The sequence below is a fragment of the Niabella hirudinis genome, assembly GCF_051201075.1.
Lineage (GTDB): Bacteria > Bacteroidota > Bacteroidia > Chitinophagales > Chitinophagaceae > Niabella > Niabella hirudinis.
In genome coordinates, this window is the sequence record NZ_JBPEHJ010000016.1 from 1 (window position 1) to 100,009 (window position 100,009).

Below are 100,009 nucleotides of genomic sequence, written 5' to 3' on the forward strand. Positions count from 1 at the left end.
CTGATTTCTGATTTCTGATTTCTGATTTCTGATTTCTGATTTCTGATTTCTGATTTCTGATTTCTGATTTCTGATTTCTGATTTCTGATTTCTGACAAACTTACTAATATACGAATACCCCGCTAATGGTCCAACTTGAAACCTTAAACCTGAAACGTCAAACAAAAAACCTCAAACCTCAAATTAAAAAACGAAGACTCCGTCAATACCCGGCTCTTATTTCCACATTTTCACATTTTCAAATCTTCAAATTAGTATGAATATCCGGTTAGTATCAATGGGCAATGGTTCATGGTCAATAGTTCATGGAGTATAAAGCCGGATCCAACCTGGAACTTGAGACCTGAAACCTGGAACTTCCTAATACCTTGGTCCCCCGTTAAAGAAGGAGCGGTTGCGGTTGATCTTCAGATCCTGGAGCATACCTGATTTGGGGCTGATGGTAAAATTGTAGTACTTATAAATACCAATAGGAGAAACACTGGCCGAGAACTGCCAGCAGTGCAGATCGCGCGAAATGGTAAACCCAACCGTCTGAATCTGCTTGGTCTTAAAATCGTAGGCCCCGTTTACATTAAAGTTCCATTTAGGAGTCAGGTTAAAACTGCCGCTCAGGTTGGTACTTGAGTTAATGCCATTGCCGGCATAGGCCCCGGAAGTGGTGGTAGGCCTGCTGTAGGTGAGCGAGTAGGAAATATTGAAGGACCAGGGCGTATTAAAATCTACAAATTCCGCCGGGTTCTGCCGCATATATTCCATCAGTCGTTGCTGATCGCCCTGCAGCATGGGATCATTCATTTGCTTATTCATAGCCTCGTCCCGCTGTTTGGCCTTATTGGCATCCTTGGGTTTACTCTGGAAACTGGTGCTCATGGTAACACTGGCATTGGTAAGCGTTCCAATGTTGAACCGCCGGCCCTGCCAGGCATATTCGTTAAATTTAGGTATCCCGTTTTCGTCTATTTTATAGGGCATGATGGTGCCATTGGCGCTCAGGTTGATCTTTTCAAAGAGATTGGTCCTGAAATAAAGATTGAACGGCGCCAGCCGGGGACTGATGGAATCAGCAAAGAGGTTATACGAGGAGTTGATGCCAAATCCTTCGATCAGCCGGATCTTTTTAAACCCGTTCTCATCTACCCCATTTGCATTGGCTGTTTCACTGTCGGTACTATCCGATTCGGCTTTCTTCTTTTTCTTAGCCTTTACCTTCATCTCCAGGTTGTTATCAAGACCGAAATTAAATCCCCCAAACCGCCGCGGCTGGTAGTTGGCTATTGGCGAGGAAGACAATCCCGCAAGCTTATCATAGTAAACCCTTGATACGGCTCCATTTTCCCGGTTACGGATGGTTACCGCCTGAAAATTGTCCTTGTTAATATCCGGCGTATAATTAAGCGATACCGTAGGCCGGATCACGTGCCGGATACCCTGTACCCGCTTGTTGCGAAACTGGTAAGTGCCATAAAGTGCGGTATTGAAGCTGATGCCCATGCTCATCTGTTTGCGCAAGCCAACGCCATGGTTCATATTGGCGATGACGGTATCATAGACCACGGTTTGCCCAAATTGGTTCGGCCCCTCCAGGGTTTTTACCTCGTAATCCGCAATCCGGCTTACCATATTTTGCGAGTAGGAGAAGGAGGGCGAAATCATTAAGGCCCCGCCCAGTATCGGCGGCAGGGAAAGCGATATGGGGATGCTCTGGTTGGCGTTCCACTGCAGGGTATCCCACATGCGTGCAAATGCATTCTTATATTGGTTCAGGTTTCTTAACGAATCCTTTACCCGGTCTGCATACTCGTAGTAGGACATGGAGTTCTGGAACCCGGTCTGGAACCCGATCCCCAGCTGTTCATACCATTTTTTTGATCCGCTCGAATTCTTTTTCTGAAAAGGGTAAACGGTGTTTACCGTAAACGCCATGTTCGGGAAGTTGAAGGTTACCAGGCGGGCGGCATTGTTTTGGTTGTGGTTAAAGCTGGCGGTAAAATTAAACGGTTTGTCCTGCCAGGTTTTGCCATAGGTAATGGAAGATCCGGCTGTATTATTGGCCAGGTTCAGCAGGTTACTGTTGGGTACGTTTTCGTTGTACCGGGTGGAACTCATGTTCACATTGGCAGCAAAATTAACGCCCGGCCGGGAGCGGCTGTCGGAGGAGTGCGACCAGTTGAGCGTATAGGTGCTTACCTTCGAAAAATCCGGGTCGCCCTTAAAGTTGCGCCTCGTACGCTGCAACCCAAAGTTGATGGATCCCTGGTACCGGTATATCTTCCGGTACGTGGGCTGCACGTTGAACATCCAGCTGCCGTAAGAATAAATATTTCCGTAGGTCTGTACATCCCAGTGGTCATTGATCACCTGGTAATAACCCAGGCGCGAAAGTCCCAGCCCCATCTGATCGTTCCGCTCAAATGAAGGCGACATAAAGCCCGAATGGCGCCCCTGGGACAGGGGGTAGAATCCAAAGGGCAGGTAGATCGGTACCGGTACCGAATCAAATTCGGGCCGTACAGCTCCCGTTACGGCTAATTTTTTATTAACGATCTTGGCCCGCTTCGCCCGGAATCCGAAGTGCGGATGATCCAGGTTGCAGGTAGTAAAAAACGTGCCCTGGCCATACATGGTGCGCGCATCAATCTTTTTGGCAATATCAGAATGCACATACATTTCGCCCTGCTGGGTGATGGTACCCCGGGTAATGCCCTGCTGCGTTTTTATATTGTACTCCATCCCCTCGCTTTTATAAGCGTCCTGGCCCTGCTTCATTTCGGCATATTCGGATATTTCGCCGGTACTGTCTTTACCCGCTTTGGCGGTAACAATATGCGCTGTCTGGTCAATCCCGATCTCGGGGGCGGTAAGCGTCATATCCTGGTACTCCGCCTTGGCATCTCCGTAAAGGTTGATCTTCTTGGAATCCAGGAACCCAACAATGGAATCTTTGCCCGAATAGGTTACCGGCCCGGAAAGGGTATCTTTGGAAACACGTAACCGGAACGTATCGGTTTTGGTGCGGGCTGCCGTATCATTTGTCAATTTGGCAGAATCGGTTATCTTTAGGCTATCTTTTGCAGGGATGGTATCTTTTATGGATTTTTGAGGAACGGTGTCTTTCTGAAAAAGGGCTCTTTCCATACCGGTAAAACCCGGAACGGTAAGTGCGCCCACACCTTTTTTCCCAGCCAGCAAGATCATAGCTGTTAGAAAAGGGACAACAAAATAAATTCTTTTAAATTTGCGCATCAGGGTTTAAGCCAAGTATGGCGCAAATGTATAAATAACATAGTAAAGATTTTGTGAAGCTTGAAACTAAAAATCAGATATTACTTCGAAGCGTGAAAAAAATATGAAAAAATTTGTAATTCAATCTGTTCTATTCATACTTACAGGGGCTTTTTTTTCCGGTATTGCTGCACAGCAGGGTACATCTGGTGCAAAATCCGGAACGGTGAAAACGATTATTGTAGATGCAGGGCATGGGGGAAGCGATCCGGGGGCCGATGGTCTTCAGACCACCGAAGCCGCCATAACCCTGCAGGTGGGACGAAAGCTTGCTGCGGCCATGCGATCAGAGTTAAAAGGCATCAATATCCTCGAAACCAGGACCACATCGGCCCTCCCGGGCGGATTGACCAACCCTGTTGCGGCCAACAGGTTTCGCGCCGACTATGCCAACCGGAGCAACGGCGATCTCTTTATTTCACTGCATTGTAATGCTGCGGGAAGGAGGCCGGGTGGATGGTATATCAAAAAGGTGATCGGAAGAACCGCGCATACAAAAACCGTAACGGTAGGAAAGGGCAAAAAGAAAAAGAAAGTTAAAAAGACCTATTACGTTAATAAATATGAAGATGTATGGGTCGAAAATAAAGCAAGGGGTACCGAAACCTATATATGGGCCGTGGGAAAGAACGAACAGAAGGTCAACTCAATGAAAAATATTGATGACGAGGATAAGGATTATTATAACGAAGAAACCAGCGGTGCGGATGCGCCTCCGCTGCCCGATGTGAACGACCCTGCAGAACGGGTGCGCATGCTGATTTATGCACAGAGTTATTTCCGGAAGAGCTATTCCCTGGCGGCATTGGTAGAAAAGAATTTTATTGCTGATGGGCGTCTCAGCAGGGGGGTGCAACAGCGTAACCACAAGGGAATCTGGGTGCTTCAGGCCACTGGTATGCCCAGTATTCTTGTAGAAATGGGTTTTATTAGCAATAAAGAGGACGAAGCTTATCTGATGAGCCCGGAGGGGCAGGAAGAAATCGTGAATAGTGTTCTTGCGGCCGTTAAAACCTATATTGAAAAATACAGTACTGCCGCGCCGGGCTCCCTGGCCGCTGTGGACCGGGCCGAATAGCCGGCTTTAGTCCCGGCGCCTTATTTATTAAAAAGCCACCGGAACGATCGTCTGGCCCGGGAGGTTTAAGGTACTTAAGTTTACGGTATGTATTTCTAAAAAATTAACGGTTTGGAAGTGGAGTTTTTATATAAATACGCTGGTTTTTAATTTTTTCGGGCGTTATTTGCAACCAAACAAAAAAAATATACACGGATGAAAATATCAAATGAACTTAAAGTAGGCGTTTTAGCCGTATTGGCTATTACCGCCCTCATATTCGGGTTCAGATTTTTGAAAGGGAAGGATATTTTTAACCATAACCCCAAAATTTACGCCATTTTTAAATCTGTTGGCGGACTGGAAAAATCCAATTTTGTAAAGATAAACGGGCTTGCGGTTGGGGCGGTTTACAAAATTGAGCCCAATGATCCCAATGTAAACGCCATCCGGGTAACCTTAAGCATTACGGAGGATGTAAATATACCGGAGAACTCCGTTGCATATATTTCAGGAAGTTTACTGGGCGCATCGGAAGTGGTGATCGACAAGGGCAGTTCCGCCAAATACCTCGGTGATGAAGATCAGATCAGGACCAAGGTAGAGGAAGGATTGCTGGGCAATTTATCTTCGGAAGCCAAGCCCCTTATGGGGAAGGTAAAAACCGTAGCGGATTCGCTCACCCTGTTATTGTCAAATGTTAACAATACGCTTGATGTGTCCACCCAGCGGAACCTGCAGGAAGCGATTGCCCATTTGAAAAATACGGTAGCCTCACTCAATCTGTTGCTCACAAGTGTACAAAAGCCACTGGCGGCCTCGCTGGATAACATGAGTGTATTTACAGAATCGCTGAAGCGCAATAATGGCAAAGTAGACCTGATCCTGGGGCATGTAGATACACTAACGAGGAACCTGTCTGCCCTGCAACTGCAGCAGACAATGGATAGCCTCACTGCAACGGTTTCGGCATTGCATACCGCCGTTAACCGGGTATCAAGCCCCGAAGGCAGCATTGGAGCGCTGATGAACGACCGGCAGCTTTATGATCGCCTGAATAAAGTAGCGCTGAGTGCGGAGATCCTGCTGGATGATTTGCGGGTGCATCCGAAGCGCTATGTAAATATTTCCGTTTTTGGTAAAAAAAATAAAGCAGGAGAGCTTACGGCTCCTGCCATAAAGGATACCGTTCCTCAATAACATGCATCATTCTTTTTTTAAGCGTTACTTTTTTATTTTCCTGTTGCTGGCAGCGGTCACTGCCCGGGCACAGCAGCCCGCGCCGCCGCCGCCGGTGGAAATCATACGTGCCGACAGCCTTTCATTAAAAAAAGCAGATGACAGCACCAATCTTACCGTGCTGGTGGGCAATGTGATCATGAAGCAGGGCGCCACCACTTTTAAATGCGACCGCTGTGTACGAAACGACCGCACCCTCACTTTTGAGGCCTGGGGCAATGTGCACATCAACGACTCCGATACAACGAATATATACTCGGGTCATCTGCGCTATCTTATTGATAAGCAGGTAGCCTATCTGGATAAGAACGTAAAGCTCACCGATGGCCACGCTACCCTTACCACCCCGGATCTGGAATACAATATGACCACCAATATTGCAACGTATAAAAATGGAGGAAAGATTGTAAATCAACGCACCGTCATCACCAGTAAAGAAGCGCTCTATTATACCGACCTTAAAGATGTTTATTTTAAAAAAAATGTGCTGGTAAACGATCCCGGATACCGGATTACCACCGATTCCCTGTGGTACAATACCGAAAACCGGATGGCCCGCTTTATTGCGCTTACCCATATAAAAGACAGTACCAACGCATCCATCGATACCCGTGACGGATATTATAACCTCAAAAACGGAGACGCGCGGTTTGGTCAACGCCCCTTGATTAATGACGGCAAGGGGGTAACTGTGGAAGCCGATCAGGTTTCCCTGGACCAGGGATTTGCAAAGGCCGAAGGGAATGCAGTGGTGATTGATACGCTTCGCAAAACAACCATTATCGGGAACCTGATTTATCAAAACCGGGTCACAGAAGCCATCCTTGCCACGTTGAAACCCCTGATGATCATTCAGCAGGGAGGCGACTCCATATTTATTACCGCAGATACGCTGTTTAGCGCTAAACTGACCGACCTGTACGTAGTTTCCCCGGCCTTGGGCGGCGATAGTATTCAAATAAAACCCGACAGCCTGAAGGGGCAAAAGCAGGATTCGCTGGGTGCAAAACCGGCAGCAGGCTCAAAAGGTATTGCCGCCGCACCCCCGGTACAGGAGGTAAAGGATGCCCCGGCGTCCCTAAAATCAATGGCTAAGGACAGTACTGCAAAAGTGGACACCCTCCCGGTTGCAATAATAAAAGCTCCGGTGGCGCAGTCAAAACAAAAAACGCTCCCCCGGCCTCCCTCAGGAAATCCGCAGCATAAAGCCGTGGTGAGGGATAGCGTGCCGGAAAAGGCCATAGCCGATATACCCCGGGCGTTGGAGAAGAGCACCAGAGATACCCTTACTAAAACAGCGGCAAAAACCAATTCCTCATCAAAGGGAGCTGCCGCCAGGGACAGCACCAACCGGTATTTTGAAGCATTTCATAATGTGAGGATCTACAGTGATTCGCTGCAGGCCGTTTGCGACAGCCTGTTTTATTCCTTTAAGGATTCTACCTTCCGGCTGTACCAGGATCCTGTTGTTTGGGGAAAAGCCAGCCAGATAACCGGTGATACCATCATGCTGTTTACCAAGAACAAACAGATTCACCGGTTTGAGGCCTATACCCACGGTTTTATGGTCAATCATTTAGAGGACCAGGCATATAACCAGGTAACAGCCACACGGATGGAGGGCTATTTTACCAATGGCAATATGGATTCGGTGCGTGCAAAGGGAAATGCAGAATGTATTTATTATGCCCAGGACGCAGATAGCGCCTATATAGGGGTAAACCAGACTAAATCGGATATCCTGGATGCTTATTTCTCTAATAAACAACTGAACAAAGTGGTATTAAGAACCGATGCCAGCGGTACACTCTATCCCCTTAAGGATAAATCTCCTGAAGAAATGCGCCTGTCCGATTTTAAATGGCGGGAGGCAGAACGGCCCAAAACAAAATATGAGCTGATGCAATAGCAGCCGGAAAGACGGGTTTTTTGTTTCACATTTAAGTTTGAGATTGGATCCGTTTTTATGCTCCATATACGAACTCCTCGTTCCTTGCTATTCCCTATTTCCTGTATAATATCGGCCAGAGGAAGATCACGGAGCAGTAGCGACATTTTCAAATTTTCAAATTCTCACATTTCCACATTCTCAAATGAATCCCGTCTGGTAGCAGAAATCATAAATCATAAATCAGAAATCCGGACTATCTTTACGCCTCATTAAAAAAAGGTGACAGAACATGCAGGTATCATATAAACAACCGGATGAACGGGGGTACTATGGAGAATTTGGAGGCGCTTACATCCCGGAAATGTTGTACCGGAACGTGGAGGAGCTGCGGGAAAATTACTTAAAAATCATTGCAGACCCCGCTTTTCAACAGGAATACCGGCTTTTATTGACGGACTATGCCGGAAGGCCAACGCCCCTGTATTATGCAGCGCGGCTGAGCCATAAATACCAGTCTGACATATACCTCAAACGGGAAGATCTTTGCCATACGGGTGCACATAAAGTAAACAATACCATTGGCCAGATACTGGTAGCGGAGCGGCTGGGCAAGAAGCGCATTATTGCTGAAACCGGTGCCGGGCAGCACGGGGTGGCCACTGCTACCGTTTGCGCATTAAAAGGGCTGGAATGTATTGTATATATGGGCGAAAAGGATATTGAACGCCAGGCGCCCAATGTGGCCCGGATGAGGATGCTGGGCGCCACTGTTATTCCGGCAAAAAGCGGCAGCAAAACCCTGAAGGATGCTACCAATGAAGCCATCCGCGACTGGATCAATAATCCCAACGACACGTTTTATATTATTGGCAGTGTGGTTGGGCCCCATCCTTACCCCGATATGGTGGCGCGTTTTCAAAGTGTGATCAGTAAAGAGATCCGCACGCAGCTGGCCGAAAAAACCGGGTCGGAACTGCCAACAGCTGTGATAGCCTGTGTTGGTGGCGGCAGTAATGCGGCGGGCACTTTTTATCATTTTTTAGACGAGCCGTCTGTAGGTATTTATGCAGTAGAAGCGGCGGGTTGCGGTATTGATACCCACATGAGCGCAGCAGCCACCCAGTTGGGAAGACCCGGCATCCTGCATGGCAGCAAAAGCTTCCTGATGCAAACGGCCGATGGCCAGGTAGAAGAACCCTACAGTATTTCCGCAGGCCTTGACTATCCCGGCATCGGTCCCATGCACGCCAATCTTTTTGTAACCGGCAGGGGACAATTTTTGAATGCCACCGACCAGGAAGCGCTGGATGCCGCATTTGAGCTGGCCAAACTGGAAGGCATAATTCCCGCACTGGAAAGCGCGCATGCCCTGGCGGCGCTCAAAAAACTGTCTTTTGCAAAAAAAGACAATATCGTTATCTGCCTTAGCGGCCGGGGCGATAAGGACATGGAAACCTATATGAAAGCAATGGGAGACCATGCCGTATTATAAATGAAATGACGGGCATATTATTAAAAGAAGGATATAAAAGAATTTTGATGAGCCGATTAAAGGACCTGTTTGCACAAAAACAAAAGAATGTATTGAATGTATACTGTACGGCGGGCTTTCCGCATCTGGAAAGTACCCTGCCGGTTATGGAGGCGCTGCAGGCGGGCGGCGCCGATATTATCGAATTAGGCATGCCTTATAGCGATCCGCTGGCCGATGGGGAAGTGATCCAGAACAGCGGTACCATTGCCCTGCAGGGCGGTATGACGCTTTCCGTATTATTTGAGCAGCTAAAGCAAATGCGGACCCGTATCCAGGTTCCTGTAGTGCTGATGGGATATATGAACCCGGTATTGCAATACGGGTTCGAAAAATTTTGTGCCGATGCCGCAGCTGCCGGGGTAGATGGGTTGATCCTGCCGGATTTGCCGCCTTTTGAATTTGAAGCATCCTATAAGGCAGTAGTGGAGCAATATGGGCTCAACTTTATTTTTCTGGTAACCCCCGAAACCTCCGAAGCGCGGGTACGGCAACTGGACAGCCTCAGCAGTGGGTTTCTTTATGCCGTTTCCTCATCATCTACCACGGGCAACGAAAAAGATTTTGCAGCGGTAGAAGCCTATCTGGAGCGCTTGCAAGGTTATGGATTGAAAAACCCCGTCCTCGTTGGCTTTGGGATAAAAGACCAGGATACTTTTTCGAGAGCCTGTAAATATGCCAATGGCGCCATCATCGGATCGGCCTATATAAAAGCACTGGAAGGCAAAACGGATATTGCTGCTGCTACCCGTTCCTTTATCAAAAACGTACTGGGATAGCACCCGATCATTATACGGAGCGGGGGCGAAGCATAATATTTTGCTAAATCGGGTATTTCCCGGTGCTATTGTTGGAACAGACGCAACAAAAAAAACGTAATCTTGTTTCATACTGAGCAAAGGATACATAGTTGATTAGTAGGTTGTAAAAAATGCACTAATTGATCCCCGGTTTAAAGGGGCGAAGTATATTGGGATGGGACTGACTGAAGCAATTTTTTGGCCGGCCCCTGTATTTCAAAAATTTGATCTAAATGAATAAAATCAGTCTTTTTCTTGCATTAGTGTTGCCGCTGTGCAGCATGGCGCAAAAATTAACGTTAACGGGATCGGTGCAAGGGCTGCCGGATAACACTTCGGTGGTATTGATTGATCTGGAAAATAGCTCCTCCACTTTGGGAACCACCAAATCAAAAGGCGGCAACTTTGTGCTTAGCAGCAAACTGGAAGCGCCTACAATATTGGGGCTGATGGTAGGCGATACCATGAAAACAGCCGTATTCCTGGGAAATGAAAATGTAAAAGTTTCGGGATCCGTAAAAACAAAGATGGACGACTGGAAATTTACAGGATCAAAAACACAGAATGATTTTACCGAGTTTCAGGATCTGTTTATCCCGAAATTTGAAAAAGTAAATCAACTGGGTATGGAGCTCCAATCGGGAATGGGTAGCGACAGCCTGAGCAATGCCATGAAAGCCCAGGTGGATGATATCCAGGAAAACGTTGATCGCTTTATCAAAAAGCATCCCGCTTCGCCTGTAAGCGCCATGGTTATCTTATCTACCATCGGTTTTACAGAAGATGTGGCGCTGCTCGAAAAGCGGACCAATGCGCTTACTAAAGATGCCCTGGCTACTGCAATGGGCGGACAATTGAAAAAGGCGCTTGTTGACGCTCGTTTTAATGCAATAGGAAGTATTGCTACTGATTTTGTGCAAGACGATACTACGGGTAAAGCGGTAACGCTGGCACAGTTTCGTGGTAAATACGTGCTGGTCGATTTTTGGGCCAGCTGGTGCGGTCCCTGCCGCAGGGAAAATGTAAATCTGGTAAAGACATTTAATAAGTATAAGGATAAAAACTTTACGGTACTGGGCGTATCGCTGGATGAAGAAAAGGACCGCTGGCTGGCAGCCATTGAAAAAGATGGACTCACCTGGACGCATGTCAGCGATCTTAAGGGCTGGGAAAACCAGGTGGCCCAGAAATACCGTATTACCGCCATTCCCCGAAACCTGCTGCTGGGACCCGATGGCCGGATTCTTGGCAAGGACCTTCGCGGTAAAGACCTGGACAGCAAACTGGCGGAATTACTGGACAAATAAAGCATTTATATGAGCAAGGATAAAAGAGTGATGGACCCCGATGAAGCATAATTTTTTACGAATATTTCGTAGTTTTTGAAGAAGCTGCTATATTTAGCCTATGAAACGGGCATTGCCGGTGATATTTTGTTTATTGGTTTTGAGCAGCGCGGCGCAGCAGATTTTGGGGACCGTAGTGGATGCAAATACGCATAAGCCGCTGCAGGGAGCCAGCGTGTACTTTAATAATACTTCGTCCGGAACAGTAACAGCTTCAGACGGAAGCTTTACACTCACGGAGGCCTTTTCGGGCGAACTGATTGTTTCGAACATTGGTTATGAAACCTGGGTACATACCATAAAACCAAACACCGCATTGCCCCGCCTGCTTTTTGAATTGAAGCCCAAAGTGAAGGAATTGGAAAATATAGTGGTAGGCGGGTATATTACCGAAACCTGGGAAAAATGGGGAAAAGTGTTTCTCGAAACCTTTCTTGGTGTAACCCCGGTTGGCCGGAATTGCCTTCTGCTCAATAAAAAAGCGCTCCGGTTTCGTTTTTATAAAAAACAAAATGTGCTGGAAGTGGTAGCCGATGCACCCTTGAACATTGAGAATCCTAAATTAGGATATAACCTCCGGTATGACTTGCTCGATTTTAAGATCAATTTTTCTGAACACAGTTCTTATTACGCAGGCTTTGTCTTTTTTTCGGAACAGCGCAGCGGTTTGAAACGATCGGTGCTGCGAAACCGGAGAGATATGTATTACGGATCTCCCATGCATTTTATGCGGGCGCTTTTTATGAACAAAGCAGAAGAGGAAGGGTTCCGTATGAAAAAAATGACCCGGGCTTGGAATGCCGAAAAAGAACGGGTAAAACAGCTGAAACGGAAGATCAACGGCCAATGGATGGCGGATAGTATTCCCCGGGATTCAGCGGCATATTATGACCAGGTAATGCGCCAGGAAGATTATGAAGACCGGTACGCCGATCATAACCTGACCGCCGACAGTGTGTTAACAGGAATGAACGGTGCCCATAAAGTCATATATTGGAACAATTTTCTGGCGATTACTTATCTGAAAGGCAAAGAACCTGTTGAATATCTGCAATACACCGGAGAACGGCGTGGTCCGCTCTATCCCCGTTCCTGGCTGCAATTAAAAGGGCCCCTGTCTGTTGATGCGCGCGGCAACTGGTCGCCTCCGCAAAACATCATTTCTTCCGGATACTGGGGGTGGAGCGATAAAGTAGGTAATATGCTGCCGCTGGACTATGAACCCTGATCAGCTCCGGTAAGCCCGGAAAAATGGCTGAAAGCCTGTTATCCGACACGGAGCCCATTGGGTACCGGTTTGTCCGGGTTAAGCAGGGTTATGGCATTTTCTTCGCCCACGGTACCCAGTACCAGGCATTCGCTGAAAAAATTGGCGATCTGTTTGGGTGGAAAATTTAATACCGCAATAACCTGCTTGCCGGGCAGGTCCTCCAGGCTATATTGTTTTGTTATTTGTGCCGAGGATTTATAAAAGCCGCATTCCCCAAAATCGATGGTGAGTTTGTAGGCCGGTTTATGAGCCTCCCTGAAAACTTCAGCATGGGTAATAGTGCCCACCCGCATTTCAATCTTTGTAAAGTCGGACCAGTTGATTGTTGGCGCTTCCTGCATGTACGTTGTTATTTTGTATACTCAATTATTTGTTTTTGGGATGTGTTACTGCATCTCCCCTGGAAAACGGTCGCCTACAAGGTTCAGTTGTATGCCGTGCTCCAGCAGGGCTTTCAGGCCCGCCAGTACAAGTGTAAAGCCTTCTGTTGAGTCACGGATCTGCGCCATCAGCGCGTCTGAATCTCCTTTAAAACCGCTGTTGACAATGCTTACAAAAGTAGCATCATCTGCCAGAGCGGTAAAGGTCCAGGTAACGGTTGTTGTTGTTCCCTGGTTGCCCCATTCAATTTCAATTTTTTTATGTGTCGCTATATCCAGTACCCGAACCGGAACGGTTACGTTATACATTTCCCATACCCATTCTACGGTTTTCCCGGTTTCCAGTTTTCCCGAACTTTTGGTAAACCAGATCTTCGTGGTAACTGCCGGATCAATAAAGGCTCCAAAAACCATCGCAACGGGCTTGCGGATCAGCATTTCTGCTTTTGCAAAATTTTGGGATTTCATTTTTTGTTTTTATGAAGATACGCGATTAAACGAAGTTGCATCAAAAGTCTTTCATCTGTGATCGGAACGCCGACTTTCACCGCAAAGCGGGACAAATCCCGAAGTTTCGCATGCGCTTGAAGTAAATTTTTGCCCTGGGAGCTGCAGCGCAGCGCTGATCTTGTTGGTAAACGACAATACGGGTAATAAAGGTGCAGCGCACCGGTAATCATTGCGGTTTGTACAAGCGGTGCACAGGAAATTACCGCCGCGCTGCGGCTACGGGAGGTTTTGGGCCTTTATTAAAGACCGGTTTTTTATAGCCCATTCATTCATTTTTTATCCCCGATTTATCGCGGCCCGGTATAACGGTTGTTAATATTCCGGTTCATGCGCCACCGGATGCCCAAAAAACCGCGGATGCCCTGGTTGGGTGCATATACATAGGACGGATCAAAAGTGAGGCCATAAGGATTATCGGGAGTGGCCAGCGCCTGCCCGTTGCCATCAAATAATACCTGCTTGTCAAAAGGATCATGGGCGCGGGCTATTAAAAAAGGGTTGCCTTTGCCGGGCGTAAAGTTGAGCAGGTTTTTAACACCGCCATAGATCTCAAATCCACGATTGGTTTTTTGGGTGAGTTGTATGTTTTGCAGGCTCCACCAGGGAGAAAAGGGGGCGCGTGGATCGCTGGCATTCAGAAGGGGTAGCCGCATCGGGCTGTAAATGTTCCCGGTATAATCGATGCTGAATCCCCATTTTGGAAGCTGGTAGCCGATGTTCCATACGCCGGTAAATTTTTCTGTAAACAGCTGGCGTGTTTTTATATTTCCGTTTACGCTGTAAACGTCCATATATGTGGCACCTGCCAAAATTTTCAGTCCGGAAACGGGCGCCAGGTCTATATTCAGCGAAATGCCGCGGGAAATGGCATACCCGTCCAGGTTCCGGTAAAGAATCTGGTTGGGATTACTGTCATAGTCTGCAATGATCTTATTGGTAAACCGGGTATAAAATGCCGAGGCATCTAAACCGATAAATCTGCTGCGGGAGGTAACGATCCTGGTTACAAAATTGACATTACCATTCCAGGAGGTTTCGGGTTGCAGGGCTTCTTCAAATATCACATCCCGGGCCCCGGTAAGTGCCGCGTGGTCTTCTGTAAATACCTGTGCTATGCGGTAGCCATTGCCGATGCTGAGCCGCAATATATTGTTATTGTTGGGAGCATTCCATTTATAGTTGATCCGGGGCGTTAAAATGCTTCCGTGTCTTGAGTTGTGGTCAAGGCGTATGCCGGCAAGCAACTTGTTATTTTTATTAAGTGTTATTTCATCCTGTGCAAATACACCCGGCAGCCAGGTCTGTTCGGGTTGCAGGGGTGTGGCCGGGGTATTGTCATCGTACCCGGTATAGCGGAGTGCCGCGCCGCTGGTGATATCATGCCTGTGCAGGATTTTGTTCCAGGTGAGTTGGAGAAAGCCGATATATTGCTGCGCATTGAACGGAATGCTGCCATAGGCGCTGCTTTGGTTGTGACCGTTGGCGCTGAACCATAGCTGTATTTTTTCGGGGAGCGGGAGCTCATAGGTGCCAAAGAGCTCCCATCGCCTGGTGTCAATACTTTCGCCGTAGATGCTGTCGCCCCCCCGGAAGGTTTTGTTCCAGCGCATTTCACCACCCCAGCGATATTCCTGTACATAGCGGCCGGCCATTGAAAAAAGCCGCTGCGCCGGGCGGCTGATCTCCCATTTGGTAAACGCCGAAAACCGGTTTTGCAGGGTAGCATCGGTAAAGCCATCGTGATTATGATCCACCGGAGTGCTATAATTGAAATAGTTAATGCCCGCCATGCCCTGTGCGCGCTTACCGGCGTTAAAGCTGGATGCGATGTCGGCATTGAGTTCCCGCCAGGAGGTAGCAAATACATCGGCGGCAAGCGCCGGAGTATTGCCAGGTTTGTGGGTGATGATGTTTACCAGCCCTCCCACAGCTTCGCTTCCATAAAGCGTGGACGCCGGCCCTTTTACAATTTCCACCCGTTCGATCAGCGATTGCGGGATGCCGCACAGGCCGTAAACAGTGGAAAGACCGCTTACGATGGGCATTCCATCAATGAGGACGAGGGTATAGGGCCCTTCCAGCCCGTTGATATGTATGTCGCCGGTATTGCAGATGTTACAATTAAGTTGCGGACGCACACCATTGATATGCTGCAGCGCATCAAAAAGGGATGGGGTAGGGTTGGCCTTAAAATAGCCGGAGGTATATACTTCCACCGGTACGGGGCTGCTTTGCCGGGAAACGGTTTTAAGCGTACCTGATACGACCACGTCCTGCATTCCGGGCGTATCGGGTTCCAGCGCAATAGCCAGCATTGTATCACTGTGCAGTTCTAATGTGGTATCTTTTTGACGAAACCCTATGGCCGATATCTTTAGCCACAGCTTTCCGGAGGGCAGGCTTATAAGCTGGAAACGGCCATCGGTACCGGATGTAACTGTTTCAGTTTGCGATGATGCCGAGGCCCTGATGGTAGCATGTGGAACGGCCTGACCCTGATGGTGCAGCATACCCGTTATGACGGCCCCGGTCTGCGCCCATAAGGCCCCCGGCACGAATAATAACAAGATCCAAAAAAAATACTTCATACTGTCTTAATATTTTAGTTATATGTGCGAAAATATTAAAGTTAGACTAATCTAACTTTAATATTTCGGTTTTTTTATTAGCTTTGAGCCATGTTGTCCAATACGGAAGAGAATTATCTGAAAGCCCTGCTATATCTTACCACAGATGAAGCAGGTAAAAAAGAAGCAGGCACCAATGATCTGGCTGTTCACCTGGGATTGAAGCCGGCGACCGTTAACGACATGTTGAAACGGTTAAAGGAGAAGGAATATGTGAGCTATAAGAAATACGGGAAGATCACACTTACAAAATCGGGGCGCGACATTGCGGTATTTGTAATGCGCAAACATCGCTTATGGGAAACCTTCCTTTGTGAGGTGCTGGAGTTTAGCTGGGATGAAGTGCATGAGGTAGCAGAGCAGCTGGAACATATCCAGTCTGATAAATTGACGGACCGGTTGGATCATTTTCTGAATTACCCGGATTATGACCCGCATGGAGACCCGATTCCAAAGCCCAATGGCAAGATGCCGCCCCGGGCTACCACACTGTTATCATCTGTTGCCATGCATCAATCGTGTACTGTAGCTGCAGTTAAGGATACGTCACCGGTTTTTTTACAATACCTGGAACAGTTGTCTATCGGTATTGGTACAAAGGTCAAAGTGGTCGAAAAGATCTCTTTTGATGGGTCGATGACCCTCCAGGTTGGCAAAGGAAAAATCACAGTTTCCGAAAAATTTGGCAATAGTTTGCTGGTAGACTGAAAAAATTGGTTTGATGTTTAAAGTTTAAGGTTCAAGGTCAGATCAAACACCAAATAGTGATCTGTGCCTGATAACTAACGTCTATCGTCTAAAGTCAGTGGAATATCAACCAGCGAAAAGCGCACCGAGCGGGAACGGCACCCTCACTCCCATTTTCACATTCTCACCCGCCCCTTCGGTTCGGGCAGGCATTTTCAAATTGCTTCTAAAAAAATCTCATCCAATGCCTCAGTTACAGTGGGGTATTTAAATTCAAAACCGGCTTCCTCCAGTTTTTGGGGAATCACCCAACGGCTTTTTAAAACAAGCTCGGGTTCGGTGCCAATCAGCCGGGCGCCCAACTGCAACAGCCACTCGGGAATAGAAAAGTAGACAAGGGGCCGGATACGTTTTCGCAGGGCTTCCATCAATTGTTGATTAAGCACGGGGAAGGGAGCCGCTGTGTTAAAAACGCCTTCCAATGCTGCGTGTTCCATCATAAAACGGATGATCCGGTATACATCCTCAATATGGATCCAGCTGAATACCTGTTTGCCGCTGCCCTGGACGCCTCCCAGCCCGTAGCGGGTAAGGTTCGTATAGGGCTGCATTACGCCGCCGCCTCTTCCCAGTACAATGGAGATGCGCAAGGCCACTTTTCGGGTATGCGGTGCGGACCGTTCAAAAAAAGCCGCTTCCCAGGCCCTCGCTACCGTCACAGAAAAACCGGTGCCAACCTCACCCCGGTCTTCATCCATGGGGCGGTCACGGGCCTCACGGTAGATGGTGGCGGTGCTGGAGTTGATCCATAACTTGGGCGGAACGGTGCATTGTTCCAAAACGGACTGGAGCCGTTTTGTGGTTTGAACGCGGGATCCGAGGATTTCCTGCTTATTGGCTTCGGTATAACGGCAATCAACGGATTTTCCCGCCAGGTTGATGAGGGCCTCCGCTCCTTCGAGTGCCTTGCGGATTTTATCTTCGTCAGCCCAGGTGATATCTGAGGCGTTCCGCGATATTACCAACACCTCGTAACCCTCTTCGCGAAATCTTTTCAAAAGGTACTGGCCGATAAACCCCGTACCGCCGGCAATGATTATTTTCTGTTTCATCTGTATATTTTTTATTTAATTTTTGCCAGATGGAATTTTGCATAAAAATTTTCATCGCTTTGGGTATGAATTTGCTCGAAAATTTTTATGGTCATTTCATGGGGTGTCTTTTATGAATTTAATATAATCAATCCTTGCGAATTTTAGGCTCCTTGCGGTTGAAGCCGGACCCTATGCACCGGGTACAGGAGGCTGCACATTAAATTGGGCACCGATCCTTTTTTGGCGGGCAACCTTTTTGCCCCGGAAGAACAGGTAGAGATTGAAGAAAAGCATCAGCCCCAGGTAAATGCTAAATCCGCCGATCTTCACACTCAGAGCCTCAATGGCCGCCTGGGTTGTTTCGAGATGCCGGGTAATTTCGAGAATATAAAGCCCGAAGCCCAGGTTGAGTAAATAAAAACCGATCTTAAAAAGTGTGTTAGTTGCAACGGCTATTTCATCGCGTCCGTTAAAAATGTCTTTCATGTAGACCAGGCTGTTGCGAAACAGGCTGTGGGCCACATAAAGAGTAAGTAGGATCACTACTGGTAAATAAACAAGGTACGCTATTACGATCAGATCTTTCATGATGAAGTGTTTTTATGATGAATAATAATGTATCCGTTTTGAGAGGAAGTAAATAAGCGCCATGTTAAAATAGTGGGTGACCGCCAGGATGCCCACGAGCATCCCCGTTTTGCCGGCTATAGAGGCGATCAGGGCGCGCGCAGAAGTTACGGTTTGCCAGTTGCTGAACTGCAGAATGGCGTAACCGATGTTGAACAGGTAATAAGCGATGAGGATAATATTGTTGGTGGCGTCTGTCTGCGCCGCCTGATGCCGGAAAAGCCGCAGGATAAATACCCTTCCATTCTTATGAAACAACCGGCCTACCCAGTAAATGATGTAGATGGTTATGACCGCATAGATAATATAGGCAAGGATATTGTAGGTCATGACTGCATTTTATTACATAACAAGTTTCAATAATTTTAACAGCAATTCCCCCCTGGTAGAGCCGGCCACCCGTTCTACCAGGGTGCTGAGCTGGTCTGTAAAGGTTTGTATATCATGAATGGTCTGGTGCAAGGCCTTTCCTTCGGCCGATTTATCCTTTTTGGTTTCGGCTTCCAATTCCGTCAATACACCCAACACGGGATCTATTTCTTTTTGCTTACGCATCAGGGCTATTTTCAGCGCCCATTTCCAGATGTCTTTTTCTGCTACAAAGTATTCCTTACGGTCGCCGGCAATCACTTTTTTGTAGATGATGCCATAGTCCAGCAACTGCCGCAGACTCATATTGGCGTTGCCGCGGGATATGGTCAGCGCCTCCATAATGGCATCGGTGGAAAGGGGATTGTCCGAAACCAGCAGCAAGGCCTGGACCTGGGCCACCGATTTGTTGATGCCCCACTCCGTACCCAGGGCGCCCCAGGTGTCTATGAATTTTTGTTTGGATATTGCTAGTTGCATTTATTTTAGTTTCTGGTGTAAAGATATACATGTTTATTGAATTTTCAAAAAATACTGAAAATTCAATAAATTTGTTTTGGTTCTTTATTTTGAAGATTTTCAGAAATTGTTTGGAAAGGATTTTCAAAAAATAGTAGTGGCGACTATTTTCCGCATGATTTACGCAGAAACAGAGGCTTTAAATTTGCATTCCCATAGCTCGGATAAGCACCGGGCTAATTTTTGCTCCTTGATGCTGCAGCCTCCTATAAGTAAGCGACAGTACTGGCAATCGCTGCGGTTTGTATAAGCCCTGGTTGGATCATGTATAAAGGGGCAAGAGGTGTAGCAGAAGCTCCTTTACCAGCGCTACATCCTTTTCTGTAGTTCTGAAATTAACAAAAGCAGCCCTTATGCCCGGCTGGCCTTTATAATGGGTGGGGCTCATAAATATTTTACCGGTTTTGTTGAGCGCTGAGAGGAATGCCATTACGTTCTCCGTATCGTTAGCCGGGGCCGGGAGCGAGAAGCACACAGTGTTCAGCCGTACGGGGGCCAGTAAGCACAACCCGGGCTGGGATTGGATAAACGCGCCCAAATCGTGTGCCTGCCGGATGCTGTTCTCAACTATATACCGGTATCCTTCGCGTCCGTATGCGTTTAAGGTAAACCAAACGGGCAGTGCTTTCAATCGTCTTGAGTTTTCGGGCAGCAGGTTCAGGTAGTTGAAATTTTCCAGCGGGTCTCCCAGGTAGGGAGCATTGGAGTTTTGGAAGGTGGATACCTGCAGCAGCCGGTGCTGATCTTTTATAAAAAAAGCCGCATTTTCATACGGTACATTCAGCCATTTATGACAGTCAACGGTAATACTATCTGCCTGTTCCCAATCCTTTAAAAGGTGTTTATGCGCGTCCGAAAGGATGGCAAAACCGCCAAAGGCTGCATCAATGTGCCACCAGAAATGGTATTGTTTTCGTAATGCGGCAATGGCGCTGAAATCATCAAAGTCGACCGTGTTGACGGTGCCGGCGCTGGAGATCAGGATAAACGGTGCGCCATTCAGCTGCCGGATCTGTGTCTCCAGGTCCTTTATGTCTATGGCTTCGCGGTTGCCTTCCATTGTGTTTACCGGCAGAATATTGCTGCTTCCCATACCCAATAGCGCCAGTGATTTTATGGAGGACGAATGCGGCGTGGCGGTGAGAACTTTCATTTTTTGCGTGAGGCCCTCCTTTGCAATATCGTTTCCAGACTGCTGCCCCAGCCATTGCCGTGCAACGGCCAGGCAGGTGAAGTTCGACATCGTGGCGCCGGTTACAAAGCCTCCCAGAAAGATATCCGGAAGCCCCAGCAGTTCCCGCAGCAAGCCTGTGGTTTCCAGTTCAATGGCCGCCGAAATATCTCCATCGCCTTTGGCTGATTGGGTATTCTGATCATATATCGTAGTCAGCCAGTCGCCTGCTATCGAAGCCGGCGTGGTACCGCCGGTTACAAAACCCCAGTAGCGGGGGCCGGAAGCTGCTACCATGGCGGGCTCCCAGCGGTCGTTAAATTTTTTGAGAGTTTCAATAGTGCCCAATCCTTTGCCAGGCATGCCTGCGGGGGTGGGGGCTTCAATAGTGGTTGATACCGGGCGTTCAGCCAGTTGTTTCAGATAGCTGAGCCCCTGTTCACTAACCAGCTGCATTATTTTTTCGAGCGAAGAGAGGTCTTCCTGCAATTGTTTGTTCATATGTTGATGATTGAAGCCTGTAAAATTAGGTCAATGCAGTTAAGCAACAGTGCGATAAAATATTTTTGTATTTGCCGGAAAGTGCCAATCTTTGTAGGAGGGGCCCTGGCTGCCAAAATACAAAACTGTAATGAAGAATATTCAACTAACGGATGATTTCCGTCACCGAACCCGGCAAGCCATTTTTGCGATTATTGCTTTTATCCTGGTATATCTTTTGCTAGTGCTTTTAGGAATGGCATTTGCGGTTGGCTGTGTGTACATTGCCATCGAGCTGGTGGCCCGTATGCCGCGGTTTATTACGATTATGTTGGGAATTGGCCTGGCAGCACTGGGCCTGTTTGTACTAATATTCCTGTTTAAATTTATTTTTAGTGCAAAGAAAACAGACCGGTCTCATTTATTGAAGATTGAACGCAGTGATGAGCCGGAACTGTTTGAGATGATCGATGCCATTGTTGCCGGGGTAAATACCCTTCCCCCAAAAAATGTATATCTTTCTTCAGAAGTCAATGCGGCGGTGTTCTATGATTCCAGTTTCTGGAGCATGTTTTTACCGGTACAGAAAAATCTGCAGATCGGATTGGGATTGGTCAACACTGTATCAAAGGACGAGTTAAAGGCGATCCTTGCACATGAGTTCGGACATTTTTCCCAGCGGACCATGAAAGTGGGGAGCTATGTTTATAATGTGAACCAGATCATCTTTAATATGCTGTATGAAAATAACTCCTACAACAGCCTGATGCAAAAGTGGAGCAATGCCAGCGGGTATTTTGCCGTTTTTGTGGCAATGGGCGTAAAGATCGTGGGAGGTATTCAATGGGTATTGGGTAAAATGTACCAGGTGGTAAACCTGAGTTATCTGGGCCTTTCGCGGGAGATGGAGTATCATGCGGATGAAATTGCTGCAACGGTAGCAGGTGCGGGCCCCCTGCAAAATGCATTATGGCGCATGGATCTTTCAGATTATGCATTTTCCTCCGTTTTACAGTTCTATGAACAAAAGATTAAGGCCAATATCAGGAGTGCAAACGTATACCCGGAGCAGGATTATATCAGCCGGTTTCAGGCGCGTGCAGACGGCATTCTTTTTGAAGACGGGCTGCCGATGGTAACATCCGTTCACCGTTCAAAATTCAGTAAATCCCGGCTGAAACTGGATAATCAATGGGCATCACACCCTTCTACAGAAGAACGGGTGGCGCGTATGGATGCACTGCAGCAGGAAAACAGGCCGTATAACCGGGCTCCGGCTAATGAAATGGTAAAGCGGCTGGAACATTACCAGGAATATTTTACCGACCAGATATTCCGGAATGTGGAATATACAGCTGCGGTGGAGCGCTACCCGCTGCAGGCATTTGAAGCAGACTATAGCCGTAATTACCTGGAGCATACCTTTGACCCGGTATTCCGGTCTTATTATGACGACAAGAACATCGATGTTTTTGATATCGAAACCATCAATGCTGCGCAGCAGACCGATACAGATTTTTTTGGAGAGGCGAAAGTAGACCGAGTGTATACAGCGGTGGCACTGAAAAATGATATTGAAATATTGCAGCAGATTACAGACCAGGAAATCAAAGTAAAAACATTTGACTATGATGGAGTCAAATATAAAAAAACAGAGGCCGCAGCAGTACAGCAGCAGTTAAAGATTAGCCTTGATTCCCTTAACCAGGGTATCCATGAAAATGATCTCAATATTTTCCGGCATTTGCTTTTCATCGCAACACAGCAAGGATGTGCAGGAACGATCAAAGACGCGTATAGCCGGCTTTTTGCTTACGATCAGTCGTTCGACACCCGGCTGGAAACCTGTCGCACCATCTGGAACCGGTTGTCTTTTATTTATGAGGCAACGCCGCATAGCGTGATCCAGTCAAACTTTGAGCAACTAAAACCTATAGAACAGGCGTTTAAAGCCCAGGTAAAAACGGTACTGGAAGATCCGCTTTACGAACCGGTACGAACCGGCGAAATGAGCGATACATTAACCCGGTACCAGGAAAATGACCAGCCCTACTATGTATTGGATCACTATGACGATGCCGTATTACAGCTATTGCTTGATAGTTTAAATCACTATGGATTTCTGATCGGGCGCGGCTATTTTATACTAAAGCAGGATTTACTGAAAAAGCAGGCGAAACTGCTACATACCGGGGGTCAGGCATGATCGCCGCCCGGTAGGGCTGCTTCCAGTGCGGCCGGTTCCTGTGCTGGCTGTTCCTTAAACAGCAGCAGGAAGACGAGCATACACACTGCAGCCATGACGGCGGGGGATAACCATATATAGCGCCAATAGGTAGTGCTTTCATAAGCCCTCAGCGCGTTGGAAACAAACCCGGCCACCCAAAAACCAATCAGCATACCGACGCCGTACATGGCTACGGTTACCAGGCCCTGGGCAGAGGACCGGTATTGTTTACCCGCAATGGTGTCGGTATAGATCTGTCCCACTACAAACATAAAGTCATAACAAACCCCGTGCAGCAAGATGCCAAGGATCAGCATAAAGGCCAGGTCCTGCCCGTTGCCATAGGCAAACAACAGGTAACGCAGCGCCCAGGCGCCAATGCCGATCAGCATCATTTTTTTATACCCCAGCCTTGCAAAAAAGAAGGGAATCAGCAGCAGGCAAAGGATCTCCGAAAACTGCCCCAGCGCCATTTTGGCCGTAGGATTGGGAAGCCCGGTTGCCACCAGGAAGGGGTTGGCGTGCTGGTAATAAAAAGAAATCGGGATGCAGATGATAATGGCAGTAATAAAAAACACCAGGAATCCCTTTTGTTTTAATAAGCTTAGTGCCTGCAAACCCAGTGCATCGCCCCAGTGGAAGGGCTGATCCTTCTTTAAGGGTGGAGTTGCCGGGAGCAGGAAGCAGAGGAGACCCAGCGCCAGGGAGCAGGCCGCTCCTAACAGGAATGTGTTTTGCAAGGCTCCGGAGGCTACCGCTTCCTTTGTATCCCAATGAAACAAATAGCTGATGGAAATGCCGGCCACCATCCACCCCATAGTGCCAAACAGCCGTATAAGCGGATATTGTTTTTTGGGATTGCTGAGGTTCCTGAAAGAAACAGAACTGGTAAGCGCCAGGGTAGACATATACGCAATGAAGTAGAGCAGTACATAGGGGTAGATGGCGGCAACGTCCGCTGCCCGGTACATCATCAGCAGCAAACCGGCACCAATGAGATGCAGTACACCCATCACCCGCTCGGCATTAAAGAAACGGTCTGCTATAAAGCCGATAAGGAACGGAGCCGCCACCGCGCCCAGGGATTGGGTGGAAAAAATATTGGAAACTTCCAGCGGTGAGGCGCCCAGGTTGCTTTTCAGGTAAGTGCCCAGGGTAACAAACCAGGAGCCTTTCATAAAAAACTCAAGGAACATCATCAGGGATAGTTGGAGGTGCAGCGATCGTTTCATAAAATAGTAACCATTCAGTATTTAAAGCCTGAAAATAAGGTTGTTTTTTTAGTTTACAAAGTAGCAAGGGGTTCAGGCGATGTGTAAATACAGGAATGGCAAGTTGCCCGGGTATATGATGTTGTTTTAAACCGGTTATTTCGGCACCTGTTCAGCATTACCAATGATAAAGGCGGATGCATCCTGCTGCCCGTCCGATTCGGAATAAAAACAACTATAACCGTCTCTTAAAAAAATCCCCGCCGGTGAGGCGGGGATCAGTGATTATTCGTTTCTGCCGTGGCAGTTTTTGTATTTCTTTCCACTGCCACAGGGACAAAGATCATTGCGGCCCACTTTAGGAGCCACCCGGATGGGCTCCTGTTTTACAGGCGGCTGCGCAGGATCAAAGTAATCCTTTTCATTAGCGCCATAGTCGTCCCCTGCTGCATCGATCTCATCTTTGTTTACCCGCATCCTGCTGAGGTCGGTACGTTGCTCGCGGCCTTCCTTATAGTTGGGCGCTTCTTCCTGGGCCGGAAGGTTGGCCTGCGTAAGGAAGGAGATGATGTCCTTGTTAAGGCTGGTGGTCATATTGTTGAATAACTGAAAGGCTTCCACCTTGTAGATCACCAGTGGGTCCTTCTGCTCCAGGTAGGCGGTTTGCACACTTTGCTTCAGATCATCCATCGAGCGGAGATGCTCTTTCCATGCATCATCGATCACGGCCAGGGTAATGGACTTCTCCATGCTGGATACCAGCTCCCGCCCTTCGGTGGTAATGGTCTTATCCAGCGATGTAAGTACATTGATCGCTTTGCGGCCATCCATAAAGGGCACTACCACGTTTTCGATATGGGCACCCTGGGTATCGCGGATATTCTGGAATACGGGCACCGCCTGTTTTTGAATGGTTTGTGTGTGCGTTGCATAACGGGTCAGGGCTTCTTCATATAACTTGTCTGCAAGTTTGCTGGCATCTGTGTTATGAAACGTTTCTTCATTGATAGACGTATCCATGCCGAAGTTCACGATGCTGGCCAGTTTGAAGCCTTCAAAGTCTTCCTGTTCTTTAAAGGAGGTACACAGGCTTTCGGCTACAATGGAGAAGGCGTTATCAATATCAAGTGATAGCCGCTCTCCAAACAGCGCATGGTTCCGTTTTTCATAAACGGCATTCCGCTGTTTGTTCATAACGTCATCGTACTCCAGCAACCGCTTGCGGATACCAAAGTTATTTTCTTCTACTTTTTTCTGTGCACGCTGAATGCTGTTGCTGATCATGCTGTGCTGGATCACATCGCCTTCCTTATACCCCATTTTGTCCATCATGCTGGCAATACGCTCGCTTCCGAACATCCGCATCAGGTCATCTTCCAGCGATACATAGAAGAGGGAACTTCCGGGATCGCCCTGGCGGCCGGCACGGCCCCTTAGCTGACGGTCTACCCGGCGGCTTTCGTGGCGTTCGGTACCAATGATGGCCAGTCCGCCGGCTTCTTTTACGCCAGGCCCCAGCTTAATATCGGTACCCCGGCCCGCCATATTGGTAGCGATCGTTACGGCGCCCGGCAAACCAGCTTCTGCAACAATCTCTGCTTCGCGGGCGTGTTGTTTGGCGTTCAGAACATTGTGCGGTATCTTTTTTTGCTGCAGCATACGGCTGAGTAATTCACTGATCTCTACCGAAGTGGTACCTACCAGTACAGGGCGACCGGCTCCGCGCAACTGTTCAATTTCATCAATAACGGCTTTATATTTTTCGCGCTTGGTTTTGTATACCATGTCCTGCAGGTCTTTCCGTACAATCGGAACGTTGGTAGGAATGGTTACAACATCCAGTTTATAGATGCTCCACAATTCGCCGGCTTCTGTTTCTGCAGTACCCGTCATCCCCGCCAGTTTGTGATACATCCGGAAGAAGTTCTGAAGGGTAATGGTGGCGTAGGTTTGGGTGGCGGCTTCAATTTTTACATTTTCTTTTGCTTCCAGCGCCTGATGCAGCCCATCGGAGTAACGGCGGCCTTCCATGATACGACCGGTTTGCTCATCCACAATTTTTATGGCGCCATCTACCACCACGTATTCATCGTCCTTCTGGAAAAGTGCATAGGCTTTTAACAGCTGCTGCACCGAGTGAATACGGTCAGCCTTTTGAGAATATTCGTTCAGCAGGGCCTCTTTCTGTTTTAATTTATCTTCGGCGGGCGCATCGCTCTTTTCAACATCGGCCAATGCCACACCAATATCCGGGAGTACAAAGAAATCAGTATCCTCACCTACTTTGGTGATCATGGCCAGCCCTTTTTCTGTAAGGTCTACGGAGTTGGTTTTTTCATCGATCTTAAAGAGCAGGTCCTCATCTACGATTTTCATATTGCGCTCCTGCTCCTGCAGATAGTAGTTCTCTGCCTTTTGCATTTTCACCTTTACCCCAGGCTCGCTCAAAAATTTGATAAGGGGGCTGTATTTGGGCAATCCGCGGAAGGCCCGGTACAGGTAAAGTCCTCCGTTTTTGGGATCGTCCTCACCTTTTTCAAAAAGACGTTTCGCCTCATTTAAACTATTGCGGACAATGCGCTCCTGCTCCTGGTACAGCTGTTGCACCCGGGGCTTGTGGATATGGTATTGCTGTTCGTCTCCCTTGTCTACCGGCCCGCTAATGATCAGTGGTGTACGGGCGTCATCGATGAGTACGCTGTCCACCTCATCCACCATCGCATAGTGGTGTTTGCGCTGTACCATTTCGGATGCATTGTGGACCATATTATCGCGCAGGTAGTCAAAACCAAATTCATTATTAGTACCGTAGGTAATATCTGCCAGGTAAGCATTACGGCGGGCTTCCGAGTTGGGCTGGTGTTTATCAATACAATCCACGCGCAACCCCAGCCATTCAAAAACGGGCCCGTTCCATTCCTGGTCGCGGCGGGCCAGGTAATCGTTTACGGTAACCACGTGTACGCCTTCACCCGCAAGGGCGTTCAGGTAAGCGGGCAGGGTAGATACCAGGGTTTTTCCTTCTCCGGTGGCCATTTCGGAAATCTTACCGGAGTGCAGTACGGCGCCGCCGATCAGCTGTACATCATAATGCACCATATTCCAGGTGATTTTTGCACCAGCAGCCGTCCAGCTGTTTTTGTGGGTGGCATTATCGCCATCGATGGTTATATACTCTGCTGTGCGAGCCAGTTGCCGGTCCAGGTCTGTAGCTTTGGATACCAGCTCTGTATTGGCCGTAAAACGGCGGGCGGTTTCTTTTACCACGGCAAAGGCCTCGGGGAGGATCTCCTCCAGCACTTTTTCAATTTCTTTATCACGATCTTTTTTCAGGTCGTCTATCTGCTTGTAAATAGCGTCTTTTTGCAGGAGCTCTTCATGCGGCAAGTCATTTGCCTGCTCGTTCAAAGCTGTTACCCGGGCATCGATCTCGCGGAGCTGATCCTGGATGCGCTGGCGGAATTCATGGGTTTTATTGCGGAGCTCATCATTGCTAAGTGATTGATACTGAGCAAAATTTTTGTTAATTTGTTCAATAATAGGCATCAGCTTTTTTACGTCTTTTTCCGATTTACTGCCACCAAACATTTTAGATAAGAAACCAAACATATAGTATCGCGATATTTTATTAAAAAAGTGATTCTTCAAAAACAGTGCTATATCCTTTTTAAGCCATTTTGGCAGCCCTGTTGCGAATGGGGAGCAAAGATACGGAAGTTTTAGGGTTTGCCCTTAGTGTTTGAAGTTCAATGTTTAAGGTTTCATATCCGCTTGCAGGATATTTAATGCTGAAGGCAAAAAACCGAAGGCCGTTCCAGGTTTAACGTTCAAAGTTTCAGGTTAGGTCCGTTTTACACTCGATGATCTATTGCCCCTGCTGAAGGCTGATTGCTGAAAGCCGTTCAAGGTTCAACGTTCAAAGTTTCAGGTTAGGTCCGTTTACACTCGAAGATCTGTTAACCATTGCCTATTAACTATTCACCCTTGCCACCCGCCCCTTCGGTTCGGGCAGGCATCTTCAAATTTTAAAATTCATCTCAAATTTACCCCAGGTCAATGCTTGTATTGTCTCCGATATTAAGGCTGCGGGTTTCGCCTTTGATGCTGGAATCGGAACCGATGACCGATTGTTCCAGTACAATATCAAATAAATTGGAAAAGGAGCCCACAATTGAGTCCCGGACAATCGACTGCTCCAGGAATGTGTTTTCGCCCAGGGTTACATTGGGACCAACAATTGAATTACGGATCATGCAGCCCGCGCCAATACTCACCGGCGGTACGATTACCGTATTTTCAAATAGGGAAGCATCAGCGGTTGCCTTGTATTTTCTCAGCAGCGTGGTATTAGAGCGCAACAGGGTTTCTTTATTACCCGCATCAAACCAGTTGTCTACTTTAAAGGCCTCAAATTTCACATTGTTTTGGATCATACAATGCAAGGCATCGGTAATATTGAATTCACCATGAGTCAGCAGCCCTTTGCGGATATTGGAAGCCAGGCATTCGAAAAGAAGATCGCTTTCCAGGATCTTATAGATGCCTACCATGGCCATGTTTGACTTGGGGATATGGGGTTTTTCCACCACCGATTCAATAAACCCCTTGTTATCGATTTCTGCCACTCCAAAATCGCGGGGATTATCCACTTTGCGGATGCCGATCATTGAATGGGGATTATTAAGTACGGCAGCAACATCATACTCGCAGATCGTATCTCCCAGCGAAATAAATACCTCATCGCCCTCAACAATATTCCGGGTAAGGTTTACCGCATGGCCGATGCCACGGCGCTCCTGCTGGCTTATATAATGGGCTTTGATACCCGGATAATGCTCTTTTACATAATCGGAAATCTTGTCACCCAGGAAGCCCACGATAAAGACAAATTCATCGATGCCCGCTTCTTTAAGCTGGTCAATAATAAAACTCAATACGGTTTTACCCGCCAGCGGGATCAGCGCCTTCGGTTGCGTATAACTCTGCGGTCGTAATTTTGTGCCGGCTCCTGCTACAGGAATGATTGCCTTCATGTATTTAAATAGTCGTTCGTTTAAATGATTGCTGCTCTTTTTGGCGGGTGAAGGTAAGCAATCATAGGGGTTTTCCAGTATTTTTTGTCGTACTCCCCCAAAGCAGTTTAAAAACAGTTTTCCCTGATACAGTTCCCGCGGATCCGCCGGTAAACATCGATTTAAAGTCTGTATTTCCTGTTTATTATGAGGATTGGGCGGGGCTATACTGTATTTTATTTTGATGGGGTAAACAGGGGGCGTGTTTTCACGGGGAAGGATCCGGTGATTTTCGGTGTTGACGGGAGCGGGCAGGGGCAATAGATTTGCTAAAGAAAGACAGAACAAATAACTGCAAACAACAAACAATTAAAAAATGAAAAAGAGTATCTTAAGTTTCGTCCTCCTGGTTATGGCCTGCCTGCTATCTGTTGCCAGTGAAGCAAGGGCAAGAAGAATTAAAGTAACAACAGACGAGGGTGCCACCATTTTTCTGAATGGAAAACAGGTATCGCAGCCCGTGCGTATTGTGTTAGACGGTCGCGATGAAGCCTATCTTAAAATTGTGAAAGTGGGTTATCTTACGCAGGAGCGCAATTACACTTACCAGAACATTGCAGAAAAAAAAGAAGAGTACATAAAGCTGGAGAAGGATGACGCCTATGAAAACTCCTTTGTAACCAACCTGGCTAACCAGGATATCGATATCCGGACATCGCGGAAAGAAGATGAAGCCTGGACGATTTTGAACCGTATTGTAACCAACTCTTTTGATGTAGTGTCAATTACCGATAAAACGACTGGTTATTTATGTACGGCCTGGTCGGTAAAATCATTTAAAGGCGGGGTAACCCGCACCCGGCTTATTCTTAAAACCCAAAGCACAGACCCGCTGGTATACAAGGCCAAGCTGGTATCCGAGTATGCGCCTCCCGGCACCGGCGCCAACGCAGATGAAGCTTTTTCGAAATGGGACCGTGTCCTGCGTACCTATGAAAATGTGATACCGGAGTTACAAAGCCGGTTGGGTAAATGAGGTGTAAAACAAACAACATTGATATGAAAAAACGCTGGCAAGCTTTTGCGGTTTAAACAGCCATCAGCAGGCGTAAAAAATACCCACCGGTGGGTATTGCGGGAATGGTGAGGATAAACCTAATTTTGGGCTACGGAACTGTATGCTTTTGATCTGGAAACAGTTGCCCTGTTGCAAAGTGCAGCAAGGGTTTTCTGTAAGCGATGTTTTACTAACTGACTAAAATATTCTGCGAAAATGAAATCACATATCACCGGCGCCTGGATGTGTATGCTGCTGTGGATCATAGGCTGTAATAAGGATAAAGAAAGGATCCCGCAGCATGAAGCAGCCGCCACGGCAAAAACCAATATAACAAAAGCACTCGCTTCCATCGATAGCCTGAGTACATTTGCCGTCATCTTTAAGGAGGCACCGCTTGCGGATGCCGATGTGGCGGCGGGTTTTACGGCGCTTGCACCTGTAAATGCAGTGTTTACAGATGAAGCAGTAGCCTTAAAAAGAGTGGGCAACATTGAAGCAGTTAGAGTGATGACAGCGGGAAATGCACGAGGGGCTGTGGCTGCAAACAACCCTCAGTTAAAAGATGGTTCTGTAATTAGCGATTATATCATAAAAGGAAAAATTACCGTTTCTACGCTTACTAATGGCAGTACCCTTGTAACACTGAGCGGAAAAACGCTTCCTGTTTCAATCCATAAGGGTGCGGTATACCTCAATGGAGTACGGGTTTCTCAAAATACGGTTTACAGCGCTTCTGATTATAACGTCTACACATTGCCGGCACTGATTAATTACCCTGCGCAACTGGCATTTGATCCTGTATTCATGGACCATCTTGTTCCAAAGTTACCGGGTGATACGCTGGTGGTGACCGGTCAGAACTTTTCGGCGGATGCCGCCGGCAACCAGGTAATGATCAATGGAGTACCGGCATTGGTTCATGAAGCCGCTGCAGGGAGGTTGTTGGTGACCGTACCTGCAAATGCAACCTCGGGACCTATAACGGTTACGGTAAATAATAAGACCATTACCAGTTCGCGGCCCTTAACCGTTTTAAAAGTGCAGGTAAGCACGATAGCGGCCATCACTGGGCTCCACTGTGGCCAGATAGGCGGGATAGTGGTCGATAAGGATAACACACTTTACTTTTCAGACCCCGAGCACAACCGCGTGATCAGTTACAGCACCGACGGGCAAACGACCATTTACCAGCCTACCAAGATTAATGGGGATGCCAATGGAGATGGCATCATCAATGAAGGCGACCGGGTTTTTGTATTAGATGGGCCGGCTGCTATAACGATCGATGACAACCAGCGGATCTATGTAGCAACCGGCGGGGGAGAGCACGGGCTAATTTACCAGCTTACCCCGGGCAATACTACGGAGGCTGTATTATGGGCAGGTAAAGCGCAGCCGCCGGTTTTTATTACAGGCGACAAAATGAAAGTGGGCATGTACCCGCAGGCGCTGAAGGCCGGTTCTGGCGATACTATTTATTATAGCAGTGATTCGGGTGATGACAACGCAGGGCTGTACAGGATCCGGGGTAATACGGTTTCCCTCGTTGCAAACAGCATTGCGTTCAAGGCGGCAGATGCCGGAGTAACGGATGATCCCGATCTTTTTGGAATAGAAGCAGACAGAACAACCGGTGCCCTTTACCTGGCCGACCAGGACAACTACCGGATCTGGAAAATGGTAGATGGCCAGCTTTCTGTTGTTGCAGGAAGCGGTAATTGGGCTACAAAGGACGGGGTGGGCAGGGAGGCCGGGTTTGCTTCTCCTGCCGGTCTGGCGCTGGACGGGCGGGGCAACCTGTTTGTGGGGGATAATGACGACAATGCCCTGTTGTTTACCCTCCGGATGATCAACCCTTACGGGGTGGTGACTACGCTGGCGGGTGGTGTCAACCCCGGCTACCAGGCAAAAGACGGCAACGGGCGGGCGGCGCTTTTTGCTGTCGTGAACTCCCTCGCCCGGGACGCAGCGGGCAACCTGTATGCCGGCGATGACTATGGCAATATCCGTAAAATAACATTTGTGCTTTAGCGGAAAACGAAAAAATGCTTATGAATATTTTTGAATCGGAAACACTGGTCATCAGCCATCTGGCGGAAAGCAAGCTGCTTCATTCTTCCTGGAAGCATACTCCCACAACCGATGAGTTTATCTCCGGCATTAAAACCTTTAAAACTTATCTGGAGCGCATCCCCTGTAATACCTCGCTCTGGAATGTTTCCCGGCTGAACTTTGTCATTTCCCCCGACCTCCAGAAATGGATAGACCAGTTTTTAAATGCGCCGGCGGTAAGAGCCTATCCCGGTATAAAAGCCGGGTTTGTGGTAAACCCGGACCTGTTGGTGCAGTTGTCCGTAAACGAGATCTTTCAAAGTGAAGAAGCGAGTACCATTCCCGTCCGGTATTTTGCCGATGACCAGCAGGCCCTGGAAGCATTGACAAAACCGGAAAAAAACAACACCCGGAAAAAGAACGGTTCCGACACATTTAAAAGTACAACGGGTATCAATGATACGGACCGGTTTAACTTCCTGGCAACGGTAAATAGCGCTGATACGGAAGGCTATATAAAAGTGATGCATTATTTTTTCAGGCATAAAGACCGGTTTGCTCAATGCCTGCAAAAGCTGACACAACTTACACTGCGCGAGAAAGAAATTCTCCGGATGGTGACACTGGGGCTGGATAGTATAAACATTGCCGCGCAATTATCCATCTCCGGCGAAACCGTAAAAACCCATCGTAAAAATATACTCCGGAAACTGGATTGCCATAATATACAGGAGCTGGTATATTATGCTTTGTTGTTGTGAAGGCCTTAACTCGGCCAAATCATTCGTTCATCCGGCAAACAGGGGCCTTTACTCAAGGAGCTGCAATACACCGGCTTCGCTGCGGTACTTTAGCAGTGCGATAGTGCCTCATTGTTTAAATGTATTTTATGAATCAAAACTCTTTCTGCAATCGATTTTCCCAGGATGTTCCTTCGGCAGTATCGTTCATTAAAAACATTTCTCTGGCGGCTATGTTGCTATACCTGTTTATAGCCTGTATCAAAAAAGACAAGGAACTGAAACCCGATCCGCTGCTCAAACCCACCGTTGATTTTAGCTATAGCACTAGTAATGCAGGCCTGCTGCCCGCTACGGTCAATTTTACAGCGGAAGTAAAAAATGCGAACCAGTATTCCTGGGATTTTGGAGACGGCCATACCAGCACCCTGGCCAATCCATCCAATATCTATAACCAGGCTCGAAATTATACGATAAAGTTGGTGGCTACTAACCCGGCGGGCAGCGATAGCATTACTAAAACGGTAACGGTGAATCCCATTATGAAATCGGTAGTCGTATACCTTATTACGCCAAGGGATAAAAAATTTAACCAGCGTTACTACGATATTTTAAAAAGTACCGTATTGGATTTGCAGGCATGGTACAAACTACAGTTGGGTAATAACAAGACATTTGTTACGAATCCAATGATATTAGATACACTCACCGGGTTGCACGATAGCGTTTGGTATAACAGCCCCGGCCCCAACAGCGGAGATAATCCAAGGTTTTATGGGTATCAAAATACGTTTTATGAAATGACTCAACTGCTGGGTAGTAACTTTAATACAACTAATTATGTCTATTTTGTATATGTGGCAGCGCCGGGTGGTGGGGCAGGGTCAACAGGTTTTTGTGCCATGGGTGATCAGGATCTAAAAGGCCTCCTGGGCGAAAATCCTGAATGGTGGGATCATAAGCGCTGGATTGGCGGCGGCGGTCATGAGCTGGGCCACGCTTTGGGTCTGCCTCATCCGGTTAATGAAAACACCCAGGCGCTTATGTGGTCGGGTTACTCACTGTATCCCAACTGTATCCTGCAGCAGCAGGATAAGGACCTGCTAAATGCCAGTCCTTTTATCAGATAGTATATCTTAAACCGCCTTCCCCATGCGCATCACATAATAACGATAAGGTGACGGTGGATAGAATTATGAATTGTAAACCATAAACTAATAAAAAAATGAAAAAAAATTTTCTCCTGTTTTGTTGGATTTTGGCTGTTGGTGCTTTTTTTTCATGTCGTAAGAACGAAGGAAACAGTAAAATCGAAAGTAAAAGTGGCGTTGGAAAGGTTTTGATTTTTGCCAACCCAAAATTAGCAAATGCAGATGATACTTTGCAAGCCTTATATAAGCCGGACAATGAGAATATCACTTATGCATATTATGGGTCCTATAAAAACGATGGCACGCCAAAGCAATTAAAAGAAATAGTCGTAAGCAGGAACGATACTGCGGTGAAAATGTTTCTGGATGATAAGTTGAGGGTCAAAACGGTTTTTTTTTCGGTTAAGGGAAAACTTGATACAACCGTTTTGTTTTTGAGGCATACAGATACAACCACAACCGTTACAGCCGCCGCTTTCTACTGGGATAAAAACACACACAAGATTAAGGCATCGACAGTTGTTAGAAAAGATAATGATACCGTGAAAAACACGATGATTTATGCTTCCTTGAGAAAGCCGGGCTTGCATTTCGGCGGAATGCCCCGGAATATTTGCAGCATCAGCTTGCCGCTGCTCGTTTTGAGTTTTTCCAGTTCATCCGATGATATCTTCGACTATTACAAACAAATTGCTGTAGCAACCGCAGGAGTGCTTGTTGCCAATGCGAGTACTATTGCCGCGAACGTTGCCATGGGGGCCCTGCTTTTTAATGGTCCCGGCGCTATAGTGGGCGGTGCTTTGGGCGTCTATAAAGCAATATCTTCCTCCGCAGAGCAAATTCTGAACCCTGCCAAAATTCCTGTCAAAGCAATCAATAGCTATGAGGACGATATTGTAGATCTTAGCCATGTGGCACTGGATGATCCTGGTGACGATCTGGCGGGAAGCGAGATTGATAACAACAGTATAAATTTTGGAACATCTGATACAGGACCTCTTAAGAATTTTACTGCCGATTGCAGCGGACAGGCAAATGCCCGGTTGAGTGACTTGACTTTGGAAATTGAGATGAATAAAGCGCACACGGTTGTTTTGAACGCAAAATATCATTGTAAGTTTCATTTTGGCTGGGGCGCCTCCGCGTCTTCAAATTGGGGGCCCTACGGTGGGCAACAATACTCAAACGTAAAATACAACGAGAACTATATTACGATAAACTGGTATGGCATTTGGGGAGGCACTGATTCCTTCACAGGGGTCATAAATGGTAGGTCTATTACCGGCACATTTTATTTCAACGCCGGATATGGATGCCAAGGAGGGGGGGATCATATAACAGTAATATCATCGCCTGTTGTGCTTGATATCATGAATTGATCATAGAAGGGGCGCCACACCAACGGCTGCGAAAAACAATCCTGTCCAAAAAAAATAAAACAAAAAAATGAAAAAAAAATTACTCTTTCTCTCGTTCCTGTTGTTGTTGGCCGCCAGTAAACTCATGGCGCAGTGCAATGGATTTGTAAGCATTGCGGCAGGCGGCCTTCATACATCCGGCATTAAAGCCGATGGCACCCTCTGGGCATGGGGGCATAATAGTAACGGGCAATTGGGAGATGGTTCCAATACAAATAGAAACACACCTGTAAAAATCGGGAACGACACATGGAGGGCCATTTCTATTGGAATCTGGCATAGCTTGGGTATTAAAACCGATGGTACGCTGTGGGCGTGGGGGCGAAATAATTATGGGCAATTGGGTGATGGTGCTAATGTGGATCGGAACGCGCCGGTGCAAATTGGCAACGATACCTGGAGGGCTATCTCTGCCGGAGGCGAACACAGTCTTGGTATTAAAGCCGATGGTACCCTCTGGGCATGGGGGAGAAATAATTCTACGCAATTAGGCGATGGCTCCAATTCCGATAGAAATGTTCCAGTGAAAATAAGCTACGATACCTGGAAAGCCATCGCTGCCGGCTATGCCCACAGTTTGGGTGTAAGGACCGATGGCTCCCTTTGGGCATGGGGATATAATGGGTATGGACAACTGGGAGCTGGTTTTAATTCAAACATAGATGAACCGATGAAAATAGGCAACGATACCTGGAAGACTATTGCTGCCGGCGATGATCATAGTTTGGGTATTAAGCCAGACGGTAGCCTTTGGCTATGGGGAAGGAATAGCAACGGTCAATTGGGAGGTGGTTCTGGAATAAGCAGAAATATACCCATGCAACTCGGTAATGACAGCTGGAAAGTGATCGCAGGCGGATACGCTCACAGCATGGCGATTAAGGCAGATGGAACCCTCTGGGCATGGGGATATAATACTGCAGGACAATTAGGGGATGGTTCACATACCGATAAAAGCACACCGGAGCAAATTGGCTATGACAACTGGAAGGCCATTGCGCTCGGCGGCCTCCATAGTATTGGGATTAAAGCCGATGGCGCTCTCTGGGGGTGGGGCTCGGGTGGTGTTGGGGAATTAGGTGATGGAACCAGTGCGGAAAGAACAACTCCAGTGCTGACATACGCCCCCGTATACAATAATACACTTGCCGCTAATGGAAGCAGTCAAACCATTACAGCGAACTTGCAGTATGCCATTTTTAACAGCGGATGCAGCCCCATTGCCGCCCTCCAATTAAACCAGGGCGCAGCTGCCGGCCCCGTTACCGCCAAAGTATGGGTGGCGGCCAGCCAGCCCGCACAATATGTAAAAAGGCATTATGAAATAGCTCCGGCAACCGCGGCTGGCGGACGTGTGACCCTCTATTTTACCAACCAGGAATTTAAAGATTTTAACAGCCAAAACCCCGCACTATTGCTGCCCGATGCGGATGATCCCGCCACCATTACTGCAAGAAAAGCCAACCTGATGATTGAAAAAAGAAGCGGTACCAGCAGCGATGGCAGCGGCCGGCCCGCCTCCTATGCCGGGGCGATTGAAACGATAAATCCCAATGATGCGGATATTGTATGGAACAGCACCGCCAACTACTGGGAACTGCATTTTGATGTAACGGATTTCAGTGGCTTTTTTGTAAAAACGATTACCAGCGTACTGCCCGTAAGGTTTGGAGCCACAACCGCGGTATTAAAAGACAATCAGCTGCATATTAATTGGACCACGCTTTCTGAAACCAACAGCAGTCACTTTGAAATAGAGGCATCGGAGGATGGCCAAACCTTTACCAAAATTGCAACGGTAAGCAGCAGGACTGCAGACGGCCACTCCGATCATCCGGTCAGCTATGATTGGGTTACCGGTATTGCCAATACGGGTACTATGTTCAGTTTATCTGCCTTTGCAGTGGGCTTGTTGATGGTTGCTTTTGGTAAAAGAAAAAGAACGGCATCCCTTGCAGTGGCATTCGTTTTAATAAGCATCACCGGCCTGGTGGCCTGCCGGAAACAGAACAGCCAGGAAGGGCTGGATGCGGACAGCCGGCTCTTTATTCGCATTAAACAAGTGGATAAGGATGGGGCATTTGACTACAGTAAAATGGTAAGGGTCGTAAAAGAGCATTAAACTCCGGTTGGTATTGACCAGTAAGGGCTGTAAAATATTCTTCCGGAGAAGATAATATGTTCCACTAAGTACGTAATAAAACAACCAGCTATGAGAAAATTTGAAGTTGTATTTTTTGCGGTGCTGCTGATCTTGCCTGCTTTATACTGCACCAAAAGCAAAAACGAAGAAAGGCAAACAAGAGAAATTGCCATCAGCGGTGAGCTGGATTTTGGTCCCGTTGATGTGAATACTCATACATCCAAAGTCGTTACCATTAAGAGCATCGGAACCAAGCCCGTTCGTATAAAAAGTATTACGGCCCCGCAAGGATTCTCCGTAGATTGGTCGGCAGGAACCATCGAGGCCGGAAGCTCAAAACAGGTGAATGTTCAATTTGCTCCCGGGCAGGCAATATCGTATAAAGGAGAAATTACCATACAATCAGATGCCAGTGCGGCCGCCGACAAAATTCAGGTATCGGGTGAGGGAAAAGGACAAGCGGTGCTAAGTATCTCCCCGGCTTCATTGAGTTTTGGAGATGTATGGGTGGGGAGTTTTGCAACAAGAATGCTGACCGTATCCAATACCGGCAATTTGCCCCTGACCATTAATAGCATCACGGCTCCCGACATGGCGTTTACCGTTTTGTTTATCCCTACCATCGCAGCCAAGGGTATTCAGGAAATACCGGTGAAATTTTCGCCGTTGGACGTTCGCGCTTATTCAGGCGCTCTATCAATCAGCACGAACGGAGGTGATGCCAGTATTCCGTTTTCAGGGGCGGGGATCCCGGTTCCTGCGCCGGTACTAAGTGTATCGCCCACCTCATTAAGTTTTGGAGATATTTCCGTAGGCAGTTTCACCACAAAAACATTTACCATAGCGAACACGGGCAATGCACCGTTAACCATTAATAGTATCACCACGCCCAATGCCGTGTTTGCACTGGCTTTTGGCACTACGGTTGCGGCCAACAGTTCCCAGGAAATAACTGTTAAATTTTCACCGGCGGCCATTCAGGCTTATTCAGGGTCCCTGTCCATCAACTCCAACGGAGGTAATGCCAGTGTTTCGCTTTCGGGAGCCGGAATCGCGGCCCCCGCTCCGGTACTAAGTGTATCGCCTTCTTCATTAAGCTTCGGAAATGTAGCGGTGGGCAGTTTCGCCACAAAAACATTTACCATATCGAACACGGGTAATGCGCCATTAACCATTAATAGCATTACCACGCCTAACGCTGTATTTGCTCTTAATTTTGGCACTACGGTTGCGGCCAACAGTTCCCAGGAAATAACTGTTAAATTTTCACCGGCGGCCATCCAGGCTTATTCAGGGTCCCTGTCCATCAACTCCAACGGAGGTAATGCCGGTGTTTCGCTGGCAGGAACCGGAATCGCGGCCCCTGCTCCGGTATTGAGTGTATCGCCTTCTTCATTAAGCTTCGGAAATGTAGCGGTGGGCAGTTTCGCCACAAAAACGTTTACCATAGCGAACACGGGCAATGCGCCATTAACCATTAATAGCATTACCACGCCTAACGCTGTATTTGCTCTTAATTTTGGCACTACGGTTGCGGCCAACAGTTCCCAGGATATAACTGTTAAATTTTCACCGGCAGCCGTTCAGTCTTATTCGGGTTCTTTGTCAATCAGCAGCAACGGGGGTAATGCCAGTGTTTCGCTGGCAGGAACGGGGATCGCTGCTGCCGCCCCGGTATTAAATGTATCGCCACTGTCACTGAATTTTGGAGCGGTAACGGTAGGGCTGCAAACTACCCTGGAGTTTACCCTATCGAATACGGGTAATGCGCCGTTGACCATTACCAGCATTAATACATCGGATAATAACCTGTTCCCTATAGCGAACTATCAGGCAACAACGCCTGCAGGAGGATCACAGAAGGTTACGGCAACATTTACGCCCAGGGCGGCACAGGCTTACTCTGGCTATTATACCATATCTACGAATGGAGGCAGCGCCACCATCACATTGTCCGGCACAGGGGTTGCCGGCAGCAATAAAATTGCTCTTTTAAGCAGCGCTGATGATCCCGGCAGCCGCCTGGTTGAATATGTGATGCCGGCATCGCAATACCAGGGGCTTATCAATCCATCAACGTTCAGTTCGGAACTTCAACTTATATCGAAGCAGGTTTATGAGAAGGTTAATGATGATTTTGATTTCGTATTCTATGTACTCGATAAACCCGAGAGCGCTGGTATCGTGAACCAATTAGGCTTTTACGGCATAAATATTTCGACAGCCAATAATGTGCAGGGAATCGGAAAGGGCATTTTTTCTAATAGCTCATTCTGGGGCTCGGCCGGAAAACTAAAATCCGTCATGTTCTTCCCGCTCTACGATGCCATACATCGGGGACCGGCCCTGCACGAGCTCTGTCATAATTGGGCTGCCTATCTTTGCCCTACTTACGCGCCCGATGGTTCCCGCTACGATGGGCACTGGGGTGTAAGCAATGCCGGTGGCCAGCTGGGCGGATTCAAATATGTACGCACGGTGGAGCAGAATAGCGGTGGCGTTGCCGGCAAAACAAAATACCAGGCGAGTTTTTTTCCCGCAACAAATCCTGATGGTTCGTTCACCAGTGGGTTTGGGGTAAACGCTAATGGAGGAAATTATCCTGTTTACTCCGATGTCGAATTATACGCAATGGGTATGAAATCGGCACAAGAATTACGCAACAGTAATTTCAGGTTGAACATTTATACCGGATGCAGTTATGATAATACATTTGGAGCGGGGTATTTCTGGTCAACGGGGATTACATCTTATACAATTGATGACCTCATTGCAGCAAAAGGCCAGCGCGTGCCCGATGTAGCGTCTTCGCAAAAAAGCTTTAAAGTATTAACCGTGGTGTTGACGGCAGAATCAGAAACAGTACATCACTATGCCGATATTGCAAAAGGCGTATCATGGCTGTCGGGTGCGGCAGATGATAACAGCTACCCGGGATGGTCCATCAGCAATTTTAAAAAAGCAACGGGAGGGGTAGGCAGCCTTGTAACAACGGGTGTAAAAAACAGCTGGAAAGGGCAGACGCTGTCGGCGATAAAAAAAGTATCGCTTCGGGCATCGCCCATTCCGGCAAAGACTATTCAGGTTGATAAGATTGACAAAAAACTTTTATACGGTCCGCTGCGTTGATTGAGAAATTGAGCAATTCAACGCCTTTTTGAGTTCCGGAGGAAAATAAAGTGATTTGGGAAATTGTTTAGTAAGCTAAACGATTTCCCCTGTTTTTTGCTTCCCGCAGATAAAATGCCGGGTTTTTTGCTGATTTTCTGTGAAAATTAATCTGCGAAAATCGGCAGGGGCATGAATCTGTTTTCATACCCAAATTGTCGCCCAAAATAAAAAAACACCCACATTATTACCCATAAAGGAGCTGTTTATGCCAGTTATTCGGCGCATACTGTCCTTTGAACCTGTAAACCCCTTTTACCCGGGGCTGTCAATTTCTCTACCCCGGTCATGCGTAAAACTAACCTGGTGAAACTTTTCAACTTTTCAACCATCCAACCTTTCACCATATCCCCATCCCCCTTAACTTTGCGCCATGCAACAGGATAATACAGTATTTGACCTTATTAATAAGGAATTAGACCGTCAGCGTTATGGCATTGAACTGATCGCTTCGGAAAATTTTACTTCCCTGCCGGTTATCAGGGCCATGGGAACCGTTTTGACCAATAAATATGCCGAGGGCTATCCCGGCAAGCGCTATTACGGCGGCTGCGAGGTGGTAGATGAGATCGAATCCCTGGCTATCAGCCGGTTAAAAAAAATCTTTGACCTGGGCTGGGCCAACGTGCAGCCCCACAGTGGGGCACAGGCCAATGCAGCCGTATTCTTTGCGGCGCTGAATCCCGGCGATAAAATCATGGGGCTGAACCTGAGCATGGGCGGGCACCTGACCCACGGAAGCCCGGTAAACTTCAGCGGAAAGCATTACCAGGTAATTTCTTATGGTGTGGTGAAAGAAACCGGGCTGGTGGATTATGAAGACCTGGAGACGAAAGCCCTGGCCGAAAAACCGAAGATGATCATTTGCGGCGCTTCTGCCTACAGCCGCGACTGGGATTACGCCCGCATCCGTGCGGTAGCCGATAAAGTAGGCGCCCTGGTCATGGCGGATATTGCACACCCGGCCGGACTGATTGCTGCCGGACTCCTGAACGATCCCTTTGAACACTGCCACATCGTAACCAGCACCACGCACAAAACCCTGCGCGGACCCCGCGGCGGTATCATCATGCTGCGCAACGATTTTGAAAATCCCTGGGGGCACAAAGATCCCAAGGGGAATACGCGTACCATGAGCCAGCTGCTGGATCTGGCTGTTTTTCCGGGTATGCAGGGCGGCCCCCTGGAGCATGTTATTGCCGCAAAAGCCGTTGCTTTTGGTGAAATCTTATCAGACGACTGGAAGGCGTACGGAAAACAGATCATTGCCAATGCCCAGGCCATGGCCAAAGCCTTTGTGGATAAGGGCTATAAGCTGATCAGCGATGGTACCGACAATCACCTGATGCTAATCGACCTGCGTAATAAGAACCTGACTGGTAAAAAAGCACAGGAAACACTGGATAAAGCGCATATTACGTTAAATAAGAACGCTGTGCCGTTTGATGACAAATCGCCGTTTGTAACTTCGGGTATCCGGGTAGGCGTACCTGCTGTAACCACACGCGGAATGAAGGAGGCAGACGTAACACAGGTGGCAGAACTGATCGATAAAGTGCTGATGAACGCTGATGACGAAAACCTGATCGCATCTGTAAAAGAAGAGGTGAAAACATTTATGCAGCAGTTCCCCCTGTATCCGGAATTAGGTTAAAACGTTTAAGGTTCAAGGTTTAATGTTACTAACCTTGAACTTTGGACTTTCAAACTTTAAACATTTTATATGATCCAAAGAAAGCAAACATTGTGGTTGTTATTGTCTGTGATTTGCGCCGGTCTTACATTTGAGTTTCCGTTTTACAACGGAACCGTCATCAATGGCACCGAGGGGGTTACCGGCGCCGAGATCACGGCAACAGATAATGTCTGGCTGCTCCTGCTTACAGGGCTGATCCTGGTATTGGGTGTTGCTGCTATTTTTCTTTATAAAAACCGGAAGCTGCAATGGCGCTTAAGCCTGACAGGTTTGTTGGCCGGCATAGGGCTGATTGCGCTCTATGTAAAATACATGGGCAACTTTGAGCCGGGAGGGCGCATATCCCTTACCGCCCTGCTCACGCTGGGCGTTATTATTGGTTTTTTCTTTGCATTAAAAGGTATCCGCAGGGATCAGAAGCTGATCAAGGATCTGGACCGGCTGCGGTAGGAAATATACGTTGTCCCCGTTCAGTAATTCGATCACTGTCTATCGGTTACTAAGTATAAAGCGGCACTTTTGGACGCAATCCAAATTGCGGCACTCCCATAAATCTAATGTCTCCCTGAAGATGTCATCCCGGGCTTGACCCGGGATCTATTCTTGTTTCAGAATCTATTTACAATCAAACCTCATGTCAGATGCTGAAATAAATTCAGCATAACAATGGCGACTTTTGAGGCAACCTCGACAGCGACAATATGAAATGTACCCGCACTTTTTGAAGTATAATAGTTTTATATTTTTGTGGTTATAATCCAAAAAATGATTTTAAGACAATCTTATACTATATGATATAGTACCTTTATTAATAAGCTTATCAGTAATTCTTTAATCACAGATTTTATGAGTGCTAAAAAAATCTTTTGTTCCTTCTGTCAGGCCAAATCATTGTTTTGCATCGTGCTTCTTTTTAGCTACATAAATTATTTATCTGCCCAAAGCGGAGAAAGCGTAATCCAGTCCTCTCAACTTGTAGTATATGATTTGCATTATTTGCCCGATAGCACGAGCAAAGATACACTGAAAACCATACAGGCATTACTCTTAGGAAAAAATGTATCTCTTTACGGGGTATATGGAAATCTTAATTCTGATACCGCAAATTTCTATAGCAACCGGAGAGACGGTGGATATATTAATGATTCAAAAATATTGCCTGAGCCGAACTCCAAAATCAAATATCGAATTTCCAAAACCAAGGAAAATATTATAACAAGCGACCGAATTAGAGTTGCCCGATCTCCCTGGTTTAGGTACGAGGAAAGTAGAAATATTTTTAATTGGTCACTAAAAAAAGATACGATGCGCGTGTCGGGGGTTCTCTGCCAGAGAGCAGAGTGCACGTTTGGCAACAGAAAGTGGATTGCCTGGTTTGCCCCCTCTATTCCAGTTAGTGACGGTCCATATAAGTTTTGTGGGTTGCCTGGTTTAATATTAGAAGTATACGATGATAAGGAATATTGGAAATTTTCGATGGTATCTATTACCAACACCCAATACAACTATCCTACAGAAGCAATGTACGCCACCGTTGATAAGAAGTCGGCTGTCAATGTTACTAAGAAACAATTTATGCAATTGCTAAAAGATAGTTACGACAATGGTTATGAAATGGAAAAACAATATGGAGTAACACCGTTGGGAGATATAGAAAAAATCAAGAAGGGTTATGCTGATAGAGCAAAAAAGGAAAATAATTGGATCGAACCGTATAGCACAAAAAAATAGACGATTAGTATTATTTTGAGAAAAGGACGTGTTTTTTTATTATTGATATCCTGTTTTGTTATGGCAAACAATGCGGTGCTGGCGCAGTCTATTATTTCTGGGTCCGTTAAAGATGCTTCGGGTAAACCGATTTATAACAGTTCAGTTACTTATACTTTGCGCAATAGCGATAATATTATGGGTTTCGCACTATCTGATAGTAAGGGCAATTACAAGCTTGTTATTGATAAGGCAGATACGGACAGTATCAACCTGCATGTGTCCTTTGTTGGCTATGCCAGCCAGGTATTGCTAATAAAAAACAAATCCTCCCAACAAAATTTTGTTTTATATATTTCCAATGAGCTACTGCCAGAAGTGATTGCAAGATCAAACACTGACGGCATATACCGGAAAAAGGATACAATCAATTATATTACTGATTCCTTTTTATCAAAACAAGACAGGGTATTGTCGGACGTTATCAAGAAACTTCCGGGTATTGAAATGAATGGGGATCAGATATTATATCAGGGCAAACCTCTACGGAAGTTTTATGTAGAAGGGATGGGTTTAATGGGTGGCCGGTACGGTGTCATCAACAATAACCTACCCGTTGAAGATGTAAAAAAAGTACAGATCATTGAAAATGACCAGCCGATAAAAGTACTCGATTCATTGGTCCCATCCAACGAGGCGTCATTAAATGTAGTATTGAAAAAATTCCGAACTACAGGTACTGGAAAACTGGGTATTGGCGGTGCTCCACTTCTCTGGGATGCAGCCATTACGCCTATGTCGTTCTTTAAAAATTTTCAGATGGTCAACACCTATCAGGCCAATAACACCGGCAATACTATCTCTAATCAATTAAAATATCTTACCTCTGAATCCAACCCCGCCAACGCGGCGGTTGAAAAATATGTTGCATTAAGGGCAGCCGGCCGGCCGCCGTTGGGTGAAGAGCGTTGGCTGAATAACAATATCAATATGTTTAATTCCAATGTCCTTTTTAAGACGAAAAAGGAGGTGCAATGGAAAGCTGGCGCCACATTTATCAACGATTTTCAAAAAACAGAAAGCTACAATAAAACTACCATCATTACACCGGAAGCAGATGTACTGGTTATAGAAGCAGTAAAGAATCTGTATAATTTAAACGATCTGAACGGAATTTTTTCGGTGGAAAAGAATGATAAAAATATTTTATTAAAAAACCAGTTGACAATTGGGAAAAGATGGAGCGGTGCATTTGGCCAAATAAACAAAAACAATGAAACCAATATCAATCAAGATCAAAAAGATGAGACTTTTTTTGTATCGAACACCTTTAATGCAACCACAAAATGGGGCAAACAACTTGTTGGTATCAATTCAAGCATCGCTTATGCAGAGATGCCTCAACAACTTACCGTGAGCCCTGGCCAGTTTATAGAAATCCTCAACGATAGTATCCCATATAATCAAATAAAGCAAGAGGTGTTTTATAAAAATTTCAGAACCAACAATAGCATAGATTTCATAAAAAAAGTAAATTTTTTTGTGGTGAATATAAAAGCAGGAGTCGCTTTTCAACGCCAGCAATTAGAAAGCAATCTGCAAACAGAAAAGAATATAGTTTCTCCGGGCGTTTTTGGCAACAATGTAACATTTCTGAAACCGCAAGTCTATTTTTTGCCAACATTTAGTTTTATAAAAAACAAGTGGCAAATAACGCTCGCATCCCACGCGGCCTGGCAAATGTTTGCTGCTAATTATAATCAAATCGCAAGCGACACAACGAGAATGAGTTGCCTGATTACCAATCCGTCTTTAAACATCGTCTATACGATTTCTCCAAAATGGGAACTAAGCGGTGGGATAAGGCATAATAATGATTTCGGCAGCCAAACCCAGTTATACACCGGGTATATATTAAGTACTTACAATAACCTTGAGAGGTCCGCGGCGAGGAGGGTATCTCAGGGTGCTACCCAATCAGCCAGTTTATATTTAAAATATGAAAATGCTCTGAAGTCAAGGTTTGCTAACTTGTCTGTTTCATGGTCCCAAAGCCAAAACAATTATTTATACCGTACAGCCTATGATACCCTGGGGCTATTATATAGTGAAATGATGCAGATAGATAATAACAGGAGCTCAATAGGTACAAGCGCGAGTTTATCTCAATATTTCAGAGCCATTAAGACTGTGGCTAAGTTTTCGGGAAAATACAGCAATGGAAAATCTGATCGGTTGATCAATAATCAGTTTGTTAAGCTATATTCAGGCAATTACGGGTTTACAACAGAAATCACTAATTCGGCTTTCGATTGGTTCAGCGCAGAATATATATACCGGTTAACTGCCTCAAATGCGCATTATTCAAACAAAAAAGTTAGTACAAGTATCATTCAAAATCATGCGTTGGGGTTACATGTTTTTTTCTTAAACAATCATTCAATAACTGCAAATACTAACTATTATTTATCCAGCCTGTACAATAGGACCGAACAGCTTTTGATGAATTTGAAATATACTTTTACTTTGCCGAAATCGAAAACTGATTTTGCTATAAGCTGTAACAATCTGTTTAATACCAAATATTTTATAGCTCAATACAACACCGCTTATACTTTGGCCTATAGCGAATTGTATCTCAGGCCCAGGCAGGTGTTAGCGAGTGTCCGATTTAATTTCAGATAAAATAGTTATGCGATGATTTTTCTTTCAGCACAACCGGGGAAACAGTATTTTCTATGGCAATTGGACTTGCTAATATACAATCTGCACAATCCAGAGGTCGGCAAGGAAAGTATTCATATCCTTTTGAGTTATAAAAAGAACATCACTAACGCGGGTCATCCTGAAAAGTATAATTCAGTATAGGCTTATGTTTTATTGAGAATAAGTTATAAAAATGCCACACATTGGAGCAAATTTGCTTTAAGTGAAGCATTCTTATTCTTTGTCTATGTCAAAAATAGAAGCCTTACATGAACAACATGCATATCAGTAGTGAGGATGCCACCTGTTATTAAAGACCTGTGCCGTCATGTTCCTGACTTTGTTCCGGTAGCGATTGAACACCGGCTCAAAAACCATTAAGTTAAGACTCAATAAGCACTGCGGCTACTAAACTATTCTTAATGGTTTTTTCGCCCTCGCAGGTGTTATCAGCAGCAAGCGGGAACCTTAATTTTCCCTGGCAGCATCTTGCTTTTTCTCCCCCTTCACATCAGTATCTTTTCCCGCTACCCTTCCGGCAGCATAGGATGAGGATACTGCTCCACCAGCTTTGCTCATTCCGCCAATACCTGAACTGACAACAGCTGCTTGTGGCTCATTTTTACGCCCGCCGGTATAGGTCCTCGTTTCCGCCTGGGCGGCCTGGTTTACTTTTTCTCCAAAAGTTTGACCCTGTGTTTGCCTGGCGGTAGTCGGCGTCATGGATAATCTTGACGGCATGCTGTTGTTCTGAGCCGGTATGCTGGAATTTGCAGAAACAATGGCTGAGTTTTGAGCAAATACTACTACTGAACCAGCTGACAGGAGAAAGGAGAATAAAATCTTTTTCATGATATATTGTTTTTGGTAATGAAAAAATAGCGGTTTCACCTGTATATCAATCAAAGCAATATTTTGTTACCCCTAAACTTTCATAGACGCGTTCGATAGCTGCGGGATCCGGTGCGGGCAGGTTTTATATTGTTCCTGGCTATCATCGCCACAACAAACTTCCATCGCCGTAGCTTAAGAACCGGAAATCATGCTGCAATGCATATTCATAAACCTTCCGCCAGTCATCGCCGATAAAAGCGGCTACCAGCAGCAGCAGGGTAGAGGAAGGCTGATGAAAATTTGTGATCAGGGCATCCACCACTTTAAAGGAATAACCCGGAGCAATAATGATTTGTGTTTTGGCAACCAGGGTGCCGGGCGGTTTCCCCTGCAGGTAGGTGGTCAGCGCCTGTAATGCTTCGGTAGCGGTATATTGTTGCAGGCTTTCTTCATAAGGATCCCATTGATCAATATGCGGCAGTTCATGGGCAAAACAATCAGGATCGCGCAGCAGCTTTGCCCCCAGCCAGTACAGGGATTCCAGGGTACGCAAAGAAGTAGTGCCTACCGCTACCAGCGGATGCCCCCGCTGCGCCATGATTTCCCCGATCAGTGCAGGCGATACCGCTATAAACTCGGCATGCATCTCATGATCCTTCATGGTTTCGGCTTTTACCGGTTTAAAAGTGCCGGCGCCTACATGCAGGGTTACAAAATCAGTTTGAATGTTTTTTGTATGTAGTTTTTCCAGAACGCCTTCTGTGAAGTGCAAACCGGCGGTTGGCGCGGCAACAGACCCGTCATGCGCGGCATATACCGTTTGGTATCGTTCCTCATCGGTTTTATCGGCAACCCTCTTTATATAGGGGGGCAGGGGGATCTGTCCGGTCAGATGCAGCACTTCTGCAAAACTCATCGATGCCGGATTCCAGTTGAGTTCGATCAGGAAGCTGTCGCTGCGCTTTTCTATCAAACGGGCTTCGAGTACGGCTTGTGCCGAAATGGGAAGCGTTAGTACCTGCCCGCTTTTCCATTTGGAAGCGCCGCCCACCAGGCAAAGCCACCGCACCATTCCCTGTTGCGCCATGGCGGTGGTAATATCCGCATAATCTTCGCAGGGCTCCAGGCAAAAGATTTCAATTTGTCCACCCGTGGGCTTTGTAAACAGCAGCCTTGCTTCCACCACTTTTGTATTGTTGAAAACAGCCAGTGTCTGTTCGGGAATATATTGATCGATCTGCCGATAGGTATCGGTTTGGATGGTCCCTGCTTTATAAACAAGCAGTTGAGATGCGTCCCTTTGTGTTAACGGGAAAAAAGCGATCTTTTCTTCAGGTAGCTCGTAGGTAAAATCAGCGATATTCAGGTCCTTCGGATGCAAAATGAAAACGGGGTTTAAAAAATAAAGTGCAAGTTAGTTTATTTTTATCGGGTCATACCTGTTAGATCTTAAGACCTAACAGGTCCCGGGCCGCCTAAAATTCCTTCTCGCCCATTTCGCTCTGTGGAAGCTGGATCTTCCGGTTGCGGCGGGAGAGGTTGAAGCCCATCGATAGTTGAAACTGGTCCGGTTCGTAAATATAGTTGGTGGTTGTGTAAAAATTGGCGCCGTAAGTGGTGATGCGCTGGCGGTTCGATTCCTTCATCCCGGCATCAATATTGAGCCATTGCAGCTGGAAATACCAGCGTTTATCTTTAGTAGTCTTTTTAACAGTAAAATGGGGCGTTAAAAAACGGCTGTCCTCGCCCTGCGCGGTTACCCGCTCTGAGAGGTAGTTGACACTTAACTGCAACAGCCAGTTGGAGGGAAGTGTAAAGTTCTGGCTGCTGTTGATGGTGTATACCCAGCTGCTGTTGGAAACCGGCAGTGTGCCGTTAAAAATTTCGCCGTCAATTTTATATTTATACACGTTGCCGCCCAACACACACTGCCACCAGGGAGTCAGATTCATGTTTAAATTGGTTTCTACGCCAGTTTGAAAGGCCATGCCGGCATTGGTAAATACACGGTTGAGGATCGAGTCATTGTATACTTTGTTTACCCGCTGTATGGGGTTTTGGATGCGCTGGTGGTACAGGGTCAGGAAAAACGAACCGCCCCCAAGTTTGCGCTCCCAACCCAGTTCATAAGTGCCGGTTAGCTCCGGCAATAAATGCGGGTCGCCCTGTTCCAGTGTTTCGGAATGCTCCCGTTCCGGAAAAGGGTTTAACTCGTAGTTATTGGTACGTTTGATGCGGCGGTTATAGCCAGCCCTAAGTGTTGAAAGGTCCGTAAGCGCATACCGGAACTGCGCGGAAGGAAAGAAATTATTGAGCGTGAGCTGCTGCTCGTCTTCGCCCTTTGAAAAGCTCAGGTCGCGCTCAGAATATTCCAGCCGGGCACCCAGGTTGTAATTCAGCTTGCGGGCCTGCCCGTTTAACTGTACATACCCGGCATGGATGCGGTTAATGGTTTTTACCTGGCTCGTGAATTCCGGATCGGTGGCATAATCCGGCGTGCCCAGGATTTTCGTGTAATAGGTAAAGTTTCCGTCCTGCAGGTCATAACGGAACTGGTAGCCGCCCTGCAAGGTGAGCTGCGTACCCAGCTTTTGCGTGTAGTCAGCTTTTATTCGAAAGGCATTCAGCGGGTTGCGGTTGGGATTGTGGGTAAACTGGATGGTGTCCGATGTATTGGGATAATACAGGTTCCGGTTATAGGTATTGCCGGAGAGACCCGCATGTTCATAAAGGGCGCCCAGGGCAATGGACGATGCTTTGCTGAATTGATGGGTATAGTCCAGGTTGGCCAGGCTAAACAGACCCTCTTTTTCCTGTGTGTTGGCATTGTAGTAGGTAAAAGGGGCAAATACTTCACCCGTCTGAACCCGCTGCCGGTAATTATGATAGATAAGATCCGCTTCCCGCAACTGAAATTTTTTGCCGATATAAAAGCCGGCGCTGATGAAATTACGGGGATTGGCCTGGTAGCTGGCAGCCAGGCGCCCGCCATAGTTGTAACGTTTATAGCTTCGCTCGCCGGTTGAAGGCAATACCGTTTTGACGCCATCCCTGATGGTATACACATTGCCCTCCCGGTACCCGGAGATATCATTGCGCAGGTAGTTCAGTCCGCCGCTGATATCCCATTTGTTTTTGCGGTAGCCCGCGCTGATGTCGGCCCCAAACCGTTGCGGGTGGTGCGCATTGTCAAAGTCATTTACCGGCGGCAATCCGTACATAACATTGGATTGCACCATCCAGCCGTCTTCAATACCTGTTTTGGTAATGATGTTGAGGATGCCCGCTTTTCCATCGGCATCATAAGCCGCGGAAGGGCTGGTGATCACCTCAATGTTTTCAATGGCGGCGGCGGGTAGCTGGCTTAGTACCGTAGCCGGATCCCCCTGTGTGGGCTTGCCGTTGATCAGCACCAAAAAGCTGGAAGAGCCCCGGAAACTGATCTCACCCAGTGCGTTTACCGATATGGCGGGCAGGTTGCGGATTACATCCACTCCTGTGCCGGAGGAAGCATTGGCAAACTGCCCGGCATTATAAACCTGGCGATCGACCTTGAAAGACACGGGAGGCTTTTTGCCCTGCACTACGATGGCCTCCAGGGAGACGGCATTGCTTTGCAGGTAAATGGTACCTAAATCGATCATTGACGAAGCGGATGGCAGCTCCAAGCTCCGGGACCGGTACCCGGTATAGGAAATAAAAAGCGGCTTACGGTCAGTCGCAGGGATGCTGATAGAGAACACCCCATTCTTGCCCGATAAAACGGACTGACCCGTTTGGGCGGTAACGGATGCGGCTTCCAGGGGCGCCTGGGTTGCGCTATCGGCTATAGTGCCCGTAACCGTTAATTGCTGTGCCGGTAACTGCAGCCAAAAAGCGAATGAAAACAGCAGACTTAAGAATTTTATCATTTTTGAGAAGATGCTTTGAAAACAGAAGATGAATGGGACGCAAATATAACAAAAGCTCCAGGTATGGTATTAAAAATCAATTGGATATAAAAAAGGCCTGCCCTAAAAAGAGCTGGCCGTTGCTAACCTATGAAAAACACTGAAGTAAAGTTACGAAGATTTTCATATATAAATAAAAATTTTATTAAGAAGTTAAATAATTTTTTTGTGCGGGGTATTGACGTGTTGGTGTTTTAGTTCGAGCTCGTTTTTTATTTACCAGGAGATTTCCGAACTTTAAATGGTGTTCATCTTTATAATTAAAATATGAGGATCTGGTCATTACATCCGAAGTACCTGGATGCGAAAGGTCTTGTTGCCCTCTGGCGGGAGGCGCTGCTTGCCCGGCATGTTTTGGAGGGCAAAACGGCCGGGTACAGGAACCATCCGCAGTTAACCCGGTTTAAAAATTTGCAAAAACCGGTGGAGGCCATCAATGAATATCTAACAACTGTTTATGAAGAAGCGATGCACAGGGGGTACCGGTTTGATCAAACAAAGATTGGAGGGGCCTCAGCCACTACCCGGATAGAGGTAACGGCCGGACAACTGGAGTATGAATTTCATCACCTGATGAAGAAGCTCCGGACCCGGGACCCGGAAAAATTCAGGCAGCTTCAGTGCACCGCGGATATTGAAACCAACCGGTTGTTTGAGGTGGTAGCCGGTGGTATTGAAGCCTGGGAGATCGTTTAGCCATCTGCTGTCAATGAAGGCTTTTTACACTGGGCCCCGCTATATATAGCAGATAAAAAATTGATTGATTCCACCCCTTAGTGCTCAGAAATTGATCCCTGTCGAAGTATTATCCAGGCGGATCGTTTTTTCTATATGGATCTGTTCCAGAAAATGAGGATCATGGGATACAACGATCAGCGTACCCTGGTATTCGTTAATAGCGGTCGTCAGGATCTCAATGTTCTGCAGGTCCAGGTTATTAGTAGGCTCGTCCAGTATAATGATATCCGGCGACTGGTGGCCGATGGTAAGGCAGCAAAGCATCAGGCGCATCCGCTCTCCGCCACTCAGTGTACTGCAGGATTTGTTCCAGTACTCCGGTGTAAACAGGAAACGGCTCAGCCGGATTTTTACTTCGTGTTCCTGCAAGGCCGCAGTATTAAATTGTTGCGCCTGTTGGTAAACCGTCAGCAGGTTATGGATCAGTGAGTAGTCCTGGTCGATATAAACAGTATGGCCCGCTGTGCGGTAAAGGGCGCCGGTTTGCGGTGCGAGTGCTCCTGTTATAAGCTGGATCAGGGTGGTTTTGCCGGAACCGTTCAGGCCCTCCAGGGCGATTCGTTCTCCGCTGAGAATCTGGAACGACAGGGGCTTGCTCCACAGTGGTTGCGCACTATGGGCGTAGTTGATGGCGGTGGCGGTAACCAAAACCTTGCCTTTATGCAGGGCTGCATGTCCGAACCCGAATTTCATTTTATCGGCATCCGGCAGCGTGGAGCGCAGTTCCCGAAGCTCCTGCGCCATGCCACCCACTTTTTCAGCATGTGCGCTGCCGATCTTTGAGGTGCTGCGTTCCGCATTATTTCGCAGGGTGTTCATCATAATGCGGGCAATACCGGCCTTCTCCTGTTTGGCTTTACCGCGCGCATCCAACTTTTGCTGGCGTTCCAGCGTTTCCCGTTCTTTTTCCCGGGCTTTCCGGAGCGCTTTTTCCTTGTTTTGTAGGTCCTGGTTCAGTGCCTCCTGCGCCGCCTGTTTTTGCGCGCTATAAAAATCGTAATTACCGCCATAAACCGTGATGCCGCGTTTGTCCAGCTCATATACCGTACTTAAAAGGTTCAGCAATACCCGGTCGTGGCTCACCGTGATCAGGGCTGCCGGGGTTGACTGGATAAAGCGATATAACAATTGCCGGCCTGCAGCATCCAGGTGGTTACTGGGCTCATCTAAAAGAATGAGCTCCGCCTGGTGAATATGCATCCCCGCCAGGAATACTTTTGTTTTTTGCCCGCCGCTTAATGTATGCATGGGTTGCGACAGGTCAAGATCCTCCAGCTGCCAGTAATGCAGGGCTGCGGTACACCGCTCTTCGATGGTCCAGTCGTCATCAAGCGCTGTAAAATGCGCTTCTGATGTGTGGCCGTTGAGTATTGCCTTCAGTGCATTCCGTTTGCTTTCAATACCCAGCGCCTGTGCAATAGTAAGATGGTTGTATTGCCCAAATACCTGGGGAACAAAGTAAGGCTGCAGACCCGGTTCAATATGCCCCGCAGAGGGGGGCAACAGGCCGGCGATTACCCGGAGCAGGGTCGATTTTCCTGCACCATTGTTGCCGATTAAAGCTACCTTATCATGGGGGGCTATCGTAAGATGGAGATTACTGAAGAGCGGCTCTTTGTCGGGATGGATATAAGACAGGTTCTGAAATATCAGCATGATTCTTTCTTTATAAGGATTCAAAAAATAGCGGCCCGGGAAGGCCTGGTCCTGTTGTGTTAAAAGAAAGAATTGATTACATCTGCTTGTGAGGTAAAATTGTTTTGAGGTGCAAAGATACGGGTTTTATAAATTCCTGTTTTTGCTTATTTTTATAGGTGTATGGTAAAATTTTCAGGCAAACAATTGTGGAACAGCTACTCCGGCATCATTTTACTGCTGACAGGCATGGCCGCGGGTGCCATGACCGGTATTTTGTTTCCGCAAGCCGTTCCTGTTCTGAAACCGGTGGGTGATATATTCCTCAACCTGCTTTTTGTTACGGTGGTGCCACTGGTCTTTTTTGCCATTGCGGTATCTGTGGCCGCCATTGAGCAAAAGAACCGGCTGGGGCGGGTGCTGGCGGCAATGACCATAACGTTCCTGGCCTTTATATTGCTGGCAGCAATTTTTACCATAATGATGGCCTGGCTGTTTCCACCGGCCATTCCGCTTGCAGACAGGAGCACGGTACCATCAATTCCGGAGGGCGATCACCGGACCTGGGGAGCGCGCCTGGTAGCGTTTTTTACTGTGGGAGAGTTTTACCAGCTGCTGTCCCGGCAAAACATGCTGGCGTTGCTGGTATTTGCTTTGCTGTTGGGAACAGCGGTGCGCCAATCGGGGGAGCGGGGCAAGCCCTTTTTTGATTTTTTGGTGGCGGGCAATGAGGTAATGAAGAACCTGCTGCTACTGATCATGAAAGGGGCGCCAGTGGGTCTGGGCGCTTATATAGCCTACCAGGCAGCCGATCTTGGGCCGCAGCTGTTTGGCTTTTATGCAAAGCCGATGGCGTTGTATTATGGAACGGGGATCCTGTATTTTTTTATCTTTTTTACCATCTATGCCTTTGTTGCCAATGGGCGTAAAGGCATACGCCTCTTCTGGAAAAACAATATTGTACCATCACTTACTGCGGTAAGTACCTGCAGCAGCCTGGCTACCATGCCGGCAAACCTTGTAGCTGCGGAACGTATCGGCATCCCCGTGCCCATCGCCAATGTAGTGATTCCCCTGGGCACTACCTTGCACAAAAATGGTTCCGCTATTTCAGCGATCGTCAAGATCTACGTGGTGTTCCAGATGCTGGGGTGGAATTTTTTTGAACCGCAGAACCTGGCCCTTGCATTGGGGATTACGGTACTGTGCAGTATGGTAGAAGGAGGCATCCCCAACGGGGGATATATCGGCGAACTGCTGATGATTGCTGCCTATCGTCTACCGCCGGAGACCGTGCCTGCGGTAATGATCATTGGCACCCTTGTGGATCCGCTGGCCACCGTTCTCAATGCCACCGGTAATACCGTTGCGGCCATGGTGGTAACCCGGATTACAGGGGCGAGGTTTGATATTTGATGTTTCACGTTTGAGGTTTAAAGTTCCGCGCTGAAACATGAAACATGGAACTTTGAACGTGAAACCGCCCTATCTTAGCAGCTATGAACCGTAAAACCTTTGTGCAATCTTCAATGACGCTGCTGGCGGCGGCGGGTATGCCGATGGCCGTGATCAATGCAGGCGTTACCGGAACGGGCAATAAGATCATAACTCCTCCCTATCTGAAACCGGGTGATATGATCGGCATTACCGCACCCGCGGGATTTATTACTCGGGAGGGAATCCTGCCCGCGGCTACGCTGATGCAGCAATGGGGATTTAAGATACGGTTGGGTTATACTATTGGCAAGCGTGATTTTACCTTTGGCGGTACCGACGCGGAACGCCGGGAAGATCTTCAAAAGATGCTCGATGATCCCGAAATAAAAGCCATTATGTGCGCCCGCGGAGGGTACGGGTCTGTAAGGATCGTGGATGAGTTGAACTGGGACCAGTTTAAAGCGCATCCTAAATGGGTCATCGGCTTCAGCGATATCACGGTGCTGCATGCACACATCAACCGGAATTTTGGGATTGCCTCCATCCATTCCAAAATGTGCAACAGTTTCCCGGATGTTTGGGACACGGCAGATCCCTTGCAAAAAGATACCATTGAATCCATCCGGAAGGCCCTGACGGGTGAAAAAATGAGCTATACCGCCGAGGCGTTTAATAAATTAAACCGGCCGGGAACGGCTACTGCTCCGCTGGTGGGCGGCAATCTTAAAACGATCGAAACCCTGGCCGGATCGGCATCTGATATAAATACCTATGGCCGGATCCTGTTTGTAGAAGATACCGGGGAATACCTCTACAGCATCGACCGGATGTTCTGGAATCTGAAGCGTACGGGTAAGTTGTCCGGATTGGCAGGGCTGATTGTGGGTGGAATGAAGGTTAAGCAGGATCCGCTGGATGAGCAGTTCGGTAAAAATATCTATGATATTGTCCTTGAGAAAGTGAAAGCGTATAGCTACCCCGTTTGTTTCGATTTTCCGGTGGGGCACCAGATCAATAATTATGCCTTGCGCTGCGGCGTTGAGCACCGGTTAACGGTTGCCGCAGAGGGAGCAACATTAACCAGTATATAAAAGTATCCTATCATGTCTATAATATTACCTCCTTCTTTAAAAAAAGGCGACACCATCGGTATCGTATGCCCCGCCGGTTATTTGGATGCGGCTAAAGCGGCAACATGTATACGCGTACTGCGGCAGTGGGGATTTGCCGTAAAAACGGGACAAACGCTGGGAGGCATTTCCGGTAATTATTTTTCCGGAACGGACGCAGCGCGCCTGCAGGACCTGCAGCAGATGCTGGACGATGATAGTGTGCAGGCGGTGCTTTGCGGCCGCGGCGGCTATGGAATGGGACGCATCATTGACCAGGTCAACTTTAAGAAATTCCGGAAAAAACCAAAATGGGTAATAGGGTTTAGTGATATTACGATCTTTCATAACCATGTCGTCCGCAATTTTGGTATTGCGGGGCTGCATGCTCCCATGGCCGCGGCTTTTAATGGCGATGGATATAAGAACCGCTATGTACAGTCGCTGCGCCAGGCCCTCGGCGGCACAAAAGCCTCCTACAAAGTACAGGGCTCCCGGTACAACCGGAGGGGTACGGCAACCGGGCAACTGGTAGGGGGCAATTTGTCGCTGCTGGTTAATGCAATCGGCACCCGTTCCGACATGCAGACCCGGGGGAAGATCCTGTTTATAGAAGATATCGGCGAACAGAAATACAGCATCGACCGCATGCTGTACCAGATGAAACGCAGCGGCAAACTGAGCCGGCTGGCGGGCCTGGTGTTTGGCCGCTTTACCGATCTGCAGGATACCGCACGCCCTTTTGGCGAAGACCTGAAAGACCTGCTTTGGGATAAGGTAAAGGAATACGATTACCCCGTTTGTTTTGATTTTCCGGTGAGCCACGATAAGGAAAATTATGCGTTGAAAGTAGGAGGGCATTACCGTTTGACGATTGATAAAAGAACAGTGCTGGAGGAGCTATAGCAGTGCTGTTGTTGCCGCGAAGGCCGGAAACCACGAAGATGCACGAAGCGGAAATACGATGCTTTTTGCTTCTGTGTCAGTGGCACTGCCACAGAATCTCTGAGGCACTGAAGGCTTTGGGCTCTTCTAAATTAAAAGCGGGTTATCGCTGCAGCACTAAAAGAATCTGTGTTTCTGTGTTTCAGTGGCACTGCTACAGAATCTCAGTGGCGATAACACAGCAACTTTTTGGTTTATAGTTGAAATCGATACATTGTCTATCTTTATAGACAAAATAGATAATCATGACCTTGCAGCAACTGGAATATATTATTGCCGTAGACACCCACCGGAACTTTATAAAAGCAGCGGATTCCTGTTACATTACCCAGCCCACATTGAGCATGCAGATACAGAAGCTGGAGGAAGAGCTGGGGGTGAAGATCTTTGACCGCAGTAAGCTTCCGGTGGTGCCCACGTCTACCGGGCAGGGCATACTGGAGCATGCGCGGCGCGTGCTGCATGCGCGCAATGAGCTGAACCGGTTTATCGAAGATCAGAAGGGGAAGATCTCCGGTCAGCTGCGCATCGGGATCATTCCCACCCTGGCGCCCTACCTGCTTCCCATTTTTGTACCTGCTTTTATAAAAAAATACCCGGATATAAAACTGATCATCCACGAGCTGATGACCGAGCTGATCGTTTCCTATCTGAAAGATGAAAAAATTGATGCCGGCATCCTGGTAACCCCGCTGAACGAACCCGGCATTACAGAGCACGTATTGTTTTACGAAGAGCTGATGGTGTTTACTTCCAAAAAAAACCGGGCGTATGAAAAACAGTATATTCTGCCCCGGGATATCGACACCAGCAAACTCTGGTTGTTGGAAGAAGGCCATTGCTTCCGGTCACAGATCCTTTCCATCTGTGAATTGCAGCAGCAGAGCAAAGAACATTCCGGCCTGGAGTATGAGGCCGGTAGCCTCGAAACCCTGAAGCGGATGGTGGAGATCAGCGATGGCGTTACCATTGTGCCGGAGCTGGTGACCCTGCAGATGCCGAAAAGCCAGCAACAGCTGATCCGGCATTTTAAGAAGCCTGTGCCCGTTCGCGAAGTAAGCCTGGCGGTGCACCGCGACTTTCTGAAAGAAAAATTGGTAAAGGCTCTCCGGGACGAAATTCTGCTGGCCGTGCCCGAGAAGCTGAAGAAAAAACCCTCACCCAATGTAATACCGATCGGGTGAGCTTACAGCTTTCTGCTATCAGCGATTAGCAATTAGTAGTGAGCTTTCAGACAACGCCCTGGAACCCCGGTATTAAGCCATCAACATTTCATTTCTCACCCTTTAAAAGTAAAATGTGGGAATTTGAAAATTTGAAAATGTCGCTACTGCTCCTTGATCTTTCTTTGGCCGATATTATACAGGGAATAGCAAGTAGCGGAAAGTTCGTATATGGAGCATAAAAACGGATCTAACGTGAAACCTGGAACTTTAAACCTTAATATACGAAGAACCCGGTTTGTACCGAAGCTTAAACCTCAACCCTCAAACAGTGAATAGTACATAAGTGAATAGTCAATGGATCAATGAGCACAGAACCGGATCTGACATGAAACTTTAAACCTGAAACCTGAAACCTGAAACAAAAGCTATTCCGGATCCTGGATTCGGTTTAGCTTAACGCTGGTGAGCGGTGCTACGATCAGCGGAAACTTTTCTACCGTCACATTGGAAAGGTCCAGTCCGAAGCCCTTTTCTTCGGAAAGGCTGATCTGCTTGATCAGGAAATGCAGCTTCATGGTGATCTTCTCCATAAAAGGCAGGTCATTATCCGGACTGAGGTATTTTTCCATCACCATAAACTGGAAATCGCCTACGGTATTGCTGCTGGCCAAACTTTCATAGCGGCTGATAATGTTCACTTCATTATTCACTACCAGATCTTCCACTACTTTTTTAAACATGATGTTGATGCGGGGTTGTATCCGGAATCCCAGCCTGAAATCAATACGGATGATATCATTGGGAATGATGTGCTCCACTTTGTATTCCGCTGTGTACGGATCATCCAGGGTATCTACATGCACAAACCAGTAAATATCGGCCCGTTTAGGTTTCTTATTCAGGATGGAATAAATGATCTTATGCTCAATTTCCTTTGGATTATCTGCACTGGTCAGATAGATCAGGTGGGTGGCATACTTGGCAATGGACCGGTCGGCGCTAAGCTCCTGCATCTTGGGTATATAGTGCTCCATGCGTACAAACTCCACGTAACGGTTCTTGATTTTCCGGGCCCTGTACCAGACATACATCACCATAAACATCAGGCCGCCGATCATCACCGTAATATAACCTCCATGCACAAACTTCGCCAGCAAAGCTATCAGGTAGGCGATTTCAATGGTGAGATAGCCGGCAATAAAAATATAGACCCACACCGGCCGGATCCTTTTCAGCACCAGGTAATTTGCAAAAAGAATAGTTGTGGTAAGCATGGTTACAATGATCGCTAAACCATAAGCAGCCTCCATTCGGGAGGATTGCTGAAAATAGAGGACCACTCCTATACAACCCACAAACATCAGTGAGTTAATGGCAGGGATAAACAGCTGGCCCTTGGCCTCCGATGGATAACGGATCTTTACCTTGGGCCAGAGGTTTAAGCGCATGGCTTCGCTGATGAGGGTATAGGCGCCGGAAATCATAGCCTGGCTGGCAATGATGGCGGCAGTAGTGGCAATGATGACCCCCGGCACAATAAACCACTCGGGCATCAGGTTGAAAAAGGCATTAATACCCAGCGTTTTTTTCACCGATTCGGTAACGGTAAGCCCGTTATGGTGCGACAGCAAATAAGCGCCCTGGCCAAAGTAGTTGAGCAGCAGACAAAGTTTTACATACATCCAGGAGACCCGAATGTTTTCGCGCCCGCAATGACCCAGATCGCTGTACAGCGCCTCTGCCCCTGTAGTACAGAGAAATACGGCACCCAGCAGCCAGAACCCATGCGGATACCGGATAAGAAAATCAATAGCATAATGTGGGCTCAGTGCGCGGAATATAGAAATATCGTCAAAAAGATGGCCAATCCCAAAAATGGCCAGCATGGTGAACCAGAGAAACATGATCGGGCCAAAGACTTTGCCAATGGAAGCCGTTCCAAATTGCTGCAGGAAGAAGAAAGCGCTGAGAATACAGAGAACAATGATGACAACGGTGTTGGTAGACATGTGCCGGAGCGAGGGCAGGATAGATAAACCTTCAACAGCAGAGGTGATGGTCATAGGCGGGGTAATGATCCCATCGGCAATCATGGCCGCGCCGCCAATCATGGCGGGGATAACCAGCCATTTTCGTCGGCGCCGCACCAGGGCAAACAGGGCAAAAGTACCGCCTTCCCCCCGGTTATCGGCTCTCAGAATAAGCACTACATATTTGATGGTGGTTTGCAGCGTAAGGGTCCAGATGATGCAGGAGAGGGATCCTATTACCAACAGTTCATTGATTTCCCGGTTTCCTATAATGGCGTTAAACACATACAAAGGGGACGTGCCAATGTCCCCATAGATAATTCCCAACGCAACCAGCAGGCCAGCGGCCGTCATTTTGTTTGTAGAAGCTTTCACTTGCAATGAGTCCATTTATTCTGCAATAAAGCAGCAAAGTTTAGATAAAGATTAATAAACAAAAAACTTATTTTATTACCGCCTTTCATTATATTTTCTCGCTTATAACAGGCTTTGTTAAAAGCCGGCAGGGAATCATGAGAAAGCTGTAACTTTATAATTGAATATTAAAAAGATTTATGAAAAAGTTGATTTTTAGTCTGTTACTACTCTGTTTCAGCCTTATAAACGTTGCAAAGGCGCAAAGTATTGTGTATGCAGAAGCAAATAAAGCCGATGTGCAACGGATGAACTTCGAAATCCTGGGCAAACTGGCCAATAACTATCTTATTTATAAAGAAGTGAAAGGGAAGCACCAGATCAACGTGTTTAATGAAAGCATGCAGCTGCTGGAGTCGGTTCCCGTAACCATCCTTCCAAAGAAAGGCGACCTGCTGGATCTTACTTTTTACCCCTTTCATAATTATGCATACATGCTGTACCAGTTTCAGCAGGGAAGTACGGTGTACTGTAATGCCGTAAGAATTGAAGCCAATGGCAAAATCCTTGACGCACCGGTTACACTGGATACTACAATTATTGCCTATAAGGCAGACCGGAAGATCAATAGTTCCGAACAAAGCAGTGATGGCAGCAAGATCCTGTTATTTAAGATCAATAAGAAGGACCCTGCTCATCATGTTTTTAAAACCCGGCTTTTTGACCGGGAGCTGCACCTGATCAAAGAAAGCCGCTATACGCTCCCAATGGTAAGGGGAGGCGATTTTCTGACGGGATACAGCCTGGCAAATAATGGGGATTTTGCCTTTATCAAGTATAATCGGCTCAACAGCGGCAATATACAGGATGCGGCCCTGATCGTAAAATCCGAAAACAGCGATATTTATAAAGAATACCCCCTTTCGGTTAATGATTTGTTTCTCGATGATATAAAACTGAAAGTGGATGAGGCTAACAATCGTTACCTGATGACTTCGTTTTACGCTACCCAAAAAAGAGGAAATATTGCAGGCATTTACAATTATGCGCTGAGTGCAGATCAACATGAAAAATTATTTGAAACCGTTACCCCTTTTAACGAAGATCTGAAAAAGAAAATAGGTGGCAAAAGCGGCAGTAAAACCGCCTTTAACGACCTGTTTATAAACAATGTTATCATAAACCGGGATGGCGGCTTTACGGTTGCCGCGGAAGAACTTTATACAACTAATGCCAGCGGTATGTGGGATCGGTGGAACTATTGGGGTGGCGGAGGTTTCTACGGATCCTACGGCTTTTACGGGGGCTGGGGCCCCTGGGGCGGCGGTTACTGGTCGCCCTATCGCTACTATTCCCCCTTCTTTTACAGGAGTTATTGGTGGGGGCCTGGTTATGGTTATGACGGATACGCCCGCTATCATGCCGGCAATATTGGCGTGTTTTCTTTTGACCGGGGAGGCAACCGCACAACAGAAAATATCATTTTCAAAGATCAATCCGAAACAGAAACCGATGGTACCATCTCCTACCAGGTGCTGCTTCGCGGCGACCAGATGCATTTTGTGCTAAACCGTGCTGCAAAAATTTCGGACCTCGATGATGTGATCATCACCGAAAATGGTCAAATGACCGAAGCGGAGCCCATAGAAGCGAAGGATAAATATGTAGATTTTATGCCCCGTTATGGAAAACAGGTAGGGCCGGGCAGTATGATCATTCCCTATTTATATAAGAAAAGCATTTCTTTTGCAAAGGTTGATTTTTAAAAAACGGATTCCCCGCCTCATAGGGCGATAATGTTTTATCTATTAATAACTGACTGTTACTGTGATTGGCGTTTTTAAACAAAAGAACCCGGGAAATCTTATTATGATTTTCATACTGGGGCTAATGCTGAAATGGCCCTGGTTACTGTTGTCGGCAGTACAGCAGCGCGCCGTGGTGACGCGCCCTCAGGACGGGTTTCTTTACGACCACCTGCTCAAACTGCTGGAGCCTGTTGCGGCTGTCTTTCCCTCTTTTTATGCGGCGGCGGCTTTTTTACTCCTGTTTTGGCAGGCCTACCTGCTTACAAATTTTATTAACAATCAGCGCCTGGTAAATAAGGCCAATTACCTCCCCGGCATGGTACTCATGCTGGTTTCTTCATTTATCCCTGAATTTAATTATTTATCGGCGCCCCTTATTGTTTCCCTCCTGTTCCTGTTGTCCTTTATCTTTATTTTAAAGGCGCATAGTCACCCCAATGCCAAAGGGTTCATTTTTAATTGTGGCCTCGCGCTGGGGAGTGCTACCATGTTTTTTCAGCCGGCGGTATTTTTTCTTATCTGGGGGTTACTGGCATTGGGCATGCTGAGGCCGTTTCGCATCAATGAGTGGCTGCTGCTTTTATTTGGGTTTTTGACGCCCTATTATTTTTACCTGATCTACCTGTTTTTGTCGGATCAATGGGGTACGGTTCATACCCTGCTGGAGCCTTTTTCGGTAGGGCTCAGGCTGGGTAAACAGCAGCTTTGGTTTGCCGGTGCGTTGTTTCTGACTATTCTGCCGCTGCTGGCAGGCATTTATTCTATTCATGCGCTTTCATCAAAAATGCTGATACAGGTACGGAAAGGCTGGATGCTGTTTTTGAGCTATTTTGCCGTGGCCGTGGCCATTGCTTTTGTGAACCCTGGCACCGGGTTTACCAACTGGGTGCTGGTATTAGTGCCCTGCGCGGCGGTACATGGTTTTGGGTACCTGAACAGTGAAGTACGGCTGTACCCGGTTATTTCATTCTGGCTGACGGTGGCATTTATTATCGGCGTAGAAATTGCGGCTTTCCGGTGAGTTGATTTTGTTTCATGTTTCATGTTTGAGATTGGATGCTGCTGTTTCATATTCCAGGTTTTTTGGGTTGAGCAGGGGGTAATGTTGACATCGTATAAACTTTTTCTCCAAAAAAGCGGATTGTCTGATTTTCCCGCTGATTTTAGACGGATGCAATACACCGCTGATTACCGCGGATTGATTTTCTGCGAAAATATGCGCAAAAATTGGCGTAAATCTTCGGGAACTATGCGGGCGTTCAAAAGTTTATACAACTTCGTTGTTCAATATCGGCGAATATTATTTAACGTTCGTTTGTTGCCAAAAGGGCTGTCCCAATAGCAAGTTTAATGGAAACGGCTGCCATGGCTTCGTTTCAATGCCAAAGGAAACACTATCGACTTGCTCCCTACAGCTACTTCCTGTTTACTTAAACCGGTTTCATGCTCTATTGGCCATTGACCATTCACATTTCCCCATTTTCAAATTTTCAAATTTTCAAATTCCAGAAGGGTTATCTTTGCAGTCTGGTAGAACCATAAATCAATATCACATGAAATTTGGAGTAGTTGTATTTCCGGGGTCTAATTGCGACAGAGATATGTTGGACGCTTTACAGTATGATCTGAACCAGGAAGTAGTTCCGCTTTGGCATAAAAACGAAGATATCAGTTCTTTTAACACGGAGGATTGTATTGTGCTGCCGGGAGGATTTTCCTATGGGGATTACCTCCGGTGCGGCGCTATAGCCCGTTTTAGCCCGGTAATGAAGCAGGTGATTGCGTTCGCGAATAACGGGGGAAAGGTGTATGGAGTATGCAATGGGTTCCAGATCCTTTGCGAGTCGGGCCTGCTTCCCGGTGCTTTGCTGCGCAACGAACGGCAGCAGTACATTTGCAAGAATATCTATATTAAACCTGAAGGTACTTATAGGGAGCAGTTGCTCGGAGATCCGGAACATTTCCGTGAAGTATATAAAATACCGGTTGCACATGGGGAGGGCCGCTACTATGCCAACGCAGAAACCCTGGAGCAACTGAAGGCAAACGGGCAAATCCTCTTCCGCTATTGTGATGCGGAGGGCAATGAAACGCCAGAGAGCAACCCCAACGGCGCTATCGATCATATTGCAGGTATCAGCAATGCACAACGTAATGTATTTGGAATGATGCCCCATCCCGAAAGAGCCTGCAGTGCTGTTTTGGGTAATGAAGATGGTAAAAAGATTCTTACTTCTTTATTGATGGCCAGGCAACTTGTTTCCTGAGGAAAGCGTCCATAAGTAAACCGGCATTTTAGGTTTTTGTAAAGGAACCGGATGCTACCTTTGCATTTGTAAAATCAAAAACAACAATAATGAAGCATATTTTAGTGGGCCTTTTATGCGTAATGGCTTTTGGCAGCACCATGGCGCAGGTAGATCCTGCCAGTTGGAAATTTTCAGCAAAAAAAATAAGTAATAAGGTATACGAAGTGCAGATGGTAGCCACGCTAAAAAGCGGCTGGCATCTTTATTCCCAAACCCAGCCCAAAGATGCCATTGCCTATCCTACGAAGGTGGGCTTTGCCAATAACCCGCTGATTGTGCGTACGGGCAGCGTAAAGGAGTTAGGTAAAATGGAAAAATTTCATGATGCCACAACCAAATCCACAACGCATCAGTATGCCAATACCGTAACATTTGTACAAAGGGTAACCCTGAAGGCTGCGGCAAAAACATCCGTTTCCGGAACGGTAGAGTACCAGACTTGTGATGATAAAAAATGCCTGCCCCCAAAAACAATTCCTTTTAATGTTCCATTGGGATAAACAGGAGCAACAACTATTTAAAAGGTCATCTTCAACAGGTGGCCTTTCTATTTTTGGGGAAACGTATTGCCCCGTATGTCACAAAGGCGCCAAGAAACACAAAAAAATTATATACGGCCCCGATAAATCGCATGTGCGTCAGGTTAAGAACAGATCATGTTGCCATGAAATGTAGTACGGGTAAGCCTTTCGCGCCAAAAAGATCGCATCTTTTAATGGCAAACAGGCGTAGCGCGCCGTTGACCCTTATAACGATGAACCTCCAAAACCTCCCGTAGCCGCAGCGCGGCGGTAATTTCCTGTGCACGGCTTGTACAAACCGCAATGATTACCGGTGCGCTGCACCTTTATTACCCGTATTGTCGTTTACTAACAGGATCAGCGCTGCGCTGCAGCTCCCAGGGCAAAAATTAACTTGACGCGTATGCGATAAATCGGGGATAAAGAAGTGAATCGATTCGCCATAAAAACCCCTTCTTTCACGAGAAATTCAGGGAATGTAAAATAATAAATATCCAATGTAAAATGCAAAAGTGGATCCAGTTGACACTGACAAGCTCCTTTTCCTAAATGGGCACTCCTTTTACATTTGACATGCTCCATTCAATATTTTACATTGATACCGGGGCGAAGTATATATAGGGCAAAGACACTTTGTGTGTCTTGGTGCCTTCCTGTCTTAGTGGCGAAAAAACCACAGGTCTGAAATACGGAGGAAGAATCTGGGTTTCTTATATTGAAATCAGACACCATTGTAGCAGCATTAAAAGCGTCTGTGTTTCTGCGTTTCAGTGGCAATAACACAGCTTCTTTGCGGCCTTTCTCCGTTTTTATTGGCCCCAGCGGTAAGAGGTAATGTCAAAACCTGCCAGGTCCAGCACCCGGTCTACAACCGTGTCGGCAACTTCCTCAATGGTGCGGGGTTTGCTGTAATAGGAAGGGGTAGCCGGACATACGATGCCGCCCGCGAGCGTCAATGTTTCCATATTTTTAATATGGACCAGGTTATAGGGGGTTTCGCGGACAACGCAGATGAGTTTGCGCCGCTCCTTTAAAATAACGTCCGCAGCCCTGGTGATCAGGTCGTTTGATATGCCGGTGGCAACCCGCCCCAATACACCCATCGAGCAGGGAATAATAATCATCGTATCAAAACGACCGCTGCCGGATGCAAAGGGCGCATTGAAGTTGGTGGTGTCAAAATAGGAAAATGCCGGCTCCGGTTCAAAGATCGTATCCGTTTCAACCTGCCAAACTTCTTTTGCGTTTTTTGTGGCCACCACTCCAACCATCTCCCACTGGTCTTTTATTTGCAACAGTTTGGATAACAATCGTGAAGGGTAAATGGACCCGCTTGCACCCGTAATAGCCACCACAATTTTTCTTTTCATCCGTAAATTTTTTATGCCCGTTGCCTGAATGCCGTTCGGACGGATTTTAATGGCCGAATGTAACCTTTTATTAGTATCCCGATAATTATCGGATCATTTCCGGATGAAAAAACTGAAAAGCTTACTCAATCGGTTTATTGATTTTTAAATTATTAGGGGTTTGGCAGGAAATAAATTGGTAATAAAATGTGAAAATTTCCCGTACTTCAAAATATTACTTTTGAAATATAGGAAATAGTTTATAAATTTGAGATTGAATTTTCATAGGATAAGGTTTAATGGTTAATGGTTTTTGATGAAGGTCCCCAACGTGTAACAATGTTGGGGATTTTTTTATCCCTTTTTATTCAATCGCGAATAAGACGGCCTGCTTGCTTTACCGGTTGCCTGCGTATCAATTATTTTTTTTAACAGGAACAACTGTTTGTTCATTCGTGGACGCCGGGGGTTTAACTTCAACCGCAAAGGGCGCCAGGCATCCGCCAGGGTCGCTATAGAAGTTAATGGAAGGCGTTGCGTACCTCGCGGGATCATTGCGTTCTTTGCGTTTAAATTCAACCACAAAGACTTCACGAGGCAGGCTGCATAATACCGATAAAAGAGCAGGATCTGCTAAATCCCTTCAATCTTAACGGCGGTACCGCTTGCCGTAACCATCAGCATACTTTGGCCTACGGTTTCATAGTCCAGATCTACTCCAATTACTCCATTTGCGCCCAGCTGAAGGGCATAATCCTGCATTTCTTTGAGGGCTGTGTTCTTAGCCTCCCGCAGAACTTCCTCATAAGAGCCGGAACGCCCTCCCACAATATCACGGATTCCGGCAAAAAAATCCCGAACGATATTAGCTCCAATTACCGTTTCACCGGATACAATACCGCAGTATTCCACGATCTCCGCGCCTTTTAAACTGATCGTTGCAGTAGTTGAGAGGATAAATTTATTGTTCATGCCAGATTTAATATTTTTGTAAACCTACAAAATTTTAAGCATCATGCTGAAAACACCTGTATATATTGTTTTGCTTTTATTGTTATCAGGCGCCTGTAATGAAATGGCCGGGCCCGGTCCGGGCAGTGGGGCGGATACTTCATCATCATCAACGGGTTTAAACACTCCGGCTTCGCCAGGTATGCCAAAAGACGGGCCCAAAGACCCGGACGATTCCGTAATTGTCCTGCGGGCGCAGCAAAACGACACCGTTTTTATTGCCGATATTCAAAAAGATTATCAGCAAATCCATGTTCAGATTCCCGTAACCCATACCCGGCACCTGAACCTGCAGCTGCAACCTGAGGGCAAGGACAGGAATCTGCGGATCAGCCAGGTTCAAATGCCGGATGGTAAAACGGATGGCCCTTTTGGGCTGATAATGGAGTATCCTACAAAAAAGCCTGGGGTATACATGCTCATCATCGGCAGGAATAATATGGCCGATGGAAGGGTAAAGGGACCCGTGCGGATTGTTGTTGCGCGGCAATAATGATTACCTGCGCTCCCGCATTTAAAAGATTCTGAAGAATACCCATATTAGGGTATTGGCTATCTTTTTATTAAGAGATACCTTCACTTTATACACTAACTATAGTTGTGGCCTGACAAACCAGACCCAATACCCCCCAAACCAATAGTGGCATCTGTTGCAGATGCAGAAGCTTACCTTGAAGACGAAACCATACGGCTATGGGTGATCCTGTGCGCATATACATTGTTTGTGATCCCGTTTATAGTGTATAGATACAGGTATCCCGGCCCCACTCAAAACTATTGAGATACCTCCGCAGCGTATCCTGATTTTTGAATATTGTCCCCCCTCTTTGCCGATGTCATTCATTGGTCATCATTCTATTTTTTATTAATTCTTAAAACTGCACAACGATGAAAACTCGGTTTTTAATTTTTACAGCAGCTTTTCTTTTATGCCTTTGTACACAAAAGAAAGCAAACGCGGACCCTTGTATTTTTGTTGGCCCGCTTGTACAGGTTGTTAGTACAATTGACAGTACGGCCCCAAATGGTGATAAATACTGTGTGCGTGTTGTAAACCTTACGGAGGATATAAAAATCAACGGAGGTAACAAGTATGCCTATATTCATTTGTGGCGGATGGTTGACTATCCCAGCCCGGCCTGGGCATTTGGAAATGGCCCCAGCGGAGCTCCAAAATATGCTAACGGTGGTGTGTTGTCTACTTCTTTGCTAACCCTCGTGTTGAATTACAGCCTGGGTGAGGCCAATGTATTCCTGGCTAATACCTACCCTCCGGATACAAACAATGATTTTTTGGTACAGGATGCAAATGATGGGGTTACATTTACCAAAACCCCCGGCAACCCGGATGGGAGTACCCGGTTTGTGTTTTCCAATATCCGCCTGGCCGTAAAGCTGGCCCCGGGTGAGACCTGTGATCCAAACAATCCTCCTACTTTTAAAGGCGATTCCTGGTCGGCTCAGGACGATAAAGGAAAGAACCCTGCTTGCTGGCAAACAGGTATCGAAATACTCCCCGTTCAGCTTGAAAATATTGCGGCTGTTAAAAAGGATAACCAGATAGAAATCAGCTGGACTACTGCTTCTGAAAATAACAGCAGGGAGTTTGTGGTGGAAGGTTCGCGTGACAATGTAAACTGGACGGCTATCGGCAAGCTGGAGTCAAAAGCCGTAAATGGTATTTCTACACAGCCATTAAATTATACCCTGGTTATTGGTTTGCCGGTGACAGTAGCGGCATTGGGCATCGCCGGTTTATTCCTGCTCACGCTCGTAAGGTCCCGGTGGGCGCGGGCCCTGGCCCTGGTGATCATTATAGTAGTTGCAGGCGCTTGTCTTAAGGACGGCAAATCGGTAGATGTGGAGAAAGGCGAAGTGGGCTATATACGCATTGCACAATATGATAAGGATTCTAATATACCTGCTTATTCAAAAGTAATAAAGGTAGTTAATGATTAAGGTGCAGTAAAAACCAGGATGACGGGGCTGTCTGAAAAGGCAGCCCTTTTTTATGATCTGTTTTTTGGCTTTATCCCTGTCTGAAAACAATCTAACGGGTAAACAGGGGGCTTCATCGAATTTTGTATAATAACGGGGTCCAGATAAGTAAATTTGCTTAGAGAATGATACCAAGCAGTACTTGCAAGTAAAAATATAACTGTTTAGTTGAGGGCCTTAAAGTCAGTGTTCGTTTAGTGGGAGTGTTGTCACCGATATACATTTGAGTGATACCCAAAATTCAATGCAATAGTTTGTATAGAATATTTACTACTTAACCGGAGTCTGATCCGCCCTATACCCTTATACCCTTTTAAGCCAATATACGCATCCGCTGCGGATGCAACCGCTTACCGTGAAGATTGAAACCCGTATGGCGTACCGGTTATCATGATCCTGTGCCGGCTATTTAAGATCCTGGTTATAGTGTTACCGGATGAAGATAACAGCGCCTCCACTCAAAATGATTAGGATATGCTTGAATGTATCTGATTTTTTGAATCCCTGCGCCCACTTTGCCTGATGTTATTCTATGGTTAGTTGATTTTATTTTTTAATTTTTAAAACTGCACAAAATGAACAAACGTTTCTTACTCTCCATTGTTGGAGCCTTTATGGTCTTTATCGCCACAGCGCAAAACTGCATTAATATGACCAGCGCTGTCTTTTCAAACCCAAGTGGGGATAACTCAACCTGGAACCTGGATATCGGTTATAATACGAATGGGAATAAGTCCCTCAGTGTAAAAATCTATTGCGGCGGCGTTCTTATTCTGGAAGATTGTTTGCAGGGTAACACGAGTGATGGCCACAAAACCTATACAGGAGTTATGTGTAACGCAGGTCTGTCTGCGCTGAGGGCGGAGTTTATACCCTATACCGGCAATTGCGGTGCTGCCCAATGTGGTTCCAGTTCTGTAGTTATTGGCGGCGGTCCGCTTTCGGCTGCTTTTGAAAGCATTACAGCCGTAAAAGCGAATGACCAGATCAAAATCAACTGGACAACGGCTTCTGAAATTAACTCAAAGGAATTTGTAGTGGAAGGTTCACGTGATAATGTAAACTGGACGGCCATCGGTAAACTGGATTCAAAAGCGGTTGACGGTAATTCTACTGGTCCACTGAATTATACCCTGACCATCGGATTGCCGGTTGCAATGGCGGCCTTGGGTATGGGTGGTTTATTCCTGCTCACCCTGGTACGGTCCCGCTGGGCAAGAGTATTGGCCCTGGTGGTAATTGTATTGGCTGCAGGCGCCTGTTTGAAAGACGGTAAATCAGTAGATGTGGAAAAAGGAGAAGTGGGTTATGTTCGCATTGCCCAGTATGATAAAGATTCTCAGATTCCAACTTATTCAAAAATAATAAAGGTAGTTAATGATTAAGGTGCAGTAAAAACCAGGATGACGGGGCTGTCTGAAAGGGCAGCCCTTTATTAAGCCGGTTGCACTTGTTTGGATGTTGGGCAGTTGCAGCAGCGTAGAGGCGCTGGCAACTGCCCAACATTGTTTTATGATGGGTATGAAAAATACTGCATTGGGGGCATTGGACATCCTGCTATTGATAGCTACTTTTGCGGCCGCTGATTGCACCCGGTCGGCAAGGAGCACCCCCAAACCAATGATGATCCACTGCGGATCCCTGGCGCTTCTGAAACCCACAATAAACCGGAAATACGGATAATGATAATGTTTTATTCAAACCCATTTTGGGAGGGTAATACCGTGCCGCTGTTTTCCGATGCCGCCACTCAAACTATTTCTGCAGCCCCCTGCCGCATGCCGGAAATCTTTTGAATCCTCTTGCTTTACCGGTTATCACCAATAACAACTGATTTCTTTAATTTTTAAAACTGCACAATGACATCTTATTCTTTAAACAGGAAAAAAGGCCTGTTCTTATTCGTTGCGTCTTTATTTTTTTTAACGGCATTGGCCCAAACCTATTCTACCCCCGGGTCTTATACCTATACAGTACCCGCCGGCCAGGCTAATAAAGTTACCATCAAAATATGGGGGGGGGCGGCGGTGGAGGCACCCGCACCGCAAATGTCAACCGCGGCGGCGGCGGCGGTGGTGGAGCAGCCTATTCGCAGGTATCGCTGGTATTGCCATCGGGCAACTACTCTTTTGTAGTAGGCGCGGGGGGCAGCTCCGGTACCAATGGAGGAGCGTCCTCTTTTGCGGTAAATGGTTCGTTTACGGTTACCGCTCTTGGCGGAATTTCGGGGGGCGACAACAACAACGCCGGTGCCGGCGCTGCAGCCCAGGGTGCCGGGGTACAAGCCTCCTGGCAGTCAAATGGCGCATCGGGCATTATTGATAAAGCAGGGGGCAACGGCGTAAATGGCGCTGATGGAGGCAACGGGTACGGCGGTGGCGGCGGCGGTGCTGCAGGTGCTGCCGGCGATGGCGGTACAGGCACGGTTCAGACCCATGGTAATGGAAATGACCTGGGCGGCAATGGCGGTGACGGTGCAAATTCAGGAGTTAACGCAATCCCGGGTGTTGCGCCCGGCGGCGGTGGCGGCGGTGGCTTCAGGACCAATGCGAACAACAGGGCCGGTAATGTTGGCGGCAATGGCCGGGTAGAGGTGCTGCTGGACGGGGTATTGCCCGTACAATTTGGAGCTATTGTAGCTACAGCAGGTGATAACGATTTGCTGGTGAATTTTACAACCCTGGAAGAAATTAAAAATGATCATTTTAATATCCAGGCGTCTGAAAATGGTACCGATTTTCAAACCATTGCTACTGTAAAATCCAAACATGCGGGCGCCCTGTTTACAGACGCTACTACTTATGCTGTACGTATCGATAAAGAAGGTAACACGCTGTTGCTCGGCGTTTCGGTACTGGCAGCGGTGGTTCTTGGTTTTGGAGGAGCTCGCAGAAACCGTAACCTGTTTATGTTGGCTGTATTGGGCTATATGCTGATTGGAATGGCCGCTTTGTCATGTAACAAAAACGGTGAGGTGGTAAACACCGGGGAACACAAAGGATTTATCCGTATTGAACAGGTAGATGCAGATGGCCACAGCAGTTATTCAAAAGTAGTGGCTGTTGTTAAAAATTAGTCTAATATCGTTAGGTGCAGTAAAAACCAGGATGACAGGGGCTGTCTGAAAGGGCAGCCCTTTAATGACCCTGGTTTCAGCTGCTTAAAATTTCTGAAACTGTCCCTGAAGTTGTTTTGTGCAGCCTCGGGGACAGTTTCTTTTTTGGGGGAACGGTTGATAGGGTTTGACATTTGACGTTTGAAGTTTCAGGTTTGATGTTGGGTCTTGTTTTTATGCCTGATGCCCTGTCTCCATTCTCACATCCCCAGACTATACTCCGAAACGCTGGTTTTATTGGGTGAAGGTTGAACCCCTGATTTTATTTCCACATTTTCACATTACACCGGGTTGGTTGAATGGTATTGAAGACGGTTTATAATTGTTTAATATTGAAGACCAATCTACATTTCGACCGCCATCTTCCTATTTGCTACTTGCCTGTTCCCCCATTCCCCTTTACATAAACAACGCCAGCTGGGTTATTTCCGGCTCCGGTTGCTTTTTCTGTTTCTTGCCCTCCACGGTTTCAATAGGCTTATCGTTTTCAAAATAATGATTTACACGATTAATAAGAATGCCCGTGATGCGTTCTGTACCCTCGTTGTTCATCTTTTTCTGCAACGTTAGCTGGCAGTTGATGGAAGTGCCATTTTTGAACTGTACTTTTCCTGATTGTACCAGTTTTTTAAATTCTTTTGATTGCATGGTAAACGATCGGGGTTTTCCCTGGTACATGCCGGTCCACTTATAGCTGCTCTTTTTTAATACCGGTGAAATGATCTCAATATCGATATCGTCCACTTCTTCGGGTTCCAGTATATTGGTGGTTAGTATAAAGCTGTTAAAATCCTGCCGCAGTAAATTTTCTTCATGGGTTATGGTATCCTTTAGCTCGTTAAATGCCGTAAAGCGCACCTGGCGGATCCGGGGATAACGGTTGAGCAGTTCAAAAAAGTTCGACCGCCTTTTTTTGATGATGGTACTGGTGTCCAGGTTTTCGCAATTAGTGTACATCTGCAGTCTCAGTTTTTCTGCCTGCAGCTGCATTCTTTTATTGTCGGTATTATTGAACTCCGGGACGCTCTTCAGTACTTCAACCAGCCTGCGGGCTGCATCGCCGGCAGATGCCGACAGCGGGGCTGCTATAACAGCCGTTAATACGGTTGTGGCAATGGTAAGGGCTGCTGCGGTTACCTTATGTTCTTTTTTCAGCGTTACTCTAAACCGTCGTTTGAATCCTTTTTCGGCCAGCGGGGCGGTTTCAATAATGATGCGAAGCTTAAGGCGGGATGCCACTTCCCGTACCAATGCCAGTAGCTCATACTCGCATTTATTCTGTACCAGCGCGTCCATTAAATGGGTTTCCTCTTCAAAAAAATATTGTACTTCAATGCAGTTACTTCCTGTATCCAATGCTTCGTTGTTTGTGTTCATTGCTTCTTCTGCTTTTCTTCACGGGCTGCGAAAGTAGCGCTTTTTTTAACGGGTAGCAAGTGTGTTGATGGCCCCACATGATTTGTTTTAAATCGCAACGCGCCAGGTATCCACAACGATCGCAGCGGGGTAGCTGGTCGCTAATGGCATTGTTTCATTTGCGTGGCCTCCGCTCCTCCTGTTCCCTGAGGTTTGTTTTTAACGGCGAAGGGCGCATGTTCCCCGCCGTTTATCCCTTAAAAATGAATTATTAAATAAAATAATAAGTATGCGCCCGCTTTTAATCGTTTTGAATCAATATCCATTTAACTTGAACTGATTGGCGTACAACAGATTAATCTAAATATCCAAAACAGATGAAACGCCTTTTAAAGTCTAAAATGTTAAATAATTTATAAATATGTTTTTGTTGACCGAAAGGGCATCCCGCGGTTGTAGCTTAGGGTGTCCTTTAATCAAAACAACCACTATGTTAACCCTGTCACTTTCCCAGGTCACCAATCTTTCAGAATGTGATGCCTCATTGAAGCAGGCATACAGAACGCAGAAGACCTTTTTATGGAAAAAACTGGGACTCGAATTACAGATAGAACGCCATTTGGATGCTGTGTCTGAAATAGACGACTTATTATATAGAAAAGGTGTGGAGCTGCAGCAGGTTTCCCTGAATATCGAAGACCTTCCGGAAAAGGCACGGAAAAAACGAGAACATGAACAGGCCCGGCTGCAATTAGACATATTATTGCTGGAAGAACGCAGGGAAAAGCGACAGCCGGAACGGTTGGTAGAAAAAGAAACACGCCTGCTATGCCTGGAAGTAAGCCTTGATCAGTTATCCCTGGTTATACTGGAGCTGGAAACCCATAAGATCCGGTTACAAAAAGAGGCAGCGGCAGGCCCCGGTAACACAGTGAGCGCAGCAACCAGAACGGCATCCGTTGCCATTCCGGTTTTAAAGGCGGTGGCGCCCCGGCAACAGGCAGACTGGCCTGGTAAAAGAAATGATCAGGGAGCGCCGCCCCATCCAAACGGGTATCTGTCCGGATAAGGTTACCTGCCGATCCTGTAAATAGCTCCCTTGTCGGTGATGGCAAAGAGTACGCCGTTGGTGCAGGCAATATCCCGGAAGCGTTCGCCCTCGTCTGAAAGCAGCCGCTCTTCTCCAACTACTTTGTTGTTTTTAATCACCAGCCGGTCGATGTGTTGCCCGCTCAGGGAAGTTACAAACAAATTGTTTTTCCATTCGGGGATGGCGCTGCCCTGGTAAAAGCAAATACCGCTGGGCGAGATCACCGGATCCCAGTAGTAAACGGGCTGCTCCATGCCGCTCTTTTGTTGCAGAGCATTCCCTACTTTTGAGCCATTGTACTCAATTCCGTAGGTGATCACCGGCCAGCCATAATTTTTACCGGCCCGTACTATATTAATTTCATCGCCGCCTCTCGGGCCAAATTCAGATTCCCACACGGCCCCGGTTGCGGGGTTTACATCTAATCCCTGGGGATTGCGATGGCCGTAGCTGTAAATTTCCGGCATGGCTCCCTGTTTGTGCAAAAAAGGATTACCGGCTGCGGGTTTGCCACTGGTGGTGATCCGGAAGATTTTTCCCAAACCGGACTGCAGCAGCTGAGCCTGGGCCCGGCCTTCGAGGATTGATCGTTCTCCTGCAGCAACCAGCAGGTTGCCGGTTTTGTCAAAAACAATCCTGGACCCAAAGTGAAGGTTGCTGTTGAGGGCCGGGGTTACGCGAAAAATTACCGACACATTTTCTACCCTGCCTGCGGCTTCATTCAAACTGCCCTTGGCCACGGCCGTTAAGTTGCCGGATGCCTGTTTTTCTGAATAGGTCCAGTAGATCATTTTATTGCGGGTAAAGTTAGGGTCAAACGCTACATCAAGCAACCCACCCTGTCCTACCAGGTCGGGGGGCGGAAACCCGATGATCTTTTTTATCAGCGCTCCATCCCGGTTGCGTATTTCCATGTACCCCGATTTTACGGTAACCATCAGCCGGCCATCGGGCATGGCAACAATGGCAAAAGGGGCGCTTATTTTTTCGGCAATTTTGTTGACACGGTACGGAGTAGTGGTTTTTGCGCCCTGTACCCTGGTTTGCCCCCTGAATGCCGGCTTATAGGTACTGTTTGGCGCTTTTTTTTCAACAGCGGGCAGTGTATCAACAGCGGTGTTGTTGAAGGAAGGGGTAGTGGCTCCGGCAGCCATGCCGGTTAATAACACAGTCATCAAAGAAATCATCCTGGTCCTGGTATGCATAATGGTTGTAGTTAAAAATAAACGCTAAAATTAGGGGCCTTTGGTTAATGCGCAAGCATATAGGGTGGGTTTTATTTTTAAGTCCGGAGGCTGCTTTTTTATAGGAATCAAACGGCCGTTTCACTTACCAACGTTTTTTTGGATTTATGTGTCTCTTTATTTTGCGGCTCCTGGTCAAACATTTTGAGCGTTCCGTTATACTTGCCGCCCAGTTCCACTTCAAATGCTCCTACCTCAATATCGCCGTCAATTAAGCCCGTACTTTTAATGTAGAGAAAGCGGCAACTGATATTTCCGTATAATTTTCCATGCACTACAATGATATTGCTTTTTAGGGAGCCTTTAATTTCTGATTTTTCTCCCAGGATAATCCCGTCTTTAAGATCGATATTACCTTCAACTTTCCCATCGATCCTGATGGCGCCTTCACCTGAAATATTTCCCTTGATAAGCATTCCTTCATCAATTACGGTATTGATGGTTACATGATCGATATTGGTTTTTTTGTCTCTGGAATTGTTTTTATTAAACATTGCGTTATAGTTTTGTGAAACGGGAGGGGTCTGTTCTTGTACCGTTGATCAGCACTTCGTAGTGCAGGTGGGGGCCCGTACTTCTGCCGGTGCTGCCTATTTCGCCGATCTTTTCTCCGGATTTTATCTTTTGATGTTCTGTTACGCTGATTTTTGACAGGTGGCCATAGAGGGTTTGAAACCCGTTTTGGTGCTGCACCATTACACAGTTTCCATATCCTCCTTTTGTGCCGGCAAATATAACAACCCCGTCTGCGGTTGTTTTGACCGTTTCCCCGATCGCTCCTCTAAAATCAAGGCCGGTATGGCCTTCAACCCCGCCGGTTCCAAAAGGATTATAACGGTGCCCGAACCCCGATGTCTGATCGCCAAAATGCGGTCTTCCTATGGGGGTATGGCGGATGATGTCTTCTGCTTTTACCAGTTCCTTATCATAAAGCGCGGCTACTTCATCGGTGGCTGCAATGTCAAAGACCTCGGGTCCGCCTGCATTGTCCAGCGTTAATTTTGACAATCCTCTTTCTGCAAGCAGCTGGTTGATCTGTTTTACATGCTGATCGATCGATTTGAATGAGGCCTTCACCTTAGCTACGTCGATTTCGTTGCTGATGCGGGTGGCATGGTCGAGCCGGTTTTTATACAGGTGCGCATAGAAGTTGCTTGTTTTGTTAAATATAAAAAAGCAAAATGCTGCACAAAAAATCAGAATCAGGGCCAGGCATCCCACCAGGTATTTTCGCCATGATACCAGCAAGACTGTAGGAACCCGGATCGATTTTTTTTCCTTGCAGGAATGATCAACAAAGAGTATGGAAGTTTTATGCTTGAACATATATATGGCTGAACGCGTTTCGGCGCCGTAAGATACAGTAAATCTGTTATATGATAAAAAACAATACATGATTTAAATCTGTAGCCGGCAGCATGTTTAAGGGACTGAAATCATGTTTGGCCACCGTAAATTCAGCGCCCGTTTTTCCGTTTGGATATCATGACAGTTGTTTTTACAATAAATTGATTATTATTGATTTATATATATTTATTAGCTGCTAAGCACCCTAAGAAGCGTAAAAGGTTGGTTTTATGCAGGATTTTGCAGGTCGTAGCTTTGTGGTATCAATTTAAAACGGGCGTATTGCAAAAGCGTTTCGTTGAGCTCAACCAGGATTTGCTTCTCTCGCTTTGTTTGCCGCCCGGTGATGTGAACTATTGGATAAAGAAATTGTGAACAAAAAACAAAAGGAGACATAAAAATGAAAGCTTTATTAACCAGGGCTGCGGATGCAGCATACAAGTTAGGCGTGTTGTTTTCGAACACTCTTACCACAAAGGATATCTATAGTCGTTAAGACCAGGTATTCCTGCAAATAAAAATTTAATTAAAAATCATAAAATCAATTACCATGAAATCAAAAGTATTATCCATCGTTATTGCCGCTTTTTTTGCTACCGGCGTTTTTGCAACCCCTGTTGTTGCAACAGACAATGCTGAAAAACCCGAATTGGAATACATCAAATCGAATACAGAGCTGCCCATTTACCAGCTGCGTTTGAATAACCTGAACAAAGGAACTTATGGCGTTTCTATCAAAGACGAGACAGGTGAAGTGCTGTACACAGAAACCATTTCCGGTTCTAAACTTGTGCGGAACTACCAGTTTGATACCCAACTGCCCTCAAGCGTAAGACTGACCTTTGAAGTAAGCGATGCTAAAACCAACAAGGTTAAGGTGTACAGCGTTAGCAAAACTTCCAAGACGGTTGAAGTTGTTATTGTACACGAAGTAAAATAACCAGTTAATAATTGATACAACGTGCAAGGGCTGTCTGCAAAGGCAGCCTTTTGCTATTGTTGTTTTTACCGCAAGGGGCGCTATGAACACGCAATGATCGCAATATATCTCTCCTTAATGTGGAGAGCTTGCTGATAACCAGGCCTGCAACGCCGGTTTTATCGATTTCGCCAACCGAAAATACCCGAGCCTATTCGATGCCTATTTGGCGGAATTCGCCTTTCGGCGGACTTGTCCCGATTGTCATACATGAGCGTCAAGTTAGGAAACTTGATCCAGGTGCTGCAGGCGCCACGTGCTTATAGTATTCATGACCAACGATGCAGCGCATCGGCTCCGTCAGTGCCTGTCCCGCCTCTGCGCCTACGCGTCAGGTTAGCATGAAACTATACCCGCCGCATAGCGGCAGATGAATATTGTAAGAGCGGGTTTTAACCCGTCTCGCCATCCAGACGAAGGATTGAGAGCCGTCAGCCCGAAACATCTGCCGTGCCTATGGCACTCACATCTGCCTTTTGGCTGCTAACATCGCGCTAAAGCACGATGTTCCAACATCTATCCGGGGATATGCCCCTCAAAGCCTTTAATAGCGCAGATTTGCTGGCATGCTTACATCTCGTTGACTTGACGTCAATGAGCCTCTGCGGGATGCCGCATAAACACGGGGCGTCCTACGGAGCCCGAACAAATGCCATTACGATTAGGATAAACACACCGCTCCTAACGGAGCGAAAATGGCTCAAATGCTGGTATAGCTGCAGTTCGGGGCAGATTGTATGTTGCGCTTACCTTGACGTGCATGCGATTAATCGGGAGAAAAGTGGAAAAAAATGCCTGGATGTTCGGGTTCATCAGCGGTCCTAAATAATTTCGATAAAAAAAACCACCCGTAGTCTGCGGATGGTTCTTTTTTGAAATTATATGTTTTTTATGAACGTTCTGCCATATCAGGGATGGCATTTGTTTTGTAAGTCCCGGCATCCAGCTTTTCTTTTACGGCAGAGAATGCGGTTAATGTAGCTTCAATGTCGGCATCAGTATGACTGGCCGTGGGAATTAAGCGGTAAATAATATGTCCCTTGGGAATAACGGGGTATACTACAATGGAGCAGAAGATGCGGTAATTTTCCCTGAGGTCCATTACCATGGCTGTGGCTTCCTCCACGCCGCCCTTCATGTAGATGGGGGTTACAACGGAATCCGTGGTGCCAATATCAAACCCGCGTGTTCTTAACCCGTTCTGCAGTTTTAACGCTACATCCCAAAGCTTTTCTTTTAACTCAGGTCTTGTGCGCAGCAGCTCCAGTCGTTTGAGATTACCTACCACCAGCGGCATCGGCAGGCTTTTGGCAAAAATCTGGCTGCGGATATTGTAACGGATATAGTCAATGATTTTACGATCTCCGGCAACAAAAGCCCCAATAGACGCCATGGACTTAGCGAACGTAGAGAAGTAAATATCGATCTGGTCCTGCACGCCTTGCTCTTCTCCCGCGCCGGCGCCGGTTTTGCCCAGTGTGCCAAACCCGTGGGCGTCATCTACCAGCAGTCGAAAACTGAATTTGTTTTTTAAAGCAATGATTTCTTTTAGCTTACCCTGGTCACCCGCCATACCAAAAACCCCTTCGGTAATGACCAGGATACCGCCCGATTTTTGTTTTTCAATCAAGGCTGTGGCCCGCTCCATTTGCTTTTCAAAGTCTTCAATATTGTTGTGTTTAAATACAAAACGGTGACCGGGGTGTAAACGCAGCCCGTCAATAATGCAGGCGTGGCTTTCGGCATCGTAAACAATTACATCATGACGACTGCAAAGCACGTCAATAATGCTAACCATGCCCTGATAGCCAAAATTCAATAAAACTGCGTCTTCTTTGCTTACAAATGCGGCCAGTTCGGCTTCCAGCTGCTCATGCAGGTTAGAGTTACCACTCATCATCCGGGCGCCCATGGGCAATGCAAGTCCATATTGAGCGGCACCCTCAGCGTCAGCTTTTCTTATTTCCGGGTGATTGGCCAATCCCAGGTAGTTGTTGAGGCTCCAAACGATTACGTCATTTCCGCGGAACTTCATCGTGCTGCCAATTTCTCCTTCCAGTTTCGGAAACGCAAAATAACCGTGGGCTCTTTCCCGGTGCTGACCAATGGGTCCGTAATTTTTTAATAGCCGCTCAAAAATGTCTGCCATATAATGATTCGATTTTTAAATAAAATAATGCGCAAATATACGATACTTGTTGCTTTTGTGAGGAGGCCGCTGAAACGCAGAGGAGGGGAATGCCACAGAACTACAGAAACACTGGATTTTTTATGCTGTGCTTAGGGGAGTCCTTATAAGGAAATGCGTGCCGCCGGAGTTAGGGCACGCAGTTTGTCGGCGACTTGCAGCCGCAGCGGCTATGAATGCAGCGAGATCGCCTCCATCTGTGTTTCAGAGTCTCAGTGGCTTCTTACTATTTCTCCTGTTCCTGTTTTTTATTTTTATCTTTTTTCTTGAAAAGGCCTCCCAAAAATCCTTTTTTCTTCCTGGGCTCATCGGAGGTGCCGATGGCTTTTCCCTGAACCGCTTTGGCCGGCTCTTTTTTAACCGTATCCTTGGCCGGCCCTTTTTCATCTGTTACGGGTTTGGATTCGGGTCCAATGTACTCATTGGTGTTTTGCATATAATCCTGCTCCGTACCCAGGCCCGCATCTTCGCCTTCGGCCGTTGGTTCGAGGTTTTCAGAAGTAACAAACTGTGATGGATCGGCGCTTAATATTTCGTTCTCCATTGTTGCCGGTTCCGCAAATTTTTCATCCCTGTTAATGCCCAGCGATTTGTCGGCATATACTTTTTTAAAGAAGGCCTCCCATATCGGGCGGGCGGCTTCTCCGCCAAAGCCGCCGCGGCCTTCATTGCGGATAAAGCGATCATCGCAGCCTACCCAAACGCCACCCAGCAGCTGGGGCGTAAAGCCCATAAACCAGGCATCGCTATTGTCGTTGGTGGTACCGGTTTTGCCCGCCATTTCCGCTGCGCCCAGCCGGGCTCTTAATCCGGCGGCGGTTCCTTTGTCTACAATACCCTGCATCATACGGCTCATGGTATAGGCGGTGGCTTCACTGATGGCCTCTTTACGGTTTACGCTGTAATCAAAACGTTTGATCACGTTGCCATTCCGGTCTTCGATCCGGCTGATAAAGTAGGGCTTGGTAGAAAAGCCCCTTCCCCCGAATATGGAATAACCCCAAAGCATTTCAAACAGGGAGAGCTCACAGGATCCCAGGGCAATGGAAGGGAAGGGCTGTATTTTAGTGGGGATATTGATCTGGTGTAAAAATTTAACAAACTGTGCAGGGCCTACCATTTTCATGATATAAGCGGTAGCACAGTTCTTGGACCAGGCCAGTGCTGAAGCCATGGTCATCGTTCTGCCGCTACAGCTGCGTCCGGTGGCGGGCACCAGCTGGCCATTGCCAAAATCCTGCTGTACATCTTCCACCATCGATTCCGGTGTCATCCCTCTTTCTTCGATCGCTTCGGCATATAAAAAAGGTTTAATAGTGGAACCTACCTGGCGTTTGGTCCGGAGGTTTACGTGATCGTATTTATAGGTTTTAAAATCGATACCGCCCACCCATGCTTTTACCTCGCCGGTTACGGGGTCCATCACCATAAAGGCCGATTGTACCATGGTGCGGTGGTATTTGATAGAATCGTAGGGGGTCATTACGGTATCTTTGCCTTTGTACTTGGCATTCCACGAAAATATTTTCATGGGCACTTTTTTGTAAAAGCTGGCTTTTATCTCTTTGTCGGAGAATCCGTCATCGGCCATGTTTTTCCAGCGGTCACTTTCTTTCATGGCACGAAGGAGGATATTATCCCGCCCTTTCCAAACAGCCCCGCTCTTGATAAAAGACTGGCGTACCAGCGCCCGCTGCAGGTTGGGCACCTGCATATAAACGGCTTCTTCGGCATACTGCTGCATGAGGGGGTTGATGGTCGTATAAATCTTTAGCCCATCTTCATAAAGACTATAGGATGATCCGTCTGGTTTCTTCAGGCCCGAATCTTTGAGGATCGTTTTTACTTCATCGCGCAACACATCCCGGAAATAGGGGGCAAACCCCGTATTTTCGTCCATCTTTTTGTAATTCAGCCGCATGGGCATCGCGGCAACACGGTCGCCCTCGGCGGCAGACAGGTTGCCGTTTTCCACCATTCGGGCTACTACCAGGTTCCTGCGGTCAATAGCCAGCTTGGGGTTTCTCCTGGGGTTATAGATGCCTGGCCCGTTGATCATCCCAACCAGCAATGCGGCCTCATCCACGCTTAAACGATCGGGCTCTTTCTGGAACCAGGTCCGGGCGGCATTGCGGATGCCATATACATTATCGCTGAAAGGAACAACGTTGAGGTAAAGGGCCACAATCTCTTCCTTGGTAAAATTCCGTTCCAGCTTTACAGAAATGATCCATTCTTTTAATTTTTGAATGACGCGCACCGCCTTATTGCTGGCCCGCTGGTTAAACAGGGCCAGGGCCAGCTGCTGGGTAATGGTGCTGCCGCCTCCTTCTTTTCCCAGTAAAAAAATGGCGCGCAGGGTGCCTTTCAGATCAATACCCGCATGATCGTAAAACCGTTTGTCTTCCGTGGCAATGAGGGCATTGATCACATTGGGCGAGATATCGCGGTACTTTACAATGGAACGGTTGCCATTGGGCAGGTAATATTTGCCCATCAGGGTGCCGTCTGCGGCCAGCACTTCTGATGCCTGCGTAATGGCCGGGTTCTCCAGTTCTGCCAATGAAGGCATTTTCCCAAATACGCCCCAGTTGGCCAGCAGCACCGTTAATACGCCCAGACCAAACAGGATGAAAAAAAGCCGCCAGAAAATACGTACCGATTTCTTCATATAGAAACTAATAATAAGTGTGGAACTTGTTTATACTGAACAAGGGATAAAAAAGTGATGGATATCACCTGTTAACGTTCACAAATTTATCCCTGTCGGATTATAAACAACTTCATTGATAAAATTCGTATCAAAAATAAGTAAATGCCCTTCTATAAACTGAAATCAGGGGGATAATTTAAGCTCTTTTTATCAATTGCATATTCATTTTCAGCGGCTCCGGGCAGCTAAGATTTCAGGAGTGGCGCAAAATAGTTACTTTTGCGGCGATTAATAACTGATACCGAATGAAGTTTAATTTGACGCAGATGCCGGAAAGGAACGTTCGTCCACGTACAAACGGCATTACAATGGTAATGGATAAGGGGTTGAGTATTGATGAGGCAAAGAGTTTTATGAGTGTGTCTTACCCCCATGTAGATGTATTGAAACTGGGGTTTGGCACCGCAGTGGTAACCCCCAACCTGGAAAAAAAGATCGAAGTATACCGTTCTTACGATGTGCCTGTTTATTTTGGAGGTACATTGTTTGAAGCCTACTTGGTACGCAACCAGGTAGATGACTACATTGCCATCTGCAAACATTTTGGAATCGATTATATGGAGGTGAGCGATGGCTCCATCAGTATTCCTCATGCGGAAAAGTGCGGCTATATTGAAAAGCTGACGCAGCATGGAACGGTGTTAAGCGAGGTAGGGAGCAAGGATGCCACGCATATTATACCCCCGTACAAATGGATTGAGCTGATGAAAGCAGAACTGGAAGCCGGTTCCTCCTATGTGATTGCGGAGGCGCGCGAGGCAGGAAATGTGGGTATTTACCGGGGGTCCGGTGAAGTGCGCGAAGGCCTGGTACAGGAGATCCTGACCCAGATTCCTTCCGAAAAGATCATTTGGGAGGCGCCGCAAAAAGCACAGCAACTTTATTTCCTGGAACTGATCGGCTGCAACGTAAACCTGGGCAATATCCCTCCCAATGAAGTGATAGCGCTGGAAGCCATGCGCATAGGCCTGCGGGGCGATTCGTTCGGCTTATACCTTGATAATAAAACAGCGTTCTGATGCGATTATTCGGTTTGATAGGTTTTCCGCTAAGCCAGTCTTTTTCCAAACGCTATTTTACAGAAAAGTTTGAAAAAGAGGGGATTTCGGGGTGCCGGTACGAGGCCTTCGAGATCCCAGCCATCCGGCACCTGCCGGAGCTGCTAAAAAAACACCCCGAGCTGGCAGGTTTTAATGTTACCATACCCTATAAGCAGGAGGTAATGCCCTTTCTGGATGAGCTGGATGGCGAAGCGGAATCTATTGGAGCCTGTAACTGCATCCGGATTGCCGGCGGCCGGTTAAAAGGATATAATACCGATGCCGCAGCCTTTGAAACCACCCTGCTGGAGCAGCTGCAGCCCCATCATACACAGGCCTTAATCCTGGGCACCGGCGGGGCCGCCCGGGCGGTGCGCTATACACTGGAAAAGCTGGGCATTGCCTACCGGTATGTTTCCCGGACTCCGGGCGAAAACGCATGGAGCTATAACGATTTGGATGCTGCCATAATGGAAGCCTACCCGCTGATTATCAATACAACTCCGCTGGGAAGCTTTCCCAAAACAGAAGGAAAGCCGGATCTGCCTTATAACCTCATCACACCGCGGCATTACTTGTACGACCTGGTATACAATCCTCCATTAACGGCGTTTTTAAACGAAGGAAAAGAGCACGGCGCCATTATCAAAAATGGCTATGATATGCTGGTGGGCCAGGCGGAACTGAGCTGGAATATCTGGAATAGTTGAGGTTCCGGGTTTGATGTTTGAAGTTTCAGGTCGGATTTTGCCTTGCACCCGATGTTTGGGGTTGGTTTCCATTTTTTATGCTTTAGGTACAAACTTCTCACTACTTGCCATTCCCTATTTCCTGTATAATATGGACCAGGAGAAAGATCCGGGAGTATTAACGGCATCTTCATTCCCACATTTTCATATTTTCAAATTCCCGAAGGGGCCTTCGGTTGTCAAATTTCTCATAATATTACCCAAGATTTGCCAGGCTCCATACTTCCCGGCGCTTCCGGTATAATTTGTGCTGATTCTCCAAACCGGGGATAAAAAGCGGAGATTATGTGCATATCCGCCCCCAAACGGTAAAAAAAACTATCTTTGCGGCCTGAAACAGGAGCGCAATGGTCAGGTGCAGGCTGAAAAACCGATTCCATCACCCCTTCTGCGGGTGGTGACAAGATCCGTAAAGTTGTAAAAGAATTGATAAATTGGGCATCCGGAATAAATCAAACTGACAAACATGTTGCGCTGCAACCGTTTTTCACGTTATCAGGATATGATAGCTCCGGATGGCCGGCCCATACTGAGCAGGGAATAAAGGGCGCGTTGTCCGATCATTAGAAACGTACTGATTTTTTCCTGGCGAAGTATAAACCAAAAGCAGAAAGACAGAATGTATATGAAAAAAACTCCTTTCACAGTAGCACTGATGATTTCCACCTACAAATGGCCGGAGGCACTCCAGCTGGTGTTAAAAAGTGTATTGTACCAGAGCCGCAGGCCGGATGAGATCATTATTGCCGAGGATGGCGATGATACCCGCACGGCCTGGTGTGTCCGCGATTTTGAAAAAATTCACGGTATCCCTGTAAAACATGTATATCATGAAGACCGGGGTTTTCGGAAAAGCCTGATTGTAAATAAAGCTATAAAGGAAATTGAATCCGATTATATTATTGAGATAGACGGGGACATCGTTATGCACCGCGATTTTATTGCGGATCATGCAAAAGCGGCCCGGGAGGGGTTTTTTGTACAGGGCAGCCGTACGCTTATCAATGAGCGCCGGAGCCATGAATTGCTGCGGACCAAGCATATCGAGGGGTTGCATTCCTTTATGCCAGGACTTGATAACCGGTTTAATGCGCTGCGGATCCCGCTTTTTTCAGGCTGTTTTTTTGTAAATCCCCGCAAATCCCACAATGTAAAAGGCTGCAACCTGGCCTTCTGGAAAAATGATTATGTAAAAGTAAACGGGTATTACAGCGGATTTGAAGGCTGGGGGCGGGAAGATTCCGAGTTGGGTGAGCGCCTGATCAACCTGGGCATCAAAAAGAAAAAATTAAAGCTCGCTGCGGTCGGGTATCATATTTTTCACACTTTTAATTCCCGTGCCAACCTGGGCACCAATGAAAAAATATACCGGGAAACGGTGCTTTACAAGTACAGCTACCGTGCCAATGGGTATATGGAAGCATAAAACCTCATTGACCTGTGCTGATCTATATCTGGCAATGGTGATTTTCTTATGTAAATTGTATAATGTGTTTTATTTTACATGCCAAAAGTATCAGTAATAGTACCCAATTACAATCACGGAGCTTATTTACAAAAAAGGATTGATAGCATCCTAAATCAGACCTTTCAGGATTTCGAAGTAATTATACTGGACGATGTTTCCGTTGATAACAGTAAAGATATCATAGAGCAATATCGGGGAAATACCAAAGTGCAACATATTGTTTATAATGCGGTGAATTCCGGAAGTACATTTAAACAATGGGATAAAGGAGTTGGACTTGCCAGAGGTGAATATATATGGTTTGCGGAAAGTGACGATTGGTGCGAGCCGAGCTTACTGGAGCATCTTGTTCATGGAATTGAATCTGATGAGGATTGTGTGGTGAGTTACTGTCAGGCTTATTGTGTTGATGGCGTCAATAAGATTCGCTTTACATCGCATCACGGCTGTCTTTCAGAAATCAAAGCGGGAGATGCATTTATCCGTGATTTTATGATAAAAACGACTTCAATTTTCAACGCCAGCATGGCGATTTGGAAAAAAAAGTATTACGACCAAATATCCAGGCGTTTTATTGATTTTAAAATGTGCGGAGACTGGTTGTTTTGGGTGGAGATGGCTGGTTTAGGAAAAGTACATATCAGTGGGCGCGTATTGAATTATTTCCGGAAACATGACGCAGATGTCAGTGGAGCAATGTATAAAACCGGCAAAGGGACTATTGAGGAAATTCAGGCTCTTCAAATTATATTCAGGAAGGGGCTTATCGATGAACCGTCTTATGCTGTGGGCCTCCGGCGCTTTATAAGGGCGTTTTATAAGGGCCATAAAAAATTTTCACCCCAGGTAAGGCAGGACTTTGAATCGGAACTGAAAAATGCATTAAGCGGCAATTTCTTTCGTAAAAAATCAATCATGTTGTTTAAGTATAAAACCCGGTATCGCTACCAGTTAAAACATTTTTTTAAAAAATATCAACCACAATGATCACCCTGGAAAAAAGTATTCTATGAATGGCACAGGAAATGACGAAATTCTGTTTTCAATTGTGGTGTGTTCCTATAATCCGGATGACAGGATTTTTAAACGCTGTTTAGAAGCGATCAGGTTATTAAAAGAACCCGGCGGGATATTTGAGGTACTTTTAATTGACAACAGCAGTGCTCCTGAATTAACCGCTCTCACATATATAAAGGACCTGTTAGGTCAAATGCCTTACGTAAGAGTTATTGTTGAAAAGCAACAGGGACTGACCTTTGCAAGAAAAAGGGGAATTCTTGAATCGACCGGAAGGTATATTGTTTTTTTTGACGATGATAATGAACCATTTGATGACTATTTGACCGTGTTGGAAGCGTTGTGGGAGCGGTATCCCTCTATAGGAGCGTGGGGCCCCGGAAATGTATGGGTGGATTATATTGACGGCATTGCGCCTAATTTAAAGAAGTATGCCGACCCCCGATTTCAGGAGCGGCACGAGGACTTTATACAATATTCCTGCCTGCGGTCGCAGCAGGACTGTTATCCGTATGGAACGGGGTTAAGCATTAAACGGCAGCACGCCCTGCACTATGTGAAATTATTATCTTCCGGAGTATTGACGTTGAAGGATAGGGAAGGCAACCAGCTGACCAGTGGAGGCGACATGCAACTGGTTTTGTCCTGTATTGTACAAGGCGCTGCCGCAGGAGTGGCCCCGGCATTGAAAGTAAAGCACATGATTACTGCAAAACGGACAGAACTTTCGTACATCCGGAAATTGATATATGGGACCCATGTTTGCTACGATCCGGCTATCCGGCAGATGATCCCCGAGCATCAGGTTAATTTTGGCAGACCTCTTAAGAGTGGTACAGCACTATGGTTTAAGGTAATGAGAAAATATGTAAAGGTTAAAGTTTCTACGGATATTGACAAGAAGTTTCGGTTCATCGAATGGATAGGGCTTTTGCAAAGCGCTTATTTGGCGGAGGGCAGAGAGGTGCCCGTAATTATTGAAAGAATGACAAAGCGCTTGCTTTGATATGCTATTTTTTTGTTGTATGCTATGTCTTTAGTTTCTGTAATCATACCCAATTATAATCATGGAGCATTTCTTCAAAAGCGAATTGAAAGCGTTTTAAATCAAACATATCGCTCCATAGAGATTATTATTCTTGATGATGCTTCAACCGACAACAGTAAAGCGATTATCGAACAATACCGGCAACATCCCCTGGTTAAGACTATTGTCTATAATCCGGTTAACTCCGGAAGTACTTTTTTGCAATGGGAAAAAGGAATAAAACTGGCCGGCGGAAAATATATCTGGATAGCAGAAAGTGATGACTGGTGTGAGCCAGTGCTGCTTAAAGAACTGGTGGAAAATGCAGAAACAGATGAGCAATGCGCTATTAGTTATTGTCAGTCTTATTGTGTTGATGTTGAGGGAAATATAAAATGGCAGTCTGCTCATCGTAAAGTAGAGGAATGCATTGACGGCGCTCTGTTTGTAAAAACCTACATGGGGGCTCAAAACGCCATCTTCAATGCAAGTATGGCTATCTGGAAAAGGAATTTGTATAGCAAGATCTCTCATGATTATAAAAACTATAAATATGCCGGGGATATGGTTTTCTGGATCCGGCTGGCCATGGAGGGAAGGGTTGCCATAAGCGGAAAATTACTCAACTATTTTCTGAAACATGAAAAGGATGTAAGCGGCAAAGCCATCCGGTCAGGATTGGGCGTTTTGGAACAAATGAAGATATTGAACCTGCAGTTTGAGGAATCCATGATTGATAAGGGAACCTATTATAGGGGGTATAAGCGCTTGTTTAGAGACTTTTGGAGGATAAGGCATGCTGCTGAAGCGCCTCTTGGATCGGAGATTCGAAATTTGTTCCGGAACGCGCGGGTATCTAAATGGTACGGGTGCCGCGTGACGATGGGAGCAGTTTGGGCAGAGATTAAGAAGCGCTAAACAAGTACAAAGAGATGAAGAAATTGGGAAAATCGGAAAAATTGAGCCGGCGAATTGACAGGGTTAATTATGCAGCGTGTTTTCATTTGGTGCGGACATACTACCTATGGAAAGGAGGATTGATTAAAAAGCTAATTGATGGCAGATTAATAAGATCACTTCTGGGGCGATTTTTTTGTTTAGTTGTTCTTGTTTTTCGATTTAACAGGTATCCATACCAAATTCATTACAGGCATGGCATAAAGGGGTTTGTAGCGCAATTGCTCGGGTTTCATAATTTTAAAAGGGCAGATGTGCCTGAAAAGTTGCCCTTTTATCAATCACTTGTATTCCCTCGGTATGATAGCCCGATAGTAACAATCGTTATCGTTGCGCATAATCAATGGAAATTTACCTATGCTTGCTTAAAGTCTATCCTCGAAAATACGGGCAACGTTGCATATAGCATTATTGTTGTTGATGACGGTTCTTCAGATGAAACGGTTTCTGGTCTTCAGCAATGTAAGAATATTACGCTGATACGGAATGATCGCCGTATAGGCTCTTTATGTTCCCGAAATAGAGCAGCAGCAGCCATCGTCTCCGACTATATTTGTTTTTTGGGCAATAACGTTGTGGTGCAACACCGATGGTTGCATCAGATGATCGATGTATTTGCCACGCATGCTAATACGGGTGTTGTTGGAGGCAAACTGATCTATCCGTACGGGCTGCTGGAGCAGGCGGGTGGATTGGTAAACATTGAGGGAGAACGGCGCAATTTTGGAAGGTTAATGGACGCCCGGGCGTATAAGTATAGCTATTTGAGGGAAACAGATTATGTTAATAGCACCTGTCTTTTAGTCGAAGCAAAGGATTTCTCGGTTTTAAACGGGTTTGATGAGAAATACGTAGCTACTTCCAGCGAGGATGCTGATCTCTGCTTTTCGGTACGTTACCAATTGGGAAAGAAAGTTTTCTATCAGCCGTTGGCGGAGGTAGTTTGTTTTAATAGTGCTGTTTCTGCTGGCCAACCAGGGAACAGTGGTATTAACAACCATCAGATACACAATACTTCAGCCTTTATTGAAGAATGGAAGCCCTTTTTTAACCGTTTTTCAGATAGCTACGACTTTAATGATCATGTTGATAAATTTCAGAGAGGAAAGAAGAAGATTTTGATTATTGATGCTACCCTTCCATTTTATGATAAAGACTCGGGGTCGAGAAGAATGCATGAACTGATAAAGATTTTTTTTCTACTGGATCTTGAAGTGTATTTTCTGCCGGACTATAGCGAAGGAGAAGAACCCTATTACTCTGAATTAATTACACAAGGTGTTAGGATTGTGTATGAATCCCAGGGGCCAAGATCAAAGATAGATCTGTTAGAAGAAGTCTTGTCCCGTATGGATTATGTGTGGATAGCCCGCCTTCATTTAAACGAAAAATATGCATCGGTGGTTCAACAATATGAAAAGGTGTCTTGGATCTACGATACCGTAGATCTCCATTATTTGCGAATGGAGCGTTCCCTGGCTTATCATCCATCCAATAGCACTTCTAAAAGTGCGATAGAGGAGTTGAAACAAAAAGAGCTTAGCTATGCACGGGGAGCAGATATGACCCTTGTGGTAACACCTTTTGAACGTGATATCCTGGTAGAAGCCAGAGCAAAGAACGTAAAAGTAATTCCGAATATTCATCCGGTAAAAGAACATATAGCGCTGCCTGGTTTTGAAAATCGGAAAGGCCTTTGCTTCATTGGCGGCTATAAACATCCGCCCAATGTAGATGCTGTATTATGGTTGGTCCGGGAAATTATGCCTGTGATTTGGGAGCGCGTGCCCGATATGAAACTCACCTTATTGGGAAGCGACCCTCCGGTGGAAGTGCTTCGGCTGAAATCGGATCGCGTTGAAGTACCGGGATTCCTGCATGATGTATCTTCTTTTTTTTATAACAGCCGTTTATTTGTGGCCCCCCTCCGGTATGGAGCCGGGATGAAGGGGAAGATAGGACAAGCCATGGAATATGGGTTGCCTGTTGTATCTACCGATGTTGGTGTTGAAGGCATGGATCTGATTGCTGACCGGGACGTGGTTGTGGTGAATAACAGCGGGGCATTTGCAAATGCAATTCTTGAATTATATCATAACAAAGAGCAATGGAACAGCATCGCAGAACATTCACTGATTACTATTCAACGGTATGCTCCGGAAAATGTCAGGAAATTGGTTGAAGAAATATTTGAATAGAAACCTTTTATTTTGGACAGGACGCTATCGATGGGGATAGTCTTGTTCAGTGATTAAAAGAAGACGGAATTTACCGTAGATATTATTGGTAATTTTTTATAGACTGCTCTTCTGCCAACTGTCCGTCTTTGGTCATTTTCCAGGATGAGGATTTGCCGGCGCTTTGCATATAATATAGCTGCTCATCTGTGATATTTTCCGGGTCGATATACCAACCCAGATGTTTTGCGGTAAAATTTCCTGCAATACGTATCCCCGTATAAAAATTGACTTCGAAACCCAACTTGGGATACAGGGGCTTGTAAAGCGCAAATGTGGTATCGATCTCTGCCAGGTAAATATCTGCCGCAAGTTCATTTTCCCAGAATTTCTTTTCCCAGCGGATTACGGTGCTTTTTAGCGGATAAGTATCCGGAATAGATTCGATATCTAATGCCAATCCCACCTTGGTTATCGCGTAAATATTGTTGTGTAGATGGCGGATCAGGGTTTTCATAAAATCCGCCGGTGTATCCGGGTTGGGAATTACATCCGGGTCTGTTAGAACATAGTACCCCCGCCCGTATCTGCGTTGCAGATCATCGCTTTTAAAGAAAACATCATGCCCTTCATTTGCTGGCATTTTTTCGATGGTGATTCTGTCTTTTATTTCTTCATAAAAATGCAGCAGGGGAGGGTACGATGAGCAGTTGTCAACGATGACAATATTAGAGAAATGCCGTTCTTCCAAAAAACGGATCAATGATTTTAATGTAGCCAGCTGATTATAATTGATAATGATAACTGGAATGGTATGCGGATTTTTTCTTTGATGTAAAATATGGCGGGCGTAATTGTAGTAGAAAAACATCCGGAGACGGCGCAGCTTTTTTTTTATAGATATTTTCATTAATGATAAATGTGTTGGGAGCCTGTTAAGTTTGATTTTTTAAAAATGCCATCTAAAATTTGGCGGCGGGTACCCGTATTGTTTTATCGGAAACTTTTTTCGGCGCGATAAGATTAATATCTTCTAAAGGTGGGTCATTAAATATGTTTTTGATCCAGCTGGTAAAACTATACTTTTTTTTGATCTGTGATGGCAGTGCAGTATAGGGAGTCTCAATGAAGTCGTACAGTTCGCTATAATTATCGTTGAGAATAAAGATGTTTTCGGGAGTATAAAAATCGTAGTTGACAACATGTACATTTGTTGTGATTAATTTTTTTTCATATTTGATGCTTTCGAAAATTCTATAAGAAAGCCCTGTGTGCTGATCTAATGCAAAATCCAGGAGAATGTTTGTTCGTTCAATGCGTTGCTGATGCGCTTCAAATGAAATGGTTTCCGTAAGGCAGGTGACGGCTGCCTCCAATTCAGGAGTTATATGCCGGCGGTTGGCCTGATCAAAAACTAGATCAATTTTGTGATTAAAGCCCATTTTCGCAAGATATTGCTGCAGTCTCAGAATCTCTTTTGTCCGGAGTGCCTCAAAAGATCCCAAATAATAAAGCTGATAACCGGGAGTGGGGCATATACCCTTACCGCCGGATTCGGGGTAGTCAAAATAGCAGTTGGGCATAAACCTTACATTGTTGTATGCATATTTTTGTGCATCTTCCGGATCGAACACAAAAAAGCGATCAAAATGCGCAATTCTCCGGAAGATTTTTGGATATCGGTGCATTCCGTCAAAATGAAAGCTGATCATTTGGTCGGCTACGCTTTTAATCAGATCCAGTTCTTTAATGCTTAAAAAATCAGCTCTTATGATGAGCGCGTAGTCGAAGCGCTTTTTTATATCAGCGGTTTTCAACCGGTGCCGGAGAAAGTGTTCTTCTCTGAGCCCTTGTTTGTAGGTTCTGTCGTTCCAAAAAGTCTTTCTAAAAAAATTATAAATCTTTTGCCCCGGGTTCTGATATCGAAAAGGAGGAATATCCTGGTTCAGCGTTGTAACGGAAAATCCACAGAATTGCAGGTTTTTCTCGAAGCAAGAAATTAAATTGATCCAATCTGGTGCAAATAATAACACTCTTTTCATGTCGGTATATCGCTCGGTGCTCGTTTAGAATGACTGCCTGGCCGCTGACCCCTGTTTTTCCTTTGACTGGTCGCAGACCTTTTACCTATAGGTAAAACGCACAAAGAAGCAAAAAACGCAACAGCGCAGGGTTATTTTATATTTTTTTAACAGATTTTATCAGGCTTTTGCCGGTGAATAGAAATCCGGAGATTGGGCAACCGTTTTTCTCGTAACTTTGCGCGTTTTAATTCATGAACGCGGATGAAGCAAAAAAAATTCAGTCGGTTATTTAAGTATATTGGTTATTATAAGTGGAAGATTATCCTGTATATCTCCATTACTATTTTAGCTTCTTCGCTATCAGTAGTATCTCTAACGATGTTGGCGCCGCTGATGTCGCTCATTTTTAAAGTAGAGGGATTTGGCGGCCAAACCTTGCTGAACAAGATCCCCGGTGGGGATTATATTGGTGCAGAATTGGCAAAATTGGTGAGCAATGGCCAGCAAATGCATGCGGTATTTCTCTGTTGCCTGTTGGTGATCATCTCCGTTTTTCTGAAAAACCTGTTGCTTTATGTGTCTTCCCTGATTTCGGTACCGGTAAGGAGCTCCATCATTATTCACCTGAAAAATGATCTTTACGCCAAAGTGCTGGGCCTGCCGATGGGCTATTTTTCCGAGCAGAAGAAGGGCGATATCATGAACCGTATGACCAACGATGCCGCCCTGGTGGAAAGTTCTATTGTAAACACTATGGAAGGACTGATCAAAGATCCCGTGATGGTGATCAGCTACCTGGTGTCGATGGTTGTCATCAGTCCCAGTCTATCAGTGTTTTTACTGATCCTGTTGCCGGTGACGGCCTTTATTATCGGGCGCATCAGCCGCACCCTTAAAAAGCAAAGCAATGCGGCATCGCTGCGGGTGGGAGATACCCTGTCGATATTAGATGAAACCCTTACAGGCATCCGCATTATTAAAGCATTTACGGCTGAAAAAATCCTGAACAACCGGTTTGTGACCCTCAATAATACTTTGCTGGGCATCAATAAAAAAATGGCGGCCCGCCGCGACCTGGCATCGCCCCTTACGGAGTTGTTGGGCGTAGCGGTACTTTGTGTGATCATTTATTTTGGCGCCAATCTTATCCTAAATGGTAATTCGCTGGAGCCCGGAGGCCTCATCGCATTTATTGCCATGTTTGCCATGATGATTAACCCGGCCAAGTCGCTGGCTGCCTCTTTCTTCAGGGTGCAGGAGGGGGCTGCGGCCATCGAGCGCATCGAAGCCTTATTGACTACGCCGGAAACCGTTGAAGATACTGGCACCCAAAGCCTGGACACGTTTAATGAAGGCATTGAATTCCGGAATGTATCCTTTGCGTATAACGACACGCCCATCCTCAAAAATATCAACCTGTTTATCCCCAAGGGGAAAACCGTAGCGCTGGTGGGCAGCAGTGGTGCGGGCAAAAGCACGCTGGCCGACCTGGTACCCCGTTTTCATGATGTAAGCTCGGGCGAGATCCTCTTTGACGGCGTCAATATTAAGGACTACAGCATCGAATCCATCCGGAAACAGATTGGTATTGTAAGCCAGGAACCCATCCTGTTTAACGATACCATCGGCAATAATATTAGCCTTTCCGACCCGGATGCGCCCCTGGGTGAAATTGAAAGCGCTGCTAAAATCGCCAATGCCTGGCGGTTTATTGAGCAAAAACCCGAAAAGCTGGATACCAATATCGGCGACCGGGGCGCCAAATTAAGCGGGGGCGAAAAACAACGGTTGACCATTGCACGGGCTGTTCTGAAAAATCCGCCCATCCTTATTTTGGATGAAGCTACTTCCTCGCTGGATACGGAAAGCGAACGGCTGGTGCAGGACGCTATTAATAATATGATGAAGAACCGGACCTCGCTGGTCATTGCCCATCGCCTCAGCACCGTACGCCATGCCGATGAGATCATCGTGCTCAATAAGGGACAGATTGCCGAGCGCGGCTCGCATAAAACATTAATGGAAATTGAAGGCGGCATTTACCGGAAACTGGTGGATATGCAGGAGATGGTTTAGACCCGATGTTTCATGTTTGAAGTTTAAAGTTTCAGGTTGGTTCCTGCGTTGGGCTTGGGAGTTGTGGGCTTATAGCTGAAAGTTGTTCAAAGTTTCAGGTTCATCCGTTCAGGAAGATGAACGGGGTACCCCGAAGTGGTTTCAGGTTTGGTCGGTTTAAGGTCGTTGAATAGGGTTGATGGTGGTTTAAGATGTTTTGGGCAGCACCTGGCTTCTCCGGCCACCCCCGAAATTTCGGCGCTCATTTCTGATATCTAACATCCGATGGTTTTGTACCATTAACATGCTCATTATGAATGTATAATGATCGGAGATGAAAAATCAGAAATCAGAAATCAGAAATCTCAAATCTCTTCCTTACCTTTGCGCTCCCAATTAGTTCTTTTATGGTTCCTGTGCCGGTAAATCCGGTGTAAAACAGGGCTGAGGAATTTGGGAGTTTCGGTTATTGCCGAGACGTTTGAACCAATAAATCGTATAAAATGGCAAAAGAAATCTCTGGCTTTGTAAAGCTACAGTGTAAGGGCGGTCAGGCCAATCCTGCGCCTCCAATCGGGCCGGCGTTAGGTTCCAAAGGTGTAAACATCATGGAATTCTGCAAACAATTCAACGCCCGCACGCAAGACAAAATGGGAAAAGTACTTCCCGTATTAATCACCGTTTACAGCGACAAAAGTTTTGAATTTGTAATCAAAACTCCTCCCGCAGCCATTCAGCTGATGGAAGCCGCTAAAATTCAAAAAGGTTCTAAAGAAAGCAACCGCGCCAAGGTAGGTAAAGTTACCTGGGAGCAGGTGGAGGCTATTGCAAAAGACAAAATGCCCGATCTGAACTGCTTTACCGTTGATGCCGCCATGAAGATGGTTGCCGGTACTGCACGCAGCATGGGACTGAATGTTGAAGGAAAAGCCCCGTGGGAAAACTAAATTCCCGCCCCTTTCCCCCGGAGGGAAATGGGAAATCTTTTTAAAAAGAACCAATAAAAGAATTTAAAATGGCATTCATTAGTAAAAAAAGAAAAGTTGCAAATGCAAAGGTAGACGCTAACAAGGCGTATTCCCTGAAAGAAGCCTCTGCATTGGTAAAAGATATAAGTGTAGCGAAGTTTGATGCTTCTGTTGATCTGCACGTACGTTTGGGTGTAGACCCTAAAAAAGCGGACCAGGCAATTCGTGGTACCGTAACATTACCACATGGAACCGGTAAAACAAAAAGAGTATTGGTATTGTGTACCCCCGATAAGGAAACGGACGCCAACAATGCAGGTGCTGATTATGTGGGCCTGGACGAGTTTATTCAAAAAATTGAAGGTGGCTGGACAGATGTGGACGTAGTGATTGCTACTCCGGCTGTAATGCCGAAGATCGGTAAACTGGGTAAGATCCTGGGACCTCGCAACCTGATGCCCAACCCCAAAACCGGAACCGTTACCAACGATGTGGCCGCTGCTGTTACCGAGGTAAAAGGTGGTAAAATTGCATTTAAGGTAGATAAAGCAGGTATTGTGCATGCTTCTATCGGCCGTGTAAGCTTCAGCCCCGAAAAGATTGCTGAAAACGGCCAGGAGCTGTTGAATGCGCTCATTAAGGCAAAACCCACTACCGCAAAAGGCACGTATTTAAAAGGCATCAGCATGGCGAGCTCTATGGGCCCCGGTATTGCCCTGGATACAAAATCTTTTGTACAGTAATCGATCGGGTATAACCGGTTGTAATTTTTAAAATCAGTCAAACCGCAATAAAATGACTAAAGATCAAAAAAATGAAGTAATTGAGGTGTTGAAGGGCAAGTTCTCTCAATACAGCAACTTTTATATAACAGATACCGAATCGCTTACTGTAGAACAGGTAGGTAAGCTGCGCCGCGCATGTTTCAATAAGAATGTGGAAATGAAAGTGGCCAAAAATACCCTGATCAAAAAGGCGCTGGAAGCACTGGACGCGGAAAAATATGCCGGGGTATATGATTCCCTGCATAAGGTAACGGCCCTGATGTTTTCTGAAAATCCCAAGGAGCCTGCTGTAATCCTGAGCTCTTTCCGTACGGAAGCTAAAAAAGAAAAGCCGGAGCTGAAACTGGCCTTTATTAATGGCGATCTGTATACCGGAGACAACCAATTGGCTACCCTGGTTAAGATCAAAACGAAGAATGAACTGATCGGTGAAGTGATCGGCCTGTTACTGTCTCCGATTCAGCGCGTAATTGGTGCATTACAAAACCGCCCGGAAGCTGCTGAGGCAGCGCCTGTAGCTGCGGAAGCTCCTGCTGCTGAGGCGGAAAGCGCAGCAGCCCCTGAAGCAGACGCTCCGGCAGCGGATGCTACTCCGGCAGCTGAGTAATCAATCTATTGTAATATAGTCACGACCTATATTTAATAAACAAACAATTTTTTTAAACCCGCCGTCGGATCGGTCCCGATCAATACCGGGACGTGAAATGAAGACGGTAAAAATTAAAACAAAATGGCAGACATTAAAACATTAGCAGAAAGCCTGGTAGGTTTAACTGTAAAAGAAGTACAGGAATTAGCAGATTTCTTAAAAACAGAATATGGCATCGAGCCTGCTGCAGCTGCGGTAGTAGTAGCTGGCGGTGGCGAAGGTGGTGCAGCCGCTGCTGAAGAAAAAACAGCGTTTGACGTAATTCTGAAGAGCGCAGGCGCTTCTAAACTGAACGTTGTGAAGATTGTTAAAGATCTGACCGGCTTAGGTTTGAAAGAAGCAAAAGAACTGGTAGACGGTGCTCCGAAACCAGTAAAAGAAGGTATCTCTAAAGCTGAAGCTGAAGATATCGCTGCTAAACTGAAAGAAGCAGGTGCTGACGTAGAAGTAGCTTAATTCTTTTGTAAAGAATAAGTGTCCCATAAGGTCTCCGGATCTTATGGGACTTTTTTTTGAGGATGCCGCAGAGGCTCAGAAACACAGAGGTTTTTCTTATTGCCACAGAGGCTCAGAAGCACTGAGGTTTTTGTTATAGGACACTGTTTCATAAAGTGTGTAAGTTAAAATCGAGTCTTACTGGGATCGATTTTTTAACTTTAAACACAATATGCACAAATGAAAACGGAAGAT

The 100,009-nt window shown here is 46.5% G+C and carries 75 protein-coding genes; 48 read left to right on the forward strand and 27 right to left on the reverse strand.

From position 1 onward, the window contains the following. Positions 1-360 precede the first annotated feature (360 nt). Positions 361-3,198: a putative LPS assembly protein LptD gene (locus GGU45_RS19965; RefSeq protein ID WP_435227782.1), complete on the reverse strand. Its 2,838-nt coding sequence runs from the start codon at positions 3,196-3,198 to the stop codon at positions 361-363. A gap of 151 nt (positions 3,199-3,349) precedes the next feature. Between GGU45_RS19965 and GGU45_RS19970 the strand changes: the two genes are divergently transcribed. From GGU45_RS19970 to GGU45_RS20000, 7 genes are all read left to right on the forward strand, one after another. Further along, the gene (locus tag GGU45_RS19970) at positions 3,350-4,363 is read left to right on the forward strand and encodes an N-acetylmuramoyl-L-alanine amidase family protein (protein ID WP_435227784.1); all 1,014 of its coding nucleotides are present in this window, start codon (positions 3,350-3,352) and stop codon (positions 4,361-4,363) included. A 195-nt stretch (positions 4,364-4,558) separates the two neighbouring features. Then, a complete protein-coding gene (locus GGU45_RS19975) occupies positions 4,559-5,542 on the forward strand; it encodes an MlaD family protein (RefSeq protein ID WP_435227786.1) in 984 nt (327 codons plus the stop codon). Position 5,543: 1 nt separating this feature from the next. Further along, the gene (locus tag GGU45_RS19980) at positions 5,544-7,490 is read left to right on the forward strand and encodes an OstA-like protein (RefSeq protein WP_435227788.1); all 1,947 of its coding nucleotides are present in this window, start codon (positions 5,544-5,546) and stop codon (positions 7,488-7,490) included. Positions 7,491-7,761: 271 nt separating this feature from the next. Further along, a complete protein-coding gene (trpB, locus tag GGU45_RS19985; RefSeq protein ID WP_435227790.1) occupies positions 7,762-8,964 on the forward strand; it encodes a tryptophan synthase subunit beta in 1,203 nt (400 codons plus the stop codon). A gap of 47 nt (positions 8,965-9,011) precedes the next feature. Further along, positions 9,012-9,782: a tryptophan synthase subunit alpha gene (gene trpA, locus GGU45_RS19990; RefSeq protein WP_435227792.1), complete on the forward strand. Its 771-nt coding sequence runs from the start codon at positions 9,012-9,014 to the stop codon at positions 9,780-9,782. Between the two features lie 254 nt (positions 9,783-10,036). Continuing rightward, on the forward strand, positions 10,037-11,110 hold the full coding sequence (locus GGU45_RS19995; RefSeq protein WP_435227794.1) for a redoxin domain-containing protein: 1,074 nt from the start codon (positions 10,037-10,039) through the stop codon (positions 11,108-11,110). A 100-nt stretch (positions 11,111-11,210) separates the two neighbouring features. Beyond that, on the forward strand, positions 11,211-12,377 hold the full coding sequence (locus GGU45_RS20000) for a carboxypeptidase-like regulatory domain-containing protein (RefSeq protein ID WP_435227796.1): 1,167 nt from the start codon (positions 11,211-11,213) through the stop codon (positions 12,375-12,377). Between the two features lie 38 nt (positions 12,378-12,415). Here GGU45_RS20000 and GGU45_RS20005 read toward each other — a convergent pair whose 3' ends face one another. The 3 genes from GGU45_RS20005 to GGU45_RS20015 form a co-directional block, all read right to left on the reverse strand. Then, positions 12,416-12,760: a tRNA-binding protein gene (locus GGU45_RS20005; RefSeq protein WP_435227797.1), complete on the reverse strand. Its 345-nt coding sequence runs from the start codon at positions 12,758-12,760 to the stop codon at positions 12,416-12,418. A gap of 45 nt (positions 12,761-12,805) precedes the next feature. Next, complete coding sequence (locus tag GGU45_RS20010) at positions 12,806-13,267, reverse strand: SRPBCC family protein (protein ID WP_435227799.1); 462 nt, start codon at positions 13,265-13,267, stop codon at positions 12,806-12,808. 329 nt (positions 13,268-13,596) lie between these two features. Further along, positions 13,597-15,897, reverse strand: a complete 2,301-nt coding sequence (locus tag GGU45_RS20015) for a TonB-dependent receptor (RefSeq protein ID WP_435227801.1) — start codon at positions 15,895-15,897, stop codon at positions 13,597-13,599. A 90-nt stretch (positions 15,898-15,987) separates the two neighbouring features. Between GGU45_RS20015 and GGU45_RS20020 the strand changes: the two genes are divergently transcribed. After that, complete coding sequence (locus GGU45_RS20020) at positions 15,988-16,644, forward strand: metal-dependent transcriptional regulator (protein WP_435227803.1); 657 nt, start codon at positions 15,988-15,990, stop codon at positions 16,642-16,644. A 194-nt stretch (positions 16,645-16,838) separates the two neighbouring features. Here the strand turns inward: GGU45_RS20020 and GGU45_RS20025 are convergent, their stop codons facing one another. From GGU45_RS20025 to GGU45_RS20045, 5 genes are all read right to left on the reverse strand, one after another. After that, a complete protein-coding gene (locus GGU45_RS20025) occupies positions 16,839-17,735 on the reverse strand; it encodes a TIGR01777 family oxidoreductase (protein ID WP_435227804.1) in 897 nt (298 codons plus the stop codon). 171 nt (positions 17,736-17,906) lie between these two features. After that, complete coding sequence (locus GGU45_RS20030) at positions 17,907-18,305, reverse strand: hypothetical protein (protein ID WP_435227806.1); 399 nt, start codon at positions 18,303-18,305, stop codon at positions 17,907-17,909. A gap of 12 nt (positions 18,306-18,317) precedes the next feature. Next, entirely contained in the window at positions 18,318-18,674 is a 357-nt protein-coding gene (locus GGU45_RS20035) for a hypothetical protein (protein WP_435227807.1), read from the reverse strand. Between the two features lie 12 nt (positions 18,675-18,686). Beyond that, a complete protein-coding gene (locus GGU45_RS20040) occupies positions 18,687-19,193 on the reverse strand; it encodes a GbsR/MarR family transcriptional regulator (protein WP_435227809.1) in 507 nt (168 codons plus the stop codon). 301 nt (positions 19,194-19,494) lie between these two features. Beyond that, entirely contained in the window at positions 19,495-20,904 is a 1,410-nt protein-coding gene (locus GGU45_RS20045; protein WP_435227811.1) for a pyridoxal phosphate-dependent decarboxylase family protein, read from the reverse strand. A gap of 130 nt (positions 20,905-21,034) precedes the next feature. Between GGU45_RS20045 and GGU45_RS20050 the strand changes: the two genes are divergently transcribed. Beyond that, a complete protein-coding gene (locus tag GGU45_RS20050; protein WP_435227813.1) occupies positions 21,035-23,089 on the forward strand; it encodes a M48 family metalloprotease in 2,055 nt (684 codons plus the stop codon). On the opposite strand, the gene GGU45_RS20055 is transcribed toward GGU45_RS20050, so the two are convergent. From GGU45_RS20055 to GGU45_RS20065, 3 genes are all read right to left on the reverse strand, one after another. Then, positions 23,080-24,342 (reverse strand): MFS transporter, encoded by a 1,263-nt coding sequence (locus GGU45_RS20055; protein ID WP_435227815.1) that lies wholly within the window; start codon positions 24,340-24,342, stop codon positions 23,080-23,082. The two genes, GGU45_RS20050 and GGU45_RS20055, sit on opposite strands and share 10 nt — an antisense overlap. A gap of 264 nt (positions 24,343-24,606) precedes the next feature. Next, on the reverse strand, positions 24,607-27,930 hold the full coding sequence (secA, locus tag GGU45_RS20060) for a preprotein translocase subunit SecA (protein ID WP_435227817.1): 3,324 nt from the start codon (positions 27,928-27,930) through the stop codon (positions 24,607-24,609). 434 nt (positions 27,931-28,364) lie between these two features. Next, positions 28,365-29,354: a sugar phosphate nucleotidyltransferase gene (locus tag GGU45_RS20065; protein WP_435227819.1), complete on the reverse strand. Its 990-nt coding sequence runs from the start codon at positions 29,352-29,354 to the stop codon at positions 28,365-28,367. A 355-nt stretch (positions 29,355-29,709) separates the two neighbouring features. On the opposite strand from GGU45_RS20065, the gene GGU45_RS20070 reads away from it, so the two are divergent. From GGU45_RS20070 to GGU45_RS20120, 11 genes are all read left to right on the forward strand, one after another. Further along, a complete protein-coding gene (locus GGU45_RS20070) occupies positions 29,710-30,369 on the forward strand; it encodes a hypothetical protein (protein WP_435227821.1) in 660 nt (219 codons plus the stop codon). A gap of 237 nt (positions 30,370-30,606) precedes the next feature. Then, positions 30,607-32,424: an IPT/TIG domain-containing protein gene (locus tag GGU45_RS20075; protein ID WP_435227823.1), complete on the forward strand. Its 1,818-nt coding sequence runs from the start codon at positions 30,607-30,609 to the stop codon at positions 32,422-32,424. Between the two features lie 20 nt (positions 32,425-32,444). Beyond that, the gene (locus tag GGU45_RS20080) at positions 32,445-33,206 is read left to right on the forward strand and encodes a helix-turn-helix domain-containing protein (RefSeq protein WP_435227825.1); all 762 of its coding nucleotides are present in this window, start codon (positions 32,445-32,447) and stop codon (positions 33,204-33,206) included. Between the two features lie 128 nt (positions 33,207-33,334). Next, a complete protein-coding gene (locus GGU45_RS20085; RefSeq protein WP_435227827.1) occupies positions 33,335-34,315 on the forward strand; it encodes a PKD domain-containing protein in 981 nt (326 codons plus the stop codon). A 95-nt stretch (positions 34,316-34,410) separates the two neighbouring features. Further along, positions 34,411-35,715 carry a hypothetical protein gene (locus GGU45_RS20090; protein ID WP_435227829.1) on the forward strand — a complete coding sequence of 435 codons (1,305 nt, stop codon included), beginning with the start codon at positions 34,411-34,413 and terminating at the stop codon, positions 35,713-35,715. 67 nt (positions 35,716-35,782) lie between these two features. Continuing rightward, positions 35,783-37,876: an RCC1 domain-containing protein gene (locus tag GGU45_RS20095; RefSeq protein ID WP_435227831.1), complete on the forward strand. Its 2,094-nt coding sequence runs from the start codon at positions 35,783-35,785 to the stop codon at positions 37,874-37,876. Between the two features lie 90 nt (positions 37,877-37,966). Next, entirely contained in the window at positions 37,967-41,026 is a 3,060-nt protein-coding gene (locus GGU45_RS20100; RefSeq protein WP_435227833.1) for a choice-of-anchor D domain-containing protein, read from the forward strand. A 412-nt stretch (positions 41,027-41,438) separates the two neighbouring features. Beyond that, positions 41,439-42,719, forward strand: a complete 1,281-nt coding sequence (gene glyA, locus GGU45_RS20105; protein ID WP_435227834.1) for a serine hydroxymethyltransferase — start codon at positions 41,439-41,441, stop codon at positions 42,717-42,719. A gap of 69 nt (positions 42,720-42,788) precedes the next feature. Continuing rightward, entirely contained in the window at positions 42,789-43,211 is a 423-nt protein-coding gene (locus GGU45_RS20110) for a DUF4293 domain-containing protein (RefSeq protein ID WP_435227836.1), read from the forward strand. Positions 43,212-43,607: 396 nt separating this feature from the next. Further along, a complete protein-coding gene (locus tag GGU45_RS20115) occupies positions 43,608-44,492 on the forward strand; it encodes a GLPGLI family protein (protein ID WP_435227838.1) in 885 nt (294 codons plus the stop codon). A gap of 60 nt (positions 44,493-44,552) precedes the next feature. Next, positions 44,553-47,156 carry a carboxypeptidase-like regulatory domain-containing protein gene (locus GGU45_RS20120; protein ID WP_435227839.1) on the forward strand — a complete coding sequence of 868 codons (2,604 nt, stop codon included), beginning with the start codon at positions 44,553-44,555 and terminating at the stop codon, positions 47,154-47,156. Between the two features lie 489 nt (positions 47,157-47,645). Here GGU45_RS20120 and GGU45_RS20125 read toward each other — a convergent pair whose 3' ends face one another. From GGU45_RS20125 to GGU45_RS20135, 3 genes are all read right to left on the reverse strand, one after another. Next, complete coding sequence (locus GGU45_RS20125; protein ID WP_435227840.1) at positions 47,646-48,083, reverse strand: hypothetical protein; 438 nt, start codon at positions 48,081-48,083, stop codon at positions 47,646-47,648. Positions 48,084-48,171: 88 nt separating this feature from the next. Then, positions 48,172-49,392 (reverse strand): S-adenosylmethionine:tRNA ribosyltransferase-isomerase, encoded by a 1,221-nt coding sequence (locus tag GGU45_RS20130; RefSeq protein ID WP_435227841.1) that lies wholly within the window; start codon positions 49,390-49,392, stop codon positions 48,172-48,174. Between the two features lie 94 nt (positions 49,393-49,486). After that, on the reverse strand, positions 49,487-51,922 hold the full coding sequence (locus GGU45_RS20135; RefSeq protein WP_435227842.1) for a TonB-dependent receptor domain-containing protein: 2,436 nt from the start codon (positions 51,920-51,922) through the stop codon (positions 49,487-49,489). A 306-nt stretch (positions 51,923-52,228) separates the two neighbouring features. On the opposite strand from GGU45_RS20135, the gene GGU45_RS20140 reads away from it, so the two are divergent. Then, positions 52,229-52,657: a pyrimidine dimer DNA glycosylase/endonuclease V gene (locus GGU45_RS20140; protein WP_435227844.1), complete on the forward strand. Its 429-nt coding sequence runs from the start codon at positions 52,229-52,231 to the stop codon at positions 52,655-52,657. Positions 52,658-52,741: 84 nt separating this feature from the next. On the opposite strand, the gene GGU45_RS20145 is transcribed toward GGU45_RS20140, so the two are convergent. Continuing rightward, on the reverse strand, positions 52,742-54,355 hold the full coding sequence (locus tag GGU45_RS20145) for an ABC-F family ATP-binding cassette domain-containing protein (RefSeq protein ID WP_435227846.1): 1,614 nt from the start codon (positions 54,353-54,355) through the stop codon (positions 52,742-52,744). A 162-nt stretch (positions 54,356-54,517) separates the two neighbouring features. On the opposite strand from GGU45_RS20145, the gene GGU45_RS20150 reads away from it, so the two are divergent. The 4 genes from GGU45_RS20150 to GGU45_RS20165 all read left to right on the forward strand — a co-directional run bounded on the left by GGU45_RS20150 (position 54,518) and on the right by GGU45_RS20165 (position 59,009). After that, positions 54,518-55,750, forward strand: coding sequence for a dicarboxylate/amino acid:cation symporter (locus GGU45_RS20150; RefSeq protein ID WP_435227848.1), 1,233 nt, complete (start codon positions 54,518-54,520; stop codon positions 55,748-55,750). An 83-nt stretch (positions 55,751-55,833) separates the two neighbouring features. Then, positions 55,834-56,862, forward strand: a complete 1,029-nt coding sequence (locus GGU45_RS20155; protein ID WP_435227850.1) for a S66 peptidase family protein — start codon at positions 55,834-55,836, stop codon at positions 56,860-56,862. Positions 56,863-56,874: 12 nt separating this feature from the next. Beyond that, complete coding sequence (locus GGU45_RS20160; RefSeq protein ID WP_435227851.1) at positions 56,875-57,786, forward strand: S66 peptidase family protein; 912 nt, start codon at positions 56,875-56,877, stop codon at positions 57,784-57,786. 284 nt (positions 57,787-58,070) lie between these two features. After that, complete coding sequence (locus tag GGU45_RS20165) at positions 58,071-59,009, forward strand: hydrogen peroxide-inducible genes activator (RefSeq protein ID WP_435227852.1); 939 nt, start codon at positions 58,071-58,073, stop codon at positions 59,007-59,009. A gap of 407 nt (positions 59,010-59,416) precedes the next feature. Here the strand turns inward: GGU45_RS20165 and GGU45_RS20170 are convergent, their stop codons facing one another. After that, complete coding sequence (locus GGU45_RS20170) at positions 59,417-61,396, reverse strand: KUP/HAK/KT family potassium transporter (protein WP_435227853.1); 1,980 nt, start codon at positions 61,394-61,396, stop codon at positions 59,417-59,419. A gap of 179 nt (positions 61,397-61,575) precedes the next feature. Between GGU45_RS20170 and GGU45_RS20175 the strand changes: the two genes are divergently transcribed. From GGU45_RS20175 to GGU45_RS20190, 4 genes are all read left to right on the forward strand, one after another. Continuing rightward, positions 61,576-63,141 carry a hypothetical protein gene (locus GGU45_RS20175; RefSeq protein ID WP_435227855.1) on the forward strand — a complete coding sequence of 522 codons (1,566 nt, stop codon included), beginning with the start codon at positions 61,576-61,578 and terminating at the stop codon, positions 63,139-63,141. Between the two features lie 103 nt (positions 63,142-63,244). Then, positions 63,245-64,204 (forward strand): hypothetical protein, encoded by a 960-nt coding sequence (locus tag GGU45_RS20180; protein ID WP_435227857.1) that lies wholly within the window; start codon positions 63,245-63,247, stop codon positions 64,202-64,204. Between the two features lie 532 nt (positions 64,205-64,736). Next, the gene (purQ, locus tag GGU45_RS20185) at positions 64,737-65,450 is read left to right on the forward strand and encodes a phosphoribosylformylglycinamidine synthase subunit PurQ (RefSeq protein ID WP_435227859.1); all 714 of its coding nucleotides are present in this window, start codon (positions 64,737-64,739) and stop codon (positions 65,448-65,450) included. Between the two features lie 89 nt (positions 65,451-65,539). Continuing rightward, a complete protein-coding gene (locus GGU45_RS20190) occupies positions 65,540-65,992 on the forward strand; it encodes a protein-disulfide reductase DsbD domain-containing protein (protein ID WP_435227861.1) in 453 nt (150 codons plus the stop codon). 830 nt (positions 65,993-66,822) lie between these two features. On the opposite strand, the gene GGU45_RS20195 is transcribed toward GGU45_RS20190, so the two are convergent. Both GGU45_RS20195 and GGU45_RS20200 read right to left on the reverse strand, forming a co-directional pair. Continuing rightward, entirely contained in the window at positions 66,823-67,383 is a 561-nt protein-coding gene (locus GGU45_RS20195) for a UbiX family flavin prenyltransferase (RefSeq protein ID WP_435227863.1), read from the reverse strand. A gap of 612 nt (positions 67,384-67,995) precedes the next feature. Next, on the reverse strand, positions 67,996-68,334 hold the full coding sequence (locus GGU45_RS20200; RefSeq protein ID WP_435227865.1) for a YbjQ family protein: 339 nt from the start codon (positions 68,332-68,334) through the stop codon (positions 67,996-67,998). Between the two features lie 43 nt (positions 68,335-68,377). On the opposite strand from GGU45_RS20200, the gene GGU45_RS20205 reads away from it, so the two are divergent. The 5 genes from GGU45_RS20205 to GGU45_RS20225 all read left to right on the forward strand — a co-directional run bounded on the left by GGU45_RS20205 (position 68,378) and on the right by GGU45_RS20225 (position 73,447). Beyond that, entirely contained in the window at positions 68,378-68,866 is a 489-nt protein-coding gene (locus GGU45_RS20205) for a hypothetical protein (RefSeq protein WP_435227866.1), read from the forward strand. Positions 68,867-69,414: 548 nt separating this feature from the next. Beyond that, complete coding sequence (locus tag GGU45_RS20210) at positions 69,415-70,332, forward strand: hypothetical protein (RefSeq protein ID WP_435227868.1); 918 nt, start codon at positions 69,415-69,417, stop codon at positions 70,330-70,332. 614 nt (positions 70,333-70,946) lie between these two features. After that, positions 70,947-71,756 carry a hypothetical protein gene (locus GGU45_RS20215; protein ID WP_435227870.1) on the forward strand — a complete coding sequence of 270 codons (810 nt, stop codon included), beginning with the start codon at positions 70,947-70,949 and terminating at the stop codon, positions 71,754-71,756. A 127-nt stretch (positions 71,757-71,883) separates the two neighbouring features. Continuing rightward, a complete protein-coding gene (locus tag GGU45_RS20220; protein WP_435227872.1) occupies positions 71,884-72,054 on the forward strand; it encodes a hypothetical protein in 171 nt (56 codons plus the stop codon). 328 nt (positions 72,055-72,382) lie between these two features. After that, a complete protein-coding gene (locus GGU45_RS20225; protein ID WP_435227874.1) occupies positions 72,383-73,447 on the forward strand; it encodes a glycine-rich domain-containing protein in 1,065 nt (354 codons plus the stop codon). A 438-nt stretch (positions 73,448-73,885) separates the two neighbouring features. Here GGU45_RS20225 and GGU45_RS20230 read toward each other — a convergent pair whose 3' ends face one another. Further along, entirely contained in the window at positions 73,886-74,863 is a 978-nt protein-coding gene (locus tag GGU45_RS20230) for a hypothetical protein (protein ID WP_435227876.1), read from the reverse strand. A gap of 469 nt (positions 74,864-75,332) precedes the next feature. Here GGU45_RS20230 and GGU45_RS20235 point away from each other — a divergent pair, with 469 nt between their 5' ends. After that, positions 75,333-75,911, forward strand: coding sequence for a hypothetical protein (locus tag GGU45_RS20235; protein ID WP_435227878.1), 579 nt, complete (start codon positions 75,333-75,335; stop codon positions 75,909-75,911). Positions 75,912-75,913: 2 nt separating this feature from the next. On the opposite strand, the gene GGU45_RS20240 is transcribed toward GGU45_RS20235, so the two are convergent. From GGU45_RS20240 to GGU45_RS20250, 3 genes are all read right to left on the reverse strand, one after another. Continuing rightward, entirely contained in the window at positions 75,914-77,107 is a 1,194-nt protein-coding gene (locus GGU45_RS20240) for a PQQ-dependent sugar dehydrogenase (protein WP_435227880.1), read from the reverse strand. 137 nt (positions 77,108-77,244) lie between these two features. Continuing rightward, on the reverse strand, positions 77,245-77,670 hold the full coding sequence (locus GGU45_RS20245; RefSeq protein ID WP_435227882.1) for a bactofilin family protein: 426 nt from the start codon (positions 77,668-77,670) through the stop codon (positions 77,245-77,247). A 4-nt stretch (positions 77,671-77,674) separates the two neighbouring features. Continuing rightward, on the reverse strand, positions 77,675-78,502 hold the full coding sequence (locus tag GGU45_RS20250; protein WP_435227884.1) for a M23 family metallopeptidase: 828 nt from the start codon (positions 78,500-78,502) through the stop codon (positions 77,675-77,677). Between the two features lie 571 nt (positions 78,503-79,073). Between GGU45_RS20250 and GGU45_RS20255 the strand changes: the two genes are divergently transcribed. Continuing rightward, positions 79,074-79,463, forward strand: a complete 390-nt coding sequence (locus GGU45_RS20255) for a hypothetical protein (RefSeq protein WP_435227886.1) — start codon at positions 79,074-79,076, stop codon at positions 79,461-79,463. Positions 79,464-80,391: 928 nt separating this feature from the next. Here the strand turns inward: GGU45_RS20255 and GGU45_RS20260 are convergent. Together GGU45_RS20260 and GGU45_RS20265 are read right to left on the reverse strand one after the other, a co-directional pair. Next, on the reverse strand, positions 80,392-81,651 hold the full coding sequence (locus GGU45_RS20260; RefSeq protein WP_435227888.1) for an aminotransferase class I/II-fold pyridoxal phosphate-dependent enzyme: 1,260 nt from the start codon (positions 81,649-81,651) through the stop codon (positions 80,392-80,394). A gap of 265 nt (positions 81,652-81,916) precedes the next feature. Next, positions 81,917-84,361, reverse strand: a complete 2,445-nt coding sequence (locus GGU45_RS20265; protein ID WP_435227890.1) for a penicillin-binding protein 1A — start codon at positions 84,359-84,361, stop codon at positions 81,917-81,919. 287 nt (positions 84,362-84,648) lie between these two features. On the opposite strand from GGU45_RS20265, the gene GGU45_RS20270 reads away from it, so the two are divergent. The 7 genes from GGU45_RS20270 to GGU45_RS20300 all read left to right on the forward strand — a co-directional run bounded on the left by GGU45_RS20270 (position 84,649) and on the right by GGU45_RS20300 (position 92,859). Beyond that, positions 84,649-85,422: a phosphosulfolactate synthase gene (locus tag GGU45_RS20270; protein WP_435227892.1), complete on the forward strand. Its 774-nt coding sequence runs from the start codon at positions 84,649-84,651 to the stop codon at positions 85,420-85,422. After that, on the forward strand, positions 85,422-86,153 hold the full coding sequence (locus GGU45_RS20275; RefSeq protein ID WP_435227894.1) for a shikimate dehydrogenase family protein: 732 nt from the start codon (positions 85,422-85,424) through the stop codon (positions 86,151-86,153). The genes GGU45_RS20270 and GGU45_RS20275 overlap by 1 nt, the downstream gene beginning before the upstream one ends. Positions 86,154-86,817: 664 nt before the next feature. Beyond that, complete coding sequence (locus GGU45_RS20280; RefSeq protein ID WP_435227896.1) at positions 86,818-87,618, forward strand: glycosyltransferase family 2 protein; 801 nt, start codon at positions 86,818-86,820, stop codon at positions 87,616-87,618. A gap of 78 nt (positions 87,619-87,696) precedes the next feature. Further along, positions 87,697-88,647, forward strand: coding sequence for a glycosyltransferase family 2 protein (locus tag GGU45_RS20285; protein ID WP_435227898.1), 951 nt, complete (start codon positions 87,697-87,699; stop codon positions 88,645-88,647). A gap of 22 nt (positions 88,648-88,669) precedes the next feature. Beyond that, on the forward strand, positions 88,670-89,683 hold the full coding sequence (locus tag GGU45_RS20290) for a glycosyltransferase (protein WP_435227900.1): 1,014 nt from the start codon (positions 88,670-88,672) through the stop codon (positions 89,681-89,683). Positions 89,684-89,707: 24 nt separating this feature from the next. After that, on the forward strand, positions 89,708-90,622 hold the full coding sequence (locus GGU45_RS20295; protein WP_435227901.1) for a glycosyltransferase: 915 nt from the start codon (positions 89,708-89,710) through the stop codon (positions 90,620-90,622). Positions 90,623-90,636: 14 nt separating this feature from the next. Beyond that, positions 90,637-92,859, forward strand: coding sequence for a glycosyltransferase (locus GGU45_RS20300; RefSeq protein WP_435227903.1), 2,223 nt, complete (start codon positions 90,637-90,639; stop codon positions 92,857-92,859). An 82-nt stretch (positions 92,860-92,941) separates the two neighbouring features. Here GGU45_RS20300 and GGU45_RS20305 read toward each other — a convergent pair whose 3' ends face one another. Together GGU45_RS20305 and GGU45_RS20310 are read right to left on the reverse strand one after the other, a co-directional pair. Then, a complete protein-coding gene (locus tag GGU45_RS20305) occupies positions 92,942-93,748 on the reverse strand; it encodes a glycosyltransferase family protein (RefSeq protein ID WP_435227905.1) in 807 nt (268 codons plus the stop codon). Between the two features lie 52 nt (positions 93,749-93,800). Further along, on the reverse strand, positions 93,801-94,880 hold the full coding sequence (locus GGU45_RS20310) for a WaaS/CpsH family glycosyltransferase (RefSeq protein ID WP_492226445.1): 1,080 nt from the start codon (positions 94,878-94,880) through the stop codon (positions 93,801-93,803). Between the two features lie 243 nt (positions 94,881-95,123). Between GGU45_RS20310 and GGU45_RS20315 the strand changes: the two genes are divergently transcribed. From GGU45_RS20315 to rplL, 5 genes are all read left to right on the forward strand, one after another. After that, positions 95,124-96,938, forward strand: coding sequence for an ABC transporter ATP-binding protein (locus GGU45_RS20315; RefSeq protein WP_435227908.1), 1,815 nt, complete (start codon positions 95,124-95,126; stop codon positions 96,936-96,938). Between the two features lie 482 nt (positions 96,939-97,420). After that, the gene (gene rplK / locus GGU45_RS20320; protein ID WP_223707974.1) at positions 97,421-97,864 is read left to right on the forward strand and encodes a 50S ribosomal protein L11; all 444 of its coding nucleotides are present in this window, start codon (positions 97,421-97,423) and stop codon (positions 97,862-97,864) included. 68 nt (positions 97,865-97,932) lie between these two features. Continuing rightward, positions 97,933-98,628 (forward strand): 50S ribosomal protein L1, encoded by a 696-nt coding sequence (gene rplA / locus GGU45_RS20325; protein WP_435227910.1) that lies wholly within the window; start codon positions 97,933-97,935, stop codon positions 98,626-98,628. Between the two features lie 52 nt (positions 98,629-98,680). Beyond that, a complete protein-coding gene (gene rplJ, locus GGU45_RS20330) occupies positions 98,681-99,277 on the forward strand; it encodes a 50S ribosomal protein L10 (RefSeq protein WP_435227912.1) in 597 nt (198 codons plus the stop codon). Between the two features lie 123 nt (positions 99,278-99,400). Then, positions 99,401-99,775, forward strand: coding sequence for a 50S ribosomal protein L7/L12 (gene rplL, locus GGU45_RS20335; protein ID WP_435227914.1), 375 nt, complete (start codon positions 99,401-99,403; stop codon positions 99,773-99,775). The last annotated feature ends 234 nt before the right edge of the window (positions 99,776-100,009 follow it).

Excerpts from the sequence above, each read along its gene's own strand:
- GGU45_RS20280 (WP_435227896.1), top strand. The coding sequence starts at position 86,818 with ATGAAAAAAACTCCTTTCACAGTAGCACTGATGATTTCCACCTACAAA.
- GGU45_RS20285 (WP_435227898.1), top strand. The coding sequence starts at position 87,697 with ATGCCAAAAGTATCAGTAATAGTACCCAATTACAATCACGGAGCTTAT.
- GGU45_RS19970 (WP_435227784.1), top strand. The coding sequence starts at position 3,350 with ATGAAAAAATTTGTAATTCAATCTGTTCTATTCATACTTACAGGGGCT.
- glyA (WP_435227834.1), top strand. The coding sequence starts at position 41,439 with ATGCAACAGGATAATACAGTATTTGACCTTATTAATAAGGAATTAGAC.
- GGU45_RS20310 (WP_492226445.1), bottom strand. The coding sequence starts at position 94,880 with ATGAAAAGAGTGTTATTATTTGCACCAGATTGGATCAATTTAATTTCT.
- trpB (WP_435227790.1), top strand. The coding sequence starts at position 7,762 with ATGCAGGTATCATATAAACAACCGGATGAACGGGGGTACTATGGAGAA.
- GGU45_RS20270 (WP_435227892.1), top strand. The coding sequence starts at position 84,649 with ATGAAGTTTAATTTGACGCAGATGCCGGAAAGGAACGTTCGTCCACGT.
- GGU45_RS20245 (WP_435227882.1), bottom strand. The coding sequence starts at position 77,670 with ATGTTTAATAAAAACAATTCCAGAGACAAAAAAACCAATATCGATCAT.
- GGU45_RS20075 (WP_435227823.1), top strand. The coding sequence starts at position 30,607 with ATGAAATCACATATCACCGGCGCCTGGATGTGTATGCTGCTGTGGATC.
- GGU45_RS20240 (WP_435227880.1), bottom strand. The coding sequence starts at position 77,107 with ATGACTGTGTTATTAACCGGCATGGCTGCCGGAGCCACTACCCCTTCC.
- GGU45_RS20030 (WP_435227806.1), bottom strand. The coding sequence starts at position 18,305 with ATGAAAGATCTGATCGTAATAGCGTACCTTGTTTATTTACCAGTAGTG.
- GGU45_RS20095 (WP_435227831.1), top strand. The coding sequence starts at position 35,783 with ATGAAAAAAAAATTACTCTTTCTCTCGTTCCTGTTGTTGTTGGCCGCC.
- GGU45_RS20085 (WP_435227827.1), top strand. The coding sequence starts at position 33,335 with ATGAATCAAAACTCTTTCTGCAATCGATTTTCCCAGGATGTTCCTTCG.
- GGU45_RS20050 (WP_435227813.1), top strand. The coding sequence starts at position 21,035 with ATGAAGAATATTCAACTAACGGATGATTTCCGTCACCGAACCCGGCAA.
- rplA (WP_435227910.1), top strand. The coding sequence starts at position 97,933 with ATGGCATTCATTAGTAAAAAAAGAAAAGTTGCAAATGCAAAGGTAGAC.
- GGU45_RS20265 (WP_435227890.1), bottom strand. The coding sequence starts at position 84,361 with ATGAAGAAATCGGTACGTATTTTCTGGCGGCTTTTTTTCATCCTGTTT.
- GGU45_RS20165 (WP_435227852.1), top strand. The coding sequence starts at position 58,071 with ATGACCTTGCAGCAACTGGAATATATTATTGCCGTAGACACCCACCGG.
- GGU45_RS20180 (WP_435227857.1), top strand. The coding sequence starts at position 63,245 with ATGATTTTCATACTGGGGCTAATGCTGAAATGGCCCTGGTTACTGTTG.
- rplL (WP_435227914.1), top strand. The coding sequence starts at position 99,401 with ATGGCAGACATTAAAACATTAGCAGAAAGCCTGGTAGGTTTAACTGTA.
- GGU45_RS20200 (WP_435227865.1), bottom strand. The coding sequence starts at position 68,334 with ATGAACAATAAATTTATCCTCTCAACTACTGCAACGATCAGTTTAAAA.
- GGU45_RS20250 (WP_435227884.1), bottom strand. The coding sequence starts at position 78,502 with ATGTTCAAGCATAAAACTTCCATACTCTTTGTTGATCATTCCTGCAAG.
- GGU45_RS20215 (WP_435227870.1), top strand. The coding sequence starts at position 70,947 with ATGAACAAACGTTTCTTACTCTCCATTGTTGGAGCCTTTATGGTCTTT.
- GGU45_RS20290 (WP_435227900.1), top strand. The coding sequence starts at position 88,670 with ATGAATGGCACAGGAAATGACGAAATTCTGTTTTCAATTGTGGTGTGT.
- GGU45_RS20230 (WP_435227876.1), bottom strand. The coding sequence starts at position 74,863 with ATGAACACAAACAACGAAGCATTGGATACAGGAAGTAACTGCATTGAA.
- GGU45_RS20100 (WP_435227833.1), top strand. The coding sequence starts at position 37,967 with ATGAGAAAATTTGAAGTTGTATTTTTTGCGGTGCTGCTGATCTTGCCT.
- GGU45_RS20020 (WP_435227803.1), top strand. The coding sequence starts at position 15,988 with ATGTTGTCCAATACGGAAGAGAATTATCTGAAAGCCCTGCTATATCTT.
- GGU45_RS20275 (WP_435227894.1), top strand. The coding sequence starts at position 85,422 with ATGCGATTATTCGGTTTGATAGGTTTTCCGCTAAGCCAGTCTTTTTCC.
- GGU45_RS20225 (WP_435227874.1), top strand. The coding sequence starts at position 72,383 with ATGGGGGGGGGCGGCGGTGGAGGCACCCGCACCGCAAATGTCAACCGC.
- GGU45_RS20070 (WP_435227821.1), top strand. The coding sequence starts at position 29,710 with ATGAAAAAGAGTATCTTAAGTTTCGTCCTCCTGGTTATGGCCTGCCTG.
- GGU45_RS20150 (WP_435227848.1), top strand. The coding sequence starts at position 54,518 with ATGGTAAAATTTTCAGGCAAACAATTGTGGAACAGCTACTCCGGCATC.
- GGU45_RS20015 (WP_435227801.1), bottom strand. The coding sequence starts at position 15,897 with ATGAAGTATTTTTTTTGGATCTTGTTATTATTCGTGCCGGGGGCCTTA.
- GGU45_RS20295 (WP_435227901.1), top strand. The coding sequence starts at position 89,708 with ATGTCTTTAGTTTCTGTAATCATACCCAATTATAATCATGGAGCATTT.
- GGU45_RS20190 (WP_435227861.1), top strand. The coding sequence starts at position 65,540 with ATGAAGCATATTTTAGTGGGCCTTTTATGCGTAATGGCTTTTGGCAGC.
- GGU45_RS20040 (WP_435227809.1), bottom strand. The coding sequence starts at position 19,193 with ATGCAACTAGCAATATCCAAACAAAAATTCATAGACACCTGGGGCGCC.
- GGU45_RS20035 (WP_435227807.1), bottom strand. The coding sequence starts at position 18,674 with ATGACCTACAATATCCTTGCCTATATTATCTATGCGGTCATAACCATC.
- GGU45_RS20000 (WP_435227796.1), top strand. The coding sequence starts at position 11,211 with ATGAAACGGGCATTGCCGGTGATATTTTGTTTATTGGTTTTGAGCAGC.
- GGU45_RS19975 (WP_435227786.1), top strand. The coding sequence starts at position 4,559 with ATGAAAATATCAAATGAACTTAAAGTAGGCGTTTTAGCCGTATTGGCT.
- GGU45_RS20045 (WP_435227811.1), bottom strand. The coding sequence starts at position 20,904 with ATGAACAAACAATTGCAGGAAGACCTCTCTTCGCTCGAAAAAATAATG.
- purQ (WP_435227859.1), top strand. The coding sequence starts at position 64,737 with ATGAAATTTGGAGTAGTTGTATTTCCGGGGTCTAATTGCGACAGAGAT.
- GGU45_RS20140 (WP_435227844.1), top strand. The coding sequence starts at position 52,229 with ATGAGGATCTGGTCATTACATCCGAAGTACCTGGATGCGAAAGGTCTT.
- GGU45_RS20305 (WP_435227905.1), bottom strand. The coding sequence starts at position 93,748 with ATGAAAATATCTATAAAAAAAAAGCTGCGCCGTCTCCGGATGTTTTTC.
- trpA (WP_435227792.1), top strand. The coding sequence starts at position 9,012 with ATGAGCCGATTAAAGGACCTGTTTGCACAAAAACAAAAGAATGTATTG.
- GGU45_RS20080 (WP_435227825.1), top strand. The coding sequence starts at position 32,445 with ATGAATATTTTTGAATCGGAAACACTGGTCATCAGCCATCTGGCGGAA.
- rplJ (WP_435227912.1), top strand. The coding sequence starts at position 98,681 with ATGACTAAAGATCAAAAAAATGAAGTAATTGAGGTGTTGAAGGGCAAG.
- GGU45_RS20010 (WP_435227799.1), bottom strand. The coding sequence starts at position 13,267 with ATGAAATCCCAAAATTTTGCAAAAGCAGAAATGCTGATCCGCAAGCCC.
- GGU45_RS19995 (WP_435227794.1), top strand. The coding sequence starts at position 10,037 with ATGAATAAAATCAGTCTTTTTCTTGCATTAGTGTTGCCGCTGTGCAGC.
- GGU45_RS20205 (WP_435227866.1), top strand. The coding sequence starts at position 68,378 with ATGCTGAAAACACCTGTATATATTGTTTTGCTTTTATTGTTATCAGGC.
- GGU45_RS20025 (WP_435227804.1), bottom strand. The coding sequence starts at position 17,735 with ATGAAACAGAAAATAATCATTGCCGGCGGTACGGGGTTTATCGGCCAG.
- GGU45_RS20065 (WP_435227819.1), bottom strand. The coding sequence starts at position 29,354 with ATGAAGGCAATCATTCCTGTAGCAGGAGCCGGCACAAAATTACGACCG.
- GGU45_RS20115 (WP_435227838.1), top strand. The coding sequence starts at position 43,608 with ATGAGTGCTAAAAAAATCTTTTGTTCCTTCTGTCAGGCCAAATCATTG.
- rplK (WP_223707974.1), top strand. The coding sequence starts at position 97,421 with ATGGCAAAAGAAATCTCTGGCTTTGTAAAGCTACAGTGTAAGGGCGGT.
- GGU45_RS20300 (WP_435227903.1), top strand. The coding sequence starts at position 90,637 with ATGAAGAAATTGGGAAAATCGGAAAAATTGAGCCGGCGAATTGACAGG.
- GGU45_RS19965 (WP_435227782.1), bottom strand. The coding sequence starts at position 3,198 with ATGATCTTGCTGGCTGGGAAAAAAGGTGTGGGCGCACTTACCGTTCCG.
- GGU45_RS20160 (WP_435227851.1), top strand. The coding sequence starts at position 56,875 with ATGTCTATAATATTACCTCCTTCTTTAAAAAAAGGCGACACCATCGGT.
- GGU45_RS20220 (WP_435227872.1), top strand. The coding sequence starts at position 71,884 with ATGATGGGTATGAAAAATACTGCATTGGGGGCATTGGACATCCTGCTA.
- GGU45_RS20005 (WP_435227797.1), bottom strand. The coding sequence starts at position 12,760 with ATGCAGGAAGCGCCAACAATCAACTGGTCCGACTTTACAAAGATTGAA.
- GGU45_RS20175 (WP_435227855.1), top strand. The coding sequence starts at position 61,576 with ATGAAAAAGTTGATTTTTAGTCTGTTACTACTCTGTTTCAGCCTTATA.
- GGU45_RS20055 (WP_435227815.1), bottom strand. The coding sequence starts at position 24,342 with ATGAAACGATCGCTGCACCTCCAACTATCCCTGATGATGTTCCTTGAG.
- GGU45_RS20145 (WP_435227846.1), bottom strand. The coding sequence starts at position 54,355 with ATGCTGATATTTCAGAACCTGTCTTATATCCATCCCGACAAAGAGCCG.
- GGU45_RS19980 (WP_435227788.1), top strand. The coding sequence starts at position 5,544 with ATGCATCATTCTTTTTTTAAGCGTTACTTTTTTATTTTCCTGTTGCTG.
- GGU45_RS20120 (WP_435227839.1), top strand. The coding sequence starts at position 44,553 with ATGGCAAACAATGCGGTGCTGGCGCAGTCTATTATTTCTGGGTCCGTT.
- GGU45_RS20090 (WP_435227829.1), top strand. The coding sequence starts at position 34,411 with ATGAAAAAAAATTTTCTCCTGTTTTGTTGGATTTTGGCTGTTGGTGCT.
- GGU45_RS20315 (WP_435227908.1), top strand. The coding sequence starts at position 95,124 with ATGAAGCAAAAAAAATTCAGTCGGTTATTTAAGTATATTGGTTATTAT.
- GGU45_RS20155 (WP_435227850.1), top strand. The coding sequence starts at position 55,834 with ATGAACCGTAAAACCTTTGTGCAATCTTCAATGACGCTGCTGGCGGCG.
- GGU45_RS20235 (WP_435227878.1), top strand. The coding sequence starts at position 75,333 with ATGTTAACCCTGTCACTTTCCCAGGTCACCAATCTTTCAGAATGTGAT.
- GGU45_RS20110 (WP_435227836.1), top strand. The coding sequence starts at position 42,789 with ATGATCCAAAGAAAGCAAACATTGTGGTTGTTATTGTCTGTGATTTGC.
- GGU45_RS20260 (WP_435227888.1), bottom strand. The coding sequence starts at position 81,651 with ATGGCAGACATTTTTGAGCGGCTATTAAAAAATTACGGACCCATTGGT.
- secA (WP_435227817.1), bottom strand. The coding sequence starts at position 27,930 with ATGTTTGGTTTCTTATCTAAAATGTTTGGTGGCAGTAAATCGGAAAAA.
- GGU45_RS20135 (WP_435227842.1), bottom strand. The coding sequence starts at position 51,922 with ATGATAAAATTCTTAAGTCTGCTGTTTTCATTCGCTTTTTGGCTGCAG.
- GGU45_RS20255 (WP_435227886.1), top strand. The coding sequence starts at position 79,074 with ATGAAATCAAAAGTATTATCCATCGTTATTGCCGCTTTTTTTGCTACC.
- GGU45_RS20195 (WP_435227863.1), bottom strand. The coding sequence starts at position 67,383 with ATGAAAAGAAAAATTGTGGTGGCTATTACGGGTGCAAGCGGGTCCATT.